The 115343-nt window shown below is 57.9% G+C and carries 78 protein-coding genes and 1 tRNA gene (2 of these 79 cut by a window edge); 27 read left to right on the forward strand and 52 right to left on the reverse strand.

Annotated elements, in window-relative coordinates; all coding sequences use genetic code 11:
- From ETAA8_RS24060 to ETAA8_RS24075, 4 genes are all read right to left on the reverse strand, one after another.
- Positions 1-251: the 5' end (the start) of a rhamnogalacturonan acetylesterase gene (locus ETAA8_RS24060; RefSeq protein WP_145094490.1), read on the reverse strand. 532 nt of this gene lie to the left of the window's left edge; only the first 251 of its 783 coding nucleotides appear in the window; it begins with the start codon at positions 249-251; the stop codon falls past the left edge of the window.
- Between the two features lie 70 nt (positions 252-321).
- Entirely contained in the window at positions 322-1047 is a 726-nt protein-coding gene (locus ETAA8_RS24065) for an SGNH/GDSL hydrolase family protein (RefSeq protein ID WP_145094493.1), read from the reverse strand.
- A gap of 199 nt (positions 1048-1246) precedes the next feature.
- The gene (typA, locus tag ETAA8_RS24070; RefSeq protein ID WP_145094496.1) at positions 1247-3073 is read right to left on the reverse strand and encodes a translational GTPase TypA; all 1827 of its coding nucleotides are present in this window, start codon (positions 3071-3073) and stop codon (positions 1247-1249) included.
- Positions 3074-3387: 314 nt separating this feature from the next.
- A complete protein-coding gene (locus ETAA8_RS24075) occupies positions 3388-4038 on the reverse strand; it encodes a 3-keto-disaccharide hydrolase (RefSeq protein WP_145094499.1) in 651 nt (216 codons plus the stop codon).
- Between the two features lie 225 nt (positions 4039-4263).
- Between ETAA8_RS24075 and ETAA8_RS24080 the strand changes: the two genes are divergently transcribed.
- Complete coding sequence (locus ETAA8_RS24080) at positions 4264-5874, forward strand: GumC family protein (RefSeq protein ID WP_145094502.1); 1611 nt, start codon at positions 4264-4266, stop codon at positions 5872-5874.
- Between the two features lie 33 nt (positions 5875-5907).
- Here the strand turns inward: ETAA8_RS24080 and glgB are convergent, their stop codons facing one another.
- The 4 genes from glgB to ETAA8_RS24100 all read right to left on the reverse strand — a co-directional run bounded on the left by glgB (position 5908) and on the right by ETAA8_RS24100 (position 11229).
- Positions 5908-8139 (reverse strand): 1,4-alpha-glucan branching protein GlgB, encoded by a 2232-nt coding sequence (glgB, locus tag ETAA8_RS24085; protein ID WP_145094505.1) that lies wholly within the window; start codon positions 8137-8139, stop codon positions 5908-5910.
- A gap of 175 nt (positions 8140-8314) precedes the next feature.
- Positions 8315-8983 carry an RNase H family protein gene (locus ETAA8_RS24090; RefSeq protein ID WP_145094508.1) on the reverse strand — a complete coding sequence of 223 codons (669 nt, stop codon included), beginning with the start codon at positions 8981-8983 and terminating at the stop codon, positions 8315-8317.
- Positions 8984-9376: 393 nt separating this feature from the next.
- A complete protein-coding gene (gene mqnE / locus ETAA8_RS24095) occupies positions 9377-10522 on the reverse strand; it encodes an aminofutalosine synthase MqnE (RefSeq protein WP_145094511.1) in 1146 nt (381 codons plus the stop codon).
- Between the two features lie 407 nt (positions 10523-10929).
- The gene (locus ETAA8_RS24100) at positions 10930-11229 is read right to left on the reverse strand and encodes a hypothetical protein (protein ID WP_145094514.1); all 300 of its coding nucleotides are present in this window, start codon (positions 11227-11229) and stop codon (positions 10930-10932) included.
- Between the two features lie 286 nt (positions 11230-11515).
- On the opposite strand from ETAA8_RS24100, the gene lpxB reads away from it, so the two are divergent.
- Positions 11516-12730, forward strand: a complete 1215-nt coding sequence (lpxB, locus tag ETAA8_RS24105) for a lipid-A-disaccharide synthase (protein WP_145094517.1) — start codon at positions 11516-11518, stop codon at positions 12728-12730.
- A 1-nt stretch (position 12731) separates the two neighbouring features.
- On the opposite strand, the gene ETAA8_RS24110 is transcribed toward lpxB, so the two are convergent.
- From ETAA8_RS24110 to phoU, 26 genes are all read right to left on the reverse strand, one after another.
- A complete protein-coding gene (locus ETAA8_RS24110) occupies positions 12732-13334 on the reverse strand; it encodes a hypothetical protein (protein WP_145094520.1) in 603 nt (200 codons plus the stop codon).
- Between the two features lie 61 nt (positions 13335-13395).
- On the reverse strand, positions 13396-13572 hold the full coding sequence (locus tag ETAA8_RS34905) for a hypothetical protein (RefSeq protein WP_202921237.1): 177 nt from the start codon (positions 13570-13572) through the stop codon (positions 13396-13398).
- A gap of 28 nt (positions 13573-13600) precedes the next feature.
- Positions 13601-14833, reverse strand: a complete 1233-nt coding sequence (locus ETAA8_RS24115; RefSeq protein WP_145094523.1) for a PDZ domain-containing protein — start codon at positions 14831-14833, stop codon at positions 13601-13603.
- 152 nt (positions 14834-14985) lie between these two features.
- Entirely contained in the window at positions 14986-17049 is a 2064-nt protein-coding gene (locus ETAA8_RS24120; RefSeq protein WP_145094526.1) for a thioredoxin domain-containing protein, read from the reverse strand.
- 128 nt (positions 17050-17177) lie between these two features.
- Entirely contained in the window at positions 17178-17696 is a 519-nt protein-coding gene (locus ETAA8_RS24125; RefSeq protein WP_202921238.1) for a GlcG/HbpS family heme-binding protein, read from the reverse strand.
- A 173-nt stretch (positions 17697-17869) separates the two neighbouring features.
- Positions 17870-18343: a hypothetical protein gene (locus ETAA8_RS24130; RefSeq protein ID WP_145094529.1), complete on the reverse strand. Its 474-nt coding sequence runs from the start codon at positions 18341-18343 to the stop codon at positions 17870-17872.
- Positions 18344-18407: 64 nt separating this feature from the next.
- Positions 18408-19940, reverse strand: coding sequence for a sialate O-acetylesterase (locus tag ETAA8_RS24135; protein ID WP_145094532.1), 1533 nt, complete (start codon positions 19938-19940; stop codon positions 18408-18410).
- 86 nt (positions 19941-20026) lie between these two features.
- On the reverse strand, positions 20027-20392 hold the full coding sequence (locus tag ETAA8_RS24140; RefSeq protein ID WP_145094535.1) for a cupin domain-containing protein: 366 nt from the start codon (positions 20390-20392) through the stop codon (positions 20027-20029).
- Between the two features lie 712 nt (positions 20393-21104).
- Complete coding sequence (locus ETAA8_RS24145; protein ID WP_238397556.1) at positions 21105-21740, reverse strand: putative metallopeptidase; 636 nt, start codon at positions 21738-21740, stop codon at positions 21105-21107.
- A gap of 126 nt (positions 21741-21866) precedes the next feature.
- Positions 21867-22439: a bL17 family ribosomal protein gene (locus ETAA8_RS24150; protein ID WP_145094538.1), complete on the reverse strand. Its 573-nt coding sequence runs from the start codon at positions 22437-22439 to the stop codon at positions 21867-21869.
- Between the two features lie 70 nt (positions 22440-22509).
- Entirely contained in the window at positions 22510-23502 is a 993-nt protein-coding gene (locus tag ETAA8_RS24155; protein ID WP_145100919.1) for a DNA-directed RNA polymerase subunit alpha, read from the reverse strand.
- A 134-nt stretch (positions 23503-23636) separates the two neighbouring features.
- Positions 23637-24017, reverse strand: coding sequence for a 30S ribosomal protein S11 (gene rpsK, locus ETAA8_RS24160; protein WP_145094541.1), 381 nt, complete (start codon positions 24015-24017; stop codon positions 23637-23639).
- A 98-nt stretch (positions 24018-24115) separates the two neighbouring features.
- Positions 24116-24499, reverse strand: a complete 384-nt coding sequence (rpsM, locus tag ETAA8_RS24165; RefSeq protein ID WP_145094544.1) for a 30S ribosomal protein S13 — start codon at positions 24497-24499, stop codon at positions 24116-24118.
- Between the two features lie 44 nt (positions 24500-24543).
- Positions 24544-24657 carry a 50S ribosomal protein L36 gene (gene rpmJ, locus ETAA8_RS24170; protein WP_145094547.1) on the reverse strand — a complete coding sequence of 38 codons (114 nt, stop codon included), beginning with the start codon at positions 24655-24657 and terminating at the stop codon, positions 24544-24546.
- 399 nt (positions 24658-25056) lie between these two features.
- The gene (tgt, locus tag ETAA8_RS24175; protein WP_145094550.1) at positions 25057-26184 is read right to left on the reverse strand and encodes a tRNA guanosine(34) transglycosylase Tgt; all 1128 of its coding nucleotides are present in this window, start codon (positions 26182-26184) and stop codon (positions 25057-25059) included.
- Positions 26181-26675, reverse strand: coding sequence for a CYTH domain-containing protein (locus ETAA8_RS24180; protein ID WP_145094553.1), 495 nt, complete (start codon positions 26673-26675; stop codon positions 26181-26183). Before ETAA8_RS24180 ends, tgt begins: the two co-directional genes overlap by 4 nt.
- A gap of 119 nt (positions 26676-26794) precedes the next feature.
- Complete coding sequence (locus ETAA8_RS24185) at positions 26795-28120, reverse strand: DNA-directed RNA polymerase subunit alpha C-terminal domain-containing protein (RefSeq protein WP_145094557.1); 1326 nt, start codon at positions 28118-28120, stop codon at positions 26795-26797.
- A gap of 107 nt (positions 28121-28227) precedes the next feature.
- Positions 28228-28301, reverse strand: a tRNA-Thr gene (locus ETAA8_RS24190).
- 204 nt (positions 28302-28505) lie between these two features.
- Positions 28506-29159: a hypothetical protein gene (locus ETAA8_RS24195; RefSeq protein WP_145094559.1), complete on the reverse strand. Its 654-nt coding sequence runs from the start codon at positions 29157-29159 to the stop codon at positions 28506-28508.
- A 77-nt stretch (positions 29160-29236) separates the two neighbouring features.
- Positions 29237-29878, reverse strand: a complete 642-nt coding sequence (locus ETAA8_RS35735; RefSeq protein WP_202921239.1) for a BMC domain-containing protein — start codon at positions 29876-29878, stop codon at positions 29237-29239.
- A 189-nt stretch (positions 29879-30067) separates the two neighbouring features.
- Positions 30068-34045 (reverse strand): hypothetical protein, encoded by a 3978-nt coding sequence (locus tag ETAA8_RS24205; protein ID WP_145094562.1) that lies wholly within the window; start codon positions 34043-34045, stop codon positions 30068-30070.
- A 300-nt stretch (positions 34046-34345) separates the two neighbouring features.
- Positions 34346-34834: a glycoside hydrolase family 2 protein gene (locus ETAA8_RS24210; RefSeq protein WP_145094565.1), complete on the reverse strand. Its 489-nt coding sequence runs from the start codon at positions 34832-34834 to the stop codon at positions 34346-34348.
- Between the two features lie 16 nt (positions 34835-34850).
- Positions 34851-35297, reverse strand: coding sequence for a carboxymuconolactone decarboxylase family protein (locus ETAA8_RS24215; RefSeq protein ID WP_145094568.1), 447 nt, complete (start codon positions 35295-35297; stop codon positions 34851-34853).
- 104 nt (positions 35298-35401) lie between these two features.
- The gene (locus tag ETAA8_RS24220; protein WP_145094571.1) at positions 35402-40732 is read right to left on the reverse strand and encodes a PVC-type heme-binding CxxCH protein; all 5331 of its coding nucleotides are present in this window, start codon (positions 40730-40732) and stop codon (positions 35402-35404) included.
- Positions 40733-40977: 245 nt separating this feature from the next.
- Positions 40978-41697 (reverse strand): response regulator, encoded by a 720-nt coding sequence (locus ETAA8_RS24225; protein WP_145094574.1) that lies wholly within the window; start codon positions 41695-41697, stop codon positions 40978-40980.
- 21 nt (positions 41698-41718) lie between these two features.
- Complete coding sequence (phoU, locus tag ETAA8_RS24230) at positions 41719-42396, reverse strand: phosphate signaling complex protein PhoU (protein ID WP_145094577.1); 678 nt, start codon at positions 42394-42396, stop codon at positions 41719-41721.
- 442 nt (positions 42397-42838) lie between these two features.
- Here phoU and ETAA8_RS24235 point away from each other — a divergent pair, with 442 nt between their 5' ends.
- From ETAA8_RS24235 to ETAA8_RS24310, 16 genes are all read left to right on the forward strand, one after another.
- On the forward strand, positions 42839-43375 hold the full coding sequence (locus tag ETAA8_RS24235; RefSeq protein ID WP_145094580.1) for a hypothetical protein: 537 nt from the start codon (positions 42839-42841) through the stop codon (positions 43373-43375).
- 140 nt (positions 43376-43515) lie between these two features.
- The gene (gene ileS / locus ETAA8_RS24240; RefSeq protein ID WP_145094583.1) at positions 43516-46884 is read left to right on the forward strand and encodes an isoleucine--tRNA ligase; all 3369 of its coding nucleotides are present in this window, start codon (positions 43516-43518) and stop codon (positions 46882-46884) included.
- A 7-nt stretch (positions 46885-46891) separates the two neighbouring features.
- On the forward strand, positions 46892-47527 hold the full coding sequence (purN, locus tag ETAA8_RS24245; protein WP_145094586.1) for a phosphoribosylglycinamide formyltransferase: 636 nt from the start codon (positions 46892-46894) through the stop codon (positions 47525-47527).
- 244 nt (positions 47528-47771) lie between these two features.
- On the forward strand, positions 47772-48641 hold the full coding sequence (locus ETAA8_RS24250; RefSeq protein WP_238397558.1) for a DeoR/GlpR family DNA-binding transcription regulator: 870 nt from the start codon (positions 47772-47774) through the stop codon (positions 48639-48641).
- Between the two features lie 12 nt (positions 48642-48653).
- On the forward strand, positions 48654-49373 hold the full coding sequence (pduL, locus tag ETAA8_RS24255; RefSeq protein WP_145094589.1) for a phosphate propanoyltransferase: 720 nt from the start codon (positions 48654-48656) through the stop codon (positions 49371-49373).
- A gap of 84 nt (positions 49374-49457) precedes the next feature.
- Positions 49458-49757, forward strand: a complete 300-nt coding sequence (locus ETAA8_RS24260; protein ID WP_145094592.1) for a BMC domain-containing protein — start codon at positions 49458-49460, stop codon at positions 49755-49757.
- A 54-nt stretch (positions 49758-49811) separates the two neighbouring features.
- Positions 49812-50078, forward strand: a complete 267-nt coding sequence (locus tag ETAA8_RS24265) for a BMC domain-containing protein (RefSeq protein WP_145094595.1) — start codon at positions 49812-49814, stop codon at positions 50076-50078.
- Positions 50079-50140: 62 nt separating this feature from the next.
- Positions 50141-51340, forward strand: a complete 1200-nt coding sequence (locus ETAA8_RS24270) for an acetate/propionate family kinase (RefSeq protein ID WP_145094598.1) — start codon at positions 50141-50143, stop codon at positions 51338-51340.
- Between the two features lie 5 nt (positions 51341-51345).
- A complete protein-coding gene (locus ETAA8_RS24275) occupies positions 51346-51654 on the forward strand; it encodes a EutN/CcmL family microcompartment protein (protein ID WP_145094601.1) in 309 nt (102 codons plus the stop codon).
- A gap of 52 nt (positions 51655-51706) precedes the next feature.
- Positions 51707-53146: an aldehyde dehydrogenase family protein gene (locus ETAA8_RS24280; protein WP_145094604.1), complete on the forward strand. Its 1440-nt coding sequence runs from the start codon at positions 51707-51709 to the stop codon at positions 53144-53146.
- A gap of 93 nt (positions 53147-53239) precedes the next feature.
- Complete coding sequence (locus ETAA8_RS24285) at positions 53240-53500, forward strand: EutN/CcmL family microcompartment protein (protein WP_145094607.1); 261 nt, start codon at positions 53240-53242, stop codon at positions 53498-53500.
- A gap of 5 nt (positions 53501-53505) precedes the next feature.
- Positions 53506-53784 carry a hypothetical protein gene (locus ETAA8_RS24290; RefSeq protein WP_145094610.1) on the forward strand — a complete coding sequence of 93 codons (279 nt, stop codon included), beginning with the start codon at positions 53506-53508 and terminating at the stop codon, positions 53782-53784.
- Between the two features lie 3 nt (positions 53785-53787).
- Entirely contained in the window at positions 53788-54084 is a 297-nt protein-coding gene (locus tag ETAA8_RS24295; RefSeq protein WP_145094613.1) for a EutN/CcmL family microcompartment protein, read from the forward strand.
- Positions 54085-54131: 47 nt separating this feature from the next.
- Positions 54132-55013, forward strand: coding sequence for a class II aldolase/adducin family protein (locus tag ETAA8_RS24300; protein WP_145094616.1), 882 nt, complete (start codon positions 54132-54134; stop codon positions 55011-55013).
- A 109-nt stretch (positions 55014-55122) separates the two neighbouring features.
- Positions 55123-56070, forward strand: a complete 948-nt coding sequence (locus ETAA8_RS24305; protein ID WP_145094619.1) for a lactate/malate dehydrogenase family protein — start codon at positions 55123-55125, stop codon at positions 56068-56070.
- 220 nt (positions 56071-56290) lie between these two features.
- A complete protein-coding gene (locus tag ETAA8_RS24310; RefSeq protein WP_145094622.1) occupies positions 56291-58342 on the forward strand; it encodes a glycoside hydrolase family 88 protein in 2052 nt (683 codons plus the stop codon).
- Between the two features lie 428 nt (positions 58343-58770).
- Here ETAA8_RS24310 and ETAA8_RS24315 read toward each other — a convergent pair whose 3' ends face one another.
- From ETAA8_RS24315 to ETAA8_RS24350, 8 genes are all read right to left on the reverse strand, one after another.
- Positions 58771-59691 (reverse strand): alkaline phosphatase family protein, encoded by a 921-nt coding sequence (locus tag ETAA8_RS24315; RefSeq protein WP_145094625.1) that lies wholly within the window; start codon positions 59689-59691, stop codon positions 58771-58773.
- Between the two features lie 88 nt (positions 59692-59779).
- Positions 59780-60763, reverse strand: a complete 984-nt coding sequence (locus ETAA8_RS24320; RefSeq protein WP_145094628.1) for a phosphoglycerate dehydrogenase — start codon at positions 60761-60763, stop codon at positions 59780-59782.
- A gap of 15 nt (positions 60764-60778) precedes the next feature.
- A complete protein-coding gene (locus ETAA8_RS24325; RefSeq protein WP_145094631.1) occupies positions 60779-61291 on the reverse strand; it encodes a macro domain-containing protein in 513 nt (170 codons plus the stop codon).
- A gap of 83 nt (positions 61292-61374) precedes the next feature.
- Complete coding sequence (locus tag ETAA8_RS24330; RefSeq protein WP_145094634.1) at positions 61375-63213, reverse strand: Gfo/Idh/MocA family protein; 1839 nt, start codon at positions 63211-63213, stop codon at positions 61375-61377.
- On the reverse strand, positions 63210-64133 hold the full coding sequence (locus ETAA8_RS24335) for a DoxX family protein (protein WP_145094637.1): 924 nt from the start codon (positions 64131-64133) through the stop codon (positions 63210-63212). The genes ETAA8_RS24330 and ETAA8_RS24335 overlap by 4 nt, the downstream gene beginning before the upstream one ends.
- A gap of 920 nt (positions 64134-65053) precedes the next feature.
- Positions 65054-65887, reverse strand: a complete 834-nt coding sequence (locus tag ETAA8_RS24340; protein WP_145094640.1) for a hypothetical protein — start codon at positions 65885-65887, stop codon at positions 65054-65056.
- 25 nt (positions 65888-65912) lie between these two features.
- A complete protein-coding gene (locus tag ETAA8_RS24345; protein ID WP_145094643.1) occupies positions 65913-66683 on the reverse strand; it encodes a HEPN domain-containing protein in 771 nt (256 codons plus the stop codon).
- Between the two features lie 57 nt (positions 66684-66740).
- Positions 66741-67703: a glycoside hydrolase family 17 protein gene (locus ETAA8_RS24350; RefSeq protein ID WP_145094646.1), complete on the reverse strand. Its 963-nt coding sequence runs from the start codon at positions 67701-67703 to the stop codon at positions 66741-66743.
- A 143-nt stretch (positions 67704-67846) separates the two neighbouring features.
- Here ETAA8_RS24350 and ETAA8_RS24355 point away from each other — a divergent pair, with 143 nt between their 5' ends.
- Positions 67847-69658 (forward strand): sulfatase-like hydrolase/transferase, encoded by a 1812-nt coding sequence (locus tag ETAA8_RS24355; protein ID WP_145094649.1) that lies wholly within the window; start codon positions 67847-67849, stop codon positions 69656-69658.
- On the opposite strand, the gene ETAA8_RS24360 is transcribed toward ETAA8_RS24355, so the two are convergent.
- The 6 genes from ETAA8_RS24360 to ETAA8_RS24385 form a co-directional block, all read right to left on the reverse strand.
- Positions 69644-70228, reverse strand: coding sequence for a hypothetical protein (locus ETAA8_RS24360; RefSeq protein WP_145094652.1), 585 nt, complete (start codon positions 70226-70228; stop codon positions 69644-69646). The genes ETAA8_RS24355 and ETAA8_RS24360 overlap by 15 nt on opposite strands.
- A 1-nt stretch (position 70229) precedes the next feature.
- The gene (gene rnhA, locus ETAA8_RS24365; RefSeq protein ID WP_145094655.1) at positions 70230-70706 is read right to left on the reverse strand and encodes a ribonuclease HI; all 477 of its coding nucleotides are present in this window, start codon (positions 70704-70706) and stop codon (positions 70230-70232) included.
- A 3-nt stretch (positions 70707-70709) separates the two neighbouring features.
- Positions 70710-73196: a transglutaminase family protein gene (locus ETAA8_RS24370; protein WP_202921240.1), complete on the reverse strand. Its 2487-nt coding sequence runs from the start codon at positions 73194-73196 to the stop codon at positions 70710-70712.
- A 213-nt stretch (positions 73197-73409) separates the two neighbouring features.
- Entirely contained in the window at positions 73410-86429 is a 13020-nt protein-coding gene (locus ETAA8_RS24375; RefSeq protein WP_145094661.1) for a DUF4394 domain-containing protein, read from the reverse strand.
- A 277-nt stretch (positions 86430-86706) separates the two neighbouring features.
- Positions 86707-87639, reverse strand: a complete 933-nt coding sequence (hemC, locus tag ETAA8_RS24380) for a hydroxymethylbilane synthase (protein WP_145094664.1) — start codon at positions 87637-87639, stop codon at positions 86707-86709.
- Positions 87640-87654: 15 nt separating this feature from the next.
- Positions 87655-88104: a hypothetical protein gene (locus ETAA8_RS24385; protein ID WP_145094667.1), complete on the reverse strand. Its 450-nt coding sequence runs from the start codon at positions 88102-88104 to the stop codon at positions 87655-87657.
- Positions 88105-88592: 488 nt separating this feature from the next.
- Between ETAA8_RS24385 and mgtE the strand changes: the two genes are divergently transcribed.
- Positions 88593-89963, forward strand: coding sequence for a magnesium transporter (mgtE, locus tag ETAA8_RS24390; RefSeq protein ID WP_145094670.1), 1371 nt, complete (start codon positions 88593-88595; stop codon positions 89961-89963).
- A 97-nt stretch (positions 89964-90060) separates the two neighbouring features.
- Here mgtE and ETAA8_RS24395 read toward each other — a convergent pair whose 3' ends face one another.
- Entirely contained in the window at positions 90061-90783 is a 723-nt protein-coding gene (locus ETAA8_RS24395; RefSeq protein ID WP_145094673.1) for a 3-keto-disaccharide hydrolase, read from the reverse strand.
- Between the two features lie 196 nt (positions 90784-90979).
- On the opposite strand from ETAA8_RS24395, the gene ETAA8_RS24400 reads away from it, so the two are divergent.
- From ETAA8_RS24400 to ETAA8_RS24425, 7 genes are all read left to right on the forward strand, one after another.
- Complete coding sequence (locus ETAA8_RS24400) at positions 90980-92899, forward strand: ABC transporter ATP-binding protein (protein ID WP_145094676.1); 1920 nt, start codon at positions 90980-90982, stop codon at positions 92897-92899.
- A gap of 258 nt (positions 92900-93157) precedes the next feature.
- Entirely contained in the window at positions 93158-93433 is a 276-nt protein-coding gene (locus tag ETAA8_RS34910) for a hypothetical protein (protein WP_202921243.1), read from the forward strand.
- Positions 93400-100008, forward strand: coding sequence for a cohesin domain-containing protein (locus ETAA8_RS24405; RefSeq protein WP_202921244.1), 6609 nt, complete (start codon positions 93400-93402; stop codon positions 100006-100008). Before ETAA8_RS34910 ends, ETAA8_RS24405 begins: the two co-directional genes overlap by 34 nt.
- 265 nt (positions 100009-100273) lie before the next feature.
- Positions 100274-103147, forward strand: coding sequence for a PD-(D/E)XK nuclease family protein (locus ETAA8_RS24410; protein WP_145094682.1), 2874 nt, complete (start codon positions 100274-100276; stop codon positions 103145-103147).
- Positions 103144-106323, forward strand: coding sequence for a UvrD-helicase domain-containing protein (locus ETAA8_RS24415; RefSeq protein WP_145094685.1), 3180 nt, complete (start codon positions 103144-103146; stop codon positions 106321-106323). Before ETAA8_RS24410 ends, ETAA8_RS24415 begins: the two co-directional genes overlap by 4 nt.
- Before the next feature lie 27 nt (positions 106324-106350).
- Positions 106351-107607, forward strand: coding sequence for a metallophosphoesterase family protein (locus ETAA8_RS24420; RefSeq protein WP_145094688.1), 1257 nt, complete (start codon positions 106351-106353; stop codon positions 107605-107607).
- Positions 107604-111095 (forward strand): YhaN family protein, encoded by a 3492-nt coding sequence (locus ETAA8_RS24425; protein WP_202921245.1) that lies wholly within the window; start codon positions 107604-107606, stop codon positions 111093-111095. Before ETAA8_RS24420 ends, ETAA8_RS24425 begins: the two co-directional genes overlap by 4 nt.
- A gap of 10 nt (positions 111096-111105) precedes the next feature.
- Here the strand turns inward: ETAA8_RS24425 and ETAA8_RS24430 are convergent, their stop codons facing one another.
- The 3 genes from ETAA8_RS24430 to ETAA8_RS24440 all read right to left on the reverse strand — a co-directional run.
- Entirely contained in the window at positions 111106-112125 is a 1020-nt protein-coding gene (locus ETAA8_RS24430; protein ID WP_145094695.1) for a helix-turn-helix transcriptional regulator, read from the reverse strand.
- A gap of 68 nt (positions 112126-112193) precedes the next feature.
- Positions 112194-113384, reverse strand: a complete 1191-nt coding sequence (locus ETAA8_RS24435; protein WP_145094698.1) for a formylglycine-generating enzyme family protein — start codon at positions 113382-113384, stop codon at positions 112194-112196.
- Between the two features lie 134 nt (positions 113385-113518).
- Positions 113519-115343, reverse strand: partial view of a serine/threonine-protein kinase gene (locus ETAA8_RS24440; RefSeq protein WP_145094701.1) — the 3' portion only. 74 nt of this gene lie beyond the right edge of the window; 1825 of the gene's 1899 nt are visible here — the last part of the coding sequence; the start codon falls outside the window, past its right edge; its stop codon occupies positions 113519-113521.

The following is a 115343-nucleotide window of genomic DNA, read 5'->3' on the forward strand; positions in this document are numbered from 1 at the left end:
CGACCGCGAAAGCTCTTGGTGCTCTGCCCCGACGAGGCATGATTCTGCACCTTCACATGATCCTGAAAATAAGGCTGCAGCATCTGCCCCCAGCCTCGCGCGGGAGTCGCCGGCACGACCTGCTGCGTGGCCATCGTCGAGTCGCCCGCCATGAAGATCGTGAAGGATTTCTGGCCTTCGTCACTCTCTTGCCCGTCGACTGCTCCAACGAATAGACCGCAGATCAACAGAATTGGGATGTACTTGCTCATCTGGGCGAAAATCCAGTGCAACCGCGAAGAAGCAAACTCAATGCGGGGAAACCGATCCACCGATTGTCGCTTACTTCGCTCGCTCAGCCAACTCGCGCAGCACCGACTTCGTCGCTTCAGTGGCCAGCAATTGATACGCTGCTGGTTTCCAATGAAATTGATCGCCCCGCGCGAGCGGCAGGTTATCGGCGAGCAGTGAATAAAAATCGTTCACCGGCACCTTCATTTCTTCCACCACCTTTGCAGCCAAGCGATTGTGCTCGACGATGACGGGATTGATCTCCGCATTGAGTTCTTCGGGCTTACCCTTTACGGTGACGGGCGTGCTGCTGGCCCAGATGATGCGAGTCTTGGGAGAAGCGTCGCGAATCACCTGCACATAGGCTTTCGTCAGCGGTTCAAAGGTTCCGGCTTTGATTCGTCCTTCTTGCCAGCCGTGCAAACCCATGTTGAAGTGGACGACGTCATAGGGCCCGTTCTTCAACACTTCGCCCAGCACCTTGTTGGTATGAGCCGACTGGCAATACGGATTCACCCAGACATCGACATACGCCTTGCCTTCGAGCGACTTCGTTACCTGCTTCAAGTAACCATTCAAAATCGAATCGCCGATCAAGAGGACGCGCGGACGGGTCTTGTCTTCGACCTTGGCCATATCGACGCGCCAGCCTTTGCCGTCGGCATGCAGACGAGTATCGGTTTCTGTTGCTGCGGGCAGCTTGGCCTTCTCTTGAGCGGCCAGTGGGAATGATGCGGCAAAGCACAACGAAAGAACAAAGACAAAGGTGCGCGTCATGAAATGCCTCTTGTCAGGAAGGCCGCAGCAAAGTCTCGCCCTGTTGTGCCGCAGGTCGATGGGAGAATGGCTGAGAAATCCGGATTGCCGGCACCGCGTCAGCAAGGTTGCCAGAATAATCGGCTGCTCAGCACTGGCAAGATGCCAGTGGCACCAATATGGGCCACTGGCACTTAATTCTAAATGCGATCAGAGCCAACTAGCTCGAAAAGCTGGCTTCCTTCCGCCCCGCGCGCTTGCGGTCGTTCTCGGTGAGGAACGTTTTGCGAAGGCGGATTTGGGTCGGCGTGATCTCGACCAGCTCATCGTCTTCGATGTACTCAAGCGCAGCTTCGAGATCCATCTTGCGCGGCGGCTTGAGCAGGATGTTGTCGTCAGTGCCGGAAGCTCGCATGTTGGTGAGCTTCTTTTCCTTGGTGGGATTCACGGCCATGTCGTTATCGCGGCTGTTCTCGCCAACGATCATCCCTTCGTACACTTCGTCGTTATGTGTGACGAACATGTCGGCCCGTTCTTGCAGCGTGTTCAGGCCGAAGGCATTCGCCTTGCCAGTGACCATGCTGACGTACACGCCGTTGGCTCGCTTGGGCACATCGCCGATGACTGGCTTGTAACCGGCGAAGCGGTGATGAACGATCGCGGTCCCCTGGGTGGCATTGAGCAAGCGAGTTCGCAGGCCGATGAGACCGCGAGCGGGAATCAAAAACTTGCAGTGGGTGAAGTCGCCACGAATGTGCATCTCTTCGGTTTCGCCGCGGCGAGCGCCGACCAACTCCATCACCGGGCCGAGTTTGAGTGAAGGAACTTCGACAATCAGCGACTCGAACGGCTCTTCTTTCACGCCATCGACCTCACGCATGATGACCTGCGGCTTGCCGACGGAAAGTTCATAGCCTTCGCGCCGCATGCTTTCGATGAGGACCGAAAGATGGAGTACGCCGCGGCCAGAAACGGCAAACGCATCGCTGCCGGGAACCTGGCGAACGCGCAGGGCGACGTTTCGTTCCAGTTCTTTCGTCAAGCGTTCACGCAACTGACGATTGGTGACGAATTTCCCTTCGCGTCCGGCGAACGGGCTGCTGTTGATGGTAAAGACCATCTCGAGCGTTGGTTCATCGACGGTCAGTCGTGGCATCGGTCGGACATGTTCGCGATGGCAAATGGTATCGCCGATTTCGACGTTCTCGATGCCAACCACAGCGCACACATCGCCGGCCTGCACTTCTTCCGCCTCGACGCGGCCCAGTTTATCGAACAAGTAGAGCTTGAGGACTTTGGCTTCGGTAACCACTCCATTCTTTTGTGCACAGGCGATCGTTTGCCCGCGCTTGATGCTGCCGGCCGTGATCCGACCAATGGCAATGCGGCCGACGAACTCCGACCAGTCGAGCGTGGTGACGAGCATTTGCAGCGGAGCATTTTCTTCGACTTCTGGTCCGGGAATCTGCTCCAGCACCATGTCGAGCAGGGGACGCATCGAGTCGGTGCGAACCTCAGGATCACTGGTGGCATAGCCTTCACGACCGCTGGCGAACAGATATTTGAAATCTTCCAGGTGATCTTCGGCACCCAAATCCATCAGCAGGGCGAACGCTTCGTCGAGCGTTTCGTGCGGACGGGCATCGGGGCGGTCGATCTTGTTGATGATGACGATCGGCTTGAGATTCGCTTCGAGCGCCTTCGAAAGCACAAACCGAGTCTGTGGCATCGGCCCTTCGGCTGCATCCATCAGCACGACTGCCCCATCGGCCATGCGGACGACACGTTCGACCTCGCCACCAAAGTCGGCGTGGCCGGGAGTGTCGATGATGTTGATCTTCACGTCCTTGTAGTGCAGAGCGATGTTCTTCGCGAGGATCGTAATCCCGCGTTCCCGCTCCTGGTCGTTCGAGTCCAAGATGCAATCGCCTTGCAGTTGGCTTTCGCGGAACTCGCCACTTTGGCGAAGTAAGCAGTCGACGAGCGACGTTTTACCGTGGTCGACGTGGGCGATGATGACAATGTTACGGATGTCGTTACGGCGCATGGCTGGGCGTCCTACCGGACTCTTCTCGTTTGCAGAACCGCCAAATTGCGAGGGGCGGCCTAAGGGGCTCAGGGAGAGCGTCAAAATGACGTGCAATAACTCTATTTTTAGGGGCCAAAGGCAAAACAGCCAAGGGGAAAGGCAAGGTTGGAGGCAGGAGGCGAGGGACGGGCGACGTGAGAATGAGCAATTGCGAGGCAAATGCAGGAAACCTAGGCCCGCCGTCGGAATGAGAATTCCGGGTTTGGAATTAATGAAGGTCGCGGCACCATCAGTATGATCTCGCCCTACTCCCGCCCCTCGACCCCCGTCCCCTACTTCCCCAACTCCTTGATCCGAATGTTGCGATACGAGGCCTGGGCCGGTTTGCCGCCATGAATTTGGAGGGCGATTTTGCCCGTCGTGGCAATGTTCGGTTCGGTTTCGGAGTAGTCCACCGTGGGGACTTCGTTGACCCAAAGTTGGATTCGCGGCCCTTGGCAGCGAATGACGACGTGATTCCAGCCGTCCGCATTCACCTTCTTTTGCAGAACGACGTCGTCGCCAGTTGCCAGAAACTTCCGCCGACGCGATTCGTCGTACAGCGCGCCCCAGATTGATTTGCCCGCTGCGAGTCCCATATCACATTGATAGCCGATCACTTCGTGATGGTTTGGAATTCGCTCGCTGCGGAACTGAATGCCGGCGTTTTCACCCGGTCCGACCAGTTTGGCTTCGAGTCGCAACTCAAAATCGCCGTAGTCCTTCTTGGTGCAGAGAAACTCGTTGTTCTTGATGTTCTCTTTCAACGAGCCGGCGGTTATTGCCCCTTCTTCCACTCGAAACACGTCTTCCTTCCCTTCCCAGCCGGACAGCGTCTTGCCGTCGAAGAGCGAAGTGAAGCCCTCCTCGGCCGCGTGAACATTTACGGCGACGAATCCCAGTAAGAGCGATACAATCGGCAAGACCGGAAGACGGCGAGACATGGGAGGTCCTTCAGAGTGTTGAGATGGCGAAATTTTTCTGTGCCGGAAGATTGTATCCCGTAGGAGGATTCGCCGCATCTTGGCCGATTCTGCTCAAGTCCGCGGTGCGCACTCCTAGAAAGGATCATTTCTCGCAACTACGATGAAATCCCAGCAGCAATTGCCCGGTACGCCTGCCACGCGACCCGCAGGCAGCAGGCCGAACATCAAGCTGGGTTGGTATTTATGGAAAATCTCTTTCAGCCCGAAATCAGTTTCGCCCAAGCAAGCGACGCCCTTTGGCGTCACAAGGGGAAGGCCCTGCTTGCGTTCGTGCTCGTCTGCTCAGCTGCGGCGTTCTATCTTTCGACCGCCAAGCGAGTCTACGAATCCGAAGCCAAGCTCTACGTCCGCGTGGGCCGCGAGAGCGTATCGCTCGATCCTTCCGCTACGACGGGCCAAGTGGTCACACTTACCGATTCGCGCGAAGGCGAAGTCAACGCCATTGAGCAACTTCTCGTCAGCCGCCAATTGGCCGAGCAGGTCGTCGACAAATTGGGGCCGGATACCATTTTTGGTCGCAAAACCGGCGGCTCAGCGAATTGGTCGCCGAAACAGGCGATTAAAGACGCGCTCGAAAAGTTGGAACCGTATAATCTCAACCCGCTCAAGGTCTACGACATTCGCGACAAAGCCATCACCACGCTGCAAAAGAACCTGCGTGTGACGGCCGTTCGCAAAACGAGCATCGTGACCGTTGCCTATTCGGCCGACGATCCGGACACCGCCCGGGACGTCGTCGAAACATTGATTGACCAGGCCCAGGGCGAACACCTGCGCATCAACCGAACCAAAGGCTCGCACGATTTCTTCGAAAAGAAAGAAAGCCAATTACGCGGCGACCTGGAAGCGCTTGAAGCTCAGCTGCGCGATCTGAAGAACGAATCGGGATTTGCCGAACTCACCACCCAGAGGCAGCTGCTGCTCCAGCGCATCTCGTCGATCAAGGGGCAACTGCTCGATACAGAAGCCGATCTATCTTCTGCGACGGCGGAAGTGAAGGCCCGCGAAGCTGAACTGGCTCGCATTCCTGAACTAGTGACTGCGGAAGAGACGACCGGTCAGCCGGAAACTCCGGAAAATCAGATGCGCACCAAGCTCTTCGACCTTGAAGTGCTGGAACGCGGGCTGGCCACCCGTCAAACCGATGAATCGCCACAGTTGATTGCGGTACGCGAACAAATCAAACAAGCCAAGTCGATTGTCGGCGACGAGGGAGTCAAAACGCAGACGACGAAATCTCTCAATAAGGTACGGCAGGAAAGCGAACTTGCCCTGAGCGCTCGCCAATCGCAAATGGCTTCCCTCGAAGCGAAACAAATCGCGCTCACGAGGCATCTGGATGAAGCCCGGGCCGAACTGCGGGCTTTCAATCAAACCGAAATCCAGATTGCACAACTGCAACGGTCGATCGATCTGGCTGCCGGGCAGTACGGCAAGTATTCCGAGTTCGTCGAGCAAACACGCATCGATCAGGAACTGCAAAATGCCAAGATCTCCAGCCTCAATTTCATGCAGCGGCCGTCGCACTCGATCACGCCCGTGAACCCAAAACCGCTGCAAGTGATCGCGGGGGGCTTTGTCCTCGCCTGCATCGCCAGCGGCGGAATCGTGTTCCTCGCTGAACGCCGACGGCTGTCTCTGCTTCCCCCTGCTGGCCCGCCCACGGAATCCATGCAGCCCGAACCGGCCCGGCAACCGGCACCAGCACGCGAGCGGGAACCGGTGGAAGAATCTGCCAGTATCGCGGCGATGACCCTGCGCCGCAGCGAAGCTACGCCGAGCTTGCCGCGGTAAGGCCTACCGCGGCTCAGTGCTACTCAGTTTGGGCTACGCATCAAACGTAACCAGCTTCTCTGGTTTGAGCACCACGGTTGCCAAAGGTGGCAGCGTGACGTTGATCTTGTGAGACCGGAAGTGCCAGCCTGGTTCTTCGGCCTGGCGACCGGGGAAATTTCCCTTGTTCGACCCGCCGTAATACTGCGAATCGCTGTTGAAGACTTCTTGGTACCAGCCACCGCGGGGCACACCGATGGGGTAGTTCTCGCGAACGACCGGCGTGAAGTTGTGGATCACGATCAGGAAGTCTTCTGGATCCTTCGCCTTTCGCATGTAGCTAAGCACGCTATCGGCGTGGGCATTGCAGTCGATCCATTCGAAGCCTTCCTTGTCGAAGTCTTTTTCGTACAAGGCTGGCTCGCGAACGAGCAGAGCGTTCGCGTCGGCGACCATCTTCTTTAGGCCGCTATGCGATTCCCACTGCAGCAGATCCCATTGCAGTTCGGCATCGTGGTTCCATTCATTCCATTGACCGAAGTCGCTGCCCATGTAGAGCAGCTTCTTGCCGGGATGGGTCCACATGTACGAATAGAGCAACCGGAGATTAGCGAACCGCTGCCAGAGATCGCCAGGCATCTGAGCCAGCAGCGACTTCTTGCCGTGAACCACTTCGTCGTGAGACAGCGGCAAGCAGAAGTTCTCGGTGAAGGCATAAATCAAGCTGAAGGTCAGCTCGTTGTGGTGATATTGGCGATGAATGGGCTCGTGCTTCATGAAGCGGAGCGTGTCGTTCATCCAGCCCATATTCCACTTGATGCTGAAACCCAGACCGCCGGTTTCGACGGGTCGCGAAACGCCACCCCAAGCGGTCGATTCTTCGGCAATCGTCAACACACCGGGGAAATTACCGTGCGCTTCGTAGTTGAATTCACGCAGCAGCGAAATCGCTTCAATGTTTTCGCGGCCGCCGTATTCATTGGGAATCCATTCGCCTTCTTTACGGCTGTAATCGAGGTACAGCATCGAGGCGACCGCATCGACCCGCAAGCCATCAATGTGATACTTGTCGAACCAGAACAAGGCATTCGACAGCAGGAAGTTGCGCACTTCGTGCCGGCCGTAATTGAAGATCATCGTTCCCCAGTCGGGATGTTCGCCCTTGCGCGGATCTTCGTGTTCGAACATGGCCGTGCCATCGAACCGACGCAGACCATGGCCATCTTTGGGGAAGTGGGCAGGAACCCAGTCGACGATCACACCAATATCGTTCTGATGGCAGTAATCGACGAAGTACATGAAGTCTTCAGGAGTGCCATGTCGGCTGGTGACGCCAAAATAGCCGACCGTTTGATATCCCCAACTCCCCGAGTACGGATGCTCGCTAATGGGGAGGAGCTCGATGTGCGTGTAACCCATCTCGCGACAATAATCGACCAACTGATGAGCCAGGTCGCGATACGACAGCCATCCGTGTTGGCGCGATGGATCGCGTCGCCAGCTCCCTAGGTGGACTTCGTAGCAACTGAAGGGCTTCTCGAGCGGATTAGCCGCGGCCCGGCGCGCCATCCAGTCAGCGTCTTTCCACTGGTGCTGCGTCAGGTCGGTGACGATCGACGCGGTGCGCGGCGGCAACTCGGCGGCAAAACCAAATGGGTCGGACTTATCGACGACCTCGCCCCACTTGGTTTTCACGCGATACTTGTACTTTTCGCCGGCCTTGAGGGCGGGGACGAATAGTTCCCACACGCCACTCCCTTCGCGGCGACGCATCAAGTGCCGACGAGCATCCCATTGGTTAAAATCGCCGACGACCGAAATGCTTTGCGCGTTTGGAGCCCAAACTGCAAAGTTGACCCCCTTCACGCCATTCACATCGCGCAATTGAGCGCCGAGTTTTTCGTAAGCTTTGAGTAAGCGTCCTTCGCCGAACAAATGCAGGTCAAACGGAGAAAGCATTGGTTCGAACGAATACGGATCATGCTGCGTTTTCATCTCGCCCCCTTCAGTGGCAAACTTAAGCTGATATTGTGGCCGCTCCGAGCCCGAGGGCAACGGGCAGAACGCTTCAAACAGGCCGGCAGGATGAATTTTGCGCATGGGGCGCGAGACGCGATGCGACTCGTCGACCACCCAGGCTTGATGCGATTCGGGCGAAAATGCCCGCACTGCAACGTGCGAACGGCCCTCATGTTGCACTAAGGCAGGCCCGAGCACACGATCGGGATCGTGCAAATTGCCTTCCAACAGAGAGTTCATATTTTGCAAAGAAACAGTCGTACGCACGCTCGGCTCCTTCGAGAGATCGATATCCTGAATGGTGTAAATCGTGGGCTCGCTCGTTGCTGGGGACTAATTGGGGCTTCGTTCGGCCTTCTGTGCGAGCCATAACGAGGGTGGACCTTCGGCTGCAAGTGGCGACTTTGGCGGTCCGAAATGCGGACCCAGTGGACGCTTTTGGTTAACGGCCAAACAACTGCTGGACGCTACTCCACGTTCGCTCAATCAGCGAACCTGCCACGGCCGGCTGCCGGGCTCGAGTGCGCCGCGGCGTCAGCTTGGCAGGTGTGGAGTCGTCCGCCGCATCTGTCGTCGGCGTACCAGGGTCAAATCGCAGCTGCCGTTCGCGCAGTTGGCGCGTCGTGCTGCGGGCCTGTCCGGGAGAAGAGGACGGCTGAGGCATGTTCAAATCATCGCTTCCTCCGCTCGTCGCGAGCCGGCATTTCACTTGATGAATACTCATTGCTTGATCGACTCGTCGCCACAAGTCGCTGTTCTTGACTGGCGTCAAACTGCCGAAGCGTTCCCACTGCCAATCGTTTTCGCGCCACTGCACCAGCCCTTCGGTAAGGCCTCGGCTGACCGCGCGGCTATGCGTGACCAGGGTGACCTGCGAAGGCTGATCGAGCGCTTCCAAACCGCGGACAATTGCCAGCAGTTCCAAACGCTCGCGCGAATCCCCGTCTTCTTCGTCCTCGGCATCGAGCACGGTTTTGCCGTCATCCGACTGAATGACGAACCGCCATCGACCGCCGATTTCGGCTTCACTTGGTGTGGAAGCCCCAGCGCCAACCAGCATGTTGCCGGTGGCCTGGGCGAACAACAAAAAGTGCGGAGCGGAGACGCTCATGGGTACATGCGCCGGGGTGAGAGGTCTGGTGCCGGTCAGGAATCACCAATGTGCGTGCATCCTGCCAACGTCCAGAGGCTGTCCCGCGCCTCCGCCGAGCCACTGCGTAAACAGCGGCTCCGTGAAGAAATCTATCGTCACCTCTTATCCTAGCTCTCCAGATTATCCAGCCGGGAAAGTTTGCTTCGGCGGAAATAGGAGCTAGTGCGCAGCCCGGTTACGCGGATGGGAAGGAAGGGGCGAGCTCGCGGACAGATTCAATAACGCCACCACCCCTGCGGTGGTGGTTCATTGGCTTTTACGCTAGCAATTGAGGAGAGGGCAAACGACTCGCCACTTGTGCAAAAGCCGCTAAACCCCCGGGACAGGCCCGGGGGCGTGAGGAAACGAGGTCTACACCGCCGCCAGAATCTGCTCTCCCACGCTCCAGCGGGCGGGATTCGAAGGGTCGCGTTCGATGCGGCGATAGAGCGTATCGCGTTCGATCGGTTCGCGGCCAGCTTCGACAATCAGCCGGCGAATCTGCTCGGTGGTGAGCAGTTCGGGGGTGGTGGCTCCCGCATCGTGGTAGATCAACTCGTGACGAACGGTACCGTCCAAATCGTCGGCACCGTAAGCTAGCGCCGATTGGGCGGTGCCAATACCGAGCATGATCCAATAGGCCTTGATATGTGCGATGTTATCGAGCATCAGTCGGCTGACGGCGATCGTGCGCAAATCCATCAATGCCGAGGGCTTCTTGATGTGCGAAAGACCCGTGTTTTCTGGGTGAAAAGCGAGCGGAATGAAGGTCTGGAAGCCCCCCGTTTCGTCCTGCAATTCGCGCAGCCGAATCAGGTGATCGATCCGGTGAAAGGCGTTTTCGATATGTCCATACAGCATCGTGCAGTTGGTCTTCAGTCCCAGTTGATGTGCTGTGCGATGAATATCGAACCAGTTCCGCGCATCCGCCTTATGTTCGCAGATCTTGCTGCGAACTTCCGGATGGAAAATCTCCGCGCCACCACCGGGCATCGAGCCTAGCCCGGCTGCCATTTGCTCTTCGAGAATCGAGCGGATGCTGCGCTTAGTGAGGAACTCGAACCAGTTGATTTCGACCGCGGTCCAGGCCTTTAAATGCAGGTCTGGATAGGCGTTGTGCAATGTCTGCACCACGTGCAAATACCATTCGTACTTACGCTGGTGGTGCAGGCCGCCCACGATGTGCATTTCGGTGCAACCGTTGTCGATTGCTTCCTGCCCGCGAGCGAGAATTTGCTCGTCGCTCATGGCGTAGCCCTTGGCCTCGCGCAAGTCGGAGCGGAATGCGCAAAACGTGCAGCGATAGACGCAGATGTTTGTCGCGTTCAGGTGCGTATTGATGTTGTAATACGCGGCGTTGCCATTCTTCCGTTCGCGAACGATGTTGGCCAGTTGCCCCACCTCATGCAGTGGAGTGGCCGGATCGTACAGCACCAGCCCATCGTCGAGCGACAAGCGCTCTCCGGCCAGCACCTTGTCCTTGATTGCGTCGAACGCGGCAGACGTAAAACCAGCCATGAAAATTACTTGGGGAAGAAGTCTCGATGCCTCGAACGCGACTTCGCGTTCGTTTCTATCGCTCTAACCGCCGAGTGTATGGCTGAGATAACCGCTTGTCCATGCGGTGCGTCGGGAGTGGGCAGACGTGCTGCCAAGAAACGAAAAAACGCTTGGTTACAATGCGCTGCCTCAGTCCTGCCCCTTTGGCCGCATTGTAATCCAAGCGTCTAAAGGTGATATCGGCGCGGACGCTATCGTCCACTACGCCAAAATTACGACCTGCGCAAAGCCGCACCCCGCAAGCGGTTAGGTAACTACGTCGCTTCGGAGGACGATTTGACTACTTTAGATTGTGGTGGCCAGAAAGTGATCGCAGCGGGCTCGCAGTGGTTGTTTCGAGCCCGCTAATCTCGGGGGCACCCTCGCTACCCACCAGGCTTCTTCAGCGACAAGCTGTGCAGAATCAGCACGCTTCCTACGGACACCAGCGCCCAGCCCAGCCACTTCGGCGGATTCACACGGTGGTTCGCTCCAGAAGTTGCCGCCACCATCGCCGGCAAACTACCCGCGCTCGCCATTTGCGGTTGTCGCCAGGCTTGCACGCGCTCGGCAAGAAACTGCGTCGACCGCTCGTTCAAAACGAATGTTTCGACCGCGCGAAACTGAACGCCGAGCAAAAATACCAACAACCCGGCCATAAAATACTGGTTGCGATTGAACTCCATGATGCATTTCTCCGCGGGCTGCCCCAGGTCTTCGTGGGCCCATTCCGGAAGGACCGCTTCCGAATGGTGACAGGAGTAGCTAATCGACCTATCGAAATTCTCTGCTAGCAGACTGAAGTTCAGCTGGCAAAAGTCCGCATGTGCAAATGCCGGAAAGCTTGCGGCCACTCACCCAGCGAGCATTGAACTTTGCGATTCCGGTCGTAGGGCCTAAACTGCCCGCCGACTCGTCGGGTGCAGAACGGAACTGTACTTGGGCGGTCAGGGTTCACGGAGGAACACCGCGATGAAGTTGTTTTTTTCGGTAGGCGAACCGAGCGGCGATTTGCATGGGGCCAACCTCATTCGCCAACTGGAGCACAAGGCCGGCAAAGTCGAAACGCTCGGTCTTGGCGGCCCGCGCATGCGTGCCGCTGGTTGCCATTTGCTCCGCGATATGACCGATTTGGCAATCATGGGGCTCGTTCCGGCGCTGGCCAAACTGCCGCAGTTCCTCAAATTGCTGGCGCAGGTCGAACAATCGCTGAAAACCGAACGACCCGACGCAGTCGTGCTGATCGACTATCCGGGCTTTAATTGGCACGTCGCGAAGAAGGCCAAGGCGCTGGGCATTCCGGTCGTCTACTATGGGCTGCCGCAACTGTGGGCGTGGCTCTCGTGGCGAGTCGAGAAGGTTCGCAAGTACATCGATCACCCGCTGTGCAAACTACCATTTGAAGAAGCTTGGTTTCGCGCGCAAGGCTGCCCCAAAACGACTTACGTCGGCCACCCATACTTCGACGAATTGAAAACGCAAAAGCTGGACGAACAGTTCCTCGCGCAATTCAAGCAAGGTTCGCAGCGGCTGGTGACAATTCTGCCCGGCTCGCGCCGCAGCGAAGTGACCAAGAACTTCGCCTCGCAAGTGCGCGCTGCCGAACTCATTCATCGGGCGGTTCCCGATGTCCGCTTTGCCGTAGCCAGCTATAACCAGCAGCAGGCGGCCATGGCAATGAAGATTCTCGGCCAAACTCGCTTGCCGCTGACGATCATTCCCGGCAAGACTGCCGAGCTCATTCACGCGGCCACTTGTACGCTGGCGGTCTCCGGCTCCGTTTCGCTGGAGTTGCTTTATCACGCCAAGCCCACAGTGGTGCAATACACACTGCCGATGCTGACGTACTACGCGATGAAAGCGCTGGTTCGCGTCAACTACATGTCGCTCGTCAATTTACTCACGACCGACGAGTTGCATCCTCGCAATAAACTGAAATACGACCGGCATTCGCCGCAGCATGCCAAGGCACTCTTTCCCGAGTATCCCGATTGGCGAGACCGGAGCGCCGATGTCGCTAGCCATGCAATCGAATGGCTGCAAGATGAGCCAGGTCGCTTAGCACTCGTTCGCAAGCTCGAAGACCTGCGTTCGACTCTCGCCATTGGCGGAGCCTCTGCCAATGCGGCAGATTACATTCTGAACAATGTGGTGAAGATTCAACAGACATACACTCGGGCCGCGTGAATCAAACGGCTTGCAGCCGATACATCCAGCGATGCGTGGCCGACTGGTCTGCTACAGGCTGGCCAAAATGAATGTGCAGCTCGCGATCGCTAAGTTCGAGCGTCGGTACCGGTGAATCTTTCACCGACTCACCCACGAGTTCAAACGTCGCCCCCGCCGCTCGAAGCACAATGCGGTCGCCCAGCGCTTCGACCGATTCCACTCGCGGAGCCAGCCGATAGCGAGAACCTAAGTTCATTGGCTCTCCTTTCACCCGACAGGCAACATCGAACCGCAAGGCCTGCTCGGCCGGTTGCTGCTCGATGCTTGCCGACCAGTGACTGCCGCCGGCCATTCCCATTAGCAGTGCGACGGGGGGTTTCTTCGGTCGCGTCTCAATGCTCACGAATTGCAGCGGCGGGCTGACCGGCCAATCTTCGTGCGAAGTCCCTTCGATGCTTTCGAACAGGAGCAACGGACTAACCGCCGAACTTCCCTCCGGCAACACCAGCGACACACGATGCCGCCAGCGATCGTGCGAGCGGTCGAAGTTCACTTGCAACAGCTTGCCATCGTTTAAGGGAAGGTCGAGACGGTTAGCAATAGGTGGCGCGATCCGCGACATGCTCGTGCGAGTTCTTTCTAGTCAATTCGGCCTATTTCTTTGCGGCCAGGTGCGTGACTTATCAGTCGATCATCGCCGGGGCAATGATTGCAGTGTGCTGCGCGTTGAACGCCTGTCCGGCCCCTTCGATAGTAAGCAGTTTATGCACTCCCTTCACTTTTTCGAAGGCGGCAGCCATCTTTTGGATAGGTTCGATTGGCACTCGCGAATCGTCGGGGGACTTCGCAACATCAAACATCAGCGGAGGCTTGAGCACCGCCGGAAGTCTACTCGCGAGCAGCGCCAGTAATGAACTGATTTACGTCCCATTCGCCGAGGGTGACCTTGATCTTCAGGTTCTTATGTTCCGGACGACCATCATCGGCCAAGCCCACGCGGCGCAGCGACAACTCCGCCACATCGCCGGCCCGCAGTTTAGAGATGATTGCCGTAAGCGTCTCGAAATCGGGAACCACTTCGCCATTGAAGGCCAGCACCATGTCGTCTTGCCGCACCCCTGCTTTGTCGGCGGGGCTGCCGGTATGCACGCGGCTAATCGCGCAGTTGGTATCGATCGTCACGCAACCCACGCCCAAAAACGCTCCGTGACGAAAATCGACTTTTCCAGCCCCCAGGTTTGCCTGCAGTTCTGTGGCAACTTCCGGCGTCGACCGCGTGCCATAGACGCGCACGCTTGTCAGCGCCTTAAGTTCCTTGAGCGTATGAAGTGAGGCATTCGTGAGCGGAATATAGTACAGCCCGACATCCTCCAACTGAGCGCAATTGACCAGCGCTTTGATCCCCTCGTCAGTAATATTGGCTCGATAGGCTTGCAACGAGCGCAGGCCCTTCATCGCGGCAACATGTGGCAGCGCCGCATCGGTCACGCGATCGCCGACCAATGCCACCTGGCGCACATCGCTCAGCCAGCGCAGCCGGCGAAAGTCGTTTTCGGTGCCCCGCCATTCGCTACCAATTTCGAGCGACGAAATCACTTCATCCACGGCAATGCCGTTAAAGATTTGCGTGCGACGAATGCGAGCGCCCAGTTGTTCGAGTTCGGCTAGCGTGATGGCCTGCTTCTGCGAATTGAGCAGCGTCAACACTTCGTCAGCCCGGGCTTTAAGCGGCGTGGTCTTTCCCTGCGAAACTTCTTCGAGCCCATTGCGGGCAGTTTCGAGCACATCAAGATCGTTCGACAGAGCCAATTGATGCAGCACGTGCAGTGCGCGCGAACCGGTCTCGGGAGTCGGGTCCTTCAGAATTTTGCGACAGACATCGACCGCGGCCTTCCCCGCGCGAATCAACTGATGAGTCGCCTCTTCACGAATCACAAACGAATCGTGGTCCAGATCTTTCGCCCACTGAGCCAGGTTCTCTGGCGTGGCCCGCTGTTTCGCAATTGGTTCCGGCGAAAGTGGGCGCTGGGCGAATGCAACGCTTGTGTTTAAGGCGGCCCAAAGGACGAACGCGGGGAGCGGAGTCCAGGTTTGGAAGATTCTGCAATCAACGAGCAACATGCGCGGCCTCCTGTGGCACCGCTAGCACCTCGCCGGCGGCGTCGGATCGTACTTGTCCGATTATAGCTGAATGATCGCAATCAGGCTGCGGGAAAATACACGCGTGTTTGCCGGCAACCTTTGCTCGTTTCACCTGGCGACCACTTTCGTTACTAGCCCAGCCGTTGCCAAAGCTGGCGAATTGCCACCTCACCAACCGCGGGAGCCTGACAGGCAAAATCCTGGCAGACAAAAACCCGCGGCTGCCCATCGACCGCGTCCGTTTTGCCGGCTAGTAACGGTTGCAAGACGGCGGGGACCACTTGCCCGGGCTGATGCGCCGCCAACACACGACGAGGGATGAATCGCTGCTGAAACTCTCGCAGCAGCGACGCAGTTGGCTCAGAACTGGCGTCGCCAATCACGACAAGCTCCGACGTTGGCACGAGGAGCAAATCGAGCGCGATGAATAGCTGCCCCGCGGCCGTTGGCGTCCGTTGCATTACGCCCATCGCAGCCCGCAAGGCACCCTCGGCCGCATTCAAATACGTCTGGTTGCCGGTCAACTTTCCCAGGCGAACAAGCGCCGTCGCAGCCATCGCATTCCCACTCGGCACGCTACTGTCGTGCAAGTCTTTATTCCGAAAGATCAACTGCTCGTGGTCGTCAGCCGTGAAATAGAAACCACCACCTTCGGCATCAGCAAAGTGCTGGAGAAGTGTCTCGCACAACTCACTAGCCCGTTCCAACCAGCGAGCGTCGAAGTTGGCTTCATAGAGCGAGATCCAGGCATTCGCCAAATACGCATAGTCGTCGAGATAGGCCGCTAATTTGGCCTTGCCATGCCGCCAACAGTGCAACAGGCGGCCATCGGCTGCTCGCAATTGCTCGTGCAGAAACGTCGAAGCTTTTTCCGCAGCCTGCAGATAGCGCGGCTCATGGAGCACCCCTGCTGCTTTGGCCAGCGAGTCGATCATGAGCGCATTCCAACTAACGAGAATTTTGTCATCCTTGCCTGGCCGAATACGCCGCTCGCGAACCTGCAGCAACTCCTGCCGGCACTTGGCGAGTTCAACAGCCAATATGGTTTCCTCCTGACCAAGTTCCGCAGCAACCTGGCTCAGTGGACGGGGCAGATTCAAAATGCTGTGACCGTGTTCGAAGTTGCCGCGGGGCGTCACATCGTAGGCGGCGCAAAAGACACGGCCCCGTTCCTGGCCCAAAATGGCCGTGATTTCGTCCGGCTTCCAGACGTAGAACTTTCCTTCTTCACCTTCGCTATCGGCATCTTCCGTACTGTGAAAGCCGCCCGCTTCGTCGGTCATCCAGCCCAGGATGTAGTCGCACGTCTCGCGCGCGACCATCGCGAATTGCGGATTCGCCGTCGCTTGAAAAACTTCAAGGTACGCGCTGGTTAGCAACGCGTTGTCGTAGAGCATCTTTTCGAAATGCGGCACCAGCCAACGTTCGTCTACGCTATATCGGGCAAAGCCCCCAGCCAGGTGATCGTAGATGCCGCCACGGGCCATTTGATCGAGCGTATGCGTGACAATATGGAGCAGTGCTGGATCCTGGTTTCTGCTCCACGCCCGCAGCAGCACCTGCAGATCGAGTGAGTGTGGAAATTTTGGCGCTCGCCCGAAGCCGCCGAACTGTGGATCGAATGCCCGCTGCAATTGCTGGCAGTCATGGTCGAGTAAATCGAGTTCGAGCGGATCGCTGGCCGACTCGTCCGCACCAATTTGCTTCAAGTGCTCGGTCATCTCGCTCGCTTGTTGCACGGCCAGATGCCGGCGATTTTGCCAGGCATCGGCCACAGCTCGCACCACATCGAGAAAGCCGGGCATTCCCATCCGCGCGGTGGGGGGCCAATACGTGCCGCCATAGAACGGGCTCAGGTCGGGAGTGAGAAACACCGACATGGGCCAACCGCCGCGCCCCGTCATCAGTTGCACCGCGTTCATGTAGATCTGATCGAGATCGGGCCGCTCTTCGCGATCGACCTTAATGCAGACAAACAAACGGTTCAGCTCGTTCGCAATTCCCACATTCTCAAAGCTCTCGTGCTCCATCACGTGGCACCAGTGACAGGCCGAGTAGCCGATCGACAGAAAGATCGGCTTCTCTTCCGCCTTGCTCCGCTGCAGCGCCTCTTCACCCCACGGATACCAATCCACGGGATTGTTCTGATGCTGCAGTAGATAAGGACTTGATTCGGCGGCGAGACGGTTGGGCACTTAATTTCTCATTCAAGCAAAGTGGATGTATCGATACGCTTGAAGTTCTGAGTTTGAGGTATTAAGGCCGAACGGAGACCATGGCTGGCATCGGCCGGTCGCAGAACTCAGAACTTTAGAACGCTGAACTACTTCACCGCTGTCAAACCCGCAGCAGCGACGAGGCCATCCTCGTTCGACTTCACACCCGAGACACCAATGGCACCGACGATTTTGCCGTCGACCATGATCGGCACGCCACCTTCGATTGGTAAGCCCGGAATGCGGAGGACTTTCACGTTCGCGCCACCTTTTTCGAGCACTTCTTCAAACGCCTTGGTCGGACGACGAAAGTGAGCTGCTGTCTTGGCCTTCTCGATCGAGATCTCGACGCTCGCGAGTTGCGTGTTATCGAGCCGATGGAACAGCACGAGAAACCCCGAACTATCGACGATGGCAATGGCAACCGGCCAGCCTTGCTTCTTCGCTTCCACTTCGGCAGCTTCCACAATCTTGTGGGCCAATTCGAGCTTGATTGGCGCACCGTATTCCGGTGGCGCAACAGGCGGCGGAATCGGGGGCTGAGCAGTGGTTCCTTGGGCAACGGCGAAATTCGCGGCTGCCATCGCGAGTGCTAAACCAACAACGAACGAGAGAGCTTTCGACATCCGAGTTTCCTCATCAGGATGAAATGAACGATCCGAGACAGACCGCGAATATAACGCGCGACCGTTGCTGCGGGTGGCAAGTACACTCACAGCCTGCGCATAAAATCAGCCGCGGACTTACATCCGCGGCTGAGGGGTTTTCCAGCAGTGAGTAAACCAACACCGCGCTCGGACTACTTCGCCGGTGGTGCCGGAGCAGCAGGTGGGTTGTTGCCCGGCATGGTGCCAGCCTTGATTAAATCGCCGAAGACTTTGCCATCGGCGTTCTTCAGTTCCTCGGCCTTCTTCAACGCACCAACCAATAAATCCATCGCCTTCGTCTTGGCAGCCGCCTTTTGTTCGGCAGTTGCCTTTTCGTCGATGGTGATGGCATGTTCAGCCATGAACAACTTGTGCTTCAGGTTGTCGTGGACTGCCTTACCAAAGTCGTTCAGGCCATGCCCCTTCGCCTTTTTGTCGGCACCGGGAATGTGGCACATCGCGCATTTGCCGGTTTGCATTTTCAGCGTTTCGGTAATCTTCGCGCCGTTCGGATCTTTGGCATAGTGCTCGGCTACATAGGGGGGAATGGGTGGCAGCGCCATAGCCGTCGAGACGGCGAAGAGCGTGACTGCCGAACCTGCCAGTAGCGTTAAACTTCGTTTCATAGATGTCCTTGCCATGTGAACTTGGAGTGTAAGGGAAAGCATAGCATTCTTGGCGAATGCTGGCTTACTTTTTGATCGCGGTTGTCAGCGGCCAATCGTCGGTGCGGAACGGCGAAGCTGGCAGACCAGCCTTGTTCGCGAAATTAGGTTCCGCGATTGCAACCCAGCAAAAGCGCACCGCTGCCGGCTTGGGAACCGACTCACTGCTCACGACAACCGTGTCTCCTTCGATCTTGGCCTGAGCGGGCACAAACTTCTGGTCTTCACCGGCGATCTGGAAGAACGTCAGCGGCTTTTCGTCTTTGGCGGTCAGACCACCACCAACGCTCTTGAACTTCACGCGGATCTTGTTCCCCTCAATCTCGTGCGAATCGTACAGCGGGCCCGAATAGACGAGATCCTTTTTGCCATACGTATTGGCGAGCGCCCACAGCGCCAGCCGCTTGCCCACGTCTTGCTTGTTCTTGGGATGAATATCGGCAATGTTCGTTATATCGGTCGTCACGCACATGCCCGTGTTCTTCGAGAGCGACAGCGTCTTGAGCTGCGAGTCCCACAGTTCGGCCAGCTTGTTGCTGCCATCGTAATTGTTGGCATCCATGACCTTGCCATCGTACTTGTACGGAGCAAGTTGCACGAACAAGAAGGGGAAGTCCCCCTGACCAAAACGAGTCCGCCAGTCCTTAATCATCGTCGGAAACAGCGTGCGATATTCGTCGGCACGACCCACGTTCGACTCACCCTGATACCAAATTGCTCCAGCGATGGTGAATGGAATTACTGGGCTGAGCATGCCGTTAAATAGCACCGTGGGCTGATTGGGATTCTTGCTCGCCGGAAGTGTCTTGGTCGAATCTTTCGGATCAGGTCGTGCGTCAGTGACGACGACCTGGCGGTCGGCCATGTACTTGAGCGAGGGAACTTCCGCGAGGGCTTCCTTGCTGGTCCAAGCCTCGCAGATGGTGCCGCCCCAACTAGTGTTGATGATGCCGACCGGCACCTTCAATTCTTGAGCCAGGTGACGAGCGAAGAAATAGCCACAGGCCGAGAAGCTTGGTACGGTTTCAGGAGCGGCTACAGCCCAGCCGCTGGTGGGCGTGGTCTTCACAGTGCCTGGATCAACCGGGATATCATCGACGGGCTTTTCGGCAGGAACCTTTTGCACCTTGATCATGCGGATCAGCGGGTGGCTGCCGTTCTTGGCCTCTTCCTGCGGATTCGCCGAAGCTGCGACGGTCCATTCCATGTTCGATTGCCCCGAAGCGATCCAGACTTCGCCGCTGTAAACATCCTTCAGGGTGATTTCGTTCGTTCCCTTGAACTTCAACTCGTGAGGACCGCCCGCCTGCGGCGTCTTGATCTTGGTCATCCACTTGCCGTCGGCATCAGCTTTGGCCGAAGCAGTGGCTTCGCCGAGCGTGATCCTTACTTCCTCGTTCGGTGCCGCCCAACCCCACAGGTTGGCTTCGGTCTCACGCTGCAGCACCATGTGGTCGCCAAATAGCTTGGGCAGTTTGATTTCGGCCTGGGCCGATTGCGCGCCGATGGTCGCGGCAACCGTGGCCAGGGCGACGAGAAAGCGGACGGAGAGTCTCATCGAGTTTTCCTCACTGGGGCAGATAGTTCATCAAAACCGGTTCATCAGTTGAATCCGCCGCGCGGGCAGAATCAAGAGTGGGGCCTCTAGGAACCATCGCGATGGACCGTGCTCGGCGCAAATGCGGGGAGGCAGACCGCGATATATTCAGCCCCCTCGCTTCCCGGCGTGCTATAGCGAATCCACTCCCCCGCCTGACAGATAATCGCCTGCCCCGCAGCGACCACAAACGTCTCGCTGGCGGTCTCCACCCGCAACTCCCCCCGCAGCACGACCGTGTATTCAGCGAACTCTGGCGTTTGCCCCGGCTCACTCCAACCGCTCGGGCTGGTCATCCGCGCAATGCTCAGCGCGTCGGTTTTTGAATTCACCCGGCCGATGAACTCTTCGATCTTCTTCGGCGGCGTCCCCGCTGCTTCAATGCGCGTAGGCTCGGTAATCAACTGCGGCATGGCCCTTCTCCGGAAGTTAGCGTGTGGAAGTATCGACTCAGTTTTATCAGTTGTCGTTCGCTGGATTGCACGTAAGTCAGCCGTTGCTTCCGACGATGGCCGCAGCACCTCTAGCTGGAAGACTCGGTTAATTTTCCGCGCGGTTGCGAAAATGTCCTGTCCCGTTCAGCCTCGTGAATGGCATGCGGCGAGTAAGATTATTTCGCCTGTCGCGGCATTTTCCCTGGCCTTGGCACACGATTTCTCGCTGAACTGCCCCTGATTGAAGTGAACCGACATGGTAAAATGTTCGATAATGACAGTGCGAGTGGAGCAGCGAAGGTCAGTCGCCGCTCAGCCACACTTCGCAACGTACAATTGGTAAACAGCCTTTGGTGTGCATTCTGACCGAGGGACCTATTAATACGGGATGGCTCGAGTCACCAAGGTGCAAGTGCAGTAGCACGCCCGACTCCGCCAATCTCCCAGCGACTCCATCGCTGTCGAAATCCTCCAAAGGTTTGTTCTAAACACTGAGCCCCGCGCAACACGCGGGGCTCGGTCGTTTCTTGGGTGAACCCTCCGGCCTCTCCCCCTCCCGACTCCCGACTTCTGCATTTCGTCCCGTAGGGACGCTGTCTGTCGCCACGGGTGCAACCCGTGGTAAAAACCAAAAAAATGCACTCGTCCCCAAGGGACGACGGAGTTCCTGCTTCTCGTTTGTGTGCGATACCTACTTCGTCACCGGAATCAACCTCGGCCGCGAGACTCGTTGGCCGGTGACGCGGCCCCAGCGGGCGTGCAGTTGGTTGAAGTCGAGCTTGAGAAAGCTCCAGAGGGCTTCGGGGGGGCGTTGTGCGAGCCACTCGTCGACGAGAACTCCCATGTGCTCGTCGTACTTAGCTTGCGAGCCCGTGTGGGCGAAGCAGCGACCTTCGTGACGGCGAATGTCGCCATCGAACTTTGGGCTGATGTGCCAGAGTTCGTGAAAGATGGTGATCAGCTTCTCGCGCAGGTCGAGATCCTGAAAGCGCGGCAGGTAGAACGTCAGGATGTAGAGCAATTCGTTCCCCGCCGAGTCGTGCAGCCGTTGCACGGTATACATACGGCCGCGGCGCTTGGTCGTCGTCGTGCCGTCTTTGAACCGCAGTGGGGTGAGGGAGGCGTAGAGCCCGTAGTTCACTCGCTTGCGCGCCTGCGCGAAGACCGTGGCGATCTTGGTGAAGTCGACATGCCCCAGCGAAGGTGTGCGGGCGACCATGTCCTGGCCGAGGAGTCGCATCGCCAAACAAAAATCAAAGGGAGGAAGGGGAGCTGCGTCTGGTAAGAGCCAGCGCGCTTGATTCGGCTGCTTGGAAAGAGGAGCCATCCTTGCTCTCCAGCTCGAGTCCCTTTTGCTTCCGCGTTGCGTGGGCTTTAGCCCACGTTTGAGGAAATCACCTGTGGGCTAAAGCCCACGTTACAAATTCATGTGGACTGAAATCCACACTACCAATTAGGAAGCTGCTTCGTCGAAGGCGGGCTTCTGGCTCTTCATGACCTTACGGTCGCGAACGCCGGTGAACTCGAGAATGCCGCGGATACCGGCATCGCCCAAGCGAGGCTTTGCCAGACGGAGAACGCGGGTGTAACCACCTTCGCGGTCCTTGAAGCGAGGAGCCACGGTGCTGAACAGCAACCGGACGGCCTGCTTGTCGCCGAGCAACTGAATGCAGCGGCGGCGAGCATTGACGACCGGAGCCATCGCAGCGGCCCACTTCTGCCACTTATCGCTCTTGCGCCAGGTCTTCCAAGCTTCACTCTGACGTTCGGCCGAGGTGGCAAACTCAGCAGCAGCTTCCTGCTTGATGAGAGCCTTCTTGGCGATCGTGATGGTCTTCTCGACCAGCGAGCGGACTTCCTTGGCCTTGTGCAGGGTGGTGACAATCCGGCCCTTGATCTTGGGGGCGTTTTCTTCACCCTCGGCATCGCGCTCGGTCAAGAAGATGGCGCTGGCCAGGTTCTTGAGCATGGCTTTGCGGTGGCTGGGGGAGCGGCCGAGAACGCGGCTTCGTCGACGATGTCGCATGGCATTAAACCGTTATGCAAAAACTAACTTTGAATCCAATTCAAACTGCAGGATAGGACCGGAGACTGCGTTAGCGAGCAGCAGTGGCCGGCGGCACTCGCATGCCAAGGTACATACCCAGGTCGTGCAGCTTTTCTTTGACTTCGTGGAGGGTGGTTTCGCCGAAGTTGCGCACTTCGAGCAATTGATCTTCGGTCTTTTGGACCAGGTCGCGAACCGTGTGGATGTTTTCCGATTCCAAGCAGTTCATGGCCCGAACCGACAGCTTCATCTCGGCCAGGCTCAGGGCGAGCTTGGTTTCGAGAGCACCATCACCACCTGGAGCACCGCCGCGCGGGGCAGCGTGCACGCGAGGCCCCAGTTCGGCGTACTGCACGAACGGGTTCAAGTGCTTGCGGAGAATCTTGGCGGCTTCGACCAGGGCCATTTCTGGATGAATGGCACCGTTGGTCCAAATTTCGAGATTCATACGGTCGAAGTTCGTCTTTTGACCGACGCGAGTCTCTTCGATTTCGTAGCGCACGCGAACAATCGGGCTGAAGATCGCATCGACAGGGATGATGCCGATTTCGTGATCGCCGGCGCTGTGTTCGGTCGACGGAATGTAACCACGACCGTTTTCGACGACCATTTCCATCATGAAAGGAACGTTGTCGGTCAGCGTGCAGAGGACGTGATCCTTGTTGATGATTTCAACGTCGGAATCGGTCTGCACATCGGCCCCGGTGATGACGCCGGCGGTGTTCTTTTCAACGGTGATCACGCGGGTCGAATCGCTGTGATTCTTGACGACCAGGGCCTTCACGTTGAGGACGATGTCGGTCACGTCTTCCAGCACACCGGCGATGGTGGTGAATTCGTGCTGGGCACCGCGAATCTTGATTTGCGTAACTGCCGAGCCTTCCAAGCTGGAAAGGAGCACGCGACGGATGCTGTTGCCCACCGTGGTGCCGAAGCCACGCTCGAAGGGTTCGGCGACGAACTTACCGTAGGTCGACGAAAGGGTCGAAGCGTCGCAATTGACCAAGCTGGGCAATTCCAAACCGCGCCACCGAACGTGCATCGCTGCTTTGCCTTGCATTCTCTATCCCCCTGAACCGCGAAGTTGATCGTTGTGATGTTGCCTAATCTTTCATGTAGCCATTACGCTCCGCGTAATGTTCCTCTAGCGAAGCGAGAGGACTACAACTGCCAACCTTAGACGCGACGGCGTTTTGGTGGGCGGCAACCGTTGTGTGGAATGGGCGTGCAATCTTCGATGGTCTTTACCGTCATGCCAGCCGTCTGCAGAGCGGTGATCGCGCTTTCGCGGCCCGAACCCGGACCCTTGACGCGAACTTCCAACTCTTTGACGCCATACTTCGAGGCCTTTTCCGCGGCCTGCTGACCAGCGCATTGGCCGGCGAAGGGCGTGCTCTTACGGCTTCCCTTGAAGCCGCTGGTGCCGGCGCTCGCCCAGCACAGCGTGTCACCCTTCGTGTCCGTAATGGTCACGGTGGTGTTGTTGAACGTGGCCCGCACGTGTGCGATGGCCACTGTCACATTACGACGAATTTTCTTCTTCTTAACCTTCGACACCGCTTGCTACTCCTGATGTGACCCGCCCGGCACGATTTGTCGACGGGAAGAGCCAATCAACTGGCAATGTTGTGGACAGAACGAAAACAAGGATCCGCCTAGCGGAGATCCTTCACACCCTTCTTGCCGGCGACCGTCTTCTTCGGTCCCTTGCGGGTGCGAGCGTTGGTCTTGGTACGCTGACCGCGAACTGGCAGGCCGAGGCCGTGCCGAATGCCGCGATAGCAGCGAACGTGCCGCAACCGGCCAATGTTCTGCTGAATCTGGCGACGCAGCGGTCCTTCGACCGTGTAATCGCGTTCCAGCAACGTGGCCAGACGGGCAACTTCTTCTTCCGTCAGTTCGCGAGCGTGCTTTTGCTGATTGATGCCAGCCTTGTGGCACAATTCGCGCGCGATCTGATCGCCCACTCCGTACAAATAACGGAGGGAGATAAATACGGGTTTGTCGTTGGGAATATCGACACCGAGCAGACGTGGCATAGCCTTCGGTTCCTAAAAATACCGCCTGAAAAAGCGTGTGCTAATTAACCCTGGCGCTGCTTGTGCCGGGCATTCGTGCAAACAACGTAAACGCGTCCTTTGCGGCGCACGACCTTGCAATTCTCGCAAATCTTTTTGACGCTTGCTCTTACCTTCATGTCCAACTCTCCAAGATTCGGCTGAAGCAGGGTAGTATATCGCTATCATCCGCCCAGCCACAAGGGCCGTTCCGAAAAATAACAGCTATCGCGGCTGAAGCTGGCGTTTTCGGCATGAAAGTCTCGCTGCATGAGGAAATCGCTCTCGACTTCGCCCCTTCCCAATCCAGTTCTCCTAACACGTAAACGTCCAACTTGGACCCTGCTAATTGGACACCAATTGTTGCCAAACAAGAGAGTTGCGCTGCCTGCTGTCCAATTAGGGATGCGTTAATTGAACACCCCCCCGTTTGCGGTTTGCGATCTTCCTGGGGTCGGGAGTCTTTGGCGAAAGGCAATTCAGCGACATAGCCAGGTCATGCCTCGCCAAAGACTCCCGACCCCGGCGAGGTTGCGATTCTAGGCAGCTGCCTCGGTCGACTTCTTCCAGCCAGCCAATTTCTGGTCGTAGTACTGCACGAACCGGTCCTGCTCGATCGCTTCGCGCGCGCCCGTCAGGAGTCGCTGGTAGTAAGTAAGGTTGTGGGCCGAGAGGAGCATGGGGCCGAGCATTTCGTCGGCCATGAACAGGTGGCGAACGTAGCCGCGGCTATGCTGGCAGCAGGGGCACGGACAGCCCGCTTCGACCGGTTGGGTATCGAGCTGATGTTTGAGGTTCTTCAGTTTAAGCGGGCCGTTGTCGGTGAAGGCCATGCCGTTGCGGCCGTTGCGAGTTGGCAGCACGCAGTCGAACAGGTCGATGCCGCGGCGCACGGCGTTGAGCAAGTCTTGCGGAGTGCCTACGCCCATCAAGTACCGCGGCTTGTTCACCGGCATCGCCGGACAAACTTCATCGAGCACCGCGTACATTTCAGCCGGCGTTTCGCCGACGCTCAGGCCGCCGACCGCGTAGCCCGGGAAATCGAGCTTGGCCAGTTCTTCCGCGCACCAAACACGCATCTTGGGGTTAAGTCCCCCTTGGACAATCGCAAACTGCGCTTGCTCTGGCCGCTTGGCTGCTGCCTGGCAGCGGCCGGCCCAGCGGATGGTTCGTTCGCAGGCCGCGCGAATCGCGACGTCTTCGGCGGGCAGGGCGATCACATGATCCAGCACCATGGCCACGTCGCTACCCAGATCTTCCTGAATCTGAATCGCCCGCTCGGGCGATAACTCCAGCAGGCTGCCATCGATGTGCGAACGAAAAACAGCCGCTTGCTCGGTGATTTTCGTCATCTGCGCCAAGCTGAAGAGTTGAAAGCCGCCGCTATCGGTCAGAATCGGCCCAGCCCACCGCATGAAGCCGTGCAGCCCGCCCAACTCTTTCACAACCTTTTCGGTCGGCCGCAGCGCCAAGTGATAGGTATTGCTCAGCACCATCTGCGCTTTTGTCTCACGCACCATGTCGATGGTCAGGCCCTTCACCGTTCCCTGCGTTCCCACTGGCATGAACGCCGGCATCTCCACCGGGCCATGCGGCGTGTGAAACGTGCTGCGGCGAGCCCGGCTATGAGCGTCGGTGTGATGCAAATCGAATTGGAATTGGCTCATGACGTTCTCAGTTCAACCGCGGCGAGTGCCGCGCCGCTGTATTCCGGCTGCTGGGTAATTTCTTCTACTACAAACGACGGCGGCAGGTACCTAAGTGCGGCGAGTTCGTTGTTGAATTCGCGTTCAAAGACCGTGAAACCTGTCCGCGGAAACTCATACACATCCAGCGCACCATCGCTGATCAAATAGCGAACCTTACTAGCACGATCACCTGGCAACGAATCGAATATCGCATGCTCTGCTGCCGTGAGATATAGATTCGTGACAGGCTCGCCACTGCTGTCAGTCGCTCCATACTTTTTACCCAGTTTGTAGATGATGTTCCCATCTGCGGAAGTCATCTTGCGCAGGCGAAGTTGCGAGCCTGCGATGTAGAGATCTTCAATGCACCGCGCCGTTGACGGATCCAGTGAACCAATGGCTTGCCGATTCACCAGCCAACGGCGTTCGATTTCGAGCAGCGAGTATTTCGGAGCGATGAAATCAGCCATGCCACTCGTGCTGCCCAAAAAAGTAGGACGGACCAATGGTCCGTCCTGGAAGCGGCAAACGATAACTTTGTCGACTTGCGTCGCGCGGGACGGAGCAGTCCTCCGTCCGACAGCAGAGATTAGTCCCCGCGCAACTTTAGGTTCATGATCGTCAGCTTTTCGCGGACTTCATTGAGACTGGTCACGCCGAAGTTCTTGCATTCGAGCAAGTCGTCGGCCGTTTTGCGAACGAGTTCGGCGATCAGCGTGAGACCCAAACGAGCCATGCACTTGCGAGCACGAACCGAGAGGTTGAGCTCCGAGATCGGCCGTTCGAGCAAGGCTTGCTCATCGGGCGACATCGAAGACATGTCCATGACCGGCTCGGGAGCGGCCTTTTCGGCAGCGAACTGGCCGAGTTCCAAGCCCTTGCTGTGGAGCATGTCGCGAATTTCGACGAGCGAAGTCTCGCCAAAATTCTTGCTGGCGAGAAGCTCTGCTTCCGAAATGCGAGTCAAGTCGCCGAGCGTACGAACGCCCATCTTTTGCAAGCAATTGCGGCTGCGAACCGACAATTCGAAGTCGGTAACAGGGACGTTGAGCACGGCGGCCAGGCGATCTTGCCGGCGCTGGGCTTCTTCGTCCAGCATGACGTTGCCAGATGCCGAAGCGTCCTTCACGTACAGCCGAGCCCGTTGGTGATCGGGATACGCATCGAGCACCCGCTGATAACACATTTGAGCGCGATCGTATTGAGCGCGATCTTCGTACAACAGGCCCAGATTGATCAAAGCGCCCATGCTCGGCGGGAAGACGGCAACAGCCCGTTGATACAAGCCGAGAGCCGTTTCGTCGTTACCGCGACGATCGTTTTCGGTCGCCAGACCGAACAGCGCGCCAGGATGGCGGCCATCGACTTCCACGGCCCGTTCGTACAGGCGGCAGACTTCGACCGGATTGCCACACATGGCAGACACGGTCGCGCCCCGTTGATACAGATATTCCGCGGTCTGCTCGATGGCACCCGACAAATGGTCGAGTACTTCGAGAGCCTTCTGCGGATTCTTTTGATAGCGCAGAGCTTCGGCAGTGGCCAGGGCACATTCGTCGGCATTGAAGCCGGCGACTTTGGCCGAGGCGTAGCCCTTGATCGCTTCGGCATAGTCGCCCATCGCGAAGCGGGACTTGCCGAGATAAAAGTGAGCTACCGCGCCACCATCGGCGCTGCTTAGCGTTTCGATCGCGAGGCGAAAGCGGCCCAGCAGGTAATAGCAAACGCCAAGGCGAACCTTGGAGGCCGGCGTGCGATCTTCTCGCATTTCCAGCTCGCCGACGGCATCGCGCAGCACGCCATATTGCGAGTAATCTTCGGCAATCGTTTGCTGAAGTTGGGCGATTTCTCGCGGCCCGAATGAGTTGTTCGAAAGTACAATGTCGCGAAAATCTACAGCTACCGCAGTCGTCATTTTGCCGCGACTCCTTTTGCCTATACCTGATTGCCTAGGAAGCGAGCAATCAGTCTGAGACGAAGAGCATGAATTGGGGGGGCGACCAGTGGGCGAATTGCTCGAAGAGCCAGCAATGGGAGTCGAACCCATAACCCCCGCATTACGAATGCGGTGCTCTGCCAATTGAAGCTATGCTGGCCGAAGTTTACCTAAATCCATCGCCCGCAACGCGTTAGTTGCCATCGCGGGAACAAATTCGACCGAGCGCATTCGCCGACTGCAATTCCTTAAACCTATAAGCCGTCACGGATTCCGTCAAGCCCCGAGAAGCTTGCCCGTTGCTGCGAAGTTCGGGCAGTGACTTTGGCATTGGGAGTGCTACCAACGGCCAAGTACCTAAACTTCATATTGCGGAGGCTCTTTGTGGTGACGAAAGATGATAGCTGCCGCTGGCGGTAAAGAGACTCTGGAGCTTCCCTCTCCCTTCTTCAAAATTTTCGGCGACATACTCCAACTCTGCTGGCATCAGCAATTTGGCGGTTACTACCTTTGCCCTGCCAGCTGGAAGGTGCCATGTCGTTTCACGGCCAGGAGCCGTCAGTCCCAAAAGGATTCCAACATTACCTGCTGGACTCGCGACGGAGCGGAGTTGACTGGGTGCTTGAATTTCGAGGGACAAGAGTCCTAGTTCATCGATTAATTCGCGGAAGCCACCATGAGCGGCCGCTTGTTGCGAAACTGCGTACACGAGTTCGAATAACCACGATCTGGGCAATTGGTGGGGAAGCGGATCTGCCGTCTCAGCTAGGATCTCAATCCCAAAACCAGTACTCGGCTCTATCTCATCGTCGAACGCATCAGAAAGGCCATCGCTAATAATTACTGTTCGAGCGCCGTTGCGAACGACTTGCCACGATTGGCGCAGTGCCGGCCAGCGAGGCCCTCCCATTAATGAAGGATTCATGAGAGGCGCGAGCAAGTCGCGGTCAATGTTGCCCCATTGCTGCAAGTACGACCGGCGGCAATCAAAGGTGCGCAGCAGCAGTTCTTCGCTCATCCTGCCTCCGTGCAAAGGAGCCCCGCTTTTCAAGTTCGATCCTACGATCGCATCTTGCCAGCCCTGCAACCGGCTAACTATTTAGGCAGCAGCGCGAGGACGGCGGCGCTGGGGCGGGCGATGACGTGGCCAGCGATCAGCTTGCCGAGTGCGCCGACCTTGGCGGTGCCGGCTTCGACGGCTGCCTTCACCGCGGCGACGTCACCCTTAACGATGACGGTGATGTAGCCGCCGCCGAGCTTTTCTTTGCCCAGCACTTCGACATTGGCGGCTTTGCAGGCGCTGTCGATGGCTTCGAACACGGCGGTGAAGCCTTGCGTTTCGATGAATCCGAGGGCAAAGGAAGGAGAGTCAGACACAGTTCGCTCCTGCGCGGTAATCGCGCCCAACGCTTCGTAATTAGGATTCTTAACAGTCGGTTGTTGTAGCAACGGGCTCGATTCGATCGGGCTGATCAACGCGGCGCGGGCTCGGTCGTCGGGACGGTTCAGCACCGTGCCGACAGGCTTACCCTTCATCCGTTCGGCCACTTCCTTGCCGGCCTCGATGGCGGCCTGCACGGAAGAGACGTCCCCTTGAACCTTCAGGACCATGCCCAGCCAATCGTTCGATTCAGCTTGGACCAGCCGAATGCCGGCTGCTTTTTCCATGGCATCGAGCGCAGCCATTGCCGGCGTAAAACCGGTGACTTCCAAAATGCCAAGTGCTTCGCTGGCCATAGGTGGGCTAGGGAGAGTTTTTTCAGGGGGCGAAACGACGCGAAAATCGGGCGCTGAGGTAGTATAGCTTGCGCATTTTACCAGCGTAGGGGTTTGCCGGCAGGTTTGGGGCGAAAATCTGGCAAGCCGCGCCGAGTTTGCGGGGTGTGTGGAAGTTACCGCCCCCGCCCCTGCGGCGGGTGCAACAGGTTAATCCTGCCGGGTCGTCCAGTGGTCGAGCTGTTGCCTGGCCTGATCGAGCGTGAGAAGGCGGGGCGGAAGGATGGCGGCGAGATCTTCTTCCTGCTGACGCTGGTCGGTGGGGCGGAGTGCGAGGTCAACTTCTTCTTCGAGCGCGACGAGCCAGGCGGGAACATCGAGACCAACGCCGGTGGGCTCGCGCGTGAGCGTGGCCGTTTCGAACTCCAGCATTTCGAACTTGGGAGACTCGCCACCCTGGCGAGCTTCTTCGATGGCTGGCTCGACGAGGGCGCGAATGCGATCGATGGTGAGTGGACGAACGAAGCGCTCGGCCAGGCGGTCGGCAACCGTCGGCATTCGCATGGCATATTTCTTTTGCAGATCGGCCAGCCGCGTCAGGTATTGTTCCGCTTCATCCTGAATCCGCTCCGAAAGTGCCCGCCGCCAAACACGGGCCGCGATCTCTTCGCCACGGCGCACGAGAATTTCGTGAGCGAGAACCACGGGCTTCAGATTCCAGCAGACGCGGTCATAACGGGTTCGCAGGCGGAGAAAATCGAGCAGCATGTACAGCAGCTCGCCCCGGTCAGACTGGGTCGTCGTGCTGTTGTAGTCCCGATATTCGCCGTAGTTTTCGACGATCGACTCGAGCACCATGCCAAGCAGTTCGGCCGTTTCTTCCAGCGGCAAATCGCCTTGCAGATCGTCGAGCAGCTTTTGCGGAGCATCGTCGGGGCGATCGTCTTTCAAACTGGTGAGCCAACGGGCCGGGCCCTGATGCATGATCGCGCGAATGTTGCCGAGATTCAAAAATCGCTGCGTGAAGAGCTCTTCGCCATACTTTTCGACGAATGCGACCACGCGCTTCCAAGTTGACTTATCGTGTACTCGCTCGAGCGCACTGAGCCTCAGCGTGCGGCTATGAGCCAGCCAGCTGGTGAGCATGCTCTCGGTCAATTGTTCGAGGCAAGCGACGAGGGGCTCAGCAGCTTGATCGTCCGTGGCTCCCGCCGCTCGCGGCCACGATTGACCCGAAACAACCAGGCTCTCGACAATCGCCTTGTAGCCAATTTTGAACAGCTCGTCGAACTCGGTGACCGCGCCAGGCCCGACCGGATGCTCGCGTTCCATTTGCCTAGCCACATCGAGCAGTTGACACGTTTCGATCCAGAGTCCGCAGCGGGGGAGCCAGGCCAGTAGATCTTGAATCGCATGCTGACGCGTGCGGACGACGACGATCTCTGGCGGATTGCCACCTTTGCCCAGCGGCACATACAGCAGCGGTAACTGCAACAACGTCTTGAAGAGCGATTCGCAGGCCGACTTAACAGCAGCCTCGTCTCGTCGCAACAATGCGGTGAACACTGCAATCAGTCGCTCGGCCTCTTCGTTGGCGGCAACGGGTGCCGCCGGAGCAGCCTGGTTGAGCGCGGCCTGAGCAGCGATGAGGAGCCGGGCTGCATCGGCCATTTCGACGCTGCAACTCACGACCCGTTCGAGCAACGATTCCTTAATCATCCGGCGACGGTCGTATTCAACCATCGAATCGTGATCGCCCGAGGGAGTCGGGATGCGGTAGTCGCGCACTGCCGCCACCAGCCGAGTGAGGCCGGTCATGTTCGTCTGCGCTTGTTCAATCCAGCGCTGCATGGCCGAGGTGCGTCGTTGTTGCGCAGCATCGGACTGATTCGTGGGGTTGTTTGCTTCGCGCGTAATCGCCGCAAACGCGGGGCTGACAATCGTCTGCTTCCACAGCCGAGCAACCGTGGCGAGGAACGCCAACCGATCGGCAACTTGCTTTGATTGATGCTGCAGCTCGTCGTGCGTATCGTCGCCCGTTTCGAAAATCGCCCCCTCGACGCCATCGTCGGTGCTATCTCGATAGACCATGTCCTCGTAGGCCGAGTCGAAGCGATTTCCCTCTTCTTCATCCTCTTCGGCAATCGTCGTAGCGGCACTCGCTCCGCGCTTGCCACCCCCCAGTTCAAACTTGGGAACGTTCCATAGCCCCTCGGCATTCGCTTCTAAATAGTCGAGGAACTTGCGGGCACTGTCCCAGGCCTTGAGTGCGACTTCAGGCTGCGCGTCGCTGGTGGCCGTGGTGGCTGTTACCCAGCGCTGTACCTGGTCGTGAAACGAAGCATCGCCATGCTCCAGTCCAATCGCATCGGCCCGGCTGAGCCAGCTCATGAGCAGCGCCATCGAGGCCACAAAGTCGCCACGTTCGAGCAGCGAATCGATGACCATCGAATAGGCTTTGGGCGAATCAAATACTTCGGCATGAGGTGCCCAGAAACCAACATCGCCCGCAGCTGCCCCCGCTTTATGCCACACCTGCAGCGCCTTCGCGACTCGTTCGGCCGCGCGAAAGACGACGAGCGAATCGACGGCTTCGACTGTCGACACTTCGTGCGCCGCAAATTGATTCCACCAGCCAGCGGTGTTTTTGAATTGGCGCGCAATGCGATCGGCCACTTCGGTTCGGTCGCTGGCGGCCGCTTCGCTCCAGATCAAAGAGTACAGCGCCCAAATTCGCTCCATGAGCGCGACCAGTTCGTCGGCCCGATGGTCGCGCACGCTGTTTTCGAGTGCCGGGAACAAGCTGAAGTGGGCATCGAAGCCGAGGATATTCCAAGGGTCGATAATCGCGCCGCAATGGATGGCCCGCTTGAGCATGTCGATGATCTGCGGCATCGCATCGGCGGCCGCTTCCAGCTTGCCGGCCGCACAGGCGAGCTGTCCCGTCGTCAGCAGGCAATCGATCTGGCAGAGCATGCGGGCTGAAGCGCAAGGAACAACATTCGCTTGCCGGGCAGCTGCTTCCACATGTCCAAGTCGGGCGAAAATACGAGCCAGATGAACATGCTCTAACTGCGACGCACGCGAGCGTGCAAGTTGAGCATTCAGATGCTGCCGAGCGCCACCGAAGGGCTGACGTTTTTGCGCCGCTTCGGCCTTAAGGCGTTCGCGATGTTCGCCATTGGTCCGGTCGAGCAACTGTTCATAGAACGCATCGCGATACTTGGCGATACGCGGCAACAACTTGGCCAGCGTCACGTTCGAATCGTGCGCGCCGGGCCCTTCGCCACTGATGCCCGACGCCATCAGCACGGTGCCGGCCAGCACCGCGGCCGCTTCAAACTTCAATTCATCGGCCGGAATCTGGTTTTCTTCGGTCAGACGCCGCATGAGGGCATCGAGCGTGATCTGCTGCACGACAAAGCGACGATAGAAGCCGTGATGATCGATTTGATGCGGATCCCACTGGCCGAAATGATAATTCGGCCGCTTGTTCGCCGGATGATCGAAATCGTAAGCCCGCGGATCGATGGCCAACTCTTCGAGCCGATGCGGAAAGAAGCAGGCCTGCCGCAGCAGGTTCTCGTCGGTTCCGTCGAGCAGTTTGAGGGCGATCTCGATGACCTCTCGCTCGGGGCCGTAGCTGATGCCAACGCCACGAATGTAAAGCGGCACGGGGCGGCAGAATTCATGGGCATAAGGCTCGATCCGCTGCGTCTCCAGTGCCGCCACCGGACGATGACCAATGTAATCGCTCAGCTGCTTAATGGCTCCGGTAACGATTCGGTCCGATTGATCCCACGGTTGTCCTTGCCGCAACACTGCTTCGAAAGCTCGGGCCAGGAAAAACGGACGAAACAACGCTTCTGGCGTTTGATGAAAGAGCAGATCGCGATGAAAGTCGCGGTAAGCGGGCAAGAGTTTCTCGAACGTCAGCTCCAGCACGGCAGTGGCTTGTTGCACGTCTTGGAACGCTGGATTGCTCCCGGGCAGCTGTTGCAAGTCACTCTGCAGCAACTCGTACAGTCGCTGCCAACTTCGGTCGCCCAGGGCCTGCTGATCGACTTGTTCGAACAATTGGTTCAGGCTGGCCAAGAACTGCGGATCCGTGCTGCCGGACGAGAAATTCAGGTAGCCGAGGACCCTGTCCAGGGCCAAACGCCCGGCCTCGGTTTCTCGTCCTGTCATGCCCACACTCCGTCCCAGCACATGCGCCGGCAGTCGATTTACTGCCGGAATCCGGCCCACTATCGTTAAATTACTGCCGGAATCCGGCCCACTATCGTTAAACATTGGCTCTTTGGCTTGCCTCGCCCCCACCTTCGGGTCAATTCCCAAGGGAAGTGCCGCTGATCGTGCGAGGCATAGGCGCAAGTCATCTATCCTAGAAAACAGCCTGCCATTTGGTCTAGCGGGTAAGAAGGGCTAGCAGCTGGTTGCGCGAGCATGGACGCATCGAAATGGCGTGAATGCGTCAGATCGTCGCGGCTAGGCAATTTCCAGCCGAACTTCGCCAATCAGGCCGCCGGGCAAGTGCTCACGGCCTGCACGTTCGATGTGCCGGTCGGTGTAACTCCCTCCGGCATTCCCAACAGCGGGAAGTTCGACGACGATCTGCAGCAGGTTACGAAACTTGAGCAGTGCCGTGATCTCATACGTCCGCAGGCCGTCCGCATAGAGTTGATCGCCGAGCACCTGGCCGTTGAGTTCGATCGTTCCCTGCCAGTCGAGACGTTCGATCACCAGCGACACGCGCTCTTCTGGCGAGAGATTTGTCGGCAGGCCAAACCGCCGCGTATAGCGCACCCGGCCGCAAACAAAGTCGTTTCCCAGGACGTGGCCCCAATCCGCCGGGACATCGGTCGTGGTCGCTGCAGGCAGATTCGTCGTTTCTTCGGCGATGTTGCCGTCTGAGGACAGGCGAAAGCGAGCCAGGGGCTCGATTTGCCACGGGCCGCGAAGTCGAACTGCGTGCATAAAAAACGAGACTCGCTTACTCAACCGGTGGCAGGACGTCGGGCTCGATCTGGTAGCCATCGGCGAGCGAGTTCGTGCCATTGAACAGCGCGACGATCGCCAGCACTTCGCCCAGCGTTTCGGAATCGACACCCTGCTTCCGTAATGCGGTGGTGTGCGAGTTGACGCAATACGAACAGCCGTTGGTGGCCGAAACCGCCAGCGCGATGATCTCTCGCGTTTTCGCATCGAGTTTGCTCGTGCGGCCAGTCGCCTCGGGGTGCATGAGCGCTTTTAGCTGCCCCCAAATTAATTCCAGATGAGCGGGCGAAGTAGCGAGCACTCGCCAGAAGTTGGGGACGTGGTCGAGATTCTTCGTTTTCTTGATGTCGTCGAAAATCTGCCGGACTTTTCCGCTGGCCCCTTGTTCGTCGACCAAGCGCACGGTGGCAGAACGTGCAGCAACGGCAGAAGTCTTTCCCACTGGCAGGTTACCTCTTTCTTACTCTCCAATTTCCAAACTCCCTCTCCTCGGTACTCCGGGGAGAGGGAATAAGAGTATGACATTTTTACAAAAAAACGTACTACTTACTCGCGTACTTGTTCCAAGTAAAACACGCCTCGTTTATTCGCGACGATCACATCGAGCCAGCCATCGCCGTTCATATCGTGAACTTCGAATTGCGTGCCGACGCCGCTGTTGTCGTCGATTTCGTGCCGCGTCCACTTGGGTTGGCCCGCATCGCGACTTAGCTCATACCAGGCGATGACCGGCGGCTCGTCTTCCCCTGGGTCGTTGCCATTGTGCGCATAAAACCGCTTGCCCGTCACGAGGTCAGGAAGCCCGTCGCCGTTGATATCGGCAAGAATGAGTGCGTGCGTCTGCGCGAGCTTGTTCTCAATTTCGTGCTGCACGAAACCTTTATCCGTCTGCTCGTACCACCAGATGCCCGTGCGGTGCGCGCTGGTGCCGACAATGTCGGCGTCCCCATCGCCGTCGAAGTCGTAAGCATACATGTGAGCCTGCGCAGGGCCGAGCTTGACGTCGGTTCGTTGCCACGGCTCTTTCTCGGCCGTTGCTTTGTCCGCAGGCTGCGCGAACCAGGCATTCGGCGTGAAGAGGTCGAGCTTACCGTCCTTGTTCAAGTCGCCGACACCGAGCCCGTGATAAAACTTTTGAATGTTCGGATTCGCTTCGGCCGCGATCGGTTGAATCCGCCAATCGAGATTGGGCTGTTTGGCGGGACGAGCCAGGGCTAACTTGCCGGAGGCTTCGCCGAAGATCAACTCGCGCTGGCCGTCACCATCGACGTCCGCATATTGCGGGCTCTCGTTGTTGGTGACGGGGACCGCGCGATGCTTCGGCCAGGGAGTATCGGTGTTGCCGGGATTCTCGAACCACCAGGTCGGCTTGCCGGGAAAATCGACGACCAGCAAATCCTGCCGGCCGTCGCCATTAAAATCCTCCGCCCAATTGCAGAACGTATCGCCGTACGTCTTGATGTTGAACTCGTTGGGCTGGGGGGTGATCGCGTGCATCTTCCAGCCAGATTTGTCGCCGGGACTACCCGGTGCTTCATACCACACGCTGCCGGCGGCGATATCCAGTTTGCCATCGTTGTTGAAATCACCCATCGCGACCCCTTCGCTGCGGAAGCGCTGATCGAGCGTGGTCTTCTTGAAGGTGATTTTGCCCGCTAATTTTCCTGCCGGATTTGGCTTCGATGCAGGATAGCCCACCGCGAGCTGGCTGCCGGTTGGAATGCTGACCTGAAAATTCTTGTAGCGAACTTCGGTCGCGCCGCCGGAATGCAATTGCAGCGCGATGACGCCTTGCCGCGAACCAGTCGGATCATCGAGATCGACGCACTTCTGGCCATTGATCCACGTCTGCACGCGACTGCCAACAGCGAGAATCTCGTACTTGTTCCAATCACCGAGTTTCACGTGCTTTTCGCCGCTCTCTTTCCACAAGAGTGCGCGGCCATGTTCCTCGTACAACTTGCCCCACCAACCTGCGCCAATATCAGCCTGGTATCCCTTCACCTCGCCATTGGCGATGGGCTCGCTACGGAACTGAATGCCGCTGTTCCCTTCGTTCCTTGCCAGCTTCACGTCGACGGAGAAGCGAAAATCACGCAGCGAATACTGACTCGTGAGCCAATGATTTCGCTTGAGGCCCGTAGTGCGGCCGACGATCTCGCCATCTTCGACACTCCATAGGCTCATGTCACCGCTGATCCAGCCTGAGAGATCTTTGCCGTTGAAGATGGAACCGGCCGTGTCGTTGTTCGCCAATTGCGGCACTTGCCCGCTACTTGCCAGATAGGCGACCAGCGACCGCGATTCATGCTGCGAAAGAGGCCGCAGCAGATCGTCGGGCATCATCGAGTTCGCGCTGATCTTCCGCTCTTCGATTTCGCTCTTGGCAATGGTCAGCAATTCGGTTGGGAGTTGCACGGTAACCGTCGCGTCGTTCTCTTCTTTGAGAATGCCGGTCACCACTCGGCCGTTGCTCAGTAACAACACTGTCGGTTGGTATTCCTTCGCCATGACCGCGCTCGGGTCGATCACGTTGCTCAGCAGATAATCGAGATTCGCCCGGTTCGAACCCGTGAGATCGGGACCGACCTTGCCACCAGTGCCGAACAGCGTATGACACTGCTGACAAGTGCGGGCAAAGACCGCGCGACCAAGCTGCACGTCGTGCGCAATGGCCGGCGGCGAAGCGAGCAGACTCTTGTACTGCGTAATCAGCAGCGCCTTATCAGCAGCCGTCTCGCGCGACGAACCCCAAACTTTCTCGAGCTGCGCTTGCAGCCCGGCATCTTTCAGATTCCGCAGATTCACGACCAGATCAGCAGTGAGATGATTGGCAGGGACTCGCTTGGCTTCGATGGCCGACAGAAGTTCTTTGGCGAATGACGCGCGACTGCAGAGCGTGGCTAAAACGTCGCGCCGCTCGTCGACGGAGAACTTGTCGTAGACATCGAGCAAGCGAGCAGGAGTCTTCGGATCATCGAGCGTGGCCAGTCCTCGAATGGCCACGGCGCGCATGGCCGGATCGGTCAGCAGGGCGGCCAGCATGGGGCCCAACTCGTCGTCTTTCACACTTAGTAGGGCGGCTAATGCGGCTTGTCGTTCTGCGAGCCGGTGGCTTGGATCCGCAGCTATTCTACGGAGCGAAATAGCGGCGGCGGCATCTCCAAAAGTCAAAGCGAGAATGGTCGTCTGTCGCTTCAAATCAGGGTCTGACACGTTCGCTAGTTTGGCTGCAACCGTTTTCCAAATCTCCGGAGGGACAACTTTTCCACGCCCCTGCAACGCCACATTCAAGCCTCGCAGAAAGGCCAGTTGTCGGCCCGCGTCGTCTGTCGAACCCAAACCGGTAAGCAGTAGCTCGAGTGATTTCTCGGGCGTGCTACCTAGACGACGAACCATATAGTCGGCGATTTTGGGAAACCGATCTCGGGCCCCCATCGCAATCGCCAGCACGCGTTGTTCGTCGACAACTGTCCGTTGTTCAAGCCCATACCAATACATGAGCGGCAAGTTGTGGTCAGTGGCGTCTTCGCCGTGAGTCAGCAGGGCTTCGACAAGCGGCAGAGTAAGTTGCCAATCCATTCGCTTGGCAGCAGATGCCAACTCCAAACGCACGGTCCGCGAACCAGGCTGTTCCTTAGCGAGTTCCAGCCAACGAGGGCCTAAATCTTCGTGATCGAAGGTGCCTGCCCGTTCCGACTGCAGACGAATGGTCCATCCCCGCACCGCTGCGCTCGGGTGCGAAAGGAGTTTCAATCCCAACTCCTTGGTCAGCCCTCCCGTCAACCGGAGTGTCCATAGGCCTCGCAGCGCATGCGATTCATTTTCAGATTGCAACGCCAGTTTCGCGACTGCGTCGCGAGCGCTGAGATCGCCGTCGATCGGACGTACGTTCGGTTCCGACCTGCCACGCAAGTAATAGCGTTCCTGCAGAATTCGCTGCGCATGCCGCTGATACCACTGATTGGGATTTGTCAGATAGGCGGTTAACTCTTCGTCCGTACACTTCTGCAAGTCCACTTTCACCGGCTTCGCGTCGTTGTAACTAATTCGATAGATCCGGCCGTTCGTGCGGTCGTGCCCTTCGGTGTTCTTGTGGTGGCATTGGTTGCGGTCGTACCAGTCGATGACCCAGACCTGGCCATCGGGGCCGTAGGTCATGTAGAGCATCTGCGACCATTGGTCGCGGGTGAAGAGAAAGTCGGGAGCAAAGTTTCCTTCATAGCCGCTCCCCTTCTGCGTGAGCAGGTCGACGTTCATCCGGTTGCCGTGGATGTTGTTCATGATAATCTGGTTGCGATACTTTTCCGGCCAACTCCCGCCGAGATAGATCATCGCCCCGGCGTGGGCATGACCACCGCCGAGTTCATCCGACTGCCGCCGGTTGTCGGTGTTCCACTGATTGCCGACGTAGTGCCGATGGACGGCAATCGTCTTGATGTCGTCGTAAGTGTGCGGGTTGAAGTGCTGCCCCGCTTGTCGCTGGTAACGAGCACCGGGAATGATGTGATAGAGGTGAGGAATGACGCAGGCGGTAACGAAGGCCTGCCCTTGCTCGTTGAAGTCGAGCCCCCACGGATTGCTCGTGCCGTGGGCGAAAACCTCGAACTCATGACGCGTGGGATGATAACGCCACACGCCGGCGTTGAGCGGAACGCGTTTGTCCTTCGGCGTCCCCGGTTTGCCGACGAGGCTGTGCGTGAAGACACCGTGGCAGCCATACAGCCAGCCATCGGGGCCCCAGATAAAACTGTTGAGCGTTTCGTGCGTATCTTCTTGGCCCCAGCCATCGAGCAGAATCTGCGGCTCGCTGTCGGGGACGTCGTCGCCGTTCTTGTCGGGAATGAAGAGGAGGTAAGGAGCAGCACCGACCCAAACACCGCCGAAGCCGAGTTCCATGCCGCTGACGAGGTTCAACTTCTCGGCAAAGATGGTCCGCTTATCAAGCGAGCCGTTGAGGTCGGTATCTTCGAAAATGAGTATCCGGTCGCGGCCTTTCCCTTCGGGCGCACGGACCGGGTATTCGTACGCTTCAGCGATCCAGACTCGCCCGCGGTCATCAATGGCCATGGCAATGGGCTGATTCACGTCGGGCTCGGATGCCCCGACTTCGACTTTGAAGCCTGGGGGAACCTGCATCTGCTTGACGGCTTCCGCGGCAGTGAGCCCCGCGTGCGGATACAACTGCTCCAGCGCCGGCGCGGAAGTGTTGGGAACGTTCACCGGCCCGCGCGGAGCTTCGCGAAACTTGGGCCGCGCGGCATGCAGACGAAAATCGTCGAAGTTAATGTGTCCCCAGCCTCCGGAGTGATCGTCGACGAGGCGAATGTAGATTAGCTTGCCGAGGTGCGGCGTCAGATCGACCACCATCGGGCGCAGGCTTTCGGTATTCGTGCCGCGCGACGTGCTGATGACTCGCTCTTGGGAATCCTTGACCGCGGGATCGGGTAGAAGAACCAACTCCAGCCTTGTTTCCGGATGATTGCCGCCGGCGAGCAAGAAACTGGCGAAAGGCTCCGTCACTTTGAAGGGTTTTGAACTGAGCGTCCCCTTCGGTTTGTCGAGCAGTTTTTCGAACGTGCCGATCCAATATTGGCCGGTGTGATCCGCCTTCTTGCCGACGCCGTAGGGACGCTTCGGATCGATCTCCCCCTTGATGGGCTGGCCGTTGAACGCGTCGCCGGTGGCGGTCCAATCTTTCAGCGTGCCATCTTCGAAACTGAGATTCAGCGGCTGGCCATCTTCGCCAACGGGAATGACGCCCGGCTTCTCGAGCGGCTCGTTGAACAGGTTGGGTTTGTCTTGCGCTAGCGAGGCACAAGCGAAAATTAACCAGGACGCAACGAGGAGACCGGACCAGCGAAGACGGATACGCATGAGAGAAGATCACTTACTCGCGGGCACGAAAAGAGAGGCCTGTTGCCAGAACAGGTCTATTCTCGGTGGCCCAGCGGTGAAGTCAATCAAGGAGCGGGCTCGTACGGCGATGCCTGCGCCCTTCAGGTAGCCCGAAACGTAATTGAGGAGAAATTGAGATAACGGTTCGCTGCAGCAGAACGTGACTTCAGAATAGCTCCCTCGCTGACGCGTCGGGCTACTTAGGAACGAGTGGCACTTAGCGATTACTCGACATCTTCGCTGACGACGTTGGCGGGGTCGTGATCGCGGAAGCGATAACCGACGCCGCGAACGGTTTCGATCACGTCGGCGTAGTTGCCGAGTTTTCGGCGGAGGGCACGAATGTGGACGTCGATCGTTCGTTCCATCACCATCGTGTCTTCGCCGAGGGCGGCGTCGATCAGTTCAGTCCGATCGAACACGCGGCCAGGCTGGCGAATGAGCGTATCGAGAAGGCGGAACTCGCTGCGCGTGAGGGGCAAAGGCTGATCGTCGATCGAAGCTTGGTGGCGGCGGCGATTGACTGTCACCCCTTGGCGCTTGGTGATTTCGTCGGGAATGCCATCCCCCATTCGTCGGCGACGGAGCGCCTTGATCCGTTCCAGCAACACCTTCACGCTGAAGGGCTTGGTTACGTAATCGTCGGCACCGAGTGAGAAGCCGATCAGTTCGTCGGACTCTTCTGCTTTGGCGGTGAGCATGACGATGAGGGTTTCTCGCGTCGCGGCATCGGCTCGCAAGCGGCGGCAAACGTCGAGCCCGTCGACAACGGGAAGCATCAAATCGAGCAGGATGATATCGGGCGATTTGAGCTGCGCTTGCAGCAGTCCATCTTGACCGTCGGAAGCCGCGAGAACGTCGTAACCGGCTTGCTTCAAGTTGTAGGTCAGCACTTCGCTGAGCGAACGGTCGTCTTCAATTACCAGAATCTTGGTCTTGGCCATAAGCGCGCCTTAAGGGCAGTGTCAGGAAGGCGATTCCGAAAGTTTGGCGTGGCGATGCCGCACGATGTCACCTTCCACCAGATAGATCACATCTTCGGCGATGTTGGTGGCGTGATCGGCAATGCGTTCCAAATGTCGGACGCCGGAAAAACAATGCAGCGAGGCCGCGACCATGTCGGGCTGCTTCTGCATGCGGGACTGTAATTCGTCAATGATGTCGCAGTTGTATTGGTCGACCTGCTGATCCATGGCCAGAATGCGGCGGGCTGCGTGCGAGTCGAGATTCACGAACGAATCCATCGCGCCGCGCACCATCTGGGTCGCAAGGACAACCATCTTCGGCAAGCGATCGGGGACGATGAAGGCTGGATGCTCGCTGATGGCGCGGGCACGATTCGCAATGCTCACGGCCAGGTCGGCGATTCGTTCCAGGTCGGCATTGATCTTGAGCACGGTCGCGATGCGACGCAGGTCGATCGCCACCGGCTGGTGGAGCGCCAGCATCTTCAGGCACTCTTCTTCCAAGTGCACTTCGTGCTGGTCGACGAATTCGTCGCTGCTGATGACCTGGTCGGCGAGGTCGAAGCGGCGTTCGCTGAGGGCCTGGGTTGCCCGGTCGATCATTTCTTCCACCATCGACGAAATGGTCAAGAGCTCGTTGATGAGTCCGTCGATGTCGCGTTGTAGATGTTTGCTCATGGATTTTCCAAGCGGGCGGTTCACCCTCAGGGCGTAGAGAAGTTTGACGCAAGCAGAGAGGTTACTCGTGAAGATACGATGAAGAAACGGTGAAGCCCATCCCCCCGCCAAAGTGGCTATTGGCCCTGCGTGCCTTACCGCGACTTCGCAGCGCAAGTTTTGCCAGCCGCAAAAGGGGGGTGTCCAACAATGCGGGCCATTGTTGGACAGTACCGAGCGCAACTCTCGGGTTTGGCGGGCAGGTGGTGTCCAACAATCGGGCTTTCGTTGGACAATTACGTTGAAATCGAGGGCCAGGCTTTCCCGACTTACGTCGCCATTGGCGGGGTCAGTGCCAGCAGCCAGTCGTTGACAAACGCCCATGGCTCGGATAACTAGGGTAGTTTGGCGCATCGTGGACGATCACGCCTTTCCCTACTTATTGTCCTCTTACGCAACCACCATGCGCATCGATCACTCCGCCAGCACCATCACGGCCCCCCACTTTGCCGTGATTGACGATCTAACTTCGGGCGACCTGAATTCCAGCGATACCCTGGTTTGTGATCCTGCCACTGAACCCAGCGAGGGCGATCAGCCTCTCACTTGGGAGGCGACTTCGTTTCCAGGCTTGCCGTCGATTGTGATGGCTGACGAAGAAGAAGCTGGCGAGATTGACGACTTCGACGAAGAGGATTTTGACGACGAGTTCGACGACGACTTCGAAGAAGAACTCGAAGACGAGTACGACCTGGCCGACCTGGAAGAGGTCTCGGACGACGACCTGGCTGCCGACGATGTCGAAATCCCCATCGGTGGCGACTTTGTCGACGAAGACGAAGAGCCCGAAGAGCCAGTGCTCCCCGAAGATCCCGATGCTCCTCCGGCGGACGAAGAGAAACCCGCCAAGGGAAAAGGTAAAGCCAAGGGGAAGGGCAAAGGCAAGGCCAAGGATGAAGATGAGGACGATGAAGATTTGGATCTGGACGACGACGAATAGTTTGCTTTCGCCTTAGCAAACTGAGCGGGGGACGAAGCTCGTGTTGAGCCGATTCCGGTGGAAAATCGCGGCTCGGCCGGAGCCTCGCCCTCCCGAACGATTAGGACACATCTGCCCGCTATCGGAGCTTCGCGACGACCATGTTTCAGCCTGTGCCGGCCAGCGCGCCGTTTCCCCGCATGGAAGAGGAAGTCCTCGCGTTCTGGAAAGAACAGGCGATCTATGAGAAATCGCTCGAGCGCCGCCGTGGCAGCAAAAAGTTCGTCTTCTTTGAAGGTCCGCCCACGGCCAACGGCATGCCTCATCCCGGGCACTGCCTGACGCGGGCCATCAAAGACCTCTTTCCCCGCTACCGCACCATGCGGGGCTACTTCTGCGAACGCAAAGCAGGCTGGGATACGCACGGCCTGCCGGTCGAAGTTGAAGTCTGCAAAGAGTTGGGCATCCACAGCAAAGAGGAGATTGAAAACTACGGCGTCGAGCCCTTCATCCATCGCTGCCAGGAGAGTGTCTGGCGGTACATGCAGGAGTGGGAACGACTCACCGAACGCCTCGGCTTTTGGGTCAATCTCAAAGAGGCTTACGTCACCTATCACCAATCGTTCGTCGAGAGCGTCTGGTGGTCGCTGAAGAACCTGTACGACCGCGGCCTGCTCTATCAAGGTCACAAGATTGTCTGGTGGTGGGCCCAGGGTGGCACCGCGCTCTCTTCAGGCGAAGTGGGCCAAGGCTATCGTGAAGTGGCCGACCCGAGCGTGTATGTCCTCTTTCCGCTGCTGGACGATGCCGACCAGAAGACCGATACATCGCTGCTCGTCTGGACGACGACGCCCTGGACTTTGCCGAGTAATCAGTTTGCGGCCGTGCATCCGGATTTGGATTATGCCACCGTAGTCGATAGCCAAACCGGCCAGCGGCTTATCATTGCTGCGGCCCTCGTGGAAACGCTTGCGGGGAAGATCAAGCGAGAATTGACAGTTGAGAGCACCAGCAAGGGAAGCACGTTGCTTGGTAAGCGATATGTGCCGCCGTATGACTATTACTATCAAGCTCACGGCAACGAAACGGGCAAACTGAAAGATGGTGGCAAGCTGCCGGTTGCTTGGCGCGTTGTCGCAGCCGACTTTGTAACCACCGACAGCGGTTCTGGCGTTGTCCATCAAGCTCCCGCCTTCGGCGAAGTCGACTTTGATGTACTCGTCGCTGAACAAGCCAAGTTCGAAGCGGGACAGGGCCCGCATTTGATCTGCGCCGTCGGACCCGACGGCAAGTTCACCAAGGATGCGCCCGAGTACGAAGGCCGCTGGGTGAAGGATTGCGATAAAGACATCCAGCGCGAGCTCAAGGCAAAGGGCCTGCTCTATCACCAAGAGCAATATCTGCACGACTATCCGTTTTGCTGGCGGGCGGATCAGGATCCGCTGATTCAATATCCGCGGCGCAGTTGGTTCGTGAAGACGACGCAGTTCAAAGACGAAATGCTGGCAAATAACCAGCAGATCAACTGGTTGCCCGAGCACATCAAGGATGGTCGCTTCGGCAACTTCTTGGAGTCGAATGTCGACTGGGCACTTTCACGCGAACGTTACTGGGGCACGCCGCTGCCGATCTGGGTTTGCCAGCAAACGGGGCAGATGGAAGCCGTCGGTAGTTACGAAGAACTGCTGCAGAAGCCCGGCGTCAAAGGGACCGATGTTTGGGATAAGGCCAAAGCGGTCAATCCCAAGCTGCCCGATGACTTGAAGGTTCATAAGCCATACATCGACGAAATCACCTACGACTCGCCGTTCGCCAAGGGCGCGCACATGCGCCGCGTCAGCGAAGTGATCGACTGCTGGTACGACAGCGGCGCGATGCCGTTCGCCCAGTGGGGCTATCCACATCAGGGCGTCGACAAGTTCGCTGAGCAATTCCCAGCGGATTTCATCAGCGAAGCCATCGATCAAACGCGTGGTTGGTTTTATAGCCAGTTGGCGATCAGTACGTTGCTGTTTGGGAAGGGGACGGGAGGCGAGGGACGAGAGGCGGGGGCAGAGAAGCCGTACCCACATCCGTTCAAGAACTGCATCGTCCTTGGGCTGATGATGGGTGAAGACGGCACGAAGATGTCGAAGAGCAAGCGGAACTACCGCGAGCCGCGCGAGATCTTCGATAAGTACGGGGCAGATGCGCTGCGCTGGTACTTCTTCGCCAATCAGCCGCCGTGGACGACGATCCGTTACGCCGAGCGGGCCATCAAGGACAGCATCCCCGAGTTCTTGCTGCGGCTGTGGAACTGCTACAGCTTTTTTGTCATCTACTCGAACATCGATGGCTTTGATCCTGGCCAGCGAGTTGCGCCGAATACGGCCGATCTCTCGAAGGGAAAGGGTTACCGGCCGGTGAAGAAGCGAGGCGAACTCGATCGCTGGATTTTGAGCGAGTTGAACCGTACCCTCGCGGCCGTCATCGAGCGGATGGACGCCTACGACAACTTCGAAGCCTGCAAGCAGATCAATGCGTTTGTCGACGGCCTGTCGAATTGGTACGTGCGCCGCAGCCGCGATCGCTTCTGGTCGAGTGACAAGGAAGGGCAAGAGAAGCTCGATGCTTATTGGACGCTGTACGAGTGCCTACTAACGACCGCCAAGCTGATCGCGCCGTTCACGCCCTTCCTGTCGGAAACGCTATGGCGAAATCTCACCGGCGTTTTCGGCGAGCGAGCACTCGAATCGGTTCACCTGTGCGATTATCCCGAGCCCGATGCCGCAGCCATCGATGAAACGCTCTCTGCCCGCATGCAACTGCTGCGTGAAATTGCCTCACTCGGCCGCAGTGCGCGAATGGACAACAAGTTGAAGGTTCGCCAGCCGCTGGCAAAGGTTGAAGTGATTCTCTCGGCCGCGACTCACCAGGCTTGGCTGCAGCAGCACGACGCTCTGCTGCGCGACGAACTCAACGTTAAGCAGATCGAATACGCCGAGGACGCGAACAAGTACATCACCTACCAGATTCAGCCCAACTTCAAACGGCTGGGCCCACGCATTGGCAAGTTGCTGCCCGAGTGCAAAAAAGTTCTCGGTGCGGCCAATGGTGGCGAGTTGCTCGCGCAAATGACCGCCAACGGCACCGTCGATCTCAAGGTTGGCAGTGAGACGATCAGGCTCGATGGCGAAGACCTGCAAGTTCGCTTGCAAGCCAAGCCGGGCTGGGCCGCCGCTCAAGGCCGCGGCGTGGTGGTGGTGCTGTCGACGGAGATCACACCGGAGCTAGTGCGAGAAGGCTACGCCAACGATCTGGTCCGCGCGATTCAAGACCGCCGGAAGGATTTGCAACTCGAATATACCGCCCGAATTACAATTCGCGTTGCTGCCGAAGACCCAGAAGTATCTGAGGCAATTCAGGAGCATGGTGAGTTTATTCGCAATGAGACGCTATGCGATGAACTTACCGAGGGCGTCAATGAGCATTCGACGGAGATCGAACTTGGTGCCGGCAAGTTGCAATTGAGCGTTAAGGAAAAGATTTAGACCCGCTGTGACTGCCGCATTCACTTCACCGCTCCCCATTGCCGTGCTGATCTCCGGCGGTGGGACGACGCTGCGCAACCTGATTGAGCGGCAACAGCACGACGAACTGCCGATTGATCTTCGGCTGGTGATCTCGAGCAGCCCGACTGCGAAGGGTTTGCAATTCGCTGCTGATACCGGGATTCAGTCGCTGGTGATCGAGAAGAAAAAGAAAGACTCGCCTGCGGACTATGAGCGGGCGATGTTCGAACCTTGCCGTGCGGCCGGTGTCCAGTATGTGGTGATGGCCGGCTTCTTGAAGCACGTCCCGATTCCGGCCGACTTTGAGAATCGCGTGATTAATATTCACCCTTCGCTCATTCCGGCCTTTTGTGGGCAAGGGATGTACGGGCTGAAGGTTCATCAGGCTGTGATTGATTACGGCGCGAAGATCACCGGTTGCACGGTTCACTTCGTCGACAATCAATACGACCATGGCCCGATCATCGGGCAATGGCCGGTGCCGGTTCGTGACGACGACACTGCCGAGACTCTGCAAGCCCGCGTTTTCGCCGCCGAGTGCGAAGCCTATCCGGCAGTGCTGCGAGCCTTGGCCGCAGGACAGATCTCCGCCACGGGGCGCCGCATTTCCTGGCTCCGCTAATCCAGCGATCCTGGCAATCTGGAGCCGGTTCTGCGTGAATTCTGTCGCATTCTGGCGACAATTTCGCTCGATACAGCTTTCCCATGCCTCCAAGTGCTCGCATTTTGAAATTTGTCGCGCATAATAGCTTGCCCTTTCTACCTGTCTAACCGCAATCTGAGACAGATTTCGCGCACAATCGGTAGATTTCTTTCATTCAGTTGCTTGATTTCTACCACTCTGTTGGGCAGAATAGGTAAATCAGGTGAAAGGAAACGAACGGTTGATCAAGCAGTTGCTAGCAGACGAGCGCCGGGGCCGATTGTCGGAGCTGATCCGACAACGCGGGTTCGCGTCGTTGCCGGAGCTGGCTTCTCAGCTACAAGTCTCGGAATCGACGGTCCGCCGCGACCTAGATTTTCTGGAAGAGACCGGGGTCGCAAGGCGTACGCATGGCGGCGTCTTCTACACCGGCCCCAGTCCCAAGCTGGCCCACTTCGATCAACGTCAGTCTTCGAATTGGGATAAGAAGCGGCGGATAGCTGCGGCTGCGGCCCGACTGATCGAGGACAACGATACTGTTCTGCTCGACGGCGGCAGCACGACCTATGAACTGGCTCAATTGCTCGTCGGTCGTCCGTTGCAAGTCGTTACCAATTCATTGCCGGTTGCCAACTTGTTCACTTCCAGCGATCAAGCCGATTTGGTGTTTGTGGGTGGCTATGTCCATTCCCGGACCGGCGTTTCGCTTGGGCCTTATGCCAATCAAATGCTCGCGTCGCTGAACGCTCGACGAGCGGTACTGAGTGTGGCCGGCATCAACGAACGAGGCTGTTACAACAGCAACCTGCTGCTGGTCGAAACCGAGCGAGCCATGATGGCCGCCGCGGAACAAGTCATTGTGGTTGCCGACAGCACGAAGTTCGGCCACACCAGCCTGGCGCTGATGTGCCCGCTCGACAAGATCGATGTGCTGGTGAGCGATCACGAACTGTCACGCGAATGGCAACACACTTTAGCCCAGTCCGGCACCGTGGTGCGCTTGGCTGCTGAGTCGGGCGATACGACCAGCCCAGAAACCGCGAGCCCCGATGCCACGGCCGAAACCAATTCATCCTCCACGCATATTGCTTGAGATTTTGCCGCTATGAGTACCTCTCCTACGCTTGACCGCGCGGTCGTCGAACAGATCGTTCGCCAACTCGTTTTGGGGGGCGCGACGAAATCTCCTGCCGCTGAAACGGCTCCTGCTGCGTCCGGCAAAGTGCCCGAGTTGATCGTCAGCATTTCGGCCCGCCATTGCCACCTGAGCGATGCCGATGTCGAAACGCTGTTTGGTCCCGGCGCTAAGCTGACCCCTGAGAAGGATCTGTATCAGGACGGTTTTTATGCGGCTGCCGAAACGGTGATGATCGTTGGTCCGCGCCGTCGCATGTTGCCGAACGTGCGTGTGCTGGGACCGACCCGACCGTACAGCCAGGTCGAATTAGCTTTCACCGACAGCATCTCGCTGGGTATCGATGCTCCGGTTCGACATAGCGGCAACATCAAGGGAACACCGGGTTGCGTGCTGGTTGGCCCCAAGGGCGTAGTTGAATTGCAGGAAGGTGTGATTCGCGCTGCCCGCCACGTTCACATGAACAACAAAGACGCCGAGCGCTATGGCGTGAAGAACGGCGACTTTATGAAGCTGCGGATCGAGTCGCCGCAATGCACGGTGGTTTTCGAAGACCTGCTGGTGCGGGCCGATGCGACGAGCAAGCTCGAAGTGCATATCGACACGGATGAAGGAAACGCTTGTTTCCTGGATGGTGCCACGAAGGTGGAACTGCAGCCTCAAGCTCACGACTGCAAGTGCAAACACTGAGCTAACTCACAAATCAAATCACTCCGGTGATTGGCTTCTTTGGTTGACAATTGAAACGGTTCGTTTTTTATTTCGGAGATTGCAATGGCTAAGAATTCAGAAGCGATCGGCATGATTGAGACGAAGGGCTTCATTGCCCTGGTCGAAGCAACCGACGCAATGCTCAAAGCTGCCAACGTGCAGTTGGTCGGTTGGGACAAGGTCGGCAGCGGCCTGGTTTCGGCCTTCGTCACGGGCGACGTGGCTGCTGTGAAGAGCGCCACCGATGCGGGTGCTGCTGCTGCGGGCCGCATTGGCGAAGTCGTCAGCGTGCATGTGATTCCTCGCCCGCACGAAGACCTGGGCATCGTGTTGCCACCATCGATCAAGCGAGTTGCCAAGTAACGGCCGACTCTGCAAGCTTTCGAACATTCATCACAAACAGACAGGTAACGGTTCATGAATACGGCAATTGGTTTGATTGAAACGAAGGGCCTCGTCGGCCTGGTCGAAGCGACCGACGCGATGGCGAAGGCCGCCAACGTGCAAATCGTCAAGCGGATCGGCATCGGCGGCGCGCTGGTTACGACCATCGTCACCGGTGACGTCGGCAGCGTGCGGGCTGCGGTTGAAGCGGGCGCTCATGCTGCTTCGCAAGTGGGCGAACTCGTGGGGAGCCACGTGATTCCTCGCCCAGCCGAAGGCCTGGTCGAAGCGTTCATGTAGTCGATTCGCTCGTGGCGGATCGAGGCAGCAGTAGCAAGGACGTTCAGGAGGAGACTGCAGCAATGAAGGTGTTAGTCGCCAATCTCGGCTCGACGAGTTTCAAGTATCGGCTATTTGACATGGCCGACGAACGACAACTCGCGCGCGGTGGTGTCGAGCGTATCGGCTCGGCAGAAAGCCCGTGCTTTGTCGAGATTCAAGGACGTCGGCAGGAATTGAAGGCTCCGGTTCCCGACCACGCAGTTGCGGTGCGGCAATGCCTCGCGCAATTGACCGATCCTCAGCAGGGTTGCCTGCAGAGCGAGAAGGAAGTGGCGGCCATCGGCTTCAAGGCCGTGCACGGAGGACGCGTGAGTGGTGTGCAACGAGTGACACCCGACGTGCTCGCTGCGATGGAAGAGATGAATCTGATTGCTCCCGCTCATAACCCGCCGTATATCCGCGCCATGCGGTTGCTCGGCGAAAAGCTGCCGGAGATACCGCTCGTCGCCGCGTTCGAGACTGGCTTTCACAACACGATTGCCGATCGGCTGCGACACTATCCGGTGCCTCATGAATGGGCCGATCGATTGCACATCAAGCGGTGGGGCTTTCACGGAGCCAGCCATAGTTACATCGCCCAGCGGACCAGTCAGTTGCTCGGTCGCTACGACCTGCGGATCATTTCGTGCCATCTTGGTGGCTCGAACAGTCTGTGCGCGATTCGTGGCCAACAAAGCGTGGCAACCACGATGGGGATGAGTCCGCAAACGGGCTTGCCTCACAACAACCGTGTGGGCGATTTCGATCCGTTCGCGATTCCGCTCATCATGCAGTCCGAAGGCAAGAGCCTGCATGAAGTGCTCGATACGCTGGCGGAGAAGAGTGGCCTGCTGGGATTGTCCGGCATCAGCGGCGATGTGCGGGATTTGGAAGAAGCAGCTGCACAAGGAAATGGACGAGCCAGGCTGGCGCTCGATGTGTTCGTCGCAGAGATCCGCCGGCATTTGGGCGGCATGCTGATCGAACTCGGGGGAGCCGACGCCATCGTCTTCACCGGAGGAATCGGTGAGAACGGGGCGAACATTCGCGCGGGCGTTTGTGCCGACCTGCAAGGCCTAGGCATTGAACTCGATAGCAACCTGAACGCAACCAAAGGTTCTGCCGAACGCTGCCTGAGTACGCCTGCCAGCAAGACGCAGATTTGGGTCATTCCCACCAACGAAGAACTGATTGTGGCCCGCCAGACCAAACACGTGCTCGAAAATCGGTTCGAAGGGTAACTGTCATGTTCGTCGCCAAAGTCACCGGCAGTCTGATTTCGACGCAGAAAGTAGCCACGATGGTGGGCTTCAAACTGCTCATCGTCGAGCCTTATCGCATTGAGCCGAAAGAACGCCAATCGCTGACGACCACAGGACGGACCTTTGTCGCGGTCGATACGCTCGGCGCGGGAATCGGCGATTACGTCATTTTGACTCAAGGTTCCAGCGCCCGTTTGACGCCAGAAACCAAGACACTTCCCATCGACGCCGTCGTGGTGGGAATTGTCGACAAAGTTCAAGTGGATGAAGGCACCGTGTATTCACGGGACTAGCGAACGATTCACGCGAATAACCGCCCGCACCTAACCAACTCACCAAAGCTATATGCAAATCAACGAAGCTCTCATTCGCAGCGTGGTCGCACAGGTCCTTTCCGAGGTGGCCCGCACGGCGCACGTCTCCGGCCCCAAGTACGCCGGCCGTCACGGCATCTTCAGCGATGTGAACGAGGCCGTCGGTGCCGCTCGCGATGCCTTTGAGCAATTGAGCGAACGCAGTCTCGAAGATCGCAAACGCGTCATCAGCCATATTCGCCGCATCTCAATCGAGCAGTGCGTCGAACTCGGCACGATGGAAATGAACGAGACCAAGGTCGGCCGCCTCGATCACAAGATCGAAAAGCTGAAGACCCTGGGTGAAAAGACTCCGGGCGTGGAGTTCATGCGGAGCGAAGTTTTCAGCGGCGATCATGGCCTGGCCGTGATCGAGCATGCTCCGTTCGGTGTGATCGGCGCGATTACTCCCGTGACTCACTCGCTGCCGACCATCACCGGCAATGCGGTGAGCATGATCGCTTCGGGCAACTCGGTGGTCGTCAATCCGCACCCCAGTGGCAAGAAGGTCGCCGCGGAAGGTGTGCGTCGCTTTAACGAAGCCATTTATCGCGACCTGGGCATCGACAACCTGATCTGCGTCATCGTTGAGCCCACGCTGGAAACGGCGAATCAACTTTTCAGCCACCGCAACATCAACATGATCTGCGTGACGGGCGGCCCAGCCGTCGGTCGGGCGGCACTTCGCTCGGGCAAGCGGGCGGTTGTTGCCGGACCAGGTAATCCGCCGGTCGTGGTTGATGAGACTGCTGATCTCGATAACGCGGCCCGGTGCATCATCACCGGTGCTGCGTACGACAATAATCTGCTCTGCATTGCCGAGAAGGAAGTCTTCGTCGTCGAGTCTGTCTTCGACAAGATGATGGCTGCCATGGAACGAGCCGGTGCTGCCCGCTTGAATGCTCGGGAAGTCGACGAGTTCACCAAGAAGGCGATCATCAAGGTCGGCGAAGGGGAGCACAAGCACGACGGACCTTCGAAGGAGTTTCTCGGTCAAGACGCCAAGGTGCTGGCCCGCGCGATCGGCAAGAGCATCGGCGAAAAGACCGACCTGCTGTTTGGCGAGACCGATGAAAGCAATCCCTTCGTACCTGTGGAACAAATGATGCCGTTCGTGCCGTTCATTCGCGTGAAAAACGTCGACGAAGCGATCATGAAGGCCAAGCACTACGAACATGGGTTCCGCCACACCAGCATCATTCATAGCCAGAACGTCAAGAACATGACCCGCATGGGCCGGCTGCTCGATACGACGCTGTTCGTGAAGAACGGTCCTTGCATGGCAGCACTGGGCCTTGGTGGTGAAGGCTACTTGTCATTCTCCATCGCTGGCCCGACTGGCGAGGGCGTGACAACTCCCCTCACCTTCACCCGCGAACGTCGCTGCTCGCTGATTGAAGATCTGTGGATCCTCGGTCGTCCCAAGTCGTAGTTTTGAATGTAGCTGAATTCGCCAGAATTCAGATCCTTCCATCTTTGAGAGCGTTCGGAATTCTGGCGAATTCCGCTACGAAGAAAACACCAAATGCAACTCGGCCTCGTCATTGGTACCGCGATCGCAACGGCGAGACACTCGTCGTTCAAAGGGCAGAAAATGCTCATCGTGCAGCCGTTGATGGCCGATGGCCGCACCCCCGACGCTGATCCTGTGATTGCCGCTGATGTAGTCGGCGCTGGTCGCGGAGAAGTCGTCATGATCACCAGCGACGGTAAATACGTCCGCGAAATCACGCAGGATGAATCGACGCCGATTCGCTGGTCGATCATCGGAATTCAAGACAGTTAATCGCAATGAACTTATCCCCCGCCGACATCGACCGAATTGTGGCTGAAGTGGTTCGCCGCCTGCGACCACTGCTGGCTGCGTCGCCCGCTGCGCCGGTGGAGAAGTCGAACGAATTGAAGTTGAACGACAAGGTCGTCACCCTGCGCACCTTGCATGGCCGGCTGGAGGGCATCAGCCGCCTCATCGTCGATCAGCGCGCCGTGGTCACGCCTGCAGTGAAAGACGAACTGCGACAGCGTGGCATTTCCTGGGAACGATCCACCACCAACCAGGCGAGGGGCTAACCAATGCGCATCGCCAAAGTTGTGGGCACCGTCACCATGAGTACTCAGCATCCCACGATGCAAGGCGCTCGGTTGCGGCTGATTGTTCCGCTGTCGCTCGCTGAACTTCGTGATGGCATTGATCCGCAGGCCGACGAAATCGTCGCCTGGGACGAACTCGGCGCCGGGATCGGCAGCCTGGTCGCAATCAGCGAAGGTGCTGAAGCGGCCCAACCATTCCGCCCCAACTACAAACCGATCGACGTCTATATTTCTGCGATTCTCGACCAGGTCGATATCGATCAAAAACTGCTCCGCTAACCGCTCAACCAACTGCACACAACTTTGAACCGTTAAGGATTCCTCGCATGCTCAATCATCACAAAATCAAGCAGGACATCTGCGAGATCGGACGCCGCCTGTACAACAAGGGCTTTGCCGCCGCCAACGACGGCAACATCACGGTTCGCGTGGGCGAGAACGAAGTTCTTTGCACGCCGACCATGCACAGCAAGGGCTTCCTCAAGCCGGACGATATCTCGCTGGTCGATATGACCGGCAAGCAACTCTCCGGTCGCAAGAAGCGTTCGAGCGAAGCGCTGTTGCACCTCGAAATTTACAAGCAGCGGCCCGACGTAAAGAGCGTCGTCCACTGCCATCCGCCACACGCCACCGCGTTCGCCATCGCCCGCGAACCGATTCCGCAGTGCGTGCTGCCCGAAGTCGAAGTGTTCCTCGGCGATGTGCCGATCACCACTTACGAAACTCCCGGCGGTCAGGCCTTCGCCGATACCGTGCTGCCGTTCGTCAGCAAGACGAACGTCATCATCCTCGCCAACCACGGCACGGTCAGTTACGGAGTCGATGTCGAGCAGGCCTATTGGTGGACCGAAATCCTCGACGCGTATTGCCGCATGCTCATGCTGGCCAAGAGCCTGGGCCGTGTGAACTACTTCGACGAGACGAAGGAACGCGAACTGCTAGACCTGAAGCAGAAGTGGGGCTGGTCCGATCCGCGCAATACGCCCGAGTACAAAAACTGCGACATCTGCGCCAACGACATCTTCCGCGACAGTTGGAAGCAATCGGGCGTCGAGCGGAAGGCCTTTGAAGCTCCGCCGGCAATGGGTCCAAGCGTCGCCGCAGCCGTGAAAAAAGAAGTCGCTGCTGCTCCTGCCGGCGGCGATCAAGAGGCGCTGATCAAGATGATTACCGAACGCGTGATGGAAGCGCTGGCGGCCGGAAAGTAGTCGTTCCTATGTAGCCCGACGCGTCTGCGAGGGAGCTACTTAGTTCGAGGTTCATTCACACTTCTCCCTCGCTTACGCGTCGGGCTACCTAAATACGAAATCTGCAATCATGAAAGTTTCCATCATTGGCGGCGGCGGTTTGGTTGGCTCGAGCGCGGGCTTTGCGCTGCAATGCGGCGGCGTCGTCAGCGAGATCGCACTCCTCGACGTGAACGCGGAACTGGCGAGTGGCCAGGCCCTCGACATGCTGCACGGCGCGCCAAGCGTGGCCGATCAAGTCATTACCTCGGGCGGCTACGAGCACATTCCGAGTTCCGACATCATCTGCATCACGGCAGGTCTGCGTCGCAAGCCCGATGAAAGCCGCCTCGATCTGATCAATCGCAACACCGATCTGTTTGTCGGCATTCTCAACGAAGTGATCAAGGCCGGCGTCAAGAAGGATGCAATTGTCGTTGTGGTGTCGAACCCAGTCGACATTCTCACCTATGTCGCTGCCGATCGTCTGGGCCTGCCGCTGAGCCAGGTGATTGGTCTCGGCACGCAGCTCGATACCATTCGCTTCCGCAGCTTGATCGCGCAGCAAATGAAGGCCTCGCCGACGCAAGTCCAGGCGCTCATCCTCGGTGAGCACGGCGATAGCATGGTGCCAATCTGGTCGAGCGCTTGCATCGCGAATCTTCCACTGGAGAAGTTTCCGGGCTGGAGTCCCAAGCTGGCCGACGAGCTCTTCACGCGCACCAAGGGCTCGGGCGCGGAAGTGATCAAGAAGAAGACCGGGGCCGGTTTTGCCGTGGGCATCGCCATCCGCGACGTGATTCATTCGATCGTGCTCGATCAGCAACGCATTCTGCCGGTGAGCAGCGTGCAAGAAGGTTGCTACGACATTCGCGATGTCGCCCTCAGCGTACCGACTGTGGTTGGCCGCAAGGGTGTGGTCGCTCGCCACCAGATCGAACTCTGGCCGAAGGAAGTTCAACTCCTGCGCAAGAGCGGGCTAGTTCTGCGTCAAACATTGGAAACTGTCCTGGCCCGAATTGGCCGGCAGAAGAAATAGTCCGAAGCACCGGCCATTTTTCTTCGCGTTTCTCGCGAATTCGCCCGCGCAGCAGCAACTACGGCTCTGCGCGCGGTCGCTCAAATCCCTACAATCGCGCTGCCCGGTCGCTGACAAATTGTCTCGGTCAATGTCGATAGCCTGAAGTAGTTGGAAGGCCAAGGGAGCCAATTATACTGACTGCTCGCGATCGATTTGCCACCCGCAGGCAGCAACTCCCATGACTCACTCTGCACGTTCTCGCAAGCAACTTTTCCAGCGCCCCTTGCGACTCGAATCGTTGGAACTGCGGGCCATGATGGCTGCACTGCCACTTGCGGAAACGATCTATCTTTCGACCGACACTCCCGGCACGGTGACCGGCTCGGACGGCGTGTCCGTAAAAGTGGATGACTCAGACGTGCTGCGGCTCGACATTGAGCGGTCAGCTGGCGGGAGCGTACTTTCGTATCGCTACCGGTTGCTGTTCGATGGCAGCGATGTGGGTCTGGAGACCGACGATGAAGACATCGACGCCCTGGCAATCCTGCCCGATGGAAGCCTGGTAATTTCCACTATGGGTCGCGCAACTGTGCCGGGCGTGACTGCTGAAGACGAAGACCTGCTGCGATTTGTGCCGGCCATTGATGGCTACGGCAGCAAGACGATGGGAACCTGGTCGCTCTATTTCGATGGCAGCGATGTCGGACTGACGTATGCCAGCTCCGATATTGATGCTCTCTCGATCATGCCCGACGGCAAATTGGTCATTTCGACCGAAGGGCTCTACTCCGTTGGCGGCGTGATTGGTTACGGCGAAGACCTCCTTCAATTTGCCCCGACTGCGCTCGGCAACACCACGGCAGGCAAATGGACGCAGCTGTTCGACGGCAGCAAGTTTGGCCTGACGACCACCAACGAGAAACTCGATGCCATCGACATGCTGGACGCGACTGTCGTGCAGATGTCGACGAACGGGCCTTTTGCGGTGACAGGTGCAGCCGGTGACGACGAGGATGTGTTTAATTTCAACCTCACTACCAAGACCTACGAAAGTGGCCTGCGCCTCGATGGAAGTGCACTCGGCCTGACCGCGTTCGATATCGATGCCATCGAGTTCCGCGCAGTCGGCGAAATCCTGCCGGAACCGACGGTGCACGTCGAAGTCCTGCCGACGCTAGATGTTTCCGGTATTCTGGCCGTCGCACGAGCGAAACTTGCTTCGCACGATGCCAAGAACACAGTCAAGACTCGCTATGCCGGCTCGGCCAGTGTTTCGGCTACCAGTTGGAGCGCCGTGGGAGCCGGTGATTGGACTGCAGGCTTCTATCCCGGCCTGTTGTGGCAAATGTACGAGGCGACTGGCGATGTCGCGTGGCGGACAAAAGCCGAAGCGTGGACGGCGGGACTCGAAAGCCAGAAGAATCGGACGAGCACGCACGACTTGGGGTTCATGATCCACAACAGCTTTGGTCAAGGCGAACGCTTGACGGGCAGCGAAAGTTACAAGGCGGTGGTACTGCAGGCTGCCAAGTCGCTCAGCAGTCGATTTAACACGAAGGCCGGAGTAATGCGTTCGTGGGATGGCGGCGGCTTCCGCGTGATCATCGACAACATGATGAACCTGGAAATGTTGTTCTATGCCGCAAAAAATGGCGGCACCACTTCCACGGGTGGATCAGCGCAAGAGCTGTACAACATGGCCGTCAGCCACGCGACGAAGACACTGCAAAATCACGTGCGCGCGGATGGCAGCACTTTTCACGTCGTCAATTACAACACGACCACCGGGGGCGTCACCTCGAAGTCGACCGCCCAAGGGATGAACACCAATTCCACCTGGTCGCGCGGACAGTCTTGGGCCGTGTATGGCTTCACCATGACGTATCGCGAGACCGGCGATGCGACGTTCCTCGAAGGTGCGCGCCGCACCGCCGACTACTTCATTGCCAATTTGCCGGAAGATTATGTCCCGGCAGCTGACTTTCAGTCGCCGTATACGGGTCTCGCTCACAAAGATTCGTCAGCTGCGGCGATCTCTGCCTCGGCACTGCTGGAACTATCGACGCTCGAAACCGATCCGGCCCGCAGCGTGAAATATTTTGAGGCCGCCGTGCGCATGCTCGACTCGCTCTCTTCGCCCAGCTACTTTGCTCCACCACAACATCCTTCAATGTTGTTGCACGGGGCCCAGAAGTATCCCGGCAATAACAGCAGCTTGATCTATGGCGACTACTACTATGTAGAAGCGCTGTTGCGATATGCGAAGATCACCAATCCGTCGAGCACGTAACAATCACCACTTGAAATTGCTTCCCGAAATTGAACAGGCAGCAGCCGACGGAGTGCGACGTCGCCACCCGAGCCGAGACAGAAGGAAAATATCCCTTACATGTACTTGACAACTATTCACTAGTTATCGACAATCTAAGCGGCTATTTGACAACCTGGTGGAGCGCACTTCTGCACCGCGGGCGTAGTTTGATCGGCGCGGAATTGCTGCCTGGCACACCTGGAAATTCACGGGCCGTGAAGCGCCGCCGAGGGGTTAATCAACAAAGAGGATGTTTTCGCGATTGGCAAGTTGGGCGCAATTCGTTGCCGCCAAAGGACTTGACTGCAATGCACGCAAAAGGGGGGGTGTTGATTAACCTCGCGTCCTGTGAGCCGAGGCGGGCGTCGAGTGACTTGGCTCTTGGGGTTGCGTTGAGAAAATACCAACTATTTCAAGCCCACCGGCTTGCCGTCAAGTTTCCATTCGTCCTTCGGTGTTGCGCCGAGGTGGGCCAGTACCGTAACCGGTGCATCGACCAGATAGACCTGCTCGGCAAAGGTGCCACGCTCTGCAGCGGGACCACTGACGATCAGAAAGCTGCTGAGGATCTCGGGAATTTTATGGCCGCTGCCATGCCCCTTGCCTTTGCCACCGTGGTCGCTGGTGACGACCACTAGCCAGTCTTCGGCCGCATAGGTCTGGCGGGCCTTCATGGCCGCGACCAACTGGCCCACCAATTTGTCGGCCCGTTCGATTGCGGAAATGTACTCCGGCACGGTGGGATGAAAGCCATGCGCGTGCCCGGCAACGTCTACCTGGCCGATATACACGAACAGCACATCCGGATTGCCTTCGGCCAGTTCCTGCACACCGGCCGCCACCGCTGCGTTGTCGTAACGGTCGTAATCGAGCACGCCGTGCGCCTTCTCTTCGTAATTGACCGAAACGTCGGCAGCCGAAGTGATCTTCTCATGCACGGGTTTCCAGGTGACGTGCGACACGGTGCGGGCAGCGGGGCGAACTTCCTTGAGGCGGGCGAAGAAGTGAGGGAAGTCGGTGTACTTGCTGTCTTTGAATTGATTGTCGTGTACGCCATGTTTATCGGCCCACACGCCGGTGAGAATGGTCGACCACCCCGGCCCGCTGACGGTATCGTTCTTTTGATAGCGATCGCCGAGAATCAGGCAACTGGGCGAATGAATGCCCTCTTTCAGGAGCGCGTGCAACTGCGGCGTTTCGGCCTTCTCGACTGCATCGAAGCGGGTGCCATCGATGCCGATGTAGAGGACTTTTTTTACTTTCTCGGCAGCGGAGGCACAGGCAGGAACCAGCAAGACAATGGCAAGGACCAATAGACGACGAAACATCGTAGAGTTTCCTCAAACCTGCTAGCGCAAAAGCCGTTTAACCCCCGGGGCAGGCCTGGGGGCGGGTGAATCACAGTCAAGGAAACTTTTACCAACGCCAACCTTCGCGTAGCGTGTCGTTCACGATGCAGCCTTGTGGCCAGCGGCCTTGGGCCAGATCGACCAGGCACTCGGCCGCCAACTTGCCCATGGCATCGAGGGCCGTTTGATCGATGCCGCCGAGATGCGGTGCGAAGACGACATTCTCGAACTGCCGCAGCGGACTGGAATGCGGCAACGGTTCGGTCTTGGTGACGTCGAGTCCCGCGCCGAACAAATGCCCGCTGGCGATCGCTTCGGCCAGTGCGTCTTCGTCGACAAGGCCACCGCGCGAAGTATTAATCAGCACGCTGTTTTGCTTCATCAGCGCCAAGGTGCGGCGATTGATGATGTCTGTCGTTTCCGGCGTGCAGGGCATGTGCAAACTGACGATATCGGCCTGGGCCAGCAGATCCTGAAACGAAACCAACTCGATGCCTCGCTGCTGGGCGAAGGCGGCATCGGCGTACGGATCGTATGCGATCACCTTCAGCCCCAGCCCCTGGCAGCGGGGAGTCATCGCGCGGCCAATGCGACCGAGACCGACAAGGCCGATGGTGTTGCCAGCCAAACGTCGTGGGCAATCGCGCCGCCACAGATTGCGGCGGATCTCGCGGTCGCGTGTGCAAGTATCGCGAAAGACGGCCGTAATCAGGGCAATCGCCTGCTCGGCAACTGAGTGCTCGTTGGTGCCGGGCGTGATGATGACGGCCGCGTTGTGCCTGGTGGCTGCCGCAACATCCACCGCATCGTAACCAACACCAACCCGAGCCACCGCGCGGAGCTTGCTGCCGGCGAAGATCGGCTCAGAGTAACGTTCGACACTGGCCAGCGTGCAATCGATCCCTTGCAACTGGCGAATGAACTCGGCTGGCGGATGCAAGGTGCAATCACCCTCGGCCATCACCACTTCGAAGCCCGCCGCATCGAGAACGTCACGCCACGGGCCCTTGCCCGATGCATAGACGACAGGAGTAATCAGAACACGTGGCATCGAAAGCTCCAGAGGTCAGCAAGCAGAGATCAGATGTCGGAGAGAATCGGCTAATGATTCGTTGGTGGTCGCAAGAGTCATATCGTCGACATTGTCGATCGGATTGGCAATCAAGGCGCGAACAGATTTCAGGAATTCTTCTGCGGGGCACCGACCATAGCCACAACCTAGACATGCGGCAGCGATTGAACGGCAGCCAGCTGCGGCCAAGGCGAGTGTTGCGGCAGAATACGTTTGCAAAATCACTTCGGAGCTTGTGCCATAGAAGACGTCAATTGCCACCGCTTGAGCTACCGCTCGAAAAGGCGAACCACAGCCCGGCATTACTACTGCAGTACCAGTTGGCACATTGCGCAGGCCGCGATCGCGCAGATACTCGTGCAGAAGAGTCTGCATCGAAGGTCCGTAGCGGAGTGAGAATGCTCCTCCCACTCCACCCGAAAGGTTGAGACTCGGATTCGCGGAGCACAACAGGCCGTCTGCGGCGACATCGAGAAGGTCGCCGTGGATGATTTGCCATTTCGTCATCGAAGCGTTCGAAATGGTTGGACCATTTACAGTTCGGCCCCCTCACCCCGGAGTACCGAGGAGAGGGAGTAAATGATAAATCCTCACGCTAGTTCCGCACCGAACTTGGCAGCTTCAGCTTTGACGTCGCTGCCGTCGGGCGTGGCGTCGCTGTTGATGTCGTACCAGTCTTCGCTGAATGCCAGGTAACCGCCCTTACCCTTGTTGGCATTGTCGATGGCCACGTTCGTGGCGAGAGCGATCACGGCGTCGCCGAGAGCAACCTTGGCATTGCAGCGCGGCTGATTCTCGCGAGCTGGGTTGCGGATGCACCAGGCCCAATGCTCGATCTCTTCGGTGTAACCGCGACTGACGGGGCCCGAAGTGGCGGCTGCCTTGGCGAGGGAAGGTCCCTTGCCGCTGGCTTGCGTATCGAGCGTCGGACCACCCTTGTCGTCCTTCACGCCAATCTTGGTCGAGGTATCGCTGTTCTTGAACAGCAGTACTTCCTGCTCGCGCTCGAGCAGCAGGGTGCCCTTGGTCCCCATGACCGTTTCGCCATAGCCACCCCAACCGTTGCCGTTGATCGAAGAGTAGGTAACCACGACCTTCTTCTCCGGATGCTTCACGGCGTCGTACGAAGGAATTCCATCCTTGCCGGGATAGTTCATTGCCGGATCGTAGTAGCCCGGATCGTAACCCGGTTCGTAGCCTGGCCCAGGGAATTCGTACATGCAGTAAACGTGATCCTCTGCCTCGCGATCGAGGGGGAAGGTGTGACGGCCACCCACGGCATGCACGCTGAGCGGGTGAGCCTTTTTGCCGTCCTTGCGGAGGGCACTGCAGAAGATGCTGGCCGCATCGAGTTGATGGCTGCCGAGTTCGGCCATCAAGCCGCCGCCAGTCCGCTGGAACAACCGCCAGCGCATCAGCTCTTCGCGAGCTTCGCGCATCTTGCCGTCTCCAAGCGGGAAGTCCTGGTACCCGTACTTCTTCGCATCGACGTCGGCATCAAGCAGCCAGGCAGTCCACTGGGCCACTTGCTTTGCGAGCATGTTTGCGGTGCCGGGATTCTTTTCGTCCTTGAGGGACTTCTTCAGTGCATCGAGCTTCTTGGCAACGAAGTTGATCTTCTCGGATTCTCCCTTAGCGTTGACCGTGTCGATTTCCCAGGGCAGTGGTGGTTGCCAAGTGTCTGAACCGGGCAAATTGCCGCGGTGCCACTGCGCGCGAATGTGGTGCATCTCGCCCAGCACGCCCCAGCGGAGCAGATTGACCGCATTGTCATAGAGCACGCTGTAGTGCCGCTGATGACCGACACACAGAATCTTGCCGGTCTTATCGGCCACGCGCCCCATCAACTTGCATTGGGCCACATTGTGGGCCATTAACTTTTCCGTCAGCACATGCTTGCCGGCCTGCATGGCTTCGATAGCCACCGGAGCGTGCAGGTGCAACGGCAGGGCGATAATGATCGCCTCGACGTCGGGATTCTTCAGCACTGCTTTGTAGTCTTCGGTGACCTTGATGTGCTGCTTGGCCGCGGTCTCGTCCGAGAAACCGTAACGCTTGATCAGCCCCTGGCGATTGGCGAGAGCCACGTCACCGGCCCAGTCGCCGTGAAACGCGCGATGGACGTTGTAGGGCCGAATGTCGCAGATCTCCACGACATCGACATATTCTGGATTGCAGGCGTTGATGAGTACGCCCCCTTCGTCTCCAGTTCCGATGATTGCAATTCGCACCGGGCTGGCGAGTTTCTGGTCTTGCTGCCAGAAGTAAGCGGCTCCGAGACCTGCACCGGAGACGATGCCGGCACCAACGACACCTTTGAGGAAGTCGCGGCGATTGAATGGTTCAGCAGCAGGGGAGCGGTCGAGCGCATCCATTGCCGAATAGTAGTTCTCTTGACCAACGGCCCGTTCTTCTGGGGTCAGGTTCATGCTTTCGCTCCTTGTTTCACCGATCCACTAGGAACCGGAACTGTTTTGGCTGCCGCTGGTCGCGTCCGGCGATACTGTCGCCAGATGCCACCTACCACATAATCTAAACCTAAAAATTGTCCCGCACCCATCGCGGCCAGCACGAACAGGGCGAGCATCTCGACAAACTGATAATAAATCGGGGCCGCGCCACTGGAACCCGGCCATTGCGACGCACACACGCTGGCCAGAAACAACCCAGCCACAACTGCAACTGGGCGGGTGAACAAGCCGACGATCAATAAAAACCCCACGACGGTATCGAAGTACGGCATGAACCAATCCATGAACTCGGAATCGAGCGGTTGACGCCCGAGCTTGCCAATGGGCATTCGTCCGTGCCTGACTAATTGTTGCTCGGTGGCAATGGCGTTCAGGTCGTTCTCCAGGTCTTTCCAGATCTTGTCGATATCCGCAAGCAGCGGCCCGCGGAGTTGATTGCGATCGGCATCGATGCGGGCATCGTGCGCTTGCATTGATGTTAGCCCTTTGCGTGCCAAATCATTGCGGTTCGCGTCGCGCCGCTCCAATTGGTCCAGGTACTCGCTGATTTCCTCTCGCTTGGAGCCAAAGTACCACTTGAACCGCTTGGTGAAGTCTTCCACAACCTTATCGGCGGCCTTGGCTTGCTTCTCGTCGAAATGAAAATGTCTGGCAACCTGCTTACCGTACGTTTTCCAATACGCGAGGGTTGCCTGACCATCGAGACGAAACTTGCCGTCGATGTCCCAGACCATGTTGCGATACAGGGGAGCCAGCGGGCCCTTGGCATTGGCAAAGAAGCCGCCCGTAAACGGCTTTTTATCCCGCAGTTTGGCAGTCCCTTCCAAGTAGAAATGCAGACCCACGCCCACGCGTAGGGCCACAATAGCCGCGACCACCCACCAGCCAACCGAAATGCGATACGTACTCAGGGGAGAGGCTCCTCAAAGAATCCTAGTTCGATTCAGGCCGCCGGCGATCATTGCCAGCACTGCCCAAACCGACCGAAGAATCTGCCATTATGACTAGTCGCCGGCGGTTCGCCAACCGCTTCGTAGCCGGCGGATATGAGATTTCAGCCAGTCGGAAGCGGGTTGCCGCCAGCGACCAAAAGCAACTGGTCCCTGCCGGATACACTCTGTTTGGTTATTTCCAGGTCAGTTTTTTCCACAATCAGACGCACCGCTGACAGTGAGTGTTGCGTTGGAAGGCACAATAAGTTGAAAGGCCTCTCAACACGACCGACCCGGCCCTGAAGGGCAGTGGTGAGCGGAAGATCAGAACCCCAGACCTTAAACTTGCGTCGAATTAGCTAGTCGAACGAGTAAGCCAGTCGAGATGACTGCAGCGACCACGAGACACATAAGTATCCAGATCCATGGAGTAGTGTCGCACTTTCTAGCAATCTGCCCATAGAGTTCGATACTCTCTCGCTTCGCTTTCCGGCTCAAGTATGCAGGCCGTTCACAGCGTCCTGAAAGCGTGCAAATCAGCGCCTGCCCTATCGGAAAATAGAGCAAAAGTAGCGGAGTCGATCTTAGGGTTTGGGTAAATGTGATTCCATCAATGAGCGAAGCAGCAGCAAGCGGAACGAATGAGACGAGCGAGCAAAAAAACAAAACTCGCAGCAAAGTGAACTCCAAAGTACTGCAGCAGTTTCCGCCATCGACGCCTCTTGCGATATGAACTGGCAGCAACATGACTCATTCGTGGATCCGCTTGCGGAATGCACCGTGTTTTTCAACCGGAAATTCTACACTCGCATAAATTGGGCGTACCAGCATGTTGTGCCCATTTGGCGAATCGCGTACGGAGGAAACTACTTTTTTAGTGCCTCATTGATCTCCACCGATGCGTCCTTCATGGCCTTTGAGAGCTCGTCGAGCTTGCCCGTTTCGCCAGCGGCAAAGACGGCGTCGATCCGCGAGAGTGGGCCCTTGAGCTTGGCTTGGAGGGCGGTCAGGTCGTCTCCTTGGCGAGTAGAAAGAAGTTCGCGGGCCCCGTGCAGGCCGTTCCCTTGGCCGGGTGCCAAGACATCGCCGTAAAACGGGCGACGCGAAGCGGTGTGGGCCAGCGCGAACCGAATTCGCAAGTGCCGGAGACCGAAGCCGTCCGGACTGCCGCGTCCCAGCGGCGACGCAGTGTTCAGGATCGCGAACGTAATCTTGTCGCCCGCTTTGGTTGGCATCGGGGCGTTGCTCATCCAGACCGTCGGCCGCTGGTCCTGATTCATTTGCATGCCGTCTTTGCTCCACAGGCCAGCGGGCTTGCCGTTGATGTAGGCGTAGGTCTCCCAGCGACCGAGGCAGTTGGTTTCGATCCCTAGGTTGTAGCCGTTCTTCGGGATCGCAATCTTCCCCAGCTTCTCCGGCACCACAAAGCTGATCCGGTACCAGCCTGCGGCACCCGGTTTGTTCTGGCCGAACACTTCGTAAGGATTCGAGAGAACCTTCATCGCCGACTCATCCGCGTCGAGTTCGTGCAGAGGCGGTTCCAGGCCGGGGCGAAATTTTACTTCCTTCGCGAGATCGATCGAATCGAGTTCCACGAGCCGCGCGATGAGCGCCGTGATCTCGTCGGGCGTTTGCGCCGAGAGGGTGGCTGAGGCGAGCAGCAAGACAACAAAACTAATCAGGCAGGAGAGGTGTCGCATTTATCAGAGATCCTTAAACAAAAACTCAATACGCGTACTTCCCAACCACAAAAAAGTGTTCGATCAGGTGACTGTCTATGCGAAATGACCAATCTCGAAAGAACTCATTTGCATCGCGTATGTAGGACAAATCAATTGCTGTTGGCGTGCCGTGGGCCGCGTTGTTGCGACATTTCTTGATGTCGTTAAATTTGGTTTTCTCCATAGAAGTTATGCGAACTGAAAGGCCGTGCTCAAGAAGGTCAGGAATTCCTGCGGCCTTTAGCTTCTTAAGTTCACTGATTAACATGCGAGCACCATACGACGAGAGACGTTCCGACGGAAACCGATAACCGTGAGCTCGAAGTACTTTCGAGTACTTTTGATATTTTGCGTACTTTGAACTCACGTCCTTTCTGAGCTTCTTCTTTGCTTCCAAAACATCAGCCGTTTCTGAAACGCCAGTTAGCGTTCTATCGCGTTTTTCCGCAAGTGCCAAAAATGCGTCGGCACCACCATGAAACTCGAGCATCTCTGTTACAACAGACTTTATGTAGCTTTCAAAAAAGCTGAATATGCTCAGCAGCAAATACGTCGACAGCCGGTTTTCAAACTCGACCACGTTGTCCTTGAGGAAAACTGTACTGTTTTGTGGCGCGAAGTAGTGTGGCTGCTGCAACGCAGTCTTGCCACTTTCGACTTCGGCCAAGTGCTGACTTAGTTGAGGGATGGAATAGCAAATCGTAACAGCAAAATCAAATGCTCCCTGGACCGCTGCTTTGTGACGTTCGAGTGATTTGGTCTTTTGTGTTGCCATGCCCGCTTCCAATGAATGCACGGATTGCCGACGATCAATAAATGAAACTTAGATTAGCTACTCATCCAATTCTTTCCACACGCGAAACGCAGCGTGCGGCTTACGATCAGGTCCTAGCAGGCCCCAGGACTTTTCGATTTCGAGTTTGGACTCGACCGCCTTCCAGGGAAGATCGAAGGCTTCGAAGCCAACGGCGTGGCAGGCCCATGATTCGCCCGCTTCGGCGATGCGGCCGGCCTGGGTGTAGTGATGCCAGAAGTCGCTTTGCGAAGTGGGCGAGTAGAGCGGGCCCCCCGCGTGCGGAAAGCCGGTCTCTTTGACAATCACGGGCTTACCGGTCTTCTTGGCGATCTTGGCAGCTTCTTCGCGAGTCCACTGCGCTGCCTTGTCGGCCGGCAAGTCTTTGCGGTCAAAGACCGGGTGAATGTTCGGGCAGAGAAAATCGCCGAACTTGAGAATCGTGTCGATTGAGTAGCCGTGCAATGGCTCGCTCGTGCTGACGGGAATGTTCTGCGGCAGCGCGCGACGCAGGCGTGCTTCCGCGATGGCGAGATCTTCCAATTCGTAACGCTTGAAGGTGATCCCTTCATTGCCGACCAGCACGCCCATGTTGAAGATGCCGTCGTACTGCTTGGCCAGCGCCGCGACGCCATCGACCTCAGCGGTCGATTTCGGATTCCAGATCGCGAGCAGCAGCCCGCGATACTTCAGCTCGCGCGCAACCGCCACAATCCGCGGCGTGCAAGCTTCGTGATAGCCATACAACACGAGTCCGTCGAACGCAGGACGAAGTGCCGTCAGGTCAGCGCGAATCGAACTGGTCAGCAACTTGCCTTGATTGGCTTCCACGCGCGGGTCGAGTTCCGCGGGCGTGTAGCAAATCATCTTGCCGGGAGTTTCTTTACTCGTCAGGTACGAAAAGAACGGGTACGAGTTATCGGTCCGATGCTGAGCGAAGGACGTTGCCGCCGTCAACAGCGTGAGCAGAAAGGAAGCAATTCGAACGTGCAAACGATTCATGAATAAACTCTTGCGGGTGAGGAGCCAGGCATTGCCAGGAGTAATTGAATCGACTGAGAATGTAAACCGTCCGGTCGGGCGCGGCCAGCTATTTCGCCATGATGCTGCCGGCTCAAGTAGAAAAACGGAAACGGAACCCTCCCATGCGATTCATTACCGTCTGTTGGTCAGCGCTGCTGTTGCTGTTACTGGTGGCAACGGGAGAAATGTCGCGAGCCGCCGAGAACGCCCGGCCCAATGTCGTCATCTTCCTCGCCGACGATGCGGGCTGGGGAGACTATAGCCGCAACGGCAATAAAAGCGTCGCCACGCCGCACATCGATTCGTTGGCGGCCAATGGCGTCACCCTCGACCGGTTTTTTGTCTGCCCCGTTTGTGCTCCCACGCGCGCCGAGTTTCTCACCGGCCGTTATCATCCGCGCACTGGTGTGTACGGCGTTTCGACCGGTCAGGAGCGGATGAATCTCGATGAGCGGACGATCGCCGACGCCTTCCAAGCGGCCGGCTATGCCACCGGCGCTTTCGGCAAGTGGCACAACGGCAGCCAATGGCCCTATCACCCGATGGCTCGCGGCTTCGACGAATACTACGGCTACACCTCGGGGCATTGGGGCGAATACTTCGATCCGCCGCTGGAGCACAACGGCCAACCCGTGCGCGAGAAAGGCTATATCGTCGACATATGCACGACGGCGGCGATCAAGTTCATTGAACGGAACGCGAAGCAGCCTTTTTTCTGCTACGTGCCGTTCACAACTCCGCATTCTCCCTGGGCAGTGCCGGAACAAAACTGGCAGCGGTTCAAAGAGAAGCCGATCACTCAGCGAGGAACACAGTCAAAGCAAGAGAATCTTGACGAAACTCGCTGCGCTCTCGCAATGATTCAGAACCAAGATGAAAACGTTGGTCGCGTGCTCAGCAAGCTCGACGAATTAAAGCTTGCGGACAATACGATTGTCCTCTACTTCAGTGACAACGGCCCCAATTCATGGCGTTGGAATGGCGAGATGAAGGGACGCAAAGGGTCGACCGACGAAGGGGGCGTGCGCTCGACTTGCTATTGGCGCTGGCCCGCAAAATTGCCCAAAGACCGCACCATCAGCGGAATTTCCGGCGCGATTGATCTCCTGCCCACGCTCTGCACGCTGGCGGGCATTGAGCGCGTCGGCGACAAACCGTTGGATGGCCAGGATCTTTCGCCGTACTTAATGGAAACAAAGAAAGTGCCCGCCGAGCGGATGATCTTCTCGACCTGGGGACGCAATGTAAGCGTGCGGACGAATCAATACCGCCTCGACAATGCCGGGCAGCTATTCGACCTGGTCGCCGACCCGAGTCAGACCAAAGCCGTCAACGATCAACAGCAGGGAACGGTCGATCGCCTCGCTGCTACCGTGCAGGCGTGGCGGATAGAAATGGGTTTCGATGTCACACCCGGCGCGCCAAGTGGCAACAAGCGAAAATCCGTTGATCCGCGTCCCATTCCCGTCGGCTATCGAGAATTCCCTCGCACCTGGCTGCCGGCCCGCGATGGCGAACCAGTGGGCAGTGTGAAACGAAGCTCTGGCGCGCCGAACAGTTCCTACTTCGTGAATTGGAAGAGCAAGGAAGATTCGCTCGTGTGGGAGATCGACGTCAATACGACAGGCAACTATGCCGTCGAGTTGCGCTACACTTGCCCACTCGCAGCCGCGGGCTCGACGATTGAACTCACCTTTCTCAAGCAAACGCTAAGTGGCAAAGTGATGCCGGGCTGGGATCCGCTGCTCTACACCAACCAAGAAACGCTGCCGCGGCCCCCAGCGGAATCGAAGATGAAAGAGTTCCGCCCGCTGAAACTCGGCACGATCCACTTGGAACGTGGCCGGGGACCACTCACGCTGCAGGCCTCTGATATTCCCGGCAGCGAAGTGATGGACCTGCTGGAAGTAACTTTGACGCTACTCGACAGGTAGTGGCGGCGCGTACAACCAGAAAGTGAAATTGCGCAGCCCAGGAATGAACCAAGGATGTGCCAGATGGCAGAGCAGCAAGATTGCGAGTAATCCTGCAGTGATGTAACTTTCCCGAGCATCCACTTTGCCCGCCACAAGGCAATTGATGACAAATATAGTCAGGATAAGAATCTCGGTGACCAGTAGCAGCACCATTTGTAAGGAATAGATCGACAACCCAAAGACGATTGGTTCTCCGAAAAGGTAATCGAGACCAGCATCCGTGGAAGTCATGAGCACGAAACAATGCCAAATTCGATACGTCACCAAAACGTGGGCTGCAATTAAAATTCGTAGTATCGAATTGGGGTCATACTGCGAGCCGACTGGATTTCCAGCGGACCACTTTGGGGACGCCGCGGCCGCAATGCGGCCCACCAGCAACACTCCCGACAACACGCTGCAGTAGAGCATGACCAGGATTACATCGATGTACATCCGCAGTCCGAGCAAGATTGCGATGCCGACGGCGAATCCAAGTAGCGTGCGCAGGCTGAAGGTTGCGGAGTTTCGTGAACGGCGGGCGCGCATTTCACATCATCCGATAAGCTTCCACGGCGAGTTCATCGCAGCGGTCATTTTCGGGATGGCCGCTATGGCCAGCCACACGTGTGAGCTTGAGTTGATGTTTGGCCATTTGCTCGTCGAGCTGCTTCCACAGATCGTCGTTCTTCAAGGGCTTTAGCTTGCCTTGCTCTTTCCGCTTCCAGCCGTTCCGTTTCCAGCCAGCCATCCACTCCTGCATCCCTTTGCGGACGTATTCGCTGTCGGTAAAGATCTCGACATAAACGGGCCGCTTGAGTGTGTTCAGTCCTTGGATGACGGCCATCAATTCCATGCGATTGTTTGTGGTATCGCGCTCGGCACCGTTGACTTCCTTCACCGTGCCGCTGGCGGGATGCTTCAGAATGAAAGCCCAGCCACCCGGACCGGGGTTCCCGCTGCATGCCCCATCGGTGAAGAGGAGAACTTCGGGTTGAGTGGGAACGGTTTCGCTGTCGGACGGCATGAGTTAATCCGCGGCCTGATGATAGATTGCCTTGTTCGTGGCGCTGGACGTCGCCGTCGCTTGCTGCAATTGGGCCAGGCCCTCCACCAACGCACGTTTGTCGCCGTCGGTCGCCTGCCCACTAAAGCGCAGGCGATGATAGCGATCGATTACCGTTCGCAACATGCCAGTTAGAGAGCCGGACTGCCCCACGACCGCCGGACCAGAGCCCGCTTCACCGAGCCCGGCCACCGCGCTCAGCAACTCGTTCGCGGTTGTCTGCGGTCGCACCACAACTCCGCGTCGCTGTACCGCGCGCTGAATCCCGGCGAACATTTCAGAAACGGAAGCCTTGGCAGAGCGATCACGTTGCCAGAGCAGGTGTAGCAGAAAACGAATGCTGAGCAAAACTCCCGCCATCGCCGCTGGCAATACAATGACGAAGAACGCGAGCAGCAAGAAGCGAAACCAGGGAGTGGAAGGCTTGACTGCGGCTTCCTCGGAGTCGCGTTTCTCGGCGGCTTGCAAGTTGCCACTAGCCGCGACAGGCTTGCCCCCCATCATTGACTGAGCCCAGCGTTGCCAGCGCGCGGGATCCATGCTTTTAGGAAGCACATCGCGCGAGCGGGTGGTGATGGGATCGAGCACAGAATCTTGGCGTCCGGCATTTAGTCCCAAGACATAGTCGCGCCATAGACACTCGGCATAGTCAAACGCATCAGAGAAGCGTCCATTGCGTTTCTCTTGAATCGCTTCCGGTCCCGCCTCACTCGAGCCGGGAGTTGGGTCGAGTCGATACCAGGCTCCGCCATTGCTGGGCGTGCCGGCCAGTTCATCTTCTGGCACTTCATGTGGTTCGAGCAGTACCTCCACCCAGGCATGCGCGTGTCGTTGCCGTACTAAAAAGTACTCGCCCAGTGCATTCCAATCGCCCCCCTTATAACCAATCACCAATCGCGCGGGTATGCCTTGACTACGAAGCATTATGACGAGCGCGCTCGCAAAGTATTCGCAGTGCCCCTGACGACGGTGCACGACAAAATCTTCGAGCGGGTCGATACCCACTCGGTCGCCTGTGGCGGCCTGGGGATCCCTCAGATCGAGCGAGTAAGAATAGCTGCCCGATGAAAATAGCAGGTTCTGCAATGCTGTCGCCCGAGCAAGGGTCGATGCCTTTTCCAACTGAAGGTCGCGAATGAGCGAATCGGCAATCTCTTTGGTGCCAGGAAAGCGATCCACCGAGAACTCGCAAAGCTCCTTGCGCTCGGTTATGAGATACGATTTCTCTTGCTCCGTGAGTGCTGGATTGAAATGGGGGACCGCAGGGAGTTGGCGCCCATTTCGAATGGCCAGCGTGCCGATCGTGTAGCGATATTCGCGGCCTGATTGGATTTGGTCTTCTTGTCCAAAACGGATCAGCCGCGGCGATTGGCGAAACTCGCGAATGCCAGTTGGTGTCTCGGGCAAGAAGTGCACCGGCATCATTGCAAACAGAACCGGAGAATTCGTGGCTTCGAGAATGATATCTTGCCGTACCAGTTCTCCCGGCCGAGTGGCCTGCACGACATGCGGCCGCATGTTTGCCCGTTGTAAGCGGAATGCCGGCTGGTACGACCAGCGAGCACCATATTCGTCTTGCTGGTACTTGGTTAACACTTGGCCGTGAAAGTAGGGCTCGGTGACGATCGCTGCTGTCTCGCGGTTGTCGTCGCGCTTGAAGCTGACGCGCATGACGGGCTGATCGCTAAGTTCAATGCGCCCCCGCGTCTTTAGAACCACCTCACCGCTAAAGCCGCTGACAGTTCCCCGCACACGCGACGTTTGCCATAGCGCTTCACTCAATCTGGGGGCGGAGAAAAAGAACACGAGCGTAAAGAGAAAGCTAGCCGAGGTGAACATGAGCACGCTGCGGACGAGCCAGGGCGCACGAATCCAATTTTCGAGTTGTTCGCGCCGCGGACCACTGATGCGCAGTGTTGGGGGATCGAGCAGACGATGGAGCGACGTCGGCGATTTACCTGCTAAAGCGTCGCGCGGCGTCCCCTCGCTCACTTCACGCTGATAGCAAAGCAGCATCATGCAGGCGACGGCGTTCGCCATATAAAGTACGAGCAGCAGGCCGAATTGCGGCCCCAGCGAAAGAGCTGCGGTCACGACAACTTGCAACACGCTGAGCACTAGCAATTGCCAATAAACCCGGCGACTCTTCTCCTGAAATACCAAGACGATTTGCAGATAAATCAGCATGTGCGAGATCGTCAGGAGCTGGTCCTCGCGAACTTGCCGCATGAAGTTCCGCATCGACCAACCGACGGCAACGAGGGCTCCGACATTGCCCAGCGTGCGCGGTAACTTGACCCAATTCTTGATGTCGGTAACCAAGAGGGCGACGAGCGTCGCAATCGCCAGCGCATAGGGAAACGGACTGCTATCGCCGGTGAGAAGTAAGAACCAACCTCCCAGCACGGCGAGTGCGGCGGTGTGAAATTGCAGCCAGCGTTGCAAACTCATCGGTAGCTCCGAGCTCCGTCGGCAGACGCCGCGAAGGGAGTTGGTCCCCAATCGCGCGTCACTTTCGAGTATAGCAAACTTGCGTTGGAAGGTTAGAAGCGCTCGCGTAACACGCTTTAAGTGGCGAAATGCAAACATAAAAAAAGATCCTACTCACAGGGTGAGTAGGATCTTTTGGCAGTTCCCTGCAGACCTTTTTCGCGTCCGGCGGGCTTATAGTTCGCCGTCATCCAGGAAGGCCAGCAGCGCTTCGTCGTTCTCGGTGTTCTCGCCACCCGAACCGCCGACATCTTCCAAGCCGACAACGGAAGGCATAATCGGATTGGCGTTCAAGTAGTTGATCACCTGCAAGGCATCGAAGGCCGAAACTCGCAGGTTTTGATCGACGTCGAGGAACGGTGCTCGGATAAAGCCCTTGGTCGGAACTGAAACCGACCCGTTCGACCGGTTTAACCGATTGATGACTTCGATGGCATCAAAGGCGGAGATGCGGCCATCGTTGTTCACATCCAAAGGATCGTTGCGGTTCGTGCCGGGTAACACGGACGAGAGGGTCGCGGGTGGATCGAAGTTGCCAACGATCGGCAGCGAGAACTCGTCGCCGAATTGCATATACAAGTCGTTGCCGAACGGCACCGGCGTGAATTTGACCGTCCGTTGGACACCGGGGAATGGCGAAATTGGATCAATGACGACGCGGTCTGGAATGGAAGGTCCTAGCAAGTCTCCTGGATTGGCAGAGTTGCCACTTGGGTTCGGGGTGTCGTTGACAACTTCGCCCGACATCAGCCAGTACCATTCGCCACCGATGCCCTCAACCTGCGTTGCCCGATCGGGCGTCCACAGACCAAGATCATCGAAGCCGTCCATGTTCATATCGGCAACCACGGGTCGCTCACGAGCGCCTGCAAAGCCGAAGTGGAATGTTAAGTCGATCCTACCGTCTGCGCCAAAGGCACCCACATTGGTCGGATCGCTACTGAGTGATAGCTGGAATGTGTCGTCGGTCCAACTTCCAAGGTCGTATTCGCCGTCTCCGTCGAAGTCACCAGTGAAGCCGTAACCACTAACCGATACACCTGCGGCATTCACCCAGGGAATAACGCGTACACCGGCACCATCACCCAAGTTATAGTCCTGGTCTACGTCCAAAAACCAGGTGTTGCCAGTGAACAGGCCGACTTCATCACCGACAATGGCATTGTTGAAGTTGCCCGCCACAGGGAAACCATTGATGCCCGCTGGATCGACCCTCTCAATATCGGGAACACCGTCGTTATCAGTATCGATCTGCCAACGCCATTGGCCATTCACACGGCCGTAGGCAGCCAACTTGTCGAAGCCATCGGCCGCCAGAGCGCCCGCCGGTGCAAAATTGCCTGCGAACAGTTCGTCGCTGGTGTAACCCATTAGGTAAGCGATGTCGCGATTCGTGAAGTCCACATTGTCTTGATCGAAGATCTGGTTGCCGTTGATATCGACCCAGGCCGAGCCGGCAGCCCAGTTGCCAAGTTCCGGACGAGTATCGACCGTGAAGCGAGCGACAAAGTCTCCGCCGGGGATGCCATCGCCACTGGGGAACGCGGGCTGATCGTGAGGCTCAATGGCCTGTGATTCTCCATCCAGATGATTGCCCACTGGATCTTGAATGGCATCGTACACGGTCAGGGTGAACCGATCGTCGGGCAGAGTGAGGATCACGTCGTCTAGATCGCCGGGAATGCCGTTCGGATCGCTGCCGAAGGTAATCGTGATGTAGCCACGAGCAATGTCCGGGAGGACAAAGGGATCGAGGGCTGGCGTATTGGGGTTCTGATCGGCCGTGAAGGTAATACGGCGAATCGGAATATTGCCACTGTAATCGCCAAAGACATTCACCAATCCCAGCGGCAAGTCGTCAACTCCACCGTTGATAATGGCACCCGTCACTGGATTTACTAAGTTGGTGTCAGTCTTAATCGCCTGGTACACGAAGTTGGCGACACGTTCCGGCAGATCCTGCACCTTTACGATGATCGAATTGACCAGTGGTGTCGGCACCAACGTGCCCGGATCACCACCGATCACCGACTCGTACTTGTGGTCAAACACGTTATACGTGCTATCAACCGTGTTGAACCGAACGTCGGTTACTTGCGGACCCTGAGTATCGATGAACACGGCGAGCAATTCGGCGGCAATACCGGTCGGATTGACGTTGCCAGACAAATCTTCTGAAGTCGCGAAGACGGTTCTCAAACCATCTTCATTGGGGAAGAAAGTCGGGTCGTTGAACGACACGGTCGATTCAGCTTCCCACCAACCGGTCGGCAATTGGTTCGTACCATCCTCGGGATTCGCCACGGTTTGTGCGATCAGAATGTCGAACGCGTCGAGCACGCCAATCGTGGTGCCTGGGAAAGCCGCCGTGTTGCGGTTATCGAGATACAACCGCACGATGCTATTGGCTTCTGCCGAGCCGTAGAACTTCGGCGTCAGGTCGCTGGTGATGCCATCGGTGAAGGTGGCAGGCATGCCGTTCACACCGGTATCGCTGTCGGGGTGCAAACCGTCGGTCGCTGTGAACTCGAAGCCCGTTTCGGTGCTCGTGGGCAGGCCGAAGTAAACCGGCGGCACTTGCGTATCGACCACGATCTCGAGCGATTGGCTTGATGCACCGAAACCGGTGGCACGGTCAATATCAACTGGTAGCCCAGTACCTGGAGTAGTATCGGCTGGGTCAATCATTTCGACCTTGGCCGTGATGAAGTGGCTGCCAGGTGACAAGGGATTCGCGTCTGGGAACGTGTACGTATACAGCCCCGGACTGCCGGCAACCGGCGACGCATAGCCAAGGAATGTTAGCCCTGTTCCTGGAACTGGACTGTGCGTGTTGTTCTCGCTGAAGATTGCAATACGGAAACCGGCTGCAAATCCTTCGGGAGGTTGATTGGTAGGATTCAACGAGCTGTTGATTTGATAGGTAATTGGAATCACCTGATCGGGCGGCGGCGCGTTGGTCTGACCAGATGGATTACCTGGCAGATCGTTCAACAAGCTGGCATCGTCCAATCGTAAGAAGATCGTCGGCGTGATATCGCGCGTGTGATTATCGAATTGCGAGCGACCGGTGTCGACGCTTTCGATTTGGAACAGATCGCCGACAGCAGGCGCGCCGGTGAAGGAACCTGCAGCAAACGTGAAGCCACCTGCGCCATTGTAACCGGTCACACGTGCGCGTTGACCGTTGAGATCACTCGGATTGCCCGGTGCCTGTAGGAAGTAGACATACTTGCCCACGTAAAAATCTGGGGTGATTGACAATCCGGCAACGTTGGCGGTGAAGGCGGTGGCCGTGACCACCAAATTCGGTGCCAACGGACCAGCGACCGAGGACATGGCGACAACATCGTCTAATTCCAAATCGCGCGGCACTGGAGCAGCCGAGTTCACCACGCTCACGCTGTAGGCGTTCACGGCCAGGCTGGCATTCGGTGAGCCATCGGCAGTAAGAGCCGCACCACCAATCCGCAGGTAGTAGGTCTGGCCAGCGACAGCAGGAATGCGAACTCGCTCGTTGGCGAACGGCGCCGTATCGAGTTCGGGGCCGTTGGCACCATCGTTGCCGCCAAACGTCGAAACTCCACCAATGGCGAGCGGCGCACCGTTCACCAGGCCGTCGGCATCGTAGACGGCGATATCGAGGTTGCCATTGCCCGGCAAACCAACACGAGCCCCTCGGGAGGCCACTTCTTCGAAGTAGACCTGGAAATCGAGCGTGCCCGTTTCATTGGCAACAATGCGGTACCAGTCTTCGTCGCCAGGCAAGCCGAAGCCAGCCGGGTTTGCCATTGGACCAGGATCCACACCTGGGTCGATGGTGGCTTGCAGGTTGGTAGTTCCATTGCCGAGGAACGTGGCATTCTGCAACTGGCCGTTCTGTTCGTTCGGATCGAACGGGAAGACAATCAAGCGACCGGTACCATCTCCGCCCGTTCCACCCGTGATGGTGTTCACGGGATCAAGCGTCGCAAACTCAATATCGCTGTAAACAACCGGAGCATTCGAGCCCATGCTGAACGAACCACTGCCGGCGGTACCACCGATACGTTGAATCGTGGTGTCGCCTACGAGCAAATCGGTCACGGTCAAGCGATCGCTGGTTGCGCCAGCGCCGCCGTCAACCGTGATCCGCATCGTGAAGAGCGGTTGGTTGAAGTACAAGTCGTTGTGGGCAACGCGAATGGTATCGGCTCCCGAACCGGCCACGATGCTCACGTTTTCGACGGTTGTCGCCAGATCGGTCGTGAGAATCGTATCGGTTTCGGTTCCTGCACCACCTAGGATGCCGTCGAACCCAAGCAATACGTTTGAAACTTCGTGCCGCAACGTGTACGACGTGGCAGCCGGTGGCACGGCATTCAGGAAGTCCTGCTGAACATCGATTCGATCGTTGGCGCTAGTGCCTTGAATCAGAATCGTGTCGAAGCCGTCGCCACCGTGGAATGTGTCGGCACCCGTTCCGCCGATCATCGTGTCTTCGCCACCGCCACCCGAGAGAATGTCTGCACCGCCACCGCCGATGATTAGATCGTCGCCCGTGCCCGGAACCGATGCCATCCCGATGAACGAGATACCCGCTGGGGCGTTGCCGATGAGCGTGGCAGTTCCAGTGAGGAGGTTGATCGTATAGAGCTGCTGCACACCACCCACAACCAGCGTGGCAACCGCGGTGTTGCTGCCGGTCAGAATATCGAAGCCAACCACGGCCGAAGGATCAACACCCAACGCACCGATGGTGTTGAGCGTGCCGGCATTTGGCGGGTTCTGACTGACCAGGATATTCAGCGTGCTATCGATGCCAAACAGCGTGGTCGTCGTTGCGCCACCAAAGCTGTTGGTGTAGGCCGAGCCGACGATATTTGGATTAGCACCGAAGTTCGGATCGCCGACAGCGTAAGCCAAGTTGCCATCGGTGATGGCCAGCGCACCGGTGTTCGGATTCAGACGCAGATTCTGTTCGTTGTCGCTGGTGAATCGAATCCGGTCCGGCACAGGATTGAAGTCGAAGCCGAACGAAGTGCCATTCGGCACGAAGCCAAAGCCTGCACCAACCAGAGTTGCGGCGCCCGAGATAGGGTCGATCGTGTAAATGCTTCCCGCACTGGACACACCGTACAACTGCGAAGTCGCTGGGCGGAAGTCGATGCCCAACAGAGTTTCGCCACCGGGGAGCCCGGTGATTGGAGTTGTGGTGAGGGCTGCGGCAGGATTCGACATTTCGAAGCGGACGAGCGAACCAGTTGCGGTCAAGCCGAGCATGATGTCGCTCGAGCCGTCACCGATCAGGATATCGTTGCCGCTGCCACCGACGAGCGTATCGTTGCCGTCGCCACCGACGAGGGTCGCATCAGCCGACAAGTAGTCGTCGCCGTCACCACCGTTGAGCACGATGGCAACCACACCTTCGACACCTTCCGAAGCCACCACCGTGTCGTTGCCGGCATTGGCATTGACGATGAGCGTATCGCCTTGGGCCACCACGCTGTTGAGCAGGCGAACATCGTAGCGGAGGCCAGTCACTTGAATCAGACCGCCCACATTCAGCACGTTGATCGAATCGCTGACCTCGCGACCGTTCACGGTGAGTGTGTCGGCTGCCACAACCGGAGCGACTGCTCCTTCGTTGTTCACACTGACATGGCGAACATCGGTGGCGTAGAGGTCGTTGATGATCGTATTGTCGATGCCGTCCCGAGTGACGATTTCGACTTCTTCCGTCCCAGCGACATCGAGATCGACCGCACCAAAGCGGAACTCGAGGCGAGTGCCGACCTGGTTCAGGATGAACGTGTTGTTGTTATTGTTCCCTTCGAACTGCAGCACATCCGCATCGCCGGCACCACCTTCGAACAGGTCGTTGCCGTCACCCGGGTTCCAAATGAACCGGTCGCTGCCATCGCCACCGAAGAATAAGTCGTCGCCCGCGTCTTGAGCCGCACCGACCGAAACCACGCCGAAGGTGTCGTTGCCATCTTCGCCGTAGATGGTGTCGTTGCCGGCACCACCACGCAGGATGTCATTGCCAGAGCCGCCATAGATCAAATCGCCGGTCGCCACCACGCCCGTGCCAATGATTGTGTCGTTGCCCAAGCCACCTTTAATGATTGCGTTGACCGACGTAAACGTCCCCAGGTTGATATTGTCGTCACCGTCGAAGGCATCAATGTTCAGTCGTTCGAGCGCCGTGCCAAAAGTCACCGTGCCGCCGGCCTGAGTGACCGTCGTTGCCGCCGACGTGATCGTATCGATCCCATTGGTGCCCAGCAAATGCACATCGTCGAAGCCCGTCCCGCCATTAAGCGTGAAGGCTGCATTGTTCACGCCAGTGTAAGTGAACTGCGGGCTGGTCTTGACGATCGAACCAGTCGTGAACACCTTCAAGCTGCCAGCTCCAGCAGCCGTCGGTTGAACGTCAAAGCGATCGTCAGCGGCAGTGCCATTCACTGTCAACGCTGCGGCAGCGCCCGCGATGGCGACGTCTTCAATACCGACGTAATTGACTGGACCGAAAGCACCTTCGGTAATTGTGTCTGCAGTCAGGCTGACCGTTATGGCTGCACCCGCGCCGACAAAGTTGAGCACATCGCTGCCAGACGAAGGATTGCCGCCGTCAACTTGAACGCCACCCGCGAATGGATGATTGCCCACGATAGTAAACACATCATCGCCATTCAGACCGGACAGTGCCAATGAATTCACACCCGGTGTGCTGATTGTGAAGGCCAGCAGCGTGAGGAAACTGCCGGGCGTGTCGTAGTAGCCGTAGTTCACGTCGCCGGCCGCATTGAAGGCTTGAAATACGTCGGAACTGTTCGTACCCAACAGCACCAAACTATCGACGCGTGTCCCACCAACGTCGGCAAAGGCAATCGAGCCGGTTAGCCCATTGATACCTTCCCACGAAATCGGCAATCTTACATCGCCATTTACCGAGGAAGTGATTGCAACCGCTCCTTCACCTGAAGCCAGAGTAGGTGTTGCAGTGGCAATATCCGCTCCGGCTGGAGTCGTAATCGTGAGGTCATCGCCGCCTTCCAGTCCGTTGTAGTGGAGCTTCTCGGCGGTCGTGACGGTGATCACTGCCGCTCCAGCGCCTGTGATGCGTGCGCCGCTGGCTGTGAGTTGGTCAATCGTCACGGCATCTGCGGCCGCTGTGCCGACCACGACAACCGTGTCGCTGGCGGTGGGATCACCACCATTAACGGTGATTCCGCCTGTTGCGGCGAATGGACCTGCCGCAACCGAGATTTCGTCGTCGCCACCCAGGGCGTTGATGGTCAGCGAACTGGCACCGCTGCCCAACCCAAGTAGTGCTACGAGGGGAGTTCCGTTGATGACCAGGTTGCCATCGGTCGCGTTGATGCCATTGAAGGCAATGGAGTCATTCGCACTGGTAGCATTTACGGTAACCGTATCGGCACCTGTGCCACCCTGGCCTTCAATGTCGACTCGTTCCGTGTTGATGAAGTTCACAATGGTCGCGGCCGCTGCGCCGGAGCGAGTTACTGCAAGTCGTCCCGAATCGTTCGTAGCGCCGACGGAGTAAATGAAGTTGTCAGCGCCATCGGTCAAGCCGAACACACTCACGGAGTCGATATCGGTATTACCGCCCACACCAGTCGGGCTACCGCCATCGACGTTCACCGTAACTGATCCGTCGTTACGGCCGATAACGCGTACGTAATCGCTGCCAGCGAGCGTTTCGATATTCAGGCTGTCGAAGCCCGTGAAGTTACGCAGGCGATAAAGGTCTAACCCACCGACGTTATCCGAAACGGTGACCAGCGGATTCGCAACGTCACCTGCCGCTGTCAAGTTGATCAGGAAATTATCCGCTCCACTGGCTTGCGGCGTGTTTGGCGCAGTGCCGCGAAGCGTCAAGCTGTCGTCGTCACTGAGGAAGCCATCGTTATCGAGAACGATGATGTCCGTATTGTTGACGTAGTTAATCGTGACGATCGGCGTGCCGAAGGCCCCGTTGGTGACTCGCAGTTCACCATTCGTCGGTCCTGACGGCTGCACGACGATGTCTTCCGAGACCGGGTTCGCAAAGACCGTGTTGTAAATCAACAGGTCGAGTTGCGAGCCGTCCCCTGTATCTGGCACACCTTCGTTGAAGTTGACATGCACGTCCCACGAGCGGGGTGAATTGTCAGCCCAAGCAGCGATATCCAGCGTATCGATGTTGTCCGCGCCACCGACCGTGTTGTCCGGCGCGTTGACGTCGGGGTCGTTCAGGTTCTGGCCGGTCAGGTCGTAGCCGAAGACGTTCAGGAATTGCACGTCATTAAGCAGAATCGGATTGCTGCCATTGATGCTGACGAACATTTCGCCAATGCCACCGTCGATCGAGCCACCAACGTCGATATCGCGGCCACGAACGACGAAGTTGTCGTTTTGATCGACGAGTGGATCGTTGTTGTCACCAATCAGATTCAGCACACCGTTCGAAGGAGTCAAACGCAGGCGTTCGATCGAAGTATTCAGCACTCCGAAGATGCCGTTACCGAACGTAGTGGTCACGTTCGGTGGAGTCGCTTTATCGCTGAAGATGTTGACCGAGCCGTTGCCGATGACGTTCAACTCATCACCCAGCGGGAAGCCTTCCGGATCGAACGTGGCAGGGTCAGGCAGGTTGCCGTTGACTTGAATGTTGTAGTTGGCCGAAACAGTCACAAAGAACTGATCGGCAACGCCCGTGACCGGATCGGGTGCTGCTTCATCACCACCGTTGACGATCAAGGCCGCATTCTCGGTGACGACCGGGCCACCCACTTGATCGAACGAAGCAATGTTCAGGCTCACCGTGGTCAGCGAGCCATTGACGATGTTGTTTGTAAACACCTGAGAGTCAGAAACATTGAAAAAATCATAGGCATTCCCGACGCCAGCTCCTGGCTGAAGGACACCAGCACCAAAGCCGAAGATGTCGGTCGGATTGCCAACATCCACCAAATCAGCTTCGCTTCGGCCCTGTACCACTGCGCGATCGCCGGTGCCAACCACACCCGAGTTGCCGTTGCCGACAAGCAGAATGCCGAAAGGGCCAATCGGCGTGGGGGACAAACCGCGAATCAACAAGTCCGTCGCAGTGCCGCCACCGGCGATACCAGGGCGCGAGCCAACCAGCGTGGCGGGAGGGGTGCTCAAGTAGGGCGCACCGTCTTTGAACACGAGGGCCGAGGTGTTGTTGTTCAGCAAACCCACGGTCAGCACATCGTTGACCGGATTGGCCCCGCCGATGGTGCCGTCGTCGGTGCCACCGAACACGCGCACGATGTCATTGTTTTCACCAGCATCATTGAAAATGAGGGTTTCCGTGGTACGAACTCGTACCTCGCCGTTCGCCAGGTTTGTGCCGAACAGGCCCAGATTTGGCGCGCCGGCGGCTACGTTGATATCTCCCTGAGTATTCAGGTACAGATAGTTCAATCCGCGAGCCGTTCCGCTGAAGTCAAAGATCTGTACCCGGTCGCGGTTGATCGAATCGCTGGCAGCTTGCCCTTCGATCGTCAAGCCGGTGATCGGTCCACCGGGGATGGCATTCGTGCCAATGTTGCCCAAAACCAACAATTGGAACTCATCGGTGCCATCGAAGCCCTGGAAGGTGTTATTACCACTCAAATCGTCGCCATCGATGAAAAGAAAATCATTCCCTTCGCGGGCGTCAATGACCGTCGCCACCGTTGCCGTGGTGTCGTTGACCGTGATGATGTCATCGCCCCTCGACGAGCGAACGTTGAGGTTTTCCAGACGACTGGGGAAGACTGCCGGGGTCGTTATATCGCCGTGGGCGTACTGAATGGCTGCAGGAGCAAAGCCGGCGAGTTCCGTGGTTGGGTAGGATAACACGATAGGGTTGTTGACGTTGAGCAACGACAACGACATTGTCACGCCGATGTTGGTGATGCTGGCCGCGGCATCGCCGACGAGCGTGCCCGAATCGTCGACGTTGAGCGTATCCGTGTCGCCTCTGCCGACGAAAATGATATTTCCCAAAATCTGATCTAGTGTGCCATCGAAAACGGGCCCAGTGGTGAATTCGGCGGTGGTGTTGCCGACCGTGAAAGTATCGCCACCACCATTACCCAGCACGATGTACGCGGTACCCGCTGCCGTGCTGAGGACATCGAGGCGATCCGCATTGGCCGTCGTTGCGGAATAGTTGAGCTGCTGCAGCGAACTGTAGTTAATCGCCGCCGGTGCTGCGCCCGTGAGACTCGCATTGGTCAAGGTTGCGTTATGGGCCGCAACGTCGTTGAATCCACTAATAAAAGCCCGATCATTACCCGTTCCGCCGGCCAGGTTGATCGCACCGTTGATGTTGGCCAGAACACTCGATGTCCCCACAAGATAGTCATCGTCGCCGCCGTCACCGCTGAGCAGGACTGTGTTGGCGATCGCGGCAGTGGCATTCACTTGGAAGAAGTCGGTCACATTGTCATCGAGTTGCACGCCGGCGACTGCGCCATCGCCGTTACCAAAGACTTGCAGCGTGTTGAGCCCCGCGGCCGCAATCGTGTAGTCGAGGAACGCCGTGTCGGCTCCACCATTCAGGTGCAGGGCGACGTTGGCCTTGTTGGCAAAGCGGAAGGTCTCGAACGTGCTGCTGTTGTCGGAGACTTGCAGCGAATTGAAACCGTTGAGCAGACCGCCGTTGACGATGGAGATGTTGTCCGCAGCGGCAGCGAAATAGACCACGTCGAAATTCGTGGCAATCGTATCGCTGTCGGCCGGTTCCAGGCCCGTGAAGTTCACGATCAGGCCATCGACGCCGGGAATCAGGCTGCCGCGGCCACCACTGCCATCAGGGTCTTGTACCCAAATGCCCGCATCTTCGGTGAGACCGACGCTATAGGTTTCGTTGACGACCGTACCGCCGCGAATGCTGAGTGCATCGCCATTGACATCGCCCACATTGACCGGCCCACCAGCGTCGTAATTAAACGTCCGATTAATGAAGCCGCCCGAGTGATCGATGATCAGCGTATCGGCTTCGGCGCTGCCATTGACCGTGATGACAGGGGCGGTGCTGGTATAGAGTTGCTGCAGAATCAGCACCTCGCCAGGTCCGGCGGCGGTGTCATTGTCGTAATAGAACTCGATGTTTGCACCACCCGCACCGCTGCGAACCACGCGGAGGGAATTTCGGCCGCCAGCGACTTCGCCGGGCAATAAGGCCCCCATCGTAATCGTATCGGTCAGTTGGCTGACGCCCGTGCCGGTCACCGTTTCGATGTTCGTGAAGACGACGGGATTCGAGCCACCGGGACCATCGTCCAGGTTGCCAGCGCCGACGCCGGTAATGGTCTTGATCGCGTTCCCGGTGAAGTTCAGCACGTCGGCAAGGGTTTGAACACCACCATCGATGTTGAGGGTCGCGGTACTCGCCGGTAACCCCGTGACGTTAAAAGTATCGTTCCCAATTCCGCCATTGAAATTGTTGGTGCTGTTACCGCCACCCAGTCCCGCGGAGCTAATGTTGAAGATGTCGTCGCCGGAGTTGCCATTCAACGTGGTCGTTCCCGGAAAGCCATTCATGGTGCTCGTGACGGTAAACAAGTCGGCACCGGTACCAGCATTAATGGTGAGTGCGGAAGTGTCGCCGGGAACATAGTTGATGACGGCGGGAGCCAAACCGGTGATCGAGCTATTGGTCAACGTCACCACGCGTCCACTGGAATCCGCCGAATTGTCCACCACGATACTGTTAAGGCTGACGGTATTGGCAAGGGAGATCGGTCCTAAGATCCCCTGGACGCTGCCAGCATTCGTAATCAGAACCGAATCTGTCCCACTTACGCCGTTGTAGCTGGTGGAGACGCCGACTGGCGTGGCAAGAATATTCGCGATGTCGATTCCAACATTGCCATTGACCGTTAGCGTCGTAAGTCCGGCACTGGCGGCTGTCAGATTGACGTTGAACGTGTCGAGTCCGCCATTGCCGTTGACAACGATCTCTGTTTTGTTCGACAGATCGTGCAATTCAAAGGAAGGAGCACTTACACGCGTGAAGGCTCCACTGGGAGCAATCGAAATTGTCTCACCAGCAGCGGTGCCGTTGACGGTAAATGAAGCCACGACGTTGGAATCGGTTATCGGTGCGAGCCCGGCATACTGGATTGTTGCGTTACCGGTAGTCCCACCCGTATATACGATCGTGCCATCGTTGGCACTCGTCGGGGTGGAAACAGCGCTTGCAAAATTCCCGCCGGTGGAAATCAGCGAGTCGAAGTTTCCACCGCCATTGAAGGTGATTGGGCCCGAGGGAAAGGGGTTTCCGTTCACATAATCAACGGTTAATGTGTCGTCGCCCGCGTTGCCATTAATTACGATTGAATTGATCAGCGCCGTAGGCGTGGATCGCGTAATGCCATTCAACGTGACATCGGTGTTTACTCCGTTTCTCCGAATTGAAATGGAGTCCGAAGAAGCGGTTCCAGGTAACACAAGATCGATTTTTTGCGCAACCGTTATGCCAGCTGGGTCACCGACAAGTCGATTCGTAGAAAATGCACCGGGGCCGTTGGCATAAAACTCAACCTCAGCAAAATTGTCTCGCTCGAAATAAACGAGGTCGTACCGATAGATTCCTGGTGCTGGAATTGTGGCCGAAGCGGTGATATTAGTTGCTGGCCCAGGCCCACTCTTAACGGCGATCTGTTCATTATCCGAACCAAGTAACAACCTGAAGCCGTCGTCACTAAAAACGGTGAAGTTCCAGGCGCCAGCAACCGGGATATTCAAAAAACCCGTCGAACGCATCGCCAGATCGTTATCGTCAACCCCTGCCGTTCCCACCGGTGCTGGAAAGTCTACGCCGCCAGGAAAAAGGCTGGGGTCAGAAGTCGCGGGGTCATAAAATCCCGCATCGATATAGTTGATGGTTGATGCGCCACTTGCGAACGCTTGTGCGCTGACGTTCGGTCCTGGAATAGCGGAGGCAAAAAGCGAATCCGCTTTAGCCAGATTGTCGACTTGTCCAAAGGCGACGCTCGCTTTACGGAATTCGACGCTGTGACCAGCGGAGAATCCGGTGCCGCCCCATTCAGCCACCGCCATCACGCGGCGATCTTCGAGCGTTTCCATTCGCAAGATTCGCTTGCGATAGCTGCCCAGCTTTTGATTTAAAAATTGGCGGCGTTGCTGGCTGCGGGAGAGAGAACGGCGGTTTGGCAGGCGAATGCTCACGCGACAGGCTCCTAGAACGGACAGATCATGGCCCAAGCGATGAAAATGCGGAAAATTTCGCATTCAAAGCAACTTCCACCGATTGCGTCAGAAACGGCACAACCGGAAAAGTCGGTAATTTGGGTAGGATCGTAGCTCGCCGAACAGGCCCCCGTCAAGCTTCTTCGCGCTAAAACGCGTGGTTCTTGTCAACTTTCCAAAACCAAAAGTAAACAATTTCTCTGGAGAAATGTTCATTTCCGGTTATTTCCGGAAATGATGGGTGTTTTGCCAGTTGCTAGCGGCCGGCATGGGCCGCGGAGATAAGTTCGCTGGCCCCTTGCCGCGCTAGGTCGGCAGCGACCGTTTGGCCCAGCTTCATTGCCTGCTCGGGCGGAGCAATTCCTTCGGCAGCGATTCTCTTTTGGCCATCGGGGTGGAGGACCGTGGCTTGCAGCAACAGATTGTCGCCACTCGCGCGGGCCCAAGCACCGACGGGGGCCAGACACCCCGCGCGCAGGGAGTTGAGCAGGGTCCGCTCGGCCAGCACGGCCGCGTGCGTGAGCCCGTCGTTCAAAGGCTGCAGCAGTTCGATGGTAGTCGCATCGTCCGCACGCGTTTCGAGCCCGAGCGCCCCTTGGCCGACAGCCGGGAGCATGAGTTGCGGCGGAATGATGTACGCGATGCGCGCGGCCAGCCCCAGCCGCGAGAGCCCCGCTTGAGCCAGCACAATTGCGTCGTACTCGCCACTATCTAGTTTGCGGAGACGGGTATCGACATTGCCGCGAATTTCGAGCAGTTGCAAGTCTGGCCGAGCATGCAGCAATTGAGCACGGCGGCGCAAACTACCGGTCCCAATGCGGGCACCCGGGGGCAAATCGTCGAGCGCTTTGTAGGGGCCGACCAGCACATCGGCCGTGCTCTCGCGCGTCGGCACGGCGGCGATGGTGAGGCCAGGAATGGCCTCGGTGGGCAAGTCTTTGAGACTGTGGACCGCCAGATCGATGCGCTGATCGAGCAGGGCGCGCTGAATCTCTTTGGTGAAGAGTCCCTGGCCGCCAATCTGGCCGAGAGGACCCGTCGTGACATCGCCTTGCGTGGTGATGTGAATCATCTCGACCCGAATGCCGAGCGACACCAACCGCGCAGAGACCCACTCGGCTTGCCAGCGGGCGAGCGGACTGGACCGAGTTCCAAGCCTGATGAAGGGCTGTCCGCTCACTACTCCCATGCTGACTCGATCTATTTACTTCGTTGACTTGACGGTGGGGGGCACGGCCGGAACCGCAACCGCGGCGGTAATGCCGGCCTTTTCGGCAGCCGCTTTGCGGGCAGCTGCTTTTTCTTGAGCCTTGGCTTTGGCATCGGCTCGCAGTTTTTCCAGCTTGGCTTTTTGTTCGGCCGACAGCAAGGCCTCAATTTCACCGTCGCGCTGTTTTTGAATCGTCTTGATCTGGTCGGCGAGTGTCGCGATTTGCGCGTCGTATTTGCTTTGGAGCGCGTAAATCTTATCTTTCTGCTCCGTTGTCACCAGATCTTTGTAGTAGGCCGGGAGCCGACCTTTGGGTTTCGCAGCCGGCGCTGCAGCCTTCGCTTCCGCTTTTTGTGCGAGCAGCTGTAATGGCTGCGAGGCGACTCCGGCAAAACCCATCATGACCGTTACAACGACTAACTTCTTCCACAGCGGCAGATTCATGCGAGCGGCTCCCAAACGCGGCTTATCCCAGTAAAAAACCTGTGCCTGGAAATTCACCCCTTCTGGGTGCCAGGCTGCGATAATTTAAACCAGGATTAAACCGCTTGACAACTCATTTTCGCGTGAACTTGGCCAGACGCTGACGTACAGCTGTCACTACAAGAAGCGGCTCGGTAGAGCCATAATGGGGCTGAGCAAGAATGAAAAAAGGTCATGATACGCCGCTCCATCGTCGTATCATGACCTCTATCCTGAAACGGAATGGCCGAGACCATTCCGTCCTCCCGGCATGTTGTTAGTTGAAATATCGGCTGGTCCTGCAGGGACGCTTGAAGCAATTTTTCCCGGCGTCCGGCTCGATTGGGTTCTGCCGACTTGCCCCCAAAAGGCGCGGACAACAGGCAGATTTCAGACGCTTTGACAGAAACCGAACTGCGGTCGATACTTCAGGCTCTCAATCCGCGCAGCCTTCGACTGTCAGCTCGGTTATGGTCAACACGCTTTTCCTGCCCGAACTGCGCGAAATGCTCGCCGAGCGTAATGCTCACGACTTGCAGGAATTCGTCACCGCCCTCAATCCGGCTCGCCTGGCCGAGTATATGGAAGGGCTCGACGCCTCCGAAGCGTGGGAAGTGCTGCAACATGCCGAGTTGAAGTTGCGAGAAGACATCTTTCTGTACTTCACGCACGAACGGCAGATTGAGATCATCGAGACGCAAGACCGGGCGGGAGTCGCCGAACTGCTGGCCGATCTTCCTGCCGATGATCGCGTCGACTTGCTGCACGATGTGCAGGAAGAGGTCGTCGAAGAGTTGCTACCGCTGTTGCCAGCCGACGAGCGGCGCGAATTGCTACGGCTGCGGGCGTATGCCCCCGACTCGGCCGGCGCGATGATGACCACCGAAATGGCCATGATCGAGGAAGATCTCTCGGTTCGCGACGCGCTGGTGGCCCTCAGTCGCGAAGCTGAGCACGTCGAAACGATCTACTACATTTACGTCGTCGATCACGATCTGCATTTGCGTGGTGTGGTTTCGGCACGGCAACTGGTGTCGTCTCTCGGCAAGCCCGACCTCAAAGTCGGCGACCTGATGGAGACGGACTTGATTCTGGTGAACGCCACGGACAACAGCGACGAAGTAACTCGTCTTGTCGAGCGCTACGACTTGCAGGCGATTCCCGTCGTCGATAATCAGCGGCGTCTGGTCGGCATCATTACGCACGACGACGTGCTCGATGCTGTGCGGCAAGAAGCAACCGACGACGCGCAGCAGATGGCCGGTATCGCCCCGCTGGAAGACGACTACCTCAAGACCGGTCTGGTTACCCTGGCCTGGAAACGCGGCATTTGGCTGACGATCTTGTTCGTCGCCGCTTCGGTAACCGCGACCACGCTCGATAACTACGAATCCAAGCTGCAAAAGTGGGCCTGGCTGATGATGTTTGTGCCGATGATCATGTCGAGCGGCGGCAACAGCGGCAATCAATCGGCTACGCTCATCATCACCGCGATGACAGCTGGCGGACTTTCGGTCAAAGACTGGCGTAAGGTTGTCGTCCGCGAATTGTGCGTCGGTCTGATGCTCGGCACCATTCTGGCCACATTCGGCGGTATCCTCTCAACCGTACTCACCATCAGCGATCCTGGTGCCCGTGAGCAATTCTATTGGCCCTTCGTCATTCCGGTGACGCTAGTGCTCGTCGTTACCTCTGGTGCAGTCGCCGGTTCGCTCCTGCCACTCATGTTCAAACGCCTCGGCCTGGACCCGGCGCTCATGAGCAATCCGTTCGTCGCCGGCATCAGTGACATTCTGGGGATCGTCATCTATATGACGGTGTCGATGCTGCTGCTGCGATAGTCCTCCCGCCGGCGAGTCATTCCTTGACTCGCACTTTCTAATTCAGTCAGCGCCGACTTTCTGTTCTCTCAGTCATGGAATGACTGAGCGACGGAAGTTACTTGCTGGCTTCGCGCGGGATTTCGCGCAGCCAGATGTTGCGCCAGCGAATTTCGCCGCCGTGCGTTTGTAGTTGAATCGGGCCCGATGCGAGCAGAGGCTGGCCTTTATCGAAGAAGCTGGCAAGCGGAGCCTGGTCGACGACGAGTTTATCGTTGAGATAAACAGTGACCAGATCGCCGATGATCGTGATCCGGAAGGCGTTCCACTCGCCAAAGGGCTTATCGGCGAACACAAGCGGATATTTTCCCTTGCCAGGATTGTTGTACAAGCCGCCCGAGCCTTTGTCGGCACCGCGATCCCACTTGCCACCTTCTTTGGTGTAGTCCCAAATTTGCACTTGCGGAATGCCACGCAGATAAATACCTGAATCAGCTTTCGCAACTGTCTTGTACTCCAAATGGAGTTCGAAGTCGCCGTAGTCCTTGTCGGTGGTCAGGTAGAGTCCCTTGCCATCGTTGACGAGTTCGCCGTTTTCGACGGTCCAATGCTGGTGGATATCTTCGAGCGTCTTCTTGTCCGCTTCGGCCCGTGCGTCCGGCGCAAGTTTCAGGCGATTGAGCGGATTCTCGGTCTTGCCGCCACGCCAGCCGGTCAGGTCCTTGCCGTTGAAGATGGCCACAAAACCCGCGGGGGGCTGAGCCGGCGAGTCCGCAGCTAACAATGTCGCTGCGGGAAGTAGCAATAACAGGCAAGCTGTAAGCGAAGGGCGGATCGACATGGCGGGGAACTCCGGAAAAGGCGGGATGGGCGGGAATCGAAGTCGCCATGATCGTACGTGGCGCGCCGCAAAACAAGAGATGCGCTTAAGTGGCCATTGCCAGCGTTGCCACTTCCGCGCCCTTGCCCGATTTCCACTGGTCCCGATGATAAAGTGTGCCGCGCACAGTGCGCGGCAGAAAACTCGAAAGCAACCCATGACGATTGCCAGCAGCAGCCAACGATTCAAAGACTATCGACAGAAAGTCCGTGCGCGACATAGCGGGCAAACATCGGACGCAACTGCGGGTGACGATGAAGAATCGAAGAGCAAGGCAAAAAGGTCGCGCTCGTTTGGCCAGTTACTCCGCGAGTTCATCAAACTGCTACGCGGGTATCGAACGGCAATTGTGATTGCGCTGGCAACGCTCACCTGCGCCACGCTGTTGCAACTGGTTCCTCCGTTGGCAACGAAATTGGTCATCGATAATATTTTGACCGATCGCCCACTGCCGGAGTGGTGGAGCAAAGAATGGGGTTTGCCGACCGACCGTTATCAACTGTTGTATCTCGTGGGTGTGATGGTGGTTGGTATTTCGCTCCTCACCACGGTCATTTCTCTCACGGGTCGCTGGCTCGCCACAAAGACGGTCAATCGGCTGCATGTCGTCATTCGCCGGCGCGTCTTTGCGCATGCGGTTCGCTTGCCGCTTCATCGCGTTTATAGCTTGAAGTCGGGTGGCGCAACGAGTTTGTTGCGCGACGATGCCGGCGGCATTTCCGAACTCGTCTTCAGTATGATTTATAACCCGTACCGCGCGGTGATTCAGTTGGTTGGCAGTCTGCTCGTGCTCACATGGGTCGATTGGCGCATGACGCTGGGCGGGCTGTTGCTGCTGCCCGCAGTGTATGTTACGCATCGCACGTGGATCAGCCGCATTCGGCCACTCTATCGAGACATTCGCTCGCAGCGACAAGATATCGATGGTCAAACGACCGAGGCCTTCGGCGGCATTCGAATCGTGCGAACATACGGCCGCGAGCGCAACGAAACGCACCGCTACGTGACCGGCAATCACTTGATGGCCCGGCAGCAGTTGTTTGTCTGGTGGTGGACACGCATTGTCGAACTGATCTGGGACGTAATCATTCCGCTATCATCGATTGCGTTGCTCATCTATGGCGGGTCGCAAGTGCTGCAAGGGCGACTGACCATCGGCGATGTCACGATGTTCCTGGTTTACCTTACCATGCTCCTGGGGCCGCTCGAAACATTGGCCAATAGTGCCACGACGTTTCAAAACAATCTGGCGGGACTCGACCGCGTGCTCGATCTGTTGGGCGAACCACTCGAAACTGCACACACGCCACCCACGGATTCACTCGATCCACACACCGTGCAAGGTCGCATCGAGTTCCGCGATGTTTCGTTTCAATATCCGGCGGCCAAGCAGCCCGCTGTGGAAAATATCAATCTTGAAATCGCGCCCGGCAATGTCGTGGCACTTGTCGGGCGAAGTGGTGCCGGCAAGACGACGCTCTGCAACCTGGTCGCGCGGTTTTATGATCCGACCGCCGGCAGCATTCATCTCGATGGTCGTGATCTGCGGGCGTTGCCGGTCGATGTTTATCGAGGGCTGCTGGGGATAGTCGAGCAGGATGTGTTTTTGTTCGATGGTACGATTGGCGACAACATCGGTTATGCCTCGCGCAATGCCACTCCCGAGCAGATCAAAGACGCGGCGCTGGCAGCCAATGCCGATGAATTCATTCGCGAACTGGAAAATGGTTACGACACGCTCATCGGCGAACGAGGCGTGCGTTTGAGTGGCGGTCAACGGCAGCGACTGGCCATCGCGCGAGCGTTGTTGGCAAACCCGCGAATCCTGATTCTCGACGAAGCAACCAGCAACCTCGATACCGAGAGCGAGCGGCTGATTCATCAGAGCTTGGAACGGTTGATGCGCGGCCGCACGTCGCTAGTGATCGCGCATCGCTTGAGCACCATCGCCCGGGCCGACAAAATCGTGGTGCTCGATCAAGGGCGAGTGGTGGAGACGGGAACGCATCTCGAACTCCTTGCCCGCAGCGGTCGATACCGACAAATGGTCGATTCGCAAATGACGGCGGACCGTTGAGCGAGCACGATCGGCGACCTTACAACCCGCACAGCCGGACAAATTGTCACTAGCGGGCCCCCAGGGGTGAATTCTGCGGGCTGACTCGACTCGAAGTGAGCCATTTTTGCGAATTCGATTACAATCGAACCTGGGATGCACTGCACGAGGAAACTGGTCGAATCGCGATCAGCGGACTAGAGAGGCAACCGAATGCTTGCGATTCGGCTGCCAACCCCCTATCCTGCGCCTTCGCGATCTGCATCCCATGAGTTTGGCTTGTCCTGGTATTTTCGCAATTGGCCGCGTGCGCTGTTTATCCTTATCTGCCCAGCGCTTGCAGGCTACGTGACCGCTGTTGTTGTCATCGACAATAACGGTCGCAGGCGGTTCCGCTTTCGTGCCGGTAATTTTGCATGTCGCGCCCTCTCCAAGCACTTTGGAAGCGGCTGCTGGGTTCGTCCCGGCACGCTGACCAACGACAACCGCCCGTCGGTGCTGGTCGGCTTGCGCGCCGTCGCATGCTTTTCGAATCGCTGGAAGATCGCCGGGTGATGGCGGTCAACTTCATTGACCCCAATCCGTCTCTCGGCAACCAGTTCGGCCATTCGGTCGTACCACTCACCAACGGCAACGTGGTGATCACGGCTCCACTGGATGACGCGGGTGGCGTGAATGCTGGCGCTGTCTATCTATTTAATGGCACCACTGGCGCGCTTATCAGTACTCTGCGAGGCTCAAGCAATCTTGACAACGTCGGTCTCAATGGAGTCATTCCGCTAGCCAACGGTAACTTTGTCGTCAGTTCTGCCAATTGGCATCTGGGTGGTTCGGCGGGCCCGGCCGTGGGAGCCGTCACGTGGGGCAGTGGCACCACAGGTGTCGAGGGAGTCGTTAGTGCCGGCAACAGCTTGATCGGCAGCACCGATGGTGACGGTTTGGGCGCTCCATCCAGCGTTGTGGCCCTGCCAAGCGGCAACTACGTCGTTACCAGCTCAGGTTGGGACAACGGACTGTTGACCGATGTCGGTGCCGTGACTTGGGTCGATGGAACGGTCGGGCTGCAGGGTACAGTCAGTGCAGCAAACAGCCTGATTGGTACCACCGCAAATGACCGTGTCGGCCGAAATGGAATTCAGGTCCTCAGTAGCGGCAACTTTGTGGTCGTTAGTCCCCAGTGGAACAATGGTTCGGCGACTGCTGCCGGTGCGGTCACGTGGGTCAGCGGTACTGTGGGGCTCATTGGTTCTGTCTCAACTGTGAACAGCCTGGTGGGCGCTCGCACCGACGATTCCGTCGGCAATTTTGGTATTAGCAAGTTGAGCAATGGCAACTTTGTGGTCGTCAGTCCCGATTGGGACAACGGCACCACGTTGGACGCGGGCGCGGCGACTTGGGCCAGCGGCACCGCGCCCACAACCGGCATCGTTAGCGTGGCGAACAGTCTGATTGGTTCGACCGCCAGCGATCGCATCGGTCGCAGCGGCGTGGTGGCCCTCACCAATGGTAACTATGTAGTGACTTCGCCCGATTGGGACCGCGGGGGCATTGTGAATGCCGGTGCCACAACGTGGGGCAACGGCAACACGGGTACAAGTGGAATCATCTCAATTGCCAACAGTCTGGTGGGCGAGCGCGCGGAAGACATGGTGGGTTTGAACCAGGTGGTTCCGCTCGCCAATGGCAACTATGTTGTCACGAGTGCACTGTGGGACAATGGAGCAATCGGCAACGCGGGGGCGGCAACATGGGGAAGTGGCACTGCCGGAGTCACAGGTTTTATTGGCAGTACAAATAGCTTGGTGGGTACAAGCGCGAACGACACGGTCGGTTCGAGCGGAGTGAAAGCGCTGGCCAACGGCAACTACGTGGTCCCTAGTCCGTCGTGGGACCAAGGTTTACTCACGGACATTGGAGCCGTTACCTGGGGCAACGGCTCCACGGGCCTGTCTGGTGAAGTGTCGGTGGCAAATAGTTTGACGGGTAGTCAAATCGGCGACTCCATTGGACTTGCAATCACTCCACTGGCGAATGGCAACTACGTTGTCAGTTCGCAGGCGTGGGATTTTGGTGCCATTGCAAATGTCGGCGCTGTGACGTGGCGCGACGGAAGCACCCCAACGAGCGGCACTGTCAATGAACTGAACAGCCTGATCGGCAGCAGCAGCGGCGACCTCGTCGGCAGTGTGGGGAGCGTCCGCGTACTGAGCAACGGCAACTATGTTGTCACCACTTCCTCGTGGAACCATGGAGCGGTTTCCGACGTGGGAGCCGTGACTTGGGGGAGTGGACTGGGCGGAGTGGCTGGCGCGATCAGTCCCGCTAACAGCCTGATTGGCTCCACCGCCAGCGATATGGTCGGCAGCAATGGAATTGTGGAACTGGCCTCCGGCAATTATCTGATTCGCAGCGCGAATTGGGACAACGGCAGCGCCGCCAACGCGGGCGCGGTGACGTATGCCAGTAGCACTGGGTCCATTACCGGAGTTGTGTCGGCGGCCAATAGCCTGGTGGGAAGTACGGCCTCCGACCTGTTCGGTTCGGAAGTGATTCGCACCTTCTCGAACGGCAATTTTGTCATCGTCAGCTCGCGCTACGATTTGCCAGGAATCGTCGATGCGGGTTCAGTTACCTGGGGCGACGGCAGTAGCGGCATCGTGGGAACGGTCAGCACCAATGCTGAACAATCGGTCGTGGGGACGACGACGCTGGCCCTCCAGTCGGTCGTTTCGAATGATGCCACGGGAACATTCATTGTTCGCTTTACAGGAACAGGCGCCGGCCGAGTGCAGGTCGGCTGGCAAGCAACTGGCTTCGTCGAGCCCATTCCTCCCACACTTTCGGCGTCCCTCGTTAGCGGCAATTTGACGATTACCGATACCGACGCGACCGGCAAAGACAACACACTCTCTGTTGCGCTCGTCAATCTGAGTGGCGTCGACTATTTAGAGTTCACCGATGCGGCGCAGGCCTTCGATACTCCGCCAGCGACCACGCCGGCCAGTACCCTCAGCAGCAGCAACCGGCGACTGCGAGTTCCGCTCAGTGCGGTGACTGGCTCGCTTACGCTCAACCTGGCGGGAGGCTCGGACGCTGTCACGCTGAATCTGGCCAGTGGCGACGTAATTCCTGCAGGGGGCTTGGTGCTGACTGCTGGCGAACCAACGACGGCCAGTGCTGATCGGCTCCTCATCAACGGGGGCAATCAAGGAACGACGACCTACAACTACACCACGGCGAGCAGTGGCAATGTCGTCCTCGGCAGTTTTGGTACGGTCACCTACAGCGGCTTGGAGTCGCTAGTGAACAGCGGCACGACGACCGATTCCATTCTGAACTTGCCGACGGGATTGAACTCCGTTTCGCTCAGCGACGATAGCTCACCGGCCAATGGTTTATCGCGCGTCAGCGGCAGCACGTTGGTAACGACCGATTTTGCCAATCCCATTGGTTCATTCGCCATGAACCGCGGTAGCGCAACGGACTCCGTGGCACTTGCAGCCCTGCCCGATCTGACTGCCTCGCTCCTTTTGGGAACCTCGCTGTTGCCGCTGGGCACCATTGACTTTAGCGGAGCAATCACACTCGCCGTCAATAAAAACCTGATTGCGTATGCTGCGGGAAACATTACTTTCCCCACTGCGGCCAGCGACATCGCCACGACTGGCTCGGGTGAAATCCTGCTCACTGCGGGGCAAAAGATCGCACTCGCCGCCGGTTCCAGTTTGCAATCTGCGGGCGGCAACATCGCACTTACAGCTGCACAGCCAACGACAACCACCGCAGGTAACTTCCACGCAATTGATGTGAATGGTGGAGTCATTGCCAGCACCGCGGGATCAGTGCAGTTGACGGCCGACAGCCTGAGTTTGGCCGGGGCAGCTGTCATTAGCGCTATTGCGGGAAGCGTAAACGTCGCGCCGAGGACAGCTGGCTTTGCCATTGATCTTGGTTCGGCGGATAGCACGACCGCACTCGGCATTACCGATGTTGAATTAGATCTGGTGACTGCTGGGACGATCGTGATTGGCAGTAGCAGCTCGGGAGCGCTGACAGTCAGTGGCGATATTTCTCGCAGTGCCGCGACATCGCTGGCCATGCAATCGGCTGCAGCAATTCAGTTCACAACCGGCTCGCTGAATTCGGCGGGTGGTAGTGTGCTGCTAAATCCTGGCACGAGCATCAGCCCAGCCACCAGTGGTGTCGATATCTCGACCGGTGCCGGCACGCTAGGTTTTGGCAGTGGTGACGATTTAGCGTTGGCCATCAACGGCACCACAGCTGACTTGCAATATCAGCGGCTGAACGTGGCCGGTCTGCTCAATCTCAACGGCTTGGACTTGGTGATCACCGGCACTGCTCCGGCCCTCAGCGATAACTTCATCATCGTCAGCAACGACGGCAGCCATCCGATCAGCGGTACCTTCAATGGCCTGGCAGAAGGTTCGTTGGTGTCGGTCAATGGAGTTACGAAACGTATCACGTATTTGGGCGGCGATGGGAACGATGTAGCACTGCTGGCCAACTCGTTGCCGACGATTACGGCTATCGGCGCGGTGAACATCAACGAGGACGCGCTGCAGCAGACGATTCCGCTAACCGGGCTTTCGTCAGGAACTGAATCGCAAGCCTTTGCCGTGACGGCAACGAGTGACAATGTCACACTCCTTCCCACCTTGACGGTCAATCACAGTGCGAACAGCGCGACCGGTAACCTGCAGTTCACTCCAGCGCCAAATGCGAGTGGGTCTGCCACCATCACGGTTACCGTACGCGATGTGGGCTTCGACGACGTCCCCCAGACGGCCGACGACGGCGTCACCACGACATTCTTTAGCGTGAATGTGGCCGCGGTGAACGATGTTCCCGTCTTTACTAAGGGAAACGACTTCACGCTCCCCTATGGCTCCTCAACCCAGACCGTGAATGGCTGGGCAACAGGCATTTCTGCCGGACCTGCCGACGAAGCGAGCCAGGAAATCACGTTCCAAATCACCACGAACACCGACGCCACCCTCTTCAGCGTGCAACCTGCTGTTGCCAGCAACGGCAGGCTCACTTTCACACCGGCTGGCGGCAAGTTTGGTTCGGCCACGATTACGCTGGTCGCTTTCGATGGAATTGATTCGAGCGCGGCTCAATCATTTGTCATTACAGTCGATCCCCCACCACCAACGTTCGTCGTGTCGTCGTTCACCGCCACCAGCACAGGGGCCGTGATTGAATTCATTCGCGACCTGGATGTCGCCGCGCTGAATCTGTACTACACCCAAGCGGGCGGCAGCGGTCCAGCCGACGTCAGCTTCGTGGGGGCCACAACGGGCACAATTTCCGGTTCACTCCTTGTGGACGCGAATCTGCGCCGCGTGACCTTCGTGGCCACGAGCGGTACGTTGCCAGCCGATCAGTACACCGTAACTCTGCGCAGCGCTGGGGATGGCTTCCGCGATTCAGAGCAAGCCCTTCTCGATGGCGATAGTAACGGCACAGCTGGTGGCGATTTTGTGCGAATGTTTACCGTCGCCGCGGTACCAGCAAATGCGGTCACCATTCGAATCCCGAGCTTCGCCCGCGGCCCGCTGCAGGCTGTGAATGTTCCCGCGTCAGCCACCAGTGGGCTGCCAATCTCCTTCAGCAACGGCGGCGGCATTACCTCGGCGAATTTCGAAATTCGCTACAATCCCGCGATCCTCAATTTGACCGGCGCAACAGTCGCCAGCGGACTCCCCGTTGGTGCGGCAGTCAACATCAACACCAGTACACCCGGTGTGGCGCTTGTGCAGTTCACTAGTCCCACACCGCTGGCCGAAGGAACCACCCACTTTCTCGATTTGCAAACGATGGTTCCCGCAACGGCTCCTTATCTGCAAAAGCAAGTTCTGGACATTGCCAACATTTCGCTCAACGGTGGCAGCATCCCTGGCCTCGATGATGACGGCGTTCATGTGGCCGCCTACTTTGGCGATGTTACCGGCAACGGCACGCTGAGCGCACAAGACGCCGCCCGCGTGGCGCGGATGGCGGTGGGGTACGATAACGGCTTTCAGTCGTATAAGCTGCTCGATCCAACGATTGTCGGCGATATCAGTGGCAATGGCTCGATTTCGTCGCTCGACACCAACTACGTGCTACAAGTAGCCGTAGCGATCGCGGTGCCCGAGATCCCCGCGCTGCCGACCACTGCCCTGTCCCTGCTCAGTGGCGGTCCCGATCCGAAGCTCAGCATTCCCACCACGCTGGCCGCAACGGCAGGCGATAGCCTGATCGTGCCGGTCCTCATCGATAGCATCGTCGACTTGACGGGCAACGGCCTCGAATCGGCCGACCTGGCGATTTACTACGATCCCACGGTGCTGGAAATCACCAGCGTCACTGCTGGAGAACTGCTCGGCAGCAACTGGACCATCGCCACGCGGATCGATCCAATCGCCGGGCGCATTTTCATTTCAACTGCTGGTTCGCAACCGCTGGAAGGTTCGTTTGTCGGTGAGTTTCTTAAGCTGCATACCAACGTAAAATCCACGGCAGCCGGAGGGGCAAGTCCCATCAACCTGGCTGCTTCCTCGCACGACCCCGCGCGGGCGACACAGTTGAATGAAGGCTTCCTCACGCTCATTCCCGCGCCGACGGACGCAGCCAACGATGTTGGTGTCGATGGATTGTTGACCGTTACGCCGGGCCCCGCTTCACTGCAATCGCCGCCAGCAACAGCGACCGTGGATGCAGGCAAACTGCAAATTGTCGGAACGCCAGGCAAGGATTTCATTTACATCAGTGCACGGAGTGCGACCGAGGTGCGAGTCCGGGTGAATAGTCGGATTCTCGGCGACTTCCCGACACCGAGCGAAATCCAGATCGATTCACTGGGCGGCGACGACTACATCTATGTCGATCAGTCCCTGCCGCAGCCAGGCGCGGCTGCCGTGCAAAACTCATCAGCGGGCGAGTTCGTGGACGACGCTGGAATCCCTCCCGTTCAAGTCGTGAGCCCGGCAGTCGAACCGGCTCACTCCACGACAAATCCTCCGCCAGCAGCGAATGACCTCGCCCTACTCCAGTTGCTGTGGAACTGGGGCAACGATGCCGAGGATGGCCCGCTCGCTGGAACCGCCAATCGCCGTCGCCGCTAAGCTGCCAACTCTCTTTTGGCGATTTCGCTGAGATACCGACCTCGGGACGCCTCACAAAGGCAGAAAATCCGAAAAAATCTCGCGTCGCCGTGACCAGACTAGTCAAACGAATCGCGAAGAATTGACCTGTAGTGTTATCGCGTTCTGCGCCACGCACTCTGGGACCGCAACTCGGCTGGCCGTGCCTACTTCCCAAGAGGGGCAGAGGTTTCCTAGGTTAAGGAATTCGCACTTCACGGCCGATTCACTCGCTGCTGGACTACGGATGGCTATTCAACGGGCATTTCTCGGCTGGAAACAAGCGGCCCTGCTGGCTGCCACCGATTACATCGTCGAGCGCTATTCCCGGGACCGGGAGTGTGATCTATCGAACGTGATTGTGGTGGTGCCGGGCTCGCGCGCCGGGCGGCGATTGTTGGAACTCCTCGTGCAACGCGCGGATGACCGGCAGTTGTTGTTCATGCCGCCGCGAATCGTCACCGAAGGCGAGTTGCCGGAGTTGCTATACGAGCCGCAGCGCCCCTTGGCAGCGGTGCTGGTGCAGCAGTTGGCTTGGATGAATGTCCTACAACAAACGCCGCCGGCACAGTTGCGCCCGCTGGTGCCTCACCCGCCGGGTGCCGACGATCCGATCCGTTGGCTTGAATTGGCAGAGATGTTTCGCCGCCAGCATGCAGAGTTTGCAGCCGATGGACTCGATTTCTCGGCGGTTCTGCAGCGGTCGAAGGAATGGGACAACTTCTCAGAGGAAGCTCGTTGGCAAACACTTCGCAAACTGCAATTGGCTTATCTGCTCAAGCTGGACGAACTCCACTTGTGGGATGCTCAGACAGCGCGCCTCGTTGCCATTCAAAAGAAGGAACCACGAACCGACTGCGATGTGATCCTGCTGGGCATGGTCGATATGAACAAAGCGCTGCGGCAAATGCTCGACCTGGTGTCGACGCGAGTCACAGCTTTGATCGTCGCTCCCACTGCCGAAGCCGAACGGTTCGATAGTCACGGCTGCCTCATTCCCGAAGCGTGGCAACAACTCCCCTTGCCGCTGGCCGAATCGCAAATGGTTCGCGTGGAAGGGCCCGCGGAACAGGCCGATTCTGTGGTGAACTGGGTGCGCGACCTGAACGGTCGTTATGCTGCCGATGAAGTGGTTGTGGGCGTTGCCGATGAAGCGCTCGTGCCGCAACTGCAACGCGAGTTGCAACAGTATGGTCTAACAGCACGTTGGGTCGAAGGCAAGAAAGTCGCCGAGTCAGCTCCGTATCGATTGCTCGATGCGACGACAGCATACGCTGAACGACGCCGCTTCGCGGACCTCGCCAGCTGCGTGCGGCACCCGGATATCTACGATTGGTTGCAGGCGCGACTAGCGTCCAAACTTAAGACCACCAAGCGCGCGGGGCGCGATGTCCCCACGATTCTCGATTGTCACTATGCCGAGCGGCTTTCGGCGTGGCTCGATGGCGAAGATCTTTCGGCAGCAGTGCAGCGCAACGAGCAGGACGAAATTGCACAGGCCATGCAACTGCTGGTATCCGAACTCGAATCGCTCTTCGTCGCCTGGCCAACCACGCGACAACCGGTGGGCGTGTGGATGCGACATACGAGCAAGTTGCTAGAGACCATCTATGGCGAGCGGTTCGTCGAGCGTTATGAGTTGGCCGATCGTTACCTGCTCGAATGTTGCCATAAAGTGCAAGATTCGCTTACTGCGCTCGCCGATTTGCCGGCGCATTTGCAACCGCTGATGTCTCTCACCGATGCCATCGCACTGGCCCTGCGGCCTCTGGAACGAGTCGCCATTTCGCCACCCCCCGATTCATCCGCAATCGAGTTGCTCGGTTGGCTCGAGTTGCCGCTCGATGACGCGCCGGCGCTGATTGTGACGACCGTCAATGAAGGCTTCGTTCCGGAATCCCGCAAAAACGATGCGTTTCTGCCCGATGCGTTACGCCGTGAATTGGGTCTGCTGCACGACGATCGCCGCTACGCGCGCGATGCCTACTCGCTGCAAGTTCTGGCGCATTCGCGGCCCGATTTCAAATTGATTACGGCCCGGTTCGATACCAAGCGCGATCCGCTGGCCCCCAGCCGGCTGCTCTTCACCGGCCCCGCCGAACAGATTGCCCAGCGGGCACTGCGCTGGTTCTCGCCCCCTCCGCCGGCGCTGCCGCGGCCGAACCTGCTCGCGCCAGCAGGGAAGATTCCGCTTCATTCCACGCTCGAAGTTCCGCGGCCCGATGCCAGCAGTTGGGAACTGGACGAGATCACCGTCACGCAATTTCGGTCGTACCTGGCTTGTCCCTATCGCTTCTATCTCTCCCATGTATTGCGTCTGCAATCGCATTCGGATCAAGCGGCCGAACTCGATGCGCCGTCGTTTGGCAATTTGATTCACGATGTGCTGCAAGATTTTGGACGCCAGGAAGAAATCAATCGCAGTACGGATTCGCACAAGCTCCGCAACTATTTCAACGAACGTCTCGACGCGATTGCTGCGGTCCGTTGTCGCCCCCGTCATGCCCGAGCGGCAGTACGAGTGCAGATTGAGCAAGCTCGCCTGCGATTACGTGCGTTTGCCGATTGGCAAGCTGCCCGCACCGAGGCCGGATGGCAGATCGTCTTTAGCGAAACGATCGACCTGAACGAGAAATGGCGCGTGAAATGGCAGGTCGATGATCTGCCGATTACTCTCGCCGGGCGGATCGATCGGATCGACTATCATCCCGGCCAGCGGACACTCAGCGTGCTCGACTATAAGACCAGCGACACGGCAAAAGGGCCCGATCAGGTACATCGCCGCGCTGGGGAGTGGGTCGACTTGCAACTGCCGCTCTATCGGCATCTGTATAAAAGTATCGGCCTTGATGCGAATTTCGATATTCGCTCCGAAGGGGTGCAATTGGGTTATGTCAACTTGCCCAAGGACCCTGCCAGCGTCGGCGATCGAATTGCAGAATGGTCCCCTGGCGAATTGGCAGATGCCGACGAACAGGCTCGCCACGTAATTCGCGCGCTGCGGGAAAAGACATTCTGGCCACCCAACGAAGTGGCACCCACATTTGAAGATGCTTACTCGGCGATTTGTCAGGACTATTCGCTCAGTCGGCTCTTTGGCTCGCGCGAGGTGGCACCATGAGTACCGCGTTCCCACACTTGCTCATCCGCGCATCGGCGGGCACTGGCAAAACCTATCAACTTTCGAATCGCTATCTGCAGCTGCTGGCGGCCGGTGTTGCCCCTGACAAAGTCCTGGCGACGACGTTCACTCGCAAAGCGGCAGGCGAGATTTTCGATCGGGTGTTGCATCGACTGGCAGAAGCAGCCGTCGATCGCAGCGCCAGCAAAAGCCTCAGCAAAGCCCTGCAACTGCCGGAGCTGACTCAAGCTCGCTGCCGGGAATTACTCATCGCCACGCTGGCTAATCAACATCGCCTGCGCATCGGCACGCTCGATAGTCACTTTGCCCAACTGGCCACGACATTCGCCCTGGAACTCGGTTTGCCCGCTGGCTGGCGGATTGGTGAAGTGCAAGAAGACTCCGACTTGCAGGCGGAGGCCATCGAGCGCGTGCTGGAACGCGAGAATCTCGAAGAATTGTTGGCACTGCTGCATCTGCTCACGAAAGGTGAAACGCAGCGCGGCGTGAGCGATTTGATCGCGGGAACCGTGAGCGATCTTTACAGCTTGTACAGTCAAACAACTGAGGAAGCGTGGAATCGACTCTCGTCGAAGCCGGGTCTTACCGCAGAGCAGTTGGAAGCCACACTGTCTGAGTTGCAAAAGATTTCTCCCCCAGCCGACAAGCGCGCAGTAGCGGCCTGGCAAAAAGACATTCTGAATGCGGAGACCGGCGATTGGGAAAGCTTCATTGCGACCGGCCTGGCGGGAAAGATCGCATCGGGCGCGGAGAAGTACTATGCCTGGGTATTTCCGGACGAGGTCTTGCGTCCGTATCAAGCCCTGATCGATCACGCGCAAAGCGTGTTGCTGAAGCGATTGTCTCAACAGACCGCAGCCACCTTCAAATTGCTGAAGCGATTCGATACCGAGTATCGCCACCTCAAACAAGAACGGCGCTTGTTGCGTTTCGACGACGTCACGCTGGCGCTGGCAGCTGCCGATCAAGGGACCACCGCGGATATGTCGTTTCGCCTGGGCGGGCGACTGAATCACTTGCTGCTCGACGAGTTTCAAGATACCTCACTCACGCAGTGGCAAGTCCTGCGGCCGCTGGCTCAAGCAATTACGAAGCAGCAGGCCGAAGCATCCTTGTTTTGCGTGGGGGACGTGAAGCAAGCCATCTATGGCTGGCGCGGTGGGCTTGCCGAGATCTTTGGCGCGCTCGAGCAAGAGCTCGTTGGCATCGAAAACGCTAAGCTGGTGGAGAGTCGACGTTCGGCCCAGCCGATCATCGACGTCGTGAATCAGGTGTTTCAGAATCTGACGAAACATCCTTCACTCGATCGGTACGAAGCGGGCGTCACTGCGTGGGAGCGAGCCTTTCCGCCGCATACCACCGTCCATCGCGAGATGCCGGGGCATGTCACGCTCGAAACCTCCCCGGCGGCAATTGACGACGATGACACGCAGGATCATCACAGTCCTTTCGTTGCCCAGCGAATCGCTGACCTGGCCAAACAGGCTCCGGGTTGCTCGATCGGCGTGCTGGTTCGTTCGAATGCGATGGTGGCGCAGCTGATCTATCTGCTCCGCAAACTGGATATGCCGGCCAGCGAAGAGGGAGGCAATCCACTTTCCGATTCTCCCGCGGTCAGCCTGGTTCTCTCGCTGCTGCGGCTGATCGATCATCCGGGCGATACTGCTTGCCAATTTCATGTGGCAACCAGCCCGCTGGCACCCAACCTGAACATCACCCGCAAGTCATTTCCGGCTGATATAGCCAGGCTTTCGCAGAAGTTGCGGCGTGAGTTGCTCGACGAAGGTTACGGCGCTGTTGTCTATCGCTGGGCCAAGTGGCTGGCGCCGCACTGTGACCGCCGCGATTTAAGTCGCTTGCAGCAATTGGTTGAGTTGGCCTTCGGCTATCAACCGCGCAGTTCACTGCGTACGGCGGACTTTGTGAATCTGGTCGCAGCCGAGAAAGTGGCCGATCCGCAGGCCGCGCAAATTCGCGTCATGACGATTCATCAATCGAAAGGTTTGCAGTTCGATATCGTCGTGCTGCCTGAACTTGAAGGGACGATTGCCGGCCAGCCTGATCCGTTTGTCACGGGACGTGCGGGCCTCGCGCAGCCGGTGAATGTGGTCTGCCGCTATGCGAACGAACAACTGCGAAACCTGATGCCGAATGACTTCCAAAAGCTGTTCGACGCCAATCTGCGGCAGAAGATCGACGAATCGCTGTGCGTGCTGTATGTGGCCCTCACGCGCCCGGTACACGCGCTGCACATGATTATCGAACCTGCCAAGCTCACCGAAAAGAAGCCCCCCAAGACTGCGGCCGGTCTGCTCCGCGCGGCGCTGGCTCTCGATAGTCCCGCCAGCAGTGGCAAGTTGCTTTATCAACATGGCCAGGCCAATTGGCGGCAGTTGCAGAAAAGCAAATCGCCGACGGGACTGCTCGATGGGCTGCTTCCCGCGATGCCTGCCTCGCCGCCGGCGCCCATTCAACTTGCTGCCAAGAGCAAACTAGCGCCGCATTTAGATCGAGTGGCTCCGTCGCAACTCGAAGGAGGGAGCCGGCTCAAGTTGGCCGAGTTGTTCCGTCCCTCATCTCTTGGAATGCGATATGGCTCGCTCTTTCATGCCTGGTTCGAGCAAGTCGAATGGCTCGACGATGGTTTGCCCAGCGAAGCCTTGTTACGAAAGATCGCGCAGCAAAAGCTCGACCTGGGAGCCACCTTCAATCTGACCGAGGCAGTTGAACGCTTTTACGCAGTCCTCAAAAAACCCTCGCTGCAACAATCACTCAGTCGAGACGCCTATCGTCGTTCGCTCATCGTCGAACAACCGCAGCGTCAAACGGAGCTTGCCTCGTGCGAGTTCAAGGTGCTCCGCGAACGGACATTTGCGTTGCGCGATGGTGAACGATTGCTGAATGGGGCCATCGATCGCCTGGTCGTGCAGTGGCAAGGCAAGCGGCGCATCGGTGCGCAAGTGATCGACTATAAGACCGATGATGTGAGCCCCCAGGGATCGCTGGCAAAAAAGACCGAGTTGTATCGGCCGCAAATGGCAGCCTACTGTGCGGCAGTTGCTAAGTTATACGATCTGCCCTTGAACGTCGTCAGCGCGCGGTTGATCTTCCTGAACAGCGACGAAGCGATCGTAATTTCCTCGACCTCCCCCTGATGCCGCCACTTGTGAGAAGGACCGAACTTGCGATTCATCCATGCCGCCGACATTCATCTCGATAGTCCGCTCAAGAATCTGGACCGCTACGAAGGTGCCCCGGTTGCCGAAACTCGGGCCGCATCGCGCCGCGCGCTGGAGAACCTGGTCAAGCTGGCAATTGATCAGGAAGTGAACTTTGTCGTTCTCGCTGGCGACATTTATGACGGCGATTGGAAGGACTATCAGACTGGTCTTTTCTTCGTCGACCAGATGGCCAGGTTGCAACGGGCAAAGATTCCCGTGATCGGCATCAGTGGCAACCACGATGCCCAAAGTCGTATCTCGAAGTCACTCAGTCAGACCAGCATCGTCATGCTGCCGACCAAGAAGCCGGTCACACATCGGCTGGAAGACTTTGGGGTCGCGATTCATGGTCGCGGCTTCGAAAGTGCTGCGGAACCGAACAACGTGGTTCGCGACTATCCGGCCGCGGTGAAGGGGTACTTCAATCTTGGCCTGTTGCACACTTCGCTCGATGGCGACGGTGGCGAGCATCAACGATACGCACCGTGCAGCATCGACGACTTGGTGGCCCATGGTTACGACTACTGGGCGCTTGGTCATATTCACAAACGGCAAGTGCTGAGTGAGCGGCCTTGGATTGTGTTTCCCGGCAATTTGCAGGGGCGACATATTCGCGAAGCCGGGGCGAAGGGTTGCTACCTGGTGGAAGTGGATGGACGCGGCCAGGCAACGCCAACGTTCATGCCGCTGGACGTGATGCGCTGGGAACATTGCCGCGTTGATGTTTCGGCCGCCGCGTGTGCAGCCGAGGCCCTCGAATTGATGACGCAAGAATTGCAGCGCTATCAAACTTTACACGCCGATTTACCGCTGGCACTGCGGGTAACCTTTGCGGGCAGGTCGGTCGCGCAAGCGGAAATTGCTGGTGACTTGGAGAACTGGAAGCAAACTGTCCGGGCGCGTGCGCGGGAGTCTCAGTACGGACAAGTTTGGGTCGAGAAGGTCATCGACAATACGTTGCCCCCGCTAACGCAACAGCCTTTGGACGAAGGGCCGCTCTTACTACTCAACCAGTTGTTTCAGCAGGCGCAGAGCGACCCAACCATGCTCGCCGAATTGCAAACGGAGTACGCCGACCTGATGCAGAAGCTGCCGAAAGAGCTCATGTCAGAAGTCGACAGCTTGCCACTGTCCGATTCGGCATGGCTTCAGCAAACACTCGTGAGCGTCCAGGCGCAGCTCTTCGATCGCTTGCAACGAGGAGCGTCCAGCGCATGAGATTCTTGAAGCTTGACCTGCTGGCCTACGGCCGATTTACTGGCGAATCGCTCGATCTGTCTGGTGGCAGTTGCGGTGTGCATCTGATTCACGGCCCCAACGAGGCGGGCAAGAGTACGCTGCTGCGGGCGATCAAATCGTTGTTGTTCGGAATTAAGAACGATCGTCAAGGGAACGATCTGTTGGAGTTGGGCTTTTTGCACGGGAGCGAAAAGCTGCGCATCGGCGGGCTGATTGCAGATCGAGCGGGGAAACAACTGCAGTTCATTCGCCGTAAGGGAGGAAAGAACTCGCTGCGCGCTGGGGATGACGAAACGCGACTCGAGGAAAGCCAACTCCAAACTTTCCTGAACATCGAACAACGCCAATTCGCGCAGCAGTTTGGCATTCACTATCAAGAGCTTGTCGAGGGTGGTCGGGCGATTGCAGCCGGCAAAGGTGACGTTGGCGAAATATTGTTCGCAGCCGCCGCGGGGTTGGCGAATCTCACTGCGGTGCAAAAAGAGCTGAGTAATCAGTGCGAAGAACTGTTTGCCCCGCGCGGTCGCAATCCTCCCATCAACAAAGCTCTGAATGATCTTAAGGACGCGCGCAAGCGAGTCACCGACACGCTGTTGTCTGCCGATGAATGGAAACGAAAGGCGGATGAACACAGTGAGGCACAGCTACAAAAGGCGCGACTTCAAGAGCAACATCAAGCGGCCAGCCAGCGACAGTCGCAAGTCGAAGCCTACCTGCGCGCACAACCTGAACTGCAGCGACGCGATCAGTTGCTTGCCGAACTGAAACCTCTCGCCGAGGTTCCGCTGTTGCCCACCGAGTTCAGCCAGATGCGAACCGACAAGGTACTCGCGCTGGCTAGTGCGGCCGCGCTGTTGAGCCAGGCCACCGGTGCCTTGCAAGAGGTTTCATCGGCACTGGCGAAACTCCCCGCGAATGAGCCGCTTTTACAACAACAGGCAGAGATTCAAGAACTTGTCGAGCAGCACGGTGCCTGCCGCAAAGCGGCCTCCGATCGCACCAAGCGAACGGGCGAACGAGATCAATTGCGGCGAGAAATTGCCGAATTGAGGCGCGAACTGGGCGAGCAGCAGAGCCTGACTGCTCCGCCGCGGGCCACGCGCAAACGGATCGATCAATTGGTCGAGGAGGCCGGCAAGTTGCGGCAGCAACAGGAAACGCTGCGGACCCAATTGAGCCACTGGGAGAGCGAGCACACCGCTGGTGCAGCGCTCGCCGCCCCCAGCTATACCGAGCCGCCACCCAAGCCGTTGCTGGCCGCACTGCAACAGGCTCATGCAGAAGTGGCGCAACGGACTCGCTTGGACGAATTGACAAGCAGCGTCGCGCGCGCGAAGCAGGCACTGCAAACCGATGTGCAGCGACTGCGCCCAGCGCTGCCTGACAACGCCAAACTGGAAGCAATCGCGATCCCAACTTTGGAATCGCTCGAACATCACGAACAACGGCAACAAGATCTGACGGCGACCCTCAAACGTCATCAGCAGACCGTTGCAGAGTTGCAAGCAAAACTGTCCGAGATGCAAGCTCGCTTGCGGATTCTGCGACAAGCAGACGAAGTTCCTTCGCTGGCCGAACTTCAACAAGCACGCCAGCGGCGCGACGAACTCTGGCAACAACTGAAGGCAGAGTGGAACGGGAGCGGTCCCAAGCCAATCCTCGTTAGCGAACTTGTCAGCCAATTCGAATTGGCCGTGCGCCACGCGGACGATATCTCGGATCGCCTGCGCCGCGATGCTTCGCAAGTCGCCGAACGGGCTGCCTGTGAAGCGGGCGAACAGGCGTTGCTGACGCAATTCGAGGCTGCCACCAAGCGGCAACAAGCCGCGGCAGCTGAAGTCGAACAGGCGCAACATGAATGGGAAGCCGTTTGGCAGCAGGCTGGCATCGCCACCAATTCGCCCCGAGAAATGCGGGGCTGGTTGGCAAAGTTCGAGGCAATCCTGCAACAGCAGGCTGCCTGCAAACAGAAACAGCAGGAACTGGAAACGGCACTGCAGCGACAACAGGCAGCTGCAGTCGCACTGAAAGATTCGCTGACCGCAGCCGGTCATCCGCTTCTGGCGAGCATCCAGTCGCTCACCGAGGTGACAAGCCACGCGCAGGAATTGATTGCAACCTGGCAGGAAGGCTATCAACGGCAGTTGCAGGCTAAGCAAGTGGCCGACGAAAGAGGGCGCCATCAACAACGACTGCAGGCAGAACTGAAGGCGCTCGCGGGCCAGCAAGATGCCTGGCAACAGCAATGGCAGGGACTCCTGCAACCGCTGGGGCTGCCCGCAGACGGCGATCCGGCCATCGTGCGAGAGTTGGTGCAAATCAGCGACGAGATTCAGTTGAAGAGTTCGCAGCAGCAGGCGCTCGAGATTCGCATCGCCGCGATCGACAACGATCAAACTCAGTTCCACAATTCGCTGGCAGCGCTGGCGAAGGAATGGCTGGGCAATGAAGCAAGCGGCTCGGATGAGGCGCTGCTCGCGCACTTGCAAACGCGAATCAACGATGCGCGCGGACGCGCAGTCCGCCGGCAAGAGTTGTTGGAGCAGCAGCAGCGGTCGATGTCGCAGCGCGATAAGGCAGCCGCGGACGAGACCCAATTGAAGGCGCAACTCAAACAGCTGTGCCTGGATGCAAAGTGCGCCGATCCGGAACAATTGGTGTCTGCCATCGAGAACTCCGAGTGCCGTCGGCAGTTGGAAGCGGAGTTGCGACAATTGCAGCAACGTTTATTGACGCTGGCCGGCTCCACACCGCTCGAACAGTTTGCCGTTGCAGCCCGCGCATTGACGAGCGAACAATTGCGGGCCGAGCAGCTGCAATTGCAAAGTGATATCAAGTCGCTCTATGGCGAGTTGGTTGCAGCCTCGGAACGTGCGGGCGCGCTTGCCAGCGAGCGAAGTCGCTGGCAAGGTGCCGACGATGCAGCTGCCGCCGAACAAGATGCGCAGTGCTTGCTTAGCCAGATTCGCGAGCAGAGCGAACAATACATTCGCCTGCGGTTGGCAGCCGCGATGCTGCGCAAAGCAGTCGAGGCCTGGCGAGAGAGCAATCAAGATCCCGTCTTGCAGCGAGCCAGCGATCTGTTCGCGAAGCTCACGTTGCAGTCGTTCGCCGGCATTCGCTCGGATTTGGACGACGAAGGGAAGTCGATCCTGGTCGGCGTAAGGCCGAGCAGGGAAGCCGTGCCGATCGAGGGAATGAGTTCGGGCACTTGCGATCAACTGTATCTGGCAATTCGCCTCGCGAGTTTGGAGGTGCAACTCGCGCATCGCGAGCCGCTGCCGTTTATCGTCGACGACTGTTTGATTAACTTTGACGACGACCGATCGCGGGCTGCACTGGAAGTGCTTGGCGAACTTTCAAAATCAACGCAAGTGATTGTGCTCACACATCACGAGCGATTGGTTCGTCTCGCCGAAGAAGCGCTCCCCAAGGATGTATTGTTTGTCCAGCGACTGAAAGCTTGACCGAATGCGATTACGATGCCGGGCCATATTGATTGGCCGCTTGACGCAACACGCCGGCGATCATCTTCCGGCATACTTCGGGCGCGAGTAATTCCGCCTCGGTACCGAGCGACAGCACGCGCGGAATGATTTCCAACTCGTGCGCGGCCTTCACCGTTAGCAGAATGCTGCCGTCAGCCTGTTGATCGATAGTTTGTTCAGGATGCCACGGATCTTCAGCCACCCATCGTGCGCCGCGGGCAGTGATCCGGATTTTGAAGTCTCGCGGCTTGCCGCCGGAGAAGATGCCCGTGCCTTGTCCGAGATGCTCTTCGAGATTGAAGTCTGGCGGCAACTGAAACCACTGATCGAGAGCGACGGCTTTTAAGAAGCGATCCAGCTTCAAGTGCCGGATTCGCTCTTGACCTTCGGGAATCTCACTGGCCGCAGCCAGGATGTACAGACTGTTGTTATAGAAAACGACTGCGTAAGGCTCGATGGTCCGCTTCTGCACATCTTTGCCCGGCGGCTGATACTCGATGTCGACAATGCGATGCTCCAGAATTGCCCGATGGAGCGTACCCAGAATGCCTTGCTGCTTCTGATACGACTTGGCGGGCATGCCGCGCACGTAGAGCGTCTGTCGATACTCTTGGTAGTGCTTGCGAACAGCAGGGGGCAGCTCTTCTTGCAGCTTATTCCAAAACGATTCAATGCCTTGCCAAAAGGGAGTACCCGCGAGGGGATAGAGCAAGTCACGACTCAGCGACAGGGCGATTAGTTCGGTCGCGGAAGCTGCCACTTTCACCGCGGCACGACCGCGGGGACCAAACTTCCAAATTCGGCCGCGCTGCGATTCCTGCATCTCGATATCGATGCCCGCTGCCTGCAGAGCTTCGAGGTCGCGCCGGACGCTCCGTTCGTGCAGTGTCCCCAGGCCAAGTTCAGTCACCACAGCTTCGCGCAGTTCGTCGAGTGTGCGACCAAAACGATTCGCTTCCAGAATCTGCAGGAGCTTGTGTTGGCGAACCAATTGTTCGTTACGAGCCATGACGCAAAACTCCAGCCGCCGAGACCATACGAAACGGAGAGACTAGCGTGGAAAACTCCCCGCACCCATTACTTGGGATCTTCCAGCTTCTTCAAGTCGGCGGGCAAAGCTGCGTCGGCAATGCCGCGGACACCGCGGCCTTCCTTATCGACGCGCTGATTGACGTCATCGCGAATTTGTTGAATGTCTGCTTGCCAAAACTTGTTTCGTTCGGCAATGGTCGCTGGCGCTTGGAGCGGACGAATGGGCCGAAAGCCCACGCTCAGGGCCGGTTCACTCGTAAACCACCAAGGACTTTGGGGGAAGTTGGGATCTTCGCCGCGCCAGGAATCATCGTCCGATTGCTGGCGAACCGCCACGCGACAATTGGCCGCGTCGTCGTCCCAACCACCACCTTTGACAATGCGCGGATAGAGCTTCGTTGGCCAGGCAATGGCCTCAGCGGCGGAAACAGTCTTACCTGCGCGGGCCTTGTAGCTGTCGGCAGCGTATTCGTCCAAAACCCACTCGCCGACGTTTCCATGCATGTCGTACAAGCCCCAGGCATTCGGCTTTTTCAGGCCGACTTTGTGAGTGGTCTCGCCACCGTTTTCGTAGTACCAGGCATAGTCGCCCAGTTGCTTCGGATCATCGCCAAAGTGAAATGCGGTGGTTGAGCCAGCGCGGCAGGCATACTCCCATTCGGCTTCGCTGGGCAGACGGAGGAACTGCCCAGAGATGCCACTTAACCATTTGGTGTATTGCTTGGCGGCGAACTGGCTCATCGTCACGGCCGGTTGCTGCGGATCGGCACCTTGCTTAAACGTGAACGTGGGATCATACAAATTCGAAGGCGCCGTCACGACCAGGTCGCTCTTGGGATCGGCCACGGGGCGAATCTTCGCTTCGTAGAGTTTCTTCAGCTGATCGTGCATCGTCATGTAGTACTTGTATTCGGCCCACGAGACTTCGCGCTCGGCCATCCAGAAAGGCTCGATGGTTACTTCAAACTGTGGCCCCTCATCGGGCTGGCGCCCCGCTTCTGACTCCGGGCTGCCGACCTTCACTTTGCCGCCCGGGATGGGCTGCATGCGATAGGTAATATCGGTGCCGGGAATCTTCGCCTCATAGGGAATCATGTAGCCGTGTGGCGTTTCTACGTAACGTCCGGCGGCCGGTTTGGTTTTCGAGATTCCCAGCGTGTCGCCACTCGCTTGAGCCAACAGAAGGGAGGGAAATACGACTAGCACTATCAAGCTACGCGCTGCGGTTGCAAACATTTCAATCTCAGAATGGCAAGGAAAACAGAAGCAGGAAGGCTGCCAAAGCTTGCAAAAACGAAGCAGTTTCAGCAGCAAACATCGTACTCAATCAGTGAACGAAATGACAGTACGCGTGGCGCGAAAAGGGACGACTACGGCGCTGTTGCCGAGGCAGACGATTGAGCTTCGCGGACCATCTCGGCGGCCCAGGGTTTGTCGCCGAATAACGTGATTACACTCTGGCGAATGGCTGCAGCCTCCGCGGGCTTGTCGGTCGCCAGTTCCGTAGCACGGTCTAATTGGCGGCGAATCAATTCCAGCTGATGTTTCTCGGTCTGCAGACCGGTCTCTTTCAGTTGTTCAATTTGTTTTTTTGCCAAATCCAAGCAGCGCGTCGCAATCAGTTCGTCGGCTTTTGTTGCCTTCGGATCTCGATCGCCGGCAAGCAGGGTAACAATGGCCTCGAACTGCTCGAGAGCAGCAACCGGATCGGTCTGAGCTGTTCGCTGAGCCTGCAAATAGAGCCGTTCCACGGGCAACAGGGCTTGCCCGTCAGCGCTGCGCCGGGTCCGACGATCGAATTGCCGCTGGAGGCGATACAAGTCGAGTTCCTTTGCATAAGCTTGCATCTGCCCAGCGCGAGGATCGTCCGGAAATCGTTCGATAAAGTTCTCCAGGTCTGCTTCGACGACAATCAGCCCTTCCGTCCCATCGGCATCGACTGCAGCTTGAATTGTGGTGGCCAGGTGATCGGCCGATGGCTGACGCGTCATCGCAAATGCGAACAAGGCCAACGCCACGAGTCCGCTCAGAAGCACACCGGCCAGCTTGGCCCAATCGAGCTTGCTCTGTTGGGGAGCCTCGCGCGACTCGTACTTGCGACGCAGTTCTTCCTCACTAACCGTTGTGAAGTGAGACGACTTGACGGGTGGTGCTAGCGCGTATTCATTTCCGCTCGGGGCATGCGTAGCTGCCGAAGGTTGAACTGCATTCTGGCTGGTGGCTTGAGTCGGCAGTCCCGCTAGCGGACTTGGGTTGGGACCCGTGATGAGCGTGGGGAGTTCGCCGCCGACCAATGCCGAATGGGGACCACTGGCGGGCATATCGACCGTCGGCGACGAATTGAGGCCCCGGGAGGTCGGATGCGAGCGGGGAGTTGGCTGGTCTAACGGTTGCAAGGCAAAATCGTCGTCATCAACGGCTGGTGTGGGTGGCTCGATGCGAGTTTCGATCGAGAGCGCGTGCTCCATTGCCTTGAGGCGATTCGCCACCGCAATCGCTGTGGGAATTCGGTTCGCCGCATCTTTCTCTAACAACTGCATGACGATGTTTTCAAGTTCGTCCGGCGCATCGGGAGCCAAACGCCGCAAGGCCACCGGCTTTTCGTGCATCAGGTTGTGAATCACCTCCGTCAGCGTCTTGCCTGCAAACGGGGGACGACCGGTGATCAGCGCGTACAGAACACTTCCCAGGCTATAAAGATCGCAGCGACTGGTGACCTGCTTGCCGCGCGCTTGCTCGGGCGCCATGTAGTCGGCGGTTCCCATCACACTGCCGTCAGCAGTGACACTCGTGCCGCCGTAGAGTTTGGCGATGCCAAAGTCGGTGAGCTTGACCTGATCGTCGTCGGTCAGCAGCAAGTTTGCAGGCTTCAGGTCGCGATGTACGACACCACGATCGTGAGCATGCTTGAGGGCGAGTGCGATCTGAACACCCATGCGGGTCACGTCGCGCCACGTGAATCGCCTGCCGGCCGCCAATTCGTCCTGCAGGTTGCGCCCGGGAACATACTCCATCACATAGTAGAGGTGGCCGTCCTCCTCGCCATAGCCATGCAAACGGACAATGCCCGGGTGAAGCAGTTGCTTGAGCGTGTTGACTTCGGCCTTAAAGCGCTCGCGAAACAATAAATCGTCGGAGAGGTTCGGAGCCAGAACTTTCACGGCCGCCTTCTCGCCCGTCTCGCGATGAATGCCG

Source organism: Anatilimnocola aggregata, from assembly GCF_007747655.1.
Lineage (GTDB): Bacteria > Planctomycetota > Planctomycetia > Pirellulales > Pirellulaceae > Anatilimnocola > Anatilimnocola aggregata.

Excerpts from the sequence above, each read along its gene's own strand:
- ETAA8_RS24310 (WP_145094622.1), top strand. The coding sequence starts at position 56,291 with ATGACTCACTCTGCACGTTCTCGCAAGCAACTTTTCCAGCGCCCCTTG.
- ETAA8_RS24075 (WP_145094499.1), bottom strand. The coding sequence starts at position 4,038 with ATGTCTCGCCGTCTTCCGGTCTTGCCGATTGTATCGCTCTTACTGGGA.
- ETAA8_RS24260 (WP_145094592.1), top strand. The coding sequence starts at position 49,458 with ATGGCTAAGAATTCAGAAGCGATCGGCATGATTGAGACGAAGGGCTTC.
- ETAA8_RS24155 (WP_145100919.1), bottom strand. The coding sequence starts at position 23,502 with ATGCACGTTCGGTGGCGCGGTTTGGAATTGCCCAGCTTGGTCAATTGC.
- tgt (WP_145094550.1), bottom strand. The coding sequence starts at position 26,184 with ATGAGCCAATTCCAATTCGATTTGCATCACACCGACGCTCATAGCCGG.
- ETAA8_RS24300 (WP_145094616.1), top strand. The coding sequence starts at position 54,132 with ATGCTCAATCATCACAAAATCAAGCAGGACATCTGCGAGATCGGACGC.
- ETAA8_RS24345 (WP_145094643.1), bottom strand. The coding sequence starts at position 66,683 with ATGGCAACACAAAAGACCAAATCACTCGAACGTCACAAAGCAGCGGTC.
- ETAA8_RS24410 (WP_145094682.1), top strand. The coding sequence starts at position 100,274 with ATGGCTATTCAACGGGCATTTCTCGGCTGGAAACAAGCGGCCCTGCTG.
- ETAA8_RS24415 (WP_145094685.1), top strand. The coding sequence starts at position 103,144 with ATGAGTACCGCGTTCCCACACTTGCTCATCCGCGCATCGGCGGGCACT.
- ETAA8_RS24185 (WP_145094557.1), bottom strand. The coding sequence starts at position 28,120 with ATGACGACTGCGGTAGCTGTAGATTTTCGCGACATTGTACTTTCGAAC.
- ETAA8_RS34905 (WP_202921237.1), bottom strand. The coding sequence starts at position 13,572 with ATGTTTGATGTTGCGAAGTCCCCCGACGATTCGCGAGTGCCAATCGAA.
- hemC (WP_145094664.1), bottom strand. The coding sequence starts at position 87,639 with ATGGGAGTAGTGAGCGGACAGCCCTTCATCAGGCTTGGAACTCGGTCC.
- rpmJ (WP_145094547.1), bottom strand. The coding sequence starts at position 24,657 with ATGAAGGTAAGAGCAAGCGTCAAAAAGATTTGCGAGAATTGCAAGGTC.
- ETAA8_RS24325 (WP_145094631.1), bottom strand. The coding sequence starts at position 61,291 with ATGACGAAATGGCAAATCATCCACGGCGACCTTCTCGATGTCGCCGCA.
- ETAA8_RS24405 (WP_202921244.1), top strand. The coding sequence starts at position 93,400 with ATGCTTTTCGAATCGCTGGAAGATCGCCGGGTGATGGCGGTCAACTTC.
- ETAA8_RS24285 (WP_145094607.1), top strand. The coding sequence starts at position 53,240 with ATGCAACTCGGCCTCGTCATTGGTACCGCGATCGCAACGGCGAGACAC.
- ETAA8_RS24360 (WP_145094652.1), bottom strand. The coding sequence starts at position 70,228 with ATGCGCGCCCGCCGTTCACGAAACTCCGCAACCTTCAGCCTGCGCACG.
- ETAA8_RS24220 (WP_145094571.1), bottom strand. The coding sequence starts at position 40,732 with ATGCGTATCCGTCTTCGCTGGTCCGGTCTCCTCGTTGCGTCCTGGTTA.
- ETAA8_RS24280 (WP_145094604.1), top strand. The coding sequence starts at position 51,707 with ATGCAAATCAACGAAGCTCTCATTCGCAGCGTGGTCGCACAGGTCCTT.
- ETAA8_RS24225 (WP_145094574.1), bottom strand. The coding sequence starts at position 41,697 with ATGGCCAAGACCAAGATTCTGGTAATTGAAGACGACCGTTCGCTCAGC.
- ETAA8_RS24115 (WP_145094523.1), bottom strand. The coding sequence starts at position 14,833 with ATGTTGCTCGTTGATTGCAGAATCTTCCAAACCTGGACTCCGCTCCCC.
- ETAA8_RS24180 (WP_145094553.1), bottom strand. The coding sequence starts at position 26,675 with ATGGCTGATTTCATCGCTCCGAAATACTCGCTGCTCGAAATCGAACGC.
- pduL (WP_145094589.1), top strand. The coding sequence starts at position 48,654 with ATGAGTACCTCTCCTACGCTTGACCGCGCGGTCGTCGAACAGATCGTT.
- ETAA8_RS24100 (WP_145094514.1), bottom strand. The coding sequence starts at position 11,229 with ATGGAGTTCAATCGCAACCAGTATTTTATGGCCGGGTTGTTGGTATTT.
- ETAA8_RS24150 (WP_145094538.1), bottom strand. The coding sequence starts at position 22,439 with ATGCGACATCGTCGACGAAGCCGCGTTCTCGGCCGCTCCCCCAGCCAC.
- ETAA8_RS24265 (WP_145094595.1), top strand. The coding sequence starts at position 49,812 with ATGAATACGGCAATTGGTTTGATTGAAACGAAGGGCCTCGTCGGCCTG.
- ETAA8_RS24395 (WP_145094673.1), bottom strand. The coding sequence starts at position 90,783 with ATGTCGATCCGCCCTTCGCTTACAGCTTGCCTGTTATTGCTACTTCCC.
- ETAA8_RS24370 (WP_202921240.1), bottom strand. The coding sequence starts at position 73,196 with ATGAGTTTGCAACGCTGGCTGCAATTTCACACCGCCGCACTCGCCGTG.
- ETAA8_RS24290 (WP_145094610.1), top strand. The coding sequence starts at position 53,506 with ATGAACTTATCCCCCGCCGACATCGACCGAATTGTGGCTGAAGTGGTT.
- typA (WP_145094496.1), bottom strand. The coding sequence starts at position 3,073 with ATGCGCCGTAACGACATCCGTAACATTGTCATCATCGCCCACGTCGAC.
- ETAA8_RS24425 (WP_202921245.1), top strand. The coding sequence starts at position 107,604 with ATGAGATTCTTGAAGCTTGACCTGCTGGCCTACGGCCGATTTACTGGC.
- ETAA8_RS24140 (WP_145094535.1), bottom strand. The coding sequence starts at position 20,392 with ATGCCGCAGTTGATTACCGAGCCTACGCGCATTGAAGCAGCGGGGACG.
- ETAA8_RS24350 (WP_145094646.1), bottom strand. The coding sequence starts at position 67,703 with ATGAATCGTTTGCACGTTCGAATTGCTTCCTTTCTGCTCACGCTGTTG.
- ETAA8_RS24090 (WP_145094508.1), bottom strand. The coding sequence starts at position 8,983 with ATGAGCGTCTCCGCTCCGCACTTTTTGTTGTTCGCCCAGGCCACCGGC.
- ETAA8_RS24130 (WP_145094529.1), bottom strand. The coding sequence starts at position 18,343 with ATGAAACGAAGTTTAACGCTACTGGCAGGTTCGGCAGTCACGCTCTTC.
- ETAA8_RS24305 (WP_145094619.1), top strand. The coding sequence starts at position 55,123 with ATGAAAGTTTCCATCATTGGCGGCGGCGGTTTGGTTGGCTCGAGCGCG.
- ETAA8_RS24205 (WP_145094562.1), bottom strand. The coding sequence starts at position 34,045 with ATGACAGGACGAGAAACCGAGGCCGGGCGTTTGGCCCTGGACAGGGTC.
- ETAA8_RS24235 (WP_145094580.1), top strand. The coding sequence starts at position 42,839 with ATGCGCATCGATCACTCCGCCAGCACCATCACGGCCCCCCACTTTGCC.
- phoU (WP_145094577.1), bottom strand. The coding sequence starts at position 42,396 with ATGAGCAAACATCTACAACGCGACATCGACGGACTCATCAACGAGCTC.
- mgtE (WP_145094670.1), top strand. The coding sequence starts at position 88,593 with ATGGTCAACACGCTTTTCCTGCCCGAACTGCGCGAAATGCTCGCCGAG.
- ETAA8_RS24340 (WP_145094640.1), bottom strand. The coding sequence starts at position 65,887 with ATGCGACACCTCTCCTGCCTGATTAGTTTTGTTGTCTTGCTGCTCGCC.
- ETAA8_RS24315 (WP_145094625.1), bottom strand. The coding sequence starts at position 59,691 with ATGTTTCGTCGTCTATTGGTCCTTGCCATTGTCTTGCTGGTTCCTGCC.
- ETAA8_RS24080 (WP_145094502.1), top strand. The coding sequence starts at position 4,264 with ATGGAAAATCTCTTTCAGCCCGAAATCAGTTTCGCCCAAGCAAGCGAC.
- ETAA8_RS24435 (WP_145094698.1), bottom strand. The coding sequence starts at position 113,384 with ATGTTTGCAACCGCAGCGCGTAGCTTGATAGTGCTAGTCGTATTTCCC.
- ETAA8_RS35735 (WP_202921239.1), bottom strand. The coding sequence starts at position 29,878 with ATGGCCAGCGAAGCACTTGGCATTTTGGAAGTCACCGGTTTTACGCCG.
- ETAA8_RS24355 (WP_145094649.1), top strand. The coding sequence starts at position 67,847 with ATGCGATTCATTACCGTCTGTTGGTCAGCGCTGCTGTTGCTGTTACTG.
- ETAA8_RS24430 (WP_145094695.1), bottom strand. The coding sequence starts at position 112,125 with ATGGCTCGTAACGAACAATTGGTTCGCCAACACAAGCTCCTGCAGATT.
- ETAA8_RS24145 (WP_238397556.1), bottom strand. The coding sequence starts at position 21,740 with ATGGCTCCTCTTTCCAAGCAGCCGAATCAAGCGCGCTGGCTCTTACCA.
- rnhA (WP_145094655.1), bottom strand. The coding sequence starts at position 70,706 with ATGCCGTCCGACAGCGAAACCGTTCCCACTCAACCCGAAGTTCTCCTC.
- ETAA8_RS24275 (WP_145094601.1), top strand. The coding sequence starts at position 51,346 with ATGTTCGTCGCCAAAGTCACCGGCAGTCTGATTTCGACGCAGAAAGTA.
- ETAA8_RS24270 (WP_145094598.1), top strand. The coding sequence starts at position 50,141 with ATGAAGGTGTTAGTCGCCAATCTCGGCTCGACGAGTTTCAAGTATCGG.
- ileS (WP_145094583.1), top strand. The coding sequence starts at position 43,516 with ATGTTTCAGCCTGTGCCGGCCAGCGCGCCGTTTCCCCGCATGGAAGAG.
- lpxB (WP_145094517.1), top strand. The coding sequence starts at position 11,516 with ATGAAGTTGTTTTTTTCGGTAGGCGAACCGAGCGGCGATTTGCATGGG.
- ETAA8_RS24125 (WP_202921238.1), bottom strand. The coding sequence starts at position 17,696 with ATGTCGAAAGCTCTCTCGTTCGTTGTTGGTTTAGCACTCGCGATGGCA.
- ETAA8_RS24195 (WP_145094559.1), bottom strand. The coding sequence starts at position 29,159 with ATGAGCGAAGAACTGCTGCTGCGCACCTTTGATTGCCGCCGGTCGTAC.
- ETAA8_RS24385 (WP_145094667.1), bottom strand. The coding sequence starts at position 88,104 with ATGAATCTGCCGCTGTGGAAGAAGTTAGTCGTTGTAACGGTCATGATG.
- ETAA8_RS24110 (WP_145094520.1), bottom strand. The coding sequence starts at position 13,334 with ATGTCGCGGATCGCGCCACCTATTGCTAACCGTCTCGACCTTCCCTTA.
- ETAA8_RS24295 (WP_145094613.1), top strand. The coding sequence starts at position 53,788 with ATGCGCATCGCCAAAGTTGTGGGCACCGTCACCATGAGTACTCAGCAT.
- ETAA8_RS24400 (WP_145094676.1), top strand. The coding sequence starts at position 90,980 with ATGACGATTGCCAGCAGCAGCCAACGATTCAAAGACTATCGACAGAAA.
- mqnE (WP_145094511.1), bottom strand. The coding sequence starts at position 10,522 with ATGGCTGGTTTTACGTCTGCCGCGTTCGACGCAATCAAGGACAAGGTG.
- ETAA8_RS24330 (WP_145094634.1), bottom strand. The coding sequence starts at position 63,213 with ATGAACCTGACCCCAGAAGAACGGGCCGTTGGTCAAGAGAACTACTAT.
- ETAA8_RS24065 (WP_145094493.1), bottom strand. The coding sequence starts at position 1,047 with ATGACGCGCACCTTTGTCTTTGTTCTTTCGTTGTGCTTTGCCGCATCA.
- rpsM (WP_145094544.1), bottom strand. The coding sequence starts at position 24,499 with ATGCCACGTCTGCTCGGTGTCGATATTCCCAACGACAAACCCGTATTT.
- ETAA8_RS24320 (WP_145094628.1), bottom strand. The coding sequence starts at position 60,763 with ATGCCACGTGTTCTGATTACTCCTGTCGTCTATGCATCGGGCAAGGGC.
- ETAA8_RS24135 (WP_145094532.1), bottom strand. The coding sequence starts at position 19,940 with ATGAGACTCTCCGTCCGCTTTCTCGTCGCCCTGGCCACGGTTGCCGCG.
- ETAA8_RS24210 (WP_145094565.1), bottom strand. The coding sequence starts at position 34,834 with ATGCACGCAGTTCGACTTCGCGGCCCGTGGCAAATCGAGCCCCTGGCT.